Source organism: Marinicella pacifica, from assembly GCF_014636635.1.
Classification (GTDB): domain Bacteria; phylum Pseudomonadota; class Gammaproteobacteria; order Xanthomonadales; family Marinicellaceae; genus Marinicella; species Marinicella pacifica.
This window is the reverse complement of sequence record NZ_BMEO01000005.1, coordinates 90,011-205,353: the sequence shown is the minus strand read 5'-3', so window position 1 is coordinate 205,353 and position 115,343 is coordinate 90,011. Positions and strand designations below refer to the sequence as shown.

Sequence of the window (115,343 nt, the reverse complement as noted above, 5' to 3'; positions counted from 1 at the left end):
ACCAGTGAGATGGATTGGCTGGTGATGGCATCGAGTAATGCGGTCATACCGTAATCATCGCAGTGATTGACATCATCGCAGTGATTTAAAATAAAAGTGAATTTTTTTTCATGCCCCAGTAAGCAAACGGTCATTAAGCCGGTTCGGTTCTGACTGTCCGTACAGTTAATATTGGCGGTGTGGCGATAGACCAGATCAAGACCGGTGATGTCATCTTTGTTATACTGACAGGCGGCGATAAACGGCGGTGTGTAGGAATAATTGGGTAAGTTGTTGTGTTCAAGTATATAGCGTGCCACTTGCCACCGGCCATGTCTTAAAGCCATGTTTAAAGGGGCAAATTCTTCACTGTCAACGGTATCCATGGCGATACCGTCTGCGATAAGTTGCTTCAACCGGTCAAGCTGGCCCCGTCGGCAACAATTCAGAATATCTTTTTTTGTGGTGGCTTTTGATGACACAAATTTAATCCATTAAGCAACGCTGACAACTATTCAGGATTAAAAGTTAGTATGGCCGTTAATCCCGCGGTTTTGTTTTGTCTGATTTCAATCTGCCAATTATACAGCTCACATAAACGTTTGACGATAGCCAGACCAATGCCGGACCCTTTTGAACTGGTTTTGTTGGCTCGGTAGTGACGTTCAAACAATTTTGGCAGTTCAGATTCGTTCACACCCACGCCTTCATCCTGAACCATAACAGATTGTTGATCTATAATAATATGAATGGTGCCTTCGGTGGAATATTTTATGGCATTGCCAATCAGATTGCCAAGCACCACGGACACCACCGATTCAGGGGCCTTGACTTGCAGCCAGTCATTTTCAATGATTTTGGTTTTCACCGGTTTGAGTTTCAGGGTGTCCTGGTGGCTGTCTAAAATCTTACGAATGATGGCGGCCGGCTGTGTTCTTTCAAGTCCCTGGTTTTCCTTGCGTTCTTCTCGCGCCAGCAACAACAGTGTTTCAGTCAGTTCAGTGGACTGTTTGACGGCCCGTTCAATCCGGTTAATGCGTTTAAGTTCTTTGTCTGAAATGTTGGGGTTGGATTTTATAAGCTCCACTGTACTGCTGATCACCGCCAGCGGTGTGCGCAATTCATGACTGACATCGGCATTAAATTCTTTATCTCGGGTTACATAGTCGGTTAATCTTTGCGCATAATTGTCCAGCGCGTGAGCCACTTTTCCCACTTCGTCTTCCGTGAAATAAGGTGCCAGCGGTTCAATGTGGGTGTCGGCGGATAAATGTTCCAGCTTGGCAGCCAGTTTACTCAAGGGTTTCAGGGCTTTTTTCGACACATAAATGGCCAGCAAATAAGCCAGCACCAAAAAAACAGCCAACATGCCGCCAAAGATAATCCACAGCATGCGGTTGTTTTGTTTCATATGGCTGATGTCGTATTTGATATAACCCCAAATGGGCTGTCCTTCGACTTTATTTTTTTTATTGACAGCGACAATATAGGTTTTGCCGCCTTCATTGAGGATATGGGTGCCGTCTTCTAAGTCTTTATAGTGAAGCGGTAAGTCGGTGTGAAAATTGTCAGGGGTGGTGATGACGCCTTGTACATTTGAAGACAGGGGCTGACCCAGTACATTCTTTGGATTGGCAGCCAATTTCCGCATGTAACCATCCAGATCCTGCTGGATGGTTTGTTCTATCAGTTCGGTTTGCAGGTTTTGCCGGATACTGAGTGAAGCCAGCGCAAACAAAATGGTTAATAAAGTACTGAACGCCAGAAAAGCAATAATAATCCGGCTTTTTATACTATTCCGAAAGTTCATCGGGGTCGGATATGTGATAGCCTATGCCATGTCGGGTATGAATTAATTGTTTGTCGAAGGGTTTGTCGATGGTGGTTCTCAGTCCGTGAATATGAACCCGCAACGAATCAGAATCGGGCATTTCTTCACCCCAGACCTTAACTTCAAGTTCTTCTCTCGGCACCACATAGGGACTTGATTCCATCAGTATTTGTAAAAGTTTTAAACCAGTGGGATTCATTTTCAGTTTTTGGCCGTCACGTTTGACGATTAAAGAATCCAAATTAAATTCCAGATCCGCTACCTGCAGGGTGCGGTTAAGATTTTTCTTCTTGCGGGTGCCCAAGACATTGACCCGGGCTTCCAGTTCTTGTAAAGCAAAAGGTTTAACCATGTAATCATCGGCACCGTATTCAAAACCTTCCAGTTTCTGGCTTAAGGTATCGCGGGCAGTGAGCATTATCACCGGTGTGTTCTTTTTGGCGTCTTTACGCAGTTTTTTGCACAAATCCAGTCCATCCATACCGGGTAACATTAAGTCTAAAATAATCACATCAAAGTCGTTGCTCACCGCTAAATGCAGACCGGTCACGCCATCACCGGCATAATCGACAATGTGGTCTTTTTCTTCAAAATAATCAACTATATTGGCAGCGATGTCGGTGTTATCTTCAACCACTAATATTTTCATAAGTTTATCCCTTTAATCAGAACAAAGAACCTGGATTTATGACCGTAGCGGGTCTTTGTTGTTAATGATATTGAGAAAAAAAATCCCAAGAAGTTAAAAACTCCTTGGGAAATATGATGCCCAGATTTAAGTCAAATTGTTTTGGAGAACCTTGACTATGGGTTTATTGTACTAACATTTCTGTTAAAACGTCGTTAATTCCAAATTAAAAGATTGTGAATAATGTCTTTGTTACAACCTTGTTTTGGTCCGTGCATAGGCAGGATATGTGATAGAATCTGTTCGTTTTAAGGGCAACCCACTTTATACCTATGATTCGCTTTGTTGTTTTGTTTCTTGTAATTCTGGTTTCACTGTTTCTGTTAGAAATTTATGAGCCGGTGCGTCAGTCGGTGGTGCTGCCTTTTACCGGTTTTTTGGCCACGGTGAGCTCTTGGATTGTGCAATTATTTGATGCCAATGTGCATGCCTATGGTGACATTATTCAGGACACCAAAACCATGGTTGCCATTCAAATCGCTCCAGGGTGTAATGGGGTGGAGGCGATGATTATCCTGCTGGCGGCGATTGTGGCGTTTCCGTCCTCTCTTTGGTATAAAATTAAAGGCTTATTTTTTGGATTTCTGGCCATTCAATCACTTAATCTGGTGCGCATTATTTCCCTGTTTTATTTATTACAATGGAATCAGACCTGGTTTGAATGGTTTCATTTATATTTGTGGCAGGCGTTAATTATATTAGACGCGTTAATTGTCTGGTTGATTTGGCTTCGTTATTTGCCGAAAAAAACCGAAACTGACAACAACCATCCGTCAGACAAATCCCATGTACAATCACAAGCCACGGCTTTAAAGGAGACGCATTAATGCAGCAAAAATTTATTCTTTTGGCTTTTATTTCACTGTTATCGGCCTGCCAATCCACACCCACCAAGGAGTTAAATATGAATCTATCCAAGCCGCCCGTTGCCAAAAAAGTTCCCCATACTTTAACAATACATGGTGATAAGCGTGTGGATAATTACCATTGGCTGCGGGATGATCAACGCAGCAATCCTGACGTTTTGGCTTACCTTGAAGCAGAGAACAAATACACCGAAGCACAATTAAAAGATGTTGAGCCACTGGCAGAGAGCTTGTACCGGGAAATCACTGCCCGCATTAAACAAAACGATGAATCTGTACCCTATCAATTGGGCGAATACTGGTATTACAGTCGCTATTCAGAAGGTCAGGAGTACCCGATTTATGCGCGCAAAAAAGGGCAATTAGCGGCCCCGGAACAGCTGTTGCTGGATGTAAATGAACTGGCCAAAGACTATGCCTACTATGCCAGTAACTTTCAAAAACCCAGTCCAAATCATAAAATTTATGGTTTTTCCGAGGACACGGTCAGCCGCCGTCAGTACGATCTGCGCTTTAAAGACCTGACGAGCGGTCAAATGCTGCCGGATGTGATAAAGAACACCACCGGTTCAATTGCCTGGGCCAAAGACAGTGAAACCTTTTTTTACACCCGTAAACATCCCGTTACACTTTTGCCATATCGGGTTTACCGTCACCGATTGGGCACACCGGTGAGTGAGGATGTGCTGGTTTACCAAGAACCCGACGATACCTTTTATCTGTCTTGTTACACCTCACGCTCCGGTGATTATATTATGATTCAGATTGAATCCACCACCCAGAGTGAAGCCCTGTATTTGGATGCAGCAAATCCCACAGGCGAATTTGCCTCAGTATTGCCGCGAGAACAAAAACATGAGTATTCAGTGGAAGACTATCAGGGCGACTGGATTATTGTGACCAACTGGAAAGCTTTAAATTCACGGGTGATGCGCGCAACCATCGGTGATTCTCAGGATAAAAACCGATGGCAGGAAATCATTCCTCATGATAATGAAACACTCATTTATGATGTTGAGGCTTTTAAAGACTGGCTGGCGGTGGATCAACGCCACAATGGCCTGAAACATATCAAAGTTAAAAACTGGACAACCGGGGATGAGAAAATCATTCAGGGTGAAGAATCGGTGTCCACCATGTGGGTGGGCCATAACCCCGAACAAAACACCAACAGCATGCGTTACAGCTATGATTCATTTACTGCGCTGGACAGTATTTATGAAGTCGATTTAAACACAGACGAAAAAACTTTGCTCAAACAGGATGAAATCAATGGCCCTTACAATCCCGATGCATACCACGCCGAGCGTCTGCTGATCACAGCACGGGACGGTGCGCAAGTGCCGGTATCACTGGTGTATAAAAAGTCAGATCAAGCCTTAAACGAACGGCCATTGTTGGTTTACGGTTACGGTTCTTATGGTCATTCCATTGACCCGAGCTTTTCAGTCAGCCGATTGTCTTTGTTGGACCGCGGATTTGTTTATGCGGTGGCGCATATTCGGGGATCGCAGGCTAAAGGCCGCGCGTGGTATGAAGACGGTAAAATGTTCAATAAATTAAACACCTTCACCGATTTTATAGACGCCTCAAAAGCCCTTTTGGATAAAGGCTACGGCGATCCCGAAAGGATGTACGCCTGGGGCGGCAGTGCCGGCGGCTTGTTGATGGGCGCGGTGGCCAATATGGCCGGCGATTTGTATGATGGTATGATTGCCAGTGTTCCGTTTGTGGATGTGGTTACCACCATGCTGGATGAAAGCTTACCGTTAACCACCGGTGAATTTGAAGAATGGGGCAATCCTAAAAACAAAGATTCTTATGAATATATGCTGTCTTACTCACCCTATGATCAGGTCAAAGCACAGGATTATCCCAATATCCTGGTGACCACCGGATTACATGATTCACAAGTGCAATACTTTGAACCGGCCAAATGGGTGGCAAAATTGCGGGACATGAAAACCGATGATAACTTATTGTTAATGCGCACTAATATGGACACCGGTCACGGCGGTGCTTCGGGTCGTTTTAGTTACTATAAGGAAACCGCACAGGACTATGCATTTTTACTAAAATTAGCGGGTATAAAACAGTAAAAAACCTGACCCACATCAAAAAATAAGACTGATCTTTTACATATAATGCCTGTCGCCTGGGCGTCGTATAATAGTCGGCGCCTTTCTTAAAAATTTAAGGAAAATAAAGATCCATGTTAGCCAACCCGATTCTCGATAAACTCACCCAAAAACTGTCTGACCAGTATTCTGAAGCCGAATTGATTTTAAAGGCCGAAATGGCACAACAAATCATCGACCTAAAACAGCAAAAAAACGCCTTAATACTGGGCCATAACTACATGGAACCGGCGTTGTTTCACACAGTACCTGATTTTACCGGTGATTCCCTGGAATTATCCCGAAAAGCCGCCGAGACGGATAAAGACATTATTGTTTTTTGCGGCGTCGAATTTATGGCCGAAACGGCCAAAATTCTAAGTCCTGACAAAATGGTGTTGGTGCCGTCAAGCCAAGCCGGTTGTTCATTGGCCGAATCAATCACCGCAGCCGATGTCAGAAAACTGAAAGAACAGTTTCCAGGGGTGCCGGTGGTGACCTATATCAATACCTATGCCGATGTCAAAGCTGAAACAGATATCTGCTGCACCTCGGGTAATGCAAAACAAGTGGTGGAATCACTGAACTCAGATACGGTGATATTTTTGCCCGATGAGTATCTGGCGGGAAATATTGCCCGCGAAACCGGTAAACACATTATATTCCCGAGCAAAACCAAAGGCACCGACAAGGATGTGGACGTACAGCTCATTGGCTGGCACGGCCGTTGTGAGGTCCATGACCAGTTTACAGTGGAAGACATTGAACATGTCCGGGCCACGTATCCTGATGCCAAGGTTCTGGCGCATCCCGAATGTAAGCCTGAAGTGGTGGATGCCGCTGATTTCTCAGGCAGTACCACGGCCATGATTAACTATATTCGGGATAATCATTTACCACGCTATTTATTACTTACTGAATGTGCCATGGGCGATAACATTCATGCCGAAAACCCGAACCGGGAAATGCTGCGGATGTGTCATGTGCGATGTCCGCACATGAATCAGATACAACTCAAAGACACCTATAATGCTTTACTGTTTAATCAATATCAGATCATTATGGATGAGGACATCAGACAACGGGCTTATCAGGCCGTCAATCGTATGTTGCAAATCGGCTAATACCGATGCCGGAACTGTATCAAGACACGGTACTTGTTATCGGCAGTGGGATTGCCGGTTTAAGTGCCGCCCTTGAACTGGCGTATTTGGGTCTGTCAGTGACTGTGTTGACCCGTGCCGATGACGCCGAAGATTGTAATACCCATTGGGCCCAGGGCGGGATTGTGTATCGTGGGGAGAATGACTCGGCCGAATTGTTGGCACAAGACATTATGGCAGCCGGTCACGGTCTGAATAATCCCGATTATGTGGCGTATTTGGCAGCCCGGGGACCTGATTATGTGCGTCGTCTGATGATGCAACAGACCCGGGTTGATTTTGACCGGAATCACAAGCAACAATGGCTGACTTGTCAGGAAGGTGCCCACAGTGTGGCCCGGATATTACATCACAAAGATGCCACCGGGCAGGCCATCCATAAAGTGTTACTCGCGGCATTGCGTCAACACCGAAATGTCTCCTTAATGACGCACCACACCGCCATTGATTTAATTACACCCAATCACCACAGTCTGGATCGGCGCAGTGTTTATCAGCCCACCCGGGTGGTCGGGGCGTATGTTTTGAATCAACAAAATGACCAGGTAATGCGCATGTTGGCCAAACACACGGTACTGGCCAGTGGTGGGTATGGGCAGTTGTTTTTACATTCGAGTAACACCGCCGGTGCGCGTGGTGATGGCATCGCCATGGCCAACCGTGCCGGCGCCCGAATCATTAACACTGAATATGTGCAGTTTCATCCCACCACCTTGCATAAAAAAGGCGCGCCCAATTTTCTCATCTCTGAAGCCTTAAGGGGTGCCGGTGCCCGGTTGATTAATGCCAAAGGTGAGTTTTTTATGCAACACTATTCACCTGAGTGGCAGGATTTGGCGCCACGCGATGTGGTGTCGCGCAGTATTTTCAAGGAAATGCAACGTTTAAATAATGACTGTGTTTATTTGGATCTGGCTTCTTACTTACAGGCCGATGCCATAAAAGCCAAGTTCCCGGGTATATATCAATTTTGTTTACAACATGATATTGATATTACCCGTCAGCCGATTCCGGTGACACCAGCGGCCCATTACGCCTGCGGTGGAGTTTGGGTCAATCAGCACGGTATGACTGATATTCAACAATTGTATGCAGTCGGTGAGGTGGCGTGTACCGGCTTACATGGTGCCAACCGATTGGCCAGTACCTCCTTATTAGAAGGTGTGGTCACCGGTCTGGATGCTGCGCGTGCGATTGCGGACAACACGGACCGGGTCGACTTTTATGACAAGCAACTGATTCCACCATGGCAGATGAACAGTATGGAAACCGCTGATGATGTGTTGATTCAGCACGATGTACATCGCATTCAAACCATTATGTGGAATTATGTCGGTATCAGTCGCTCATCTGAACGTTTACAACGGGCTTTACGTGAGTTGCGGCGTTTAGAAGATGACATTGAGCAGTTTTACCGCAACAACCGGGTTTCTGATGCTTTGATCGGATTGCGTAATGCCGTGCGCACGGCGATTATTGTAACCCTGGCTGCCTGGTCAAATAGCCACAGCATCGGCTGTCATTACCGTGAAGAATAAACTGACAATCTATTTTTTTCAGGCATTAAAAAAGGGCGATCTAAGCGCCCTTTTTTATGCTTGTATTAACTGATTTTAGTGGTTTAAACGGCGGACACCGATAAAACCTAATATCAACAGCATCAAGCCCATGCCATACCATTGTAAGCTGGGAACAGGTAAAGCGGCTGCTGAAGGCGGTGTGCCGGAGGCATCCATGCTGACGTCATCAATAAAAATGTTAACAGTATCATCACCTTGGGTAATCGAGTGGAATTCTAAATTGACCGTTTGGCCTTGATAAGCAGTTAAATCGACGTTAACTTGGTTGTAGCCTAATACACCACAATTAGGATTGGTTTGGTCAAATAAGTATTCCTGGTTGCCGTCAATTAAGACTTCCATAAAGCCGGTGCCATTACAGACCGCAGATTCTAAGAAAAATGAAAGTGTTACGGAGCCGGCCGGTGGAATGGTCACTGATTGAGAGACACTGGCCTCTTCAAAAGCGGAAATGCCGCCAAACCAAGTCCAGAATGAACCACTGTTCGGGCCGGTGCCGGTGCCCGTTCCACAGCCCCCCACATCACAAATAGGTGTGCCGAAATTTGTTGAGCTTTCTGTCCAGACACCACCAAAGGGACCAGCTTCAAAACCCGGATCGGCGATGGGTACCGGTGCCAGTGGATTAAAAGGCGTGGCTTGAGCCACTGTGGCATTGGTTTGTCGCTCAGTTTGCGCAAAAGCGGTTAAGGCAAAAAGCGTGAGCGTTAAGAATAAAGCTTTTTTCATGGTTCCTCCAAAAGTGTTAAACAGGGTTATCGTAAAAATATTGTTAAATCATAGCGAAGTGGATTTATAAAGCAAGTATTTTAATAACAAAATAATTAAATTCATGTCTTTATAAGGTTATTTAGCGTGGTCGAAGTGGTATATCAGAAATCCGAACCATATGGGTATCGGTGATTGGCCAGTCACCACTGAGTGGTGCCGGCCAACTGATAACACTGTGCCAGGTATTTTGATTAAAATCAAAACTCATTTCCCCCACTTTTTCAAATTCAACACCAGGGGTTCCACCACATCCGGGGCATAAGGATTGACTGGTAAAAAAGCCCAGATTAAAGTGTAACGGTCCGGTGCCAAAAGCAATGTCACTGCTGAGCCATCTGGGTTCACCGGCACCATCATACAGGTAGGGTGTGATAACAGATTTCTCACCGATGGTGGCAATCGCTACGCCCCAGCCGGGGGCATCTTCACGGGTCCACATGCCGGTATAATTCTCTTGTTCCGGTTCATAGCTAAATTGTTGCCATTCGATGTCTTCTGAGCCGCTTTGATCGTGCAGTTGCCAGTTTATACTGGCTTCACGTTCATTGTGAAAATTAACTTCAATGTTACCCACCAGTTCAAACTCCACTTCACTGTCTGAAATTTGCGTGGTTTTTAACAGACCCGATTGATAATGAAATTCATCGAGGATATCGGCAGAAAAATACCAAATCGGCAAGCCATCTTGATCATAAGTGAACCACAAAACCTGTAAGCGCTTATTAAATACAAAAATGGTGAAGCCGCGACCGGAGCTGGCAGGATTAAACCAGTTTCCGGCGTTGGGGCTGATAACTCGATCAGGATTCTGATATAAACGGTCCTTTAAAGCAGGCACTGTGATGACTCTATGCGGGCCATCCAGTCCCTGGCCTGACACCAGTTCACCTAAAAATTCACCTTCAGCATTAAATTGTATCAAAGCGTTTTTTTCTGAATCAGCGACGATAATTCGACCATCACGGGTCTGGCTGATGCCACGCAAGTTTTTATACCCCAGTGTTGTGGTTGAAGTGAATAATTCAATAAACGTACCGCTGTGGCCATCGGTTTTGAATATTTGTCCATTTTTGGTATTAAGTATATTACCGGAATCTGTGACCAGCAGGGCATAGCTGTCTTTCAGCCAATAGGGGGAAGTTGGGCCTAAGGGGATCAATTGCGGGCTGTTGAGGTTACCAGAATAAAGTTTTATGTTGGTGCCTAAGGCGAAGAGTGTGTTGTTATGTAGCGCAAAATCAGTCAAGGTTTCTTCATCAGTTGGAATATATCGTGGTTGCATAGAAACAGCCTGACCGGCCAAAGGTACACTAAATTCTGCCATATAATCATGCTGACTTTGTTGGTTATCAGTGGTGCGGGTTTTGGCTACCCGGAGTTGGTGGTTGGGTAAATAAGCCAGGGCTGACGGGAATCCGGAATTAAGTTGTGTTTTATCGTTTGCATAAGGTTCAATGAGTGTGGTTGAAGCGAGGCTTCGGTTTCTAACCGATAAGGATTTAACCCGGCTTTCGGTGGTATAAATCAATCGATGGGCGTGGTGGTCATAAACCATATCGGATTGAAAGGTGAGGTGGCCGTCTTGCGGTAACACTTCAATGCCTTTACTGCGACCGGTTTCGGCGTCAAAGCGCAGGATTCGATTATTATTGACACTGATAACCAGGATGTCTTCCTTATCCGGATTGACATCCGGATATTCATCGTCATCACTGTCTAAATCGCTGTTGTCACCGACACCGTCACCATCGGTGTCGGTTGTTTCTGTCGGGTCATTTGAAAATATATCCCGGTTATTGCCGACTCCGTCGCCGTCATTGTCCTGATGTTCATCAGGGTTTTTGGGGAAAACGTCTGCATGATTGGGGAATCCATCACCGTCTATATCGAAGTCGTTGTTATCACCCACGCCGTCACCATCAAAATCGCTCCATTCTGACCCATCAGACGGAAAGCTGTCGCGGTTATTACCAACGCCATCACCATCCGTGTCTGTGGTTTCTGTGATGTCGAAAGGAAATTCGTCGTTGCGATCTAAGATACCGTCCCCATCGGAATCTTCTTCAGACGGTGATAAAGTCACGGGATAAGGCGCCGATGATTGCGTTGGAAAGTAACTGCTGACCGGTCCTTGTAATTGTGAAATAACATGCGCATTGTTGCGTTGCCCGATGATGCCACAGGCATCGCCGCCACATTGGACATTGGGATTAGAAAAATAATTGAGTTCTAAAAACCGGTTGGGATCGCCGGTGCCAAAAGAGCCCATGATGGTGCCATACTGTCCCAATTTGGCAAAACCGGCCGCATCAGGCAGAAAACGGTATTGTGGGGCTGCATTGTGGTGGCCGGCTCCAAGGTTATGGCCGATTTCATGCACCATTAACTGGTCAGTGCAAATCGACCAGCTACTGCTGCCATCGGCCATGATATTGATCCCATAGGAAGCGTTAAACTGCTGACCATCACCCACAGGAAAATAGGCAATGCCACAATTACCTCGGGTTAAAATATCGTGTGTGCGTAAAAAAACAACCAAATCCGCACCGCTGTTTGCCCGCCAGGCAGGTATGTCTGTCAGGCCTTGATAGCTGGCGGTGCCGGCCAGGGTTTTTTGTAAATGTGTTAACAGGGTTTGGTTGGCGTTGTTGGCGTTGTATCCGGTTTGTTTTAAACCCACCAGACGCAGGCTCAAATCCAATTGGCTGTTGGCGTAACTTTGGTTGGCCACATGGATGTACTGCTGAACCCGGGCTTCCAATAATTCTCCGGGATAACGATTGGCAATGGCTTGGTCATAAACCACCAGCACATCAATCACCGTTCCGGTGGATTTGTGCTGTAGTGAATTATTTAGGGTTTTGGCGTTAAGTGATTGATTATTCGGTGTATGGTTTTCCGTACCGCAGCTGTTATAGTCAGCATTTTGTGGCATTTTGACTGCCCACATACCATGGCTTTCTGTGGTGAGAATATAGCGGGTGTCGTTTAATCGTAACTGACCGAATATTCCACCACCACCTATGGTGGCGTTAATTTCTCCAAATTGGAAGGTTTTTTGAATACGCTGTGTGTTAGCACCTGATTTGGTGGTGTTAACAGGCAGTTGGAGGGTTTGCCCCTCTAAACTAAGGCTCAAATGGCCGGATTTTAAGGTGCTCAGTGATATAGGAATCACATCATCACGGTTAAAATCAGCATACGCCCGGGGCATTTCTTGGGCCCATAAATGCGCACCAAAAAATAATGACACCAAAAAAAATGTTAATAAACGCATAATTACAAAGCCGGTGATTTACTTTATTGTACTGCGCTCACCCAAAAAATCAAAGCAACGCCACAGCCAATACATGCTGTGGCGCGGTGTTTATTTTTTTAAAGGTCGGTATTTGACCCGTTCAGGTTGCAGGGTTTTGCCGTGGCGGCTTTTATAATCTTGTTCATATTCTGAATAATTACCTTCAAAGAACTCAACCTGAGAGTTGTTTTCAAAAGCCAGGATATGGGTGGCCGCCCGGTCCAAAAACCAGCGGTCGTGAGAAATAATCAGCGCAGAACCGGCAAAATTTAAAATCGCCTCTTCCAGCGCCCGCAGAGTTTCTACGTCTAAATCGTTGGTGGGCTCATCCAGCATCAAAACATTGCCGCCGATTTTCAGTACTTTAGCCAGTTGTAAGCGGTTGCGCTCACCACCGGATAAATGCTTCACCAGCTTTTGCTGATCGGCGCCTTTAAAGTTAAAACGCGATAACCAGGCGCGTGCCGGCACTGAATAGTTGCCGACTTTGATCACTTCTTCGCCATCGGCCACTTCCTGCCACAGTTGTTTGTCTGAATTTAAATCTTCGCGACTTTGGGACACATAAGCCAATTCCACGGTCGGGCCAACGGTAATGCTGCCTTCATCCGGCTGTTCGGTGCCGTTAATCATGTTGAACAAAGTGGTTTTACCGGCACCATTGGGGCCGATGATACCGACAATGGCACCTTGCGGTACTTTGAAAGACAAATCATCAATCAGGTATTTATCGCCAAAGGCTTTACTGACATGATCAAACTCAATCACCAGTTCGCCCAAACGCGGACCGGGCGGAATATAAATTTGGTTGGTTTCGTTGCGCTTTTGAAAATCTTTGGACTGCAATTCTTCAAACTGTCGCAGCCGGGCTTTGGATTTGGCGCGGCGTCCTTTGGGGTTGCTGCGCACCCATTCGAGCTCATGTTTAATGGTTTTCATGTGCGATTGTTCTTGCTTGGCTTCCTGTTCTAAGCGTTTTTCTTTCTGTTCCAGCCAGGAGCTGTAATTGCCTTTCCAGGGAATGCCGTGTCCGCGATCGAGCTCTAAAATCCACTCGGCAGCGTTGTCCAGAAAATAACGGTCATGGGTCACAGCCACAATGGTGCCTTTAAAATCATGCAAATAACGTTCCAGCCAGGCCACGGTTTCCGCATCCAGGTGGTTGGTCGGTTCATCCAGCAACAGCATATCCGGTGAGGACAGCAGTAATTTACACAATGCCACCCGGCGTTTTTCACCACCTGATAAGTTCTTCACGGTGGCATCCCAGGGCGGTAAGCGTAAGGCATCGGCTGCCATGTTCATGGTTCGGTCTAAATCCCAGCCATTGCTGGCATCAATTTTTTCTTGTAGTTCTGCCTGTCGTGCCAGTAAGTCATTCATTTCGTCATCGCTCATGGGCTCGGCAAATTTTGTGCTGATTTCATCGAATTCGGTCAACAGAGATTTAACCTCACCCATACCGGCTTCCACATTTTCACGCACGGTCTTGTCTTCTTCCAGTTCGGGTTCTTGGGGTAAATAGCCGATGTTGATTCCCGGCTGGGCCCGGGCTTCGCCATTGTATTCCTGATCAATGCCCGCCATAATTCGCAAAACGGTTGATTTACCCGCCCCGTTAAGGCCCAGGACGCCAATTTTAGCACCCGGAAAAAAGGACAAAGAAATGTCTTTAATGATTTCACGATTGGGCGGTACCGTTTTGCTCACGCCCATCATGGTGTAAATATATTCTGCCATGGTCTGTGTTAATTTAAAAAGGCACTATGTTACTGCAAATGGCGACTAAAGTCCTGTGATAGAATAAAGAATTTTCTGTGAAACATATGCGGTTTAATCAGCCCTCAGCTTGGCTTATTCTCGGCACCATTGCATATCTTTTTTTTATGCATCTGGGCAGTATAAACGGCCAGCTGCTCAGTGATTCTTTTTCACTGATTTATAACTGCTATGGTTGGCAGCAAGCCGATCAAATGAGCGATGGTTTGTTATCAATGTTTTATCGCAGTACCAATGAAGCCGGTGGTTCATTTATGTTTCGACCCTTAGCCATTGCATCATTATGTGGTGATTATGTGCTCTGGGGTGAACAGGCGTTTGCACATAAGCTGATTCAGCTTTTATGGCACATTGGCAATGGTGTTTTGCTGTATGTTTTACTTGCAAAAGTAGTTCGATGTTATCAATTAGACACCCGCTTTGCTGCGGTGACAGCCTGTTTATTTCTGTTGTCACATTTAACCCCTGAAATCAGCGTCTGGGTGGCCGGTCGTTTTGATGCGCTGGTGCAAACCTTTATGTTTTTATGTCTGTATGCTTATTGGTCACAGAAACGTATTTGGGCGTTATGTTTTCTTACTTTGGCATTACTCAGCAAAGAATCGGCCATGGTGATTGTGCCGATGTTGGTCAGTTTAAGTTGTTTTCGGCACTGGGGGAAGCCGAATGGTCTAATGACTATCAGCCGTGAAAGCGGGCTGTTTATCATTTTGTTGGGACTTTATTTGGTTTATCGCTGGTTTATCTTTGGCCAAACCACCCAGGTTTATTCGCAATCAGGTGACCTGTTTGAACGAATAATGTCTCATGCCATAACGTTTCCAACTTTTTTGAGGCATACATTATTGGGTGCTGTTGATCATTTGATGTTATGTGGGGTCTATCTTGTTTTAATGTTGGGCTTGTATGGTTATAGTTTTTATCGAGCGAGACAGCGTCAGATGTTACGGCTGTGGCTGTTTGTGGCATCTGGTATTGTGATTATTTTGACGGCGTTGTTGACACAGGTGGGTCCTGGAGAATCATCAGGTACAGGTGCGCGCTTACTTTATATTGTGATTCCCTGGCAAATGGCTTTGCTGTCTTTGCCGATGCTGTATGAAACCCGGCGAAGTTACCGGTTTGTTATGCTGGGCTTTTTACTTGTGGCAACCTGGATGCACTGTTTGGTATTACAACAGTGGATCGCCGCTTCACAGATATCCAAAAAGTTAGTCAGTCAGGTGCCTGATATGGCACAGTCAGTTGATCAGGATAATTGGTCGTTGTTACTGGTGCCTGACCACATCGGACCGGCTTTGTTGGCCAGGAATGCCCAGGCTGCGATGGTGTTACCACCCTTTCAAAAGCAGGTTTATTTAAATTCTGTGGTACCTTTTATATGGCGAGATTTGGAATTATGGCGAGAGCGGGTCAACACATCATTTGTGCAACAATTTAAAACCAATTCAGATCAACCGAATATACAGCCTTTATATGCGTTTTGTCTGTCCGGTCAGACTGGTTTAGTGAAGCAAGCAATAAGCGAGGATGACTTTTTATCACCACAAGAATGGCAATCGTTCTGGAAAAAATTAATCAATGATCATAGGTGTTACCATTAGCCAATGAAGCCACCTGTTTGTGAAATTTGCCAAAAACGATTAACCCTTGATTCTGACAGTGAGTCCACAGGTGGTTTAGTTTGGTTTAAAAATTATCAACCCTTACCGCCACGAATGGTTGGTCATCCTAAAGGCATAGGCTGGTTCTGTGGAGTCCATTACAAGCAAGCGCAGACTTTGAACAATCTTGACATGACCGATGCGATCCAGCAAATCAAGTCTTCTTTATAATAAAGGTTGGTCGTCGTCTTTGTCTTGGGAAACACCGGCGGTCAGGGCGAAACGCATGGCCTTTTCAAAGGTCCAGTCCATCGGCTTAACCTTGCTTCTGGGCAAAAACACCGTATAACCGCCAACCATATAACTCATGGGTAAATAAACCGTGACCAAATCATCGGCATTATCACACTGGTCCTTTACCACCTGAGGAATACTGTCGGTGGTAATCATGCCCACCACCAGACCTAAACCATTGTCGCTCATATCCACCAGTGCCACCTGCTGGGTTTTGTGCTGTGAGTTGTCAAACATATTCGCCAGGTCTTTGACCGCACCATAGAGCGTCTTGACCAGTGGAAATTTCAGCAAGGCTTTTTCCATGCGTTGATAAAACCAGCTGATGACACTGAATTGAAACATCAAACCGACGATAAGCAATACCGCCAACATAAGAATCAGGCCACTGGCGGGAAAAATAAATTGTTCGAGGTTTAAGGCCGTGAGGGCCGAAATTCCCATACCGTTAAGCCACACAAAGGCCGCCCATAAAATCCAGATGGTAACCAGTAGCGGCAACACCACCAGAGCGCCTTTCATCAAGGGATTTAATATAAATCGTTTCATTTTTGGTCTCATTAAACAACCGATTTATCATATCACGAAATGTAATCGCATTAATCTTCATGCTAAAATGCGCGATTTTTTAAATCACACAATCGCATGGGCACACAAGATCTCACGTCGGGTCAGATTCAGCAATTGGCCACCGAAATCGCAGCTAAAACAGAGCATGTAAAAAAAACCATTGATCTTTTAGATGCGGGCAATACCGTACCGTTTATCGCAAGGTACCGTAAGGAAATAACCGGTGGCCTGGACGATGGACAATTGCGCTTATTGGACGAACATCTTGGCTATATGCGTGAGCTAAACGAACGGCGTCAAACCATACTAAAAGCCATTGATGAACACGGTCAGTTAACCGGGGAGTTAAAACAACAAATATGGGCTGCAGAGACCAAAACCCGCCTGGAAGACCTGTACCTGCCATATAAGAAAAAACGCCGCACCAAAGCACAAATGGCGCGGGAAGCGGGATTAGCGCCTTTATTGCAACAACTTATTGAACAGCCCGGTGAGCCGCCTGAAACATTGGCCAATGCCTATATAAACAAAGATAAGGCGGTTGATTCAGTGGAAACTGCCCTGGACGGCGCTTGCCAGATTGCCATGGAAAAACTCGCCGAAGAAGCTGATTTGGTGCAGTTGTTGCGCGATTGGATGCAGCAAACAGCGGTGATTGTTTCGAAAGTCCAAAAAGACGCTGAACAAAACCCGAAAGCCGCTACTTTTAAAGATTATTTTGATTTCCAGGAAGCTGTCAATAAAATACCTTCGCATCGCATGCTGGCTTTATTAAGGGGCCAAAAAGCCGGTTTTTTACACCTCAATATTGACCATCCCAGTATTTTGGACGAACACACAGAAATACATCCGGCTCTGGGGCAAATTATTGATTACACCGGTTGGCCGGCAAAAGAGTCTGAATGGTTGATGCGCACTGTGGAAATGGCCTGGAAAGTGAAGTTGCATTTGAAACTATCACTTCAGTTAACCACTGAGTTGCGTCAACAGTCAGAAACTGAGGCGATTGATATATTTGCCCGCAACTTAAAAGATTTATTATTGGCAGCTCCGGCTGGAAACCACGTCACCATGGGTCTTGATCCGGCTTATCGCACCGGTGTTAAAGTGGTGGTGATTGATCACAATGGTCAACTGATTGATAAAGCGGTTATTTATCCGCATAAACCACAACAACAATGGGATCAATCGTTGGCAATTTTAAATGACTTGTGTCAAAAACATGACGTATCTTTAGTCGCCATCGGCAACGGCACCGCGTCACGGGAAACCGACCAATTGGCAGCCGAATTGCTCAATAACAACGGCATCAAAGCGCAGAAAATAATGGTTTCTGAAGCCGGTGCCTCGGTGTATTCGGCCTCTGAATTAGCGGCCAGGGAGTTTCCGGATTTGGATGTGTCATATCGGGGCGCGGTGTCCATTGCCAGACGTTTACAAGATCCGCTGGCGGAACTGGTCAAGATTGACCCCAAAGCCATCGGGGTCGGTCAGTATCAGCATGATGTTAACCAAAGCCGTCTATCCAAAGCCCTGCAGGCAACCGTCGAGGATTGTGTGAATGCCGTGGGTGTGGATCTCAACACGGCGTCACCGGATATTTTAAAATATGTGGCCGGTGTAAGTGACAGCGTGGCGCAAAATATTATTGACTATCGTAGCAAGCAAGGCGGCTTTACGAATCGCCAGGAATTGCTGAAAGTACCGCGTTTGGGGGATAAAATGTTTGAGCAATGTGCCGGTTTCTTGCGCATTCGCGGCGGAAATCAACCCCTGGACTATTCCGCCGTACATCCTGAAGCCTATCCTCTGGTGGAACACATATTAAATCATGTTAAACAGCCAATCGAAAACGTCATGGGTCAGGTTGGTGTCCTGGATCACATCAATGGTCAGGATTTTGCCAACGATCAGTTTGGTATTGATACGATAAAGGATGTTCTGGCAGAGCTGAAAAAACCCGGACGTGATCCGCGCGGTGAATTTAAAACCGCCCGTTTTGATGACAATGTCCATACCCTGGATGATTTAAAACCTGGCATGCGGTTAGAAGGTGTTATTACCAATGTTACCGCCTTTGGTGCCTTTGTGGATATCGGGGTGCACCAAGATGGGCTGGTGCATATTTCCGAATTGGCTGACCGCTTCGTCAAAGACCCCAGCGATGTGGTCAAAGCCGGTGATATTATCCAGGTGCGGGTGTTAGAGTTGGATATACCCAGAAAACGTATTGCCTTAAGTGCCAAATCCGAACAGGCGCCAAGTCAAGTCAGTGCGAAGAAAGAGGCTGGTAAACGGGTAAACAAAGCAGCCAATAAAAAATCAGCACAGCGCAATAAACGCCCGCAATCCCAATCAGACAGTGCCTTCAGTGGTGCCATGGCGGATGCTTTTAGAAAAGCCCGAAAATGATGGCTAATGCTTTTTTTCACTCCTGAAAGGCTTAGAATATTTAGTTAACACGTGGGTAAATAACCATTCAAGACACGATTGATTTGACTATGGCATCGATTCGTTGATGGTCAAACTCCTGGGAGATTTCTTGTTTGGCCTGAGTCCTCAGTAATCGGGCGCTATTAATTAAGCTGCGTTGTTCAGGACAGTTGGTGGGTGCCAATTGCAATAAATTGGTGTGCATATACAATAATTTTAGAACAATCAGGACATCGTGGGCACAATAGGTGCGAAACGGCGCCATAATTTGGAACAGTAAATCTTCAAAGTCGAGGGTTTTAATTTGTACACGTGTGGCTGGGGCGCTTTCCTCATCGCCATCGTCTTGAAACCATTCCCGGGGTTGATAGCGCAGGCGAAGCGCCAGTAACTGGGTGAGGTAATCGATACAGGTAAGCGCAGTTCCCGGGTCGTTAATGCCCGGTGACATGGCTTTCACGGCAATTTCAGTAATTACTTTAAAACCTAAATCTTCATTGTCGCTGACCGATACTGAAGATTCGATTAAAAATTGTCTGTGTATATCTTTTGCTAAATCATCTTCCACCGCTTTACGGGTTTTAAATAGCGGTGTGCCAGCCAACATATAATAGCTGCGACCGACCAGAATCTGCATTTGGTTGTCATCTTTGTGCATCAGTTTAAGTAGTGCGCCAGTATCGACTGCACTCAGGTAGCCATTGGTCTGGGCGCGGTATAAAGTCCAGTTATCAACCGGAGAAAAATCAGCCGGTGCTTTTGTGATAACAGACGATTCATTCAGGTTTTTGTTGTTTTCAAGCAAGTGATTAAAGTGATGCGCGGCATCTTCATAAACACGATGCAGAATATGATCAACCTGAATGGATTTTGAGATGGAATGAATAAAATAGATAAAAGCGGTCAAAGAGGTCGCCATCATTAATATCGCCATCAGAATCATACTGCCGGGTGTGGTGACTTCTTTGCCTTCGGATTGGATAAGCATCAAGGCCAGCAGACAGAAAAATAAACTCGCTAAATAAATGCCTAAGATGATTTGATGTTTTTTATTGGAGACCAGACCGGGCAGCAGGCGGGGCGAAAAATTAGCGGCGGCCTGGTTCAGTAAAATCATTACCATAGAAAAGCTGAACACCAATATGGAAATAAAACCACCAATAAAGGTTCCTAAGATAGTTCGTGCGGTTTCAAAGCTTTGCACCATGACAATCGGGACGTGCTTGATGATTAATTGCGATAAGCCAAGTTGCTCTAAATACATCATCACCAAGGCCAGAAATAACCCGGCCAGTGCCAGAACACTGGGATAAAAAGCGATTTGCCGCTCAAGCTTGACAAAAAAATGCAGGGGTTTTTTAACCGGATTAATCATGTACCGGCGGCCTCTGTTACAACCAACGTCCAACCTTGTTTAAATAGCGATAATAAATATCGCCAAATTGATTCAGCAGAATTCGTTCTTCAGGGATAATTTGATAGCGATTCATATAAAACACGAATAAGGGCAGAAATACAAAGCCCACCAGGTTGGCTAACATAAATGCCCAGGCTATCAGCCACATAAGAAATCCCAAATACATCGGATTTCGGCTGACACGATAGATACCACTGGTAACAATGGTGGTGGTTTTTTCAGGTTGTCTGGGGTTGATGGTGGTTTGTACTTTTCTAAAATGAAAAAAACCGGCCAACACCAAAAACAGACCCAGGATAAAAAATAAGCCGGCGATATAAGGTGTCAGAAAAAAAGTATAGTTCAATCCCGGAAAGATATAGCGCACAGAAGCCATGGCGGCCAGCCAGATAATAAACAGCAAAGCCGGCGGAATTTTTAATGCCAGGCGAGTTAAGTTAACAGGTCGTTCTTGTGTCATAGTTCACTACATGAGAGTTTTAATTTATTGTAACGTAAAATTACCGCTATGTGACAATGAAAAATCGACAGTTTAGTGTTGGCATGGATCAGCGTATAATAGACATTGATTTAACACAGGTAACTATCATGGCAGAATTATTCCCGGTTCCCAAATTAATTGACAGCGGTCAGCTCAAGGTCTCTGATATCCACACCATCCACTGGGAAACAGCCGGTAATCCGAAGGGAAAGCCGGTGATTTTTGTGCATGGCGGGCCGGGCGGCGGTACGTCTGAAGACACCCTGCGGTTTTTTGATCCTGAAAAATATTATATTGTGCAGTTTGACCAGCGGGGCTGCGGTCAAAGTACGCCACACGCTTGCGTTGAAGAAAATACCACCTGGGATTTGATTGCGGATATGGAGCGGATTCGTGAACATCTGAATATCGAGCAATGGCAAGTCTTCGGTGGTTCCTGGGGCAGCACACTGTCATTGGCTTATGCCCAAAGCCATCCGCAACGGGTGACTGAATTGGTGTTGCGTGGTATTTTTTTGTTTCGTGAAAAAGAAATGTTGTGGTTTTACCAGGAAGGCTGTAGCCGAATATTTCCGGATGCCTGGCAGCCTTTTTATGAACACATCCCTGAAGATGAACGCCATGATTTAATGACGGCGTACCAGAAACGTTTATTTAGTGACGATAAGGCGGTGCAATTAGCCGCGGCGGAACGCTGGTCTGTGTGGGAGGGTTCTACCTGTCATTTGTATCCGGATTTACAGCATATTGAAGATACCGCTGAGCCTGAATTTGCGTTGGCATTTGCCCGTTTAGAAAATCATTATTTTATGAATAAAGGCTTTTTTGAGCATGAGAACCAGTTGCTTGATAATTGTGATATTATCGCCGATATTCCCACCATTATTGTCCAGGGGCGTTACGATGTGATTTGTCCGGTGGAGTCGGCCTATGAACTCAATCAGCGACTTAATAATTCCGAACTGGTGATTGTCCCCGATGCCGGGCATTCCGCTTTTGAACCATCCATTGCCAAAGCCCTGGTGGATGCCACCAATCGTTTTGCATAGAGGGCTCAACATTAGAGCACTTCTAATTGGGCATATTTTGCGGCCAGAACCTTGGGGCCGGCGTCGTTAAATTGCACCAGGACTTGCAGGTAATCACCTTTACCGTTCATATCGGTGACCACACCTTCACCGAAACGGCTGTGGCGGACGGTCTGACCGATTTGATACGGTAACTGTTCCTGTCCGGGTCGGTTAAAGGTAGTACCCGGGCGGTGGTAGCCGCTCATTTGTGGTTTTGGCGGGTGGATGTTGCCACGAATTTGGTTAATCAATTCCTTGGGTACTTCACGCAGAAACTGTGAGGGCAGGCAGGCGGACATCTTGCCGCGAATACGCCGTGACGTGGCATAACACAGAATCAGTTGTTTTTCAGCACGGGTGATGCCGACATAGGCCAAACGGCGTTCCTCCTGTAATTTCACCGGGTCTTCCATGGATTGAATATGCGGAAATAAGCCTTGCTCCAGTCCGACAATAAACACCACAGGAAACTCCAGGCCTTTGGCTGAATGCAAAGTCATCAGTTGCACATGGGGTTCGTTATTGTTATCGGTGTCGCCGGCATCGAGGCTGACTTGTGACAGAAAAGCGGACAAAGGCGTTAAACCCAGCGAACTTTCTTCGTCAGAAAGGCTGAAGCTTTCTGCAGCGTTAATTAATTCGTCCAGGTTTTCTAAACGGGATTGGGCTTTTTCAGGTGGTTCTTTTAAATAATGGTCTTTTAAGCCGCTGCGTTCAATGATGTCACTGAACAGTTCAGCCAGACTGTACTCCCGGCTGTTGAGTTCGAGTTCATCGATTAAGCCGGAAAATTGTACGTAAGAACCGGCTGCACGGGCGCTGAGTGTGCCATTTTGCATTAGTTGGGCGGCGGCCTGCCACAAACTGATGGTATCCATCTGCGCCTGATTACGAATGCGGTTCACAGTGGTCTGGCCAATGCCACGGGTGGGCGTATTGATCACCCGCTCAAAAGCCAGATCATCATGGCGGTTATTGACCAGACGGGCGTAGGCCAGTACATCCTTTATTTCCATGCGTTCAAAGAAGCGCAGTCCGCCGTATATTTGATAAGGGATGCTGCGTTTGAGTAAATTTTCCTCCAACAAACGGGACTGGGCGTTGGAGCGGTATAAAATGGCGATTTCATTGGCTTTTGTGGTGTTGGAAAGCATCCGGTCAATTTGTTCAGCCACAAAATAGGCTTCGTCATAGTCAGAGTGTGCACCATACACCTGAATTTTTTCACCTTTTGACTGGGCGGACCAGAGATTTTTGCCGAGTCTTTTCTGGTTGTTGGCAATGACACCGTTGGCCGCATCCAAGATGGTTTGGGTGGAGCGGTAGTTTTGTTCCAGTTTGTATTGCTCGGCTTTGGGATAGAGGGTTTGAAAATCCAGAATATGATCCACCCGGGCACCGCGCCAGGCATATATTGATTGGTCATCATCACCCACCACCATCACGCTGTTTTTGTCACCGGCCAGCACCTGAATAAAAGCTGACTGAATGGCGTTGGTGTCCTGGAATTCATCCACCAGCACATGAGAAAAGCGTTGTTGATATTTAGCCCGCAGATCATCGTTATCCAATAACAATTCATGGGCGCGAATCAACATTTCAGAAAAGTCCACCAAGCCAGCGCGTCGGCAATGGTCATCGTAATGGCCATAAACTTTTAAAAAGATTTCGGTGTTGTAATCTCCCATATCATCGATTTCATCGGGTCTTAAACCTTCATTTTTCTGGTCATTGATGTAAGCCTGTACGGTCCGTGGTGGCCATTGCTTTTCATCGAGTTCCAGTTCACTCAAACAGCGACGTATCAATCGGTATTGATCATCGCTGTCGAGAATCTGAAAATTGCGTGGTAAACCGGCGGCCTCGTTATTAATTTGTAATAGTCGCAAGGCAATGCTGTGGAATGTGCCAATCCATAAATCCCGAATCTCACGGTTCAGCATATGACTGACACGGTTACGCATTTCAGCGGCCGCTTTGTTGGTGAAGGTGACCGCGAGAATGCTGTAAGGCGAAACAAATTCGGCGGTAATCAGCCAGGCGATGCGGTGCACCAAAACCCGGGTTTTACCACTGCCTGCACCGGCCAGCACCAGTGCATGCTGGGCATCTGTGGTGACCGCTTGCGCCTGGGTTTCATTGAGGTTTTCGATAATACTGTGGGGGTCTAATGACATCCTGAGGACTCCTGTGAACGCCCGTCCAGGCGATGCTTGTGTTTAATGGCGATTTGGTACAAGTTGTTGAATTCGGTTTCAAGGTGCCGGTCAATGGCGCTTTGGCCGTTTGGGTTCAAGGGATAAAACCAGTGCTGTTGTCCGCTTGTCTCGGTTAATACCGTCCATACATAACCGGCCGTTGGGTGCATATAATCCACCAGTTGCGGTTGCTCGGGACGTTGTTCTGAGCTTTGTTGCCGGTGATAAAAGGGGTGTTTGATTAAGCTACTTTTGAGGTTGTCGTCATTCGGCGCTTGGTTTGATTGTCCAGCATCGAAAAAAAGACTGTTAAGCTGATGACTTTGAAAAACTTCAGACGCCAAACGTTGTGCCATCAACCAGTTAATGTAATCTTGTTCGCTTCTGCCCGGATGAACGCGAACAAAGTCATCAAGCGTATAAAAGGGCATAAAAACGGCTTCACCGCGCAGATAAAAAGCTTGCAGGTTTTGGTGTAAATCCATGTGGGGTTGATCCGCCAGTAAAGCGGTTTCAATCACCTGCCATAAATGGTGCATGCCCACCTGATCATAATGGTTGTGCATCATGGCAATCAAATCCAGATGGGTCATGTAATTGGCATGCACAATTTGTGCTTGAAAAGAGTCAGTCAATAACTGATAAGTGGGCGGTGAGACCATGCCTTTGTCCAGTAAGGTCTCTTCAAAACGATGGCTGACGGCTTCATCTTCAGTGATAAGAACAAATGGCACATGCATTAAAGGTGCCGATTTCTTAGCAGGTTGCAATCCTTCGGGCATGGTGCCCTGATGGGCGCCAATCGCCAGTACCCGGTGTTGTTGTTGCGCTCCTTGCAAAACCGCCGAAGCGTATTTCAACAAATTATTGTGCAGGGTAAATCCTGATGTTAAGACAGCCTCGGTGGGATAAGCGGCAGCCGCAACCACCAAAGCGGTTTGTGGTGTTAAACGCAGCACCCTGCTCAGTTCTTCAGCCATTTGATCGCCCAAATCACTGGCCTGTATTTTGTCCAGAGTTGTTTTTATCGTACTTTGACATTCTAAGCTGATAAGGCCGAACAAGTTTTGATTAGGCATGGGTTGATTTAAACCAGGGTGTTAACGTGTTGGACAGAACATCGGCACCTTCTTTGCGCAGCGCCGAAAAAGTCTGGCAGGTGGTGCTGTCACTGATGGTGGCGATGTTTTTTTGGGTGGTATGTAAGGCTTTGGTCATTTGGGAACGGCTGAGTTTATCGGCTTTGTTGAGCAACACATGGCTGTGTAAACCCGATTGATACGCCCAGTGAATCATCTGCTCATCAAAAGATTTCATCGGATGACGAATGTCCATAATTATCACCACCCCAATAAGACTTTTACGATTCATCAGGTAATAATCAATTTCTTTTTGCCAGTGTTGGCGCATTTTTTCAGGCACTTTGGCATAACCGTAGCCGGGCAAATCCACCAGCCGCTGATTCGGGGCAAATTCAAAACAATTAAATAATTGCGTTCGGCCGGGTGTTTTACTGACTTTGGCCAAACCTTTGTGGTTGGTCAGGGCATTAATGGTGGTGCTTTTGCCGGCATTGGATCGGCCGGCAAAAGCAATTTCCTGACCATTGTCTTCAGGTAACTGGTCATAGCGGTAAGCGCTGACGAGATAACGGCTTTGGCTGAATAACTGACTCATAAAGATAAACTAATGTATGGCAGCAGGCGATAACCTGATGGATTATTTTGACTTAGGGTATTTTAATGGACTGGTCGCAATTTTGATATGTTTGACTGCTCATATTGCGTTATAATAGCGCACTTTGTTAAAACTTAACCAATTAGGGGTTGTTATGAAACAGATTGTTCTCGTGGTTTTGGCCGTATTCACAAGTCAAATTATGGCGCAAGATGGTGATGCTGAAAAGGGCAAAGCTTTATCCGCCACCTGTATGGCTTGTCATGGTAGCGATGGTAACAGTGTCAATCCGATTTGGCCAACCCTCGCAGGTCAACATCCACAATACATTGCCCGTCAACTTAAATTATATAAAAACGGTGGTCGAGAGAATGCTGTGATGATGCCCATGGCAATGGGTTTGTCTGAACAGGACATGGCTGACTTGGGCGCCTATTTTGGTGAGCAGGAAGCGAAATTGCTGGCTGCGGATTCTGCAAAAATTGAATTGGGTGAAGCGATTTATCAAGGTGGTCTGAAAGACCGTAATATTCCGGCGTGTTTAGCTTGCCACGGGCCCACAGGTCAAGGTAACCCGCTCAGTGGCTATCCGGTGGTGGCCAATCAGCATGCGGCCTATATGGTTGATCAACTGAATTTATTTAAACAGGGTCGAGTGGTGCCAGGTAAAGATGAAGTCAACGGAAAAATTATGGCTGATGTTGCCAAGTACATGACACAAGAAGAAATTGAAGCGGTGTCCAGCTACATGCAGGGTTTACAAGCTGCAAAATAAGTGAACTTTGTGCGGTAACTTAAGTCCATAAATACGTTAATTACTGAGGATAATTTATGAAAAAACTGATACTTTTACTGGCGGTCACTTTAATTTGGGGGTGTTCACAAGCCGATGAATCAGAGACCAAAACAGCGGTTAAAGAACAGACAGCCCAAAGCACCGAAGCCGTGAAGCAAGAGGTTAAACAGCAAGTTGAAGAGGCGGTGGCCGAACAAACTGCCGAGGCCCAAGAACAAGCCAAAGAGGTGGCCGATAAAGTGGTCGATAAAATGACGGAAGACCATGCCGGTCACAATCATGATAATCCGGATGCCGCGACAACAGACTATCAGGCCGGTATTCATTACAACGTCATCACCCCAGCCTGGGATACGGGATCAGATGACGTGGTGATTTATGAGTTTTTCAGTTATATGTGTCCGCACTGTAATACTTTTCAGCCTTATGTGAAGAAACTTGAAGAAGATTTGCCCGAGGGCATTCGGGTGCAGCGTGTACCGGTGGTGTTTTATCCCCAGTGGAAGCCCTACGCGCAGGCTTATTACACTTTTGAAGCCATGGATATGTTGGATCAGGCCCATGCGCCATTTTTTGCCGCCATTCATCAGCACAAAAAACGTTTTCGTAATATAGAAGACGTGGCTGACTGGGTCACCGCCTCTTTCAGCGTGGACCGCGATAAATTCTTATCCACCGCCAACTCTTTCATGATTGACGGCCAAATCCGTAAGGGCATGCAAATGATGCAGGCCATGAATGTCACCTCCACACCGACACTGGTTGTCAATGGTAAGTTCATACCCAATGGCAATCAAATGCGCACACGGGAAGACATCATTAAGCTGGCAGAAACACTGGCGCTGCAAGAAGCAAATTAATCCCATTCAACCACACAAAAAAACCGGCTTCAATCGCCGGTTTTTTTGTGTCCGGCTGTCGCCCTCAGGCCACCCTGCGAATATCTTTAACCGCCTGTAAACTCGATAACCGCTTTATAACCTGATCCAGATGATCAAAATCGCGGGTCTGAATAGCCACTTCAATATAAATTGATTCGTCGTCAGCAGTTGACGTGTTAAGTGCCATGATGTCGCTGTCCAGTTGGGCCAATAAATGACTGATGTCTTTAATCACTTTTTTACGGTCTTCTACGGTGATGCGTAATACACTGGTGTTGTGATCAGTGAGGCTGTCACGCCAACGAACATTAATCAGTCGGTTGGGTTCTTCTGAAATCATATGAATATAATTATCACAACCGCTGCGGTGCACACTGATGCCCCGGGTGCGGGTGATAAAACCGCCGATGGCATCACCGGGCATGGGTTTACAGCAACTGGCAAAGGATGTTTTTAAATCAGCCACACCCTCGACAATCAAATCATCGGCACTGGCTTTTTTGGACAAAGATTTGGCGGTGGTCTTAGCCACTTTCTTTTTCGGGTTGATTTGCAGGTCAGCCCGTCTGAGTACCTGAGAAACGGTGATGTCACCGGTGGCAATCATGGCATAGAGTTTATCCAGACTCTGCAAATTAAAAGAGCTGACCAGCTTATTCAGATCAGCGTGCTGCAAAGCATATTTATTGAGCTCGCTTTCCAGCATGTCCTTGCCCAGGCTTAGATTTTTATCAAAATCATTGTCCCGAAACCATTGTCTGACTTTGGCACGCGCGCGGGCACTTTGCAGGTAGCCTGACTGCTCATACAGCCAGTCTTTTGAGGGTTTGGGTTCTTTGGCGGTCAGGATTTCAATTTGTTCACCGGTTTTTAAGGGTCTTGTGAGCGGCACAATGGCGCCATTGACCTTAGCGCCCTGACAGCGGTGGCCCACTTCGGTGTGTACCTGATAAGCAAAATCCACCGCCGTTGAGCCTTGCGGTAAATCAATCACATCACCGCCGGGGGTGAACACATAAATCCGCTCTTCCTGGGTGTCGGACTGAAAAGCATCCAGTAAATCATCACTGTGGGTGTTTTCATTGAGCAGTTCGCGCATCCAGTTGACTTTTTTATCATAGCCGCTGTCTTCCTTGCTGCCGTCCTTATAACGCCAATGGGCAGCCACCCCGAGTTCAGCATGCTCATGCATCTGGTGAGTGCGTATCTGTACCTCAAGCGTTTTGCCTGCTACCATCACCACGGTGTGCAATGACTGGTACATATTACCTTTAGGCTGGGCGATGTAATCATCAAATTCTTTGGGCACATGTGGCCATTTAGCGTGCACCAGACCTAAAGCGGCATAACAATCGGCCACCGTATCCACCAGTACCCGAATGGCGCGAATATCGTAGAGACCTTCAAACTGCAGCTTTTTTTGCTGCATTTTTTTATAAATGCTGTAAATATGTTTAGGTCGTCCGGCAATATCAGCGTTAATGTCATGGTCTTTTAGCGCTTGGTGCAGTTCAGCGGAACAACGCTGGATAAAGTGTTCCCGATCATCTCTTTTTTCCGCCAGCTTATTGGCTATCATGCGGTAGGTTTTGGTGTCCAAATAACGAAACGACAAATCCTCTAATTCCCATTTGATTTGCCACACCCCTAAGCGGTTGGCCAAAGCGGCATGATAAGTCATGGTGGAGGTGGCCAGTTGTTTTTGCAAATCCTTAGAAAAATTCAACGCCGCACGCATCAACACCAGTTGTTCCGCCAGTAAAATCAACACCAGTCGCACATCATTTAACATCGCAAACAACAAGCGCCGTAAGCCTTCTGCGTTGTTGGATTTTGGGTTTAACAGCCAGTCAGCCTGGTGAATTTTTAATAAGTCATTTAAGGTTTGGCGTTGGGTTTTGGATAAGCCTGATTCAACCTGTTCCTGATTGTCGGGGTTGTTTCTGATGGTATGCAGGCATTGGAAAATGGTTTTAATTTCCCCATCAGCTTTTAGGGTGTCGAGAATTTCAAGGGTTTTGGATTTGTGCCCCTGAGAGCAGTGTTTGTCGTCTAACCAGAAATCTTCATCCTTTGATGTGGTGTTGTTCATACGCGCTACTGTTTCTCAAGAAATAATGAGTTGGTCTGTAAGCCGGGTTCTGTACGATTTCTCGCGGCAATCATTCATCTGGAAACGGCATTACTGCCGCCCTCAAGCAACCTACCCGAAAACAAGTGCGGACCACACCATCTGTTTTCCTATTTGGTCTTGCTCCCAGTGGGGTTTACCCTGCCGTCTTTGTTACCAAAGCCGCGGTGCGCTCTTACCGCACCCTTTCACCCTTACCCCTCACCTAACGTAAGGTGAGGGGCGGTCTGCTCTCTGTTGCACTGGCCGTAGGCTCGCGCCTCCCGGACGTTATCCGGCACTGTGTCCTGTGGAGCCCGGACTTTCCTCGAATACTCACAGGTACCCGCGATTGCCCAACCAACTCATGGGTATTATTGGGTTGATAGGGCCTAAATACAACTTGTATTTATGTTTAAAAGTGAAAATTAAATTGTTTAAAGGTTATGAATGAATGATTTCACAAAAATAACAATAAATGATTGAGTCAACGCACTGTAGGGTTAAAATCAGAGGCATTTTATTAAAGCGTTACTTGTGCGACCGCTTAAAACTTAAAAGAGGAGGTTTAGATGCGAACTCGGTATTTTATCAGTGTGTTCTTGGGATTATTATTTTCAACCTTATGGGCCGAGCAATCAGAGCATTGGTTGAGAATTGATAACCCAAGTCTTCAACTGCGACAGCAATTGGCGGGTGCGGCCATTGATTACCCCAATTTTTTATGGCTTGAACAAAGCCAGTTGCCTTCTTACGTGGTGCTTAACAACAGCGCTGTGCAATTTATTTCAAGCCCTTATGAATTTAACATTGACCACCACGGCATTGATTTAAACCAATCCAATTGGCCTGACAATGAATGGTTTCATGACCATTCAGAATCACGTGGTCAAGATCAGCGGCAACTTTATATCGTTCAGTTTGACGGGCCGGTTAAAAATGAATGGCTCGACACATTAAAAAATCAACAGATTAAACCGCTTAAACCGATGGCGCCTTTTTCCTGGATTGTTTGGGCCGAACCGCGACAGCAAAATACACTCAGACAAACAGACGGTATCCGGGCCAGTCACTATATGGTGGGGGCTTTGCGCGTGGCTCAACAGCATCGCAGTCTGAATAATGACCCCGCTCCCAGTATGGCACTGGTGGTCAAAGAAGCACTGTCGCAGAGCCGGCATGAATTAATTCAACTCGGCGCCTTGATACATTCTACCGTTCACATTGATACAAACCTGTCTGCCATTAACTTTTCTCTGCCGGGTGTTCAGTATCTGACAGCGGCTCAAATTCCGGGTATATTGACCATCCAAAAAGTGGCCACCGACGGCGGACCACGGGGTGAAATGAGTCAGCAATCCATTGTCGGTGCTTATAATGGTGCTTTAACGGTGGTGCCGGGATATCAAAGCTGGTTAGCCGCAGCCGGTGTTGATGGCAATGGCGTGACTGTTGGTGTGGTGGATGGCGGTATTCATAACAACCATCCGGATTTAGTGGGTCAATTTGTGGCTTGTTCGGGTCCCGGTCCGAGTTGTGGTAACACCACGGATTCTCACGGCACCCATGTGGCCGGAGCGATTGGCGGAACCGGTGTGAATAACACCTTAGATGCAGGTGGTTTTAACCGGGGTTTGGGTGTGGCGCCGGGTGTTAACATTGTTGAACAATTGTATTCGCCTTTATTGGGGAGCGGACCGGGCGGTATGGTCGCAGGTGGTATGTTGTCGATATACAAGGATTCTCAAATCAGTGGCGCGTTATTAACCAACAATTCCTGGGGGCCCACCGGTTCGCCACAAGGCTATGATATCCCCACCATGGAAATTGATATGATTGCCCGCGATGCCAACCCCGATATTCCGGGGAATCAGCCGGTGATGCCGGTGTGGTCGATTATGAATGGTAATGGAGACTGGAACAGCAGTGCTTGCGCGCCGTCTTCTCTGGGGTCACCCGATGAAGCCAAAAATTTATTTGCCGTGGGTTCAACCAAACTTCAGACAGGCAGCGGCAGTCAACTCAATGCCCTGTTTGATGTGTCCTCTAATTCTGCGCATGGTCCGGCCTGTGACGGTCGGTTGGTACCCCATATTGTGGCACCGGGATGCAGTACCGATGCACCGGACAGCAGTTCAGGTTACGGCATGAAATGCGGTACGTCCATGGCCTCACCGGTGATTTCCGGATCGGTGTCTTTGTATTGGGAGCAATTTAAGAACAGCCAAGGCGTCAATCCAAGCTCAGCATTAATCAAAGCGGTGTTTACCGTTAAAGCCGATGATTTGAACGGTTATGATGATGCCGACGGCCAGGTGATGGGTCATGCACCGGACCGGAAACAAGGCTGGGGTCGGGTGAATTTGGATAGAATTATCAATCCCACAAACAGCCTTTGGTTCTCCGATCAACAAACCGTGTTCAGCAACAGTGGTGAACAATATATGGTGCTTCTGACACCGGATAATTCTGGTGAGCCGGTTAAAGTGATGCTGGTCTGGACCGATGCGCCTGGGGCCGGTCTGGGTGGCATCACGCCTGCCTGGGTGAATGACCTTGATTTATCGGTCAGCAGTGATACCGGTACTTATCTCGGCAACCAATTTGCCGGTGACGGCTATTCAGCCACCGGTGGCAGCCCGGATAACAAAAACAATATGGAAGCGGTGTTTTTAAAAACGACCCAGCACAACGGCAACCCGTTCACTGTTCAGGTGTTGGCGGCGAATATTATGGGCGATGCACTCAACCCGCATAACCCAAGCACCAACCAACAGGATTTTGCATTGGTTTGTGATAATTGCACAGCCATATTGCTCCCGGATTTAATCTTTAAAAACGGCTTTGAATCCGACATTATTTTTAAGGACGGCTTTGAATAACTATTATGTAAATCATTAAGTATGCGTTCCCACTTTCTGCTGGGAACGCATACAACTCAATTTCTTACTCAGAACCCTTATTCTTCACATACTTCTCCAGCCACCGATCCTGCTCCCACAATACATGCAGGATGGATTCTTTGGCGCGGTAGCCATGGCTTTCTTTGGGCAGCATGACTAATCGTGCGGTGGCGCCGAGGCCTTTTAAGGCATTAAAATAGCGTTCTGACTGCATTGGGTAGGTGCCGGAATTATTGTCCGCCGCGCCATGAATCAGTAACAGAGGTTCGTTCATTTTATCGGCATGCATAAACGGCGACATGTTGTAATAAATCTCCGGCGCTTCCCAGTAATTACGTTCTTCCGCCTGAAAACCAAAAGGTGTGAGCGTTCGGTTATAAGCGCCACTTCTGGCAATACCGGCGGCAAAAGTATCGGAATGGCTGAGTAAATTGGCGGTCATAAACGCACCGTAGGAATGGCCGGCCACCGCCACCCGCTCAGGATCAATGTAACCCATATCAGCCACCGCTTTCACGGCAGCATCGCCATTGGCCACCAATTGTTGAATAAATGTGTCATTGGGTTCTTCATCACCTTCACCGACAATCGGAAAAGCCGCATCATCCAACACGGCATATCCGCGGGTCACCCAGTAAATCATTGAGCCGTAAGAGGCATAGGTGAATTCATTGGGATTCTGGCGGTTCTGTGAGGCGTTGGCCTGGTCTTTAAATTCCGTAGGATACGCCCATAAAATCATGGGCAGTTTTGGTTTTTGATTAAAATCATAATCCGCCGGCAAATACAGTGTTGCCGATAAATCAATGCCATCTTGGCGTTTGTATTTGATCACTTCTTTGTGGATTCGGCTGAGTGATTGGAAAGGATTTTCAAAGTGGGTGATTTGGCTTAGTTTATCTTGACTTAAATCACGGATAAAATAATTGGGAAATTCACTCGATGCCTCCATTCGTACCAGGAGTTTGTTGCCATCATCACTGATGACATCGACCAGGGTTTCCAGTTTGTCGGTAAAAGCCGATTGGTAAATGCGCTTTGATTTAAACGTGTTTAAATCAAGCGTGTCATAAAAAGGAAACTGACCATCCTTGCTAAACCCATCGCCCAATAAAAATACTTTGTTATCATGAATACGCAACACCTCTTGACCAAAATCATTTTTGATAAGCATAAAACGGCCCGGATCGGCATAGACATCCTGGTAACTGCGGCTGTTGATCAGTATCGGGTCTTGGGTTAAGTCACTGGGATTAAACAGTGATGTGTTAATTTGCCGGCTATTCCACCAATAATCGAAAAACACGGCATGATCTTCATCTCCCCAGGTCAACTGATAAAATCGCAGTGGTGTCTTGATGAGAGACTCTGCGGATTTTTTAAACGGCGCCGGCTGTTGAAAGACCTCATCGCGAAAATCAACTTGGTTTTCGGGATCGCCGCCATCCAAAGCCTTGACCCAGATGAGTGTCGCCGCTTGATCACTGCGCCATTGCAGGTTGCGTTTGCCTGTGCGCACCGCCATAAAACCCTTGGGTAAGTCTTCCACCAAAGGCACCTGATTAACGGTTTTGACCAGTTTGCCGGATTTTTTCATGATATCTGTTTGGCTCGGAAAGCGGTTATAAGGTACCAAATAAGAAAAAGGTCGTTGCAGCCGAGTGACCATCACATATTCACCATCCGGTGACACCTCCAGATCCCGGTACATGGCGGTGCCAGCCCAGTGTTTTAATTGACCTGCGAGATTAATGCGCTTGATGTCAGAGCGCGCCAGTTGTTCAAAATTAAATTCATCTTGTGGATTGTTTAACAAATCCTGATAGGTGCGGTTCTGAGCTTTGGCGCCGTCACTGGTGCTGACAGTTGGTCCGGAGGGCACTGTCTGACCGGTATCAATCAGTTCTTTACGGTTTTTAGGCAAGGTTTTGATCAGCAGTGATTCACTGTCTTTTAGCCAGGTGTAGGGTTGACCCAAATTGGCATTTAATTTAACCAAGGTCAGGGCTTTGGCTTGTAAGGTGTCGAGGTTGGCCACCCATAAATTAACCCCGCCATCATCGGTATGGGTAAAGGCCACCTGACGTTCATCCGGTGACCAGCTGATATAGGCCAGTTTTGGGTTTGCGGGTAAACCTGTTAAACTCCGGATTTTGCCTGATTGAATATCCTGAATTTTGAGGTTATTGTAATAACGGATGCGACTGGAAATATGGGTGTCGGGATTAATCCGCAAACCCGCCAATCGCAGCTCAGCTGCGGATAAATCTTCGATGGACTGATAAGCATCCCTGTACAAAAGTAAAAGCGTTGTCGCATCAGAATCAATGCGCACCGAAGGTGCCCGTTTAATATCTACCAGCTCAAGAATTTCCTGTGGCGGTTTCTGGTATTTAAGCGCCTCTTGTACATATGCCGGACAACCAAAACCAAGTAATAAAATCAACAATAGATAGCGCACCTAACTCTCCAAAATAAATAGAACATCAGATTCTATCAAACAGCCCGTCAAAAAAGTGGGGTCGAAAGTCACGGTTTGACCGCAGCTGTCAATGCAGGGTTGCTGAACAGACCGAATCAAGCAGCCGCTCAATATCATAATAAGGTTTTGTCGCAGCGCAAAAGTAAGTGCCTGAAGCGAAGCCGAGTCCATGGGTGGAGGCATTAGAATCGGGATTGAATCAGAGATTGAAGCGTGACACCGGGTTATTAAAAACCCTGAATGTAAGCCTAAGTACCATCAAGAAGTGTTTAGTTAGAAGTCATTGCATGGAACTGATGCGCAAACCATGATTTAAACATTTGTTGAACATATTTTGACAAATGTATAAATAAAGCGTACCCTAAAAGAAAAAAAGAGGAATTTCCTATGAAAATCATCCAAATTTTGTTGTTGATAATGGTGACAGTGACCGCTTCTGCGGCTTGTCGCGATGCTGTTGTGTTGGTTCACGGAAATGGTGGTAGCTCATCAGATTGGAACAATACATACGCTGAGTTACTTAATCGAGGTTATTCGGGTTCAGAAATTTATCGACCCAATTGGGGCAGTGCTTGCGTGGCCTGTAACAACCATTCAGGGACTGAGGAAGTGCCTGTCAGAAATGCGATATTGGATGCGTATGCCAGCTCGTGTAGCGGACACGTCGATGTGATTGGCCATTCGATGGGTGTTAGTTTGGCGATAAAGCAAATCATCGCGCTCGGTCTTGAAAATGATGTGAATGATTTTGTCGGGATTGCCGGGGCTGTTCGAGGTTTAAAAAGTTGTGGCTACTACCCTTACAATGTTTGGACCTCAACTTGTGGATACTGGGGATTGTCTGTTGGAAGTCCTTTTTTGAACAGTATTTACAATAAAAGCTTCGCCCATCAGGTGTATTCCATCAAATCCTGGAATGACCAAATAGTCTGTTACGGCGGATGCACCGTGGGTGGAATACATTCTTCATCCATTTGGAGTGAGACGGCCAGTTACAACTACTATCTGGGGCATTTTGGACTGCAAACAGATACCGCTATAAAACAAGTGGATCTTATACAATGAGACCTCTGCATAAGTCGTGAATTAAGTAAAAATATCTGAAATCCTGAATTTCTGCGTCAGAGTAATTCATCTGGAATGAATTTTCACATAAGCCGCGAAGGTGTGAAGCGCATGGAAGCGCTGAATAAAAACTGAGCAATGCCTTACGGACTTGTCTTATATTGTCCTTAGACTGTTGCATACTGGGTGTCCGGGTCAAGCCCGAATAGGTCGAGGGTTAGGGTGATTGTGGGGGTTAAAACAAATGAAGTCTTTGGTGTATTCAATTATAATATGCCGTTCTTTTATGCTCAGGTTCTCTAATGGACAAACAAGTACTGACATTTCAGGATTTAATACTTCGTTTACAGCAGTTTTGGGCTGAAAATGGTTGTGTGGTGGTGCAACCTTTGGATTTAGAAGTGGGCGCGGGTACCTTTCATCCGGCGACCTTTTTACGGGCCATTGGTCCTGAGCCGTGGAACAGTGCCTATGTGCAGCCGAGCCGGCGGCCGACGGACGGGCGTTATGGTGATAACCCAAATCGTCTGCAGCATTATTACCAGTTCCAGGTGGTATTGAAACCATCGCCTGATAATTTTCAGGAATTATATTTAGACTCTTTAAAAGCCATTGGCATCGATACCCTGGTGCATGATATCCGGTTTATTGAAGATAACTGGGAATCACCGACTTTAGGCGCATGGGGTCTGGGCTGGGAAGTGTGGCTCAATGGCATGGAAGTCACGCAGTTTACTTATTTCCAACAGGTCGGCGGTTTATCGTGCAAACCGGTGATGGGAGAAATCACCTATGGTCTGGAACGTCTGGCGATGTACCTGCAGAACAAACAATCGATATACGATCTGATTTGGGCACAAACGCCCAATGGTACAGTGACTTACGGGGATGTTTTTCACCAGAATGAAGTGGAACAATCGTCCTATAATTTTGAGCATGCGGATGTGCCGGCCTTATTTCAGGCCTTTGATCAGGCTGAAAAAATGTGCCTGGCATTAATTGATGAGCAATTACCCTTGCCGGCTTATGAGCAAGCGCTGAAAGCGTCGCATACCTTTAATTTACTGGATGCGCGCAAAGCCATCAGCGTGACTGAGCGGCAGCAGTTTATTTTAAGGGTTCGTAATATGTCAAAGTCGGTGGCAACGATGTACTACCAATCTCGTGAAGCTTTGGATTTTCCAGGCTGTAAAGACATTCATCAACCACACAAGGAGGCATAATCATGGCAGATATTTTATTTGAATTGGGTTGTGAGGAATTGCCGCCAAAAGCTTTGTATGGGTTGTCAAAGGCTCTATTTGAAGGTGTTTGTGACCAGTTAAACGAACAGGGCTTTGCTTTTGCTGAGGATTCCAGGTGGTTTGCATCACCACGGCGATTGGCCTTTTTGCTGCGTGATGTCAGTGAGCAACTGGCTGATAAAACGGTCGAGAAACGTGGTCCCTCAGTGGCGGTGGCTTATGATGATGCCGGCGAACCCAAACCGGCGGCCATCGGATTTGCCAAATCCGTGGGTGCTGAAGTTAAGGATTTAGATACGGTTAAAACCGACAAAGGCGAGTATTTAGTTTATCAGGTGGTGGAAAAAGGCTTGAATATAAACGATGTGTTGCCGGGTATGATTGAACAATCCATTAAGCAATTACCCATTCCCAAACCCATGCGCTGGGGTAATCATGATTATTCTTTTATCCGGCCGGTGCACTGGCTGCTGTTATTGAAAGACAAAGACATTATTCCCATGTCATTATTCGGCCATGAAAGCGGCCGCAAAACCCGTGGTCATCGTTTTCATCATAATGACTGGCTGAGCATTGACAATGCTTTGGATTACAAAGCCCTCTTACAAAAAGCCGATGTGATGGTGGATCATTTAGAGCGTGAACAACTGATTCAGCAACAGGCCGAGGCAGTCGCTCAGAAAGTCAGCGGACAGGCTCTTATCAACGCGGATTTATTGCAGGAAGTGGCGAGCATTGTTGAAAAACCGGTGGCTGTTTTAGGTGATTTTGATGCATCTTTTTTAAAAGTGCCGCGCGAAGCCCTGATATCCTCAATGGAATCCCATCAAAAATATTTCCCGATTGAAAATATAGAAGGTGAATTGATGCCGCATTTTGTGGCCTTTGCCAACATTGATTCGAAGCAGCCTGAACTGGTGAAAAAAGGTTTTGAAAAAGTCATCACTCCGCGACTGGCAGATGCGGAATTTTTCTGGAACAAAGATAAAGCCCGACCGCTTGCGGATAATTTACCTTTATTGGCCAAAATGACTTTTGAAAAATCATTGGGTTCTTATACAGATAAAACACAGCGGATAAAACACATCATGGACTGGCTGGCACCGAAAATGGGCTTCCGCATGACACAAGGTGAGCGCGCTGCTGAACTGATGAAGTGTGATTTGATGTCGGATATGGTCGGTGAATTTCCGGAATTACAGGGCCTGATGGGTGGCTATTATGCCACCGATCAGGGAGAGGATAAAGACGTTGCCATGGCCATTCGCGATCAGTATTTGCCGCGCTTTAGCGGTGATCATTTACCTGAAAATGCGCTGGGACAGGCACTGGCACTGGCCGATAAAATGGATACTCTTGTGGGGATTTTCGCGGTGGGTAAAAAACCCTCCGGCTCAAAAGATCCGTTTGCTTTAAGACGGGCAGCGTTGGGAATTATCAGTATCTTGCGTGATAAAGATCTGGCGGTCAGTTATGATGATTTGATGAATCAGAGTATTATTGCTTATCAAAAATATTCAAAAATTTCATTGGATGAAGCCAAATCAAGCGCACGAATATTTTTTAAAAATCGATTGCGTCACTACTATACTAATAACGGTGTTTCAATCGATGTTTTTAATGCAGCCAGCACACTTGATGCTTCAGTGCTTTCTGATTTAGACGAGCGCATAAAAGCCACCGAAGATTTTAAACAGCAGGATTATGCAAAATCTCTGATTGAAGCCAATAAGCGGGCCACCAATATTGTGGCAAAAGCCCAAACCAAAGAAAATCTGTATGAGCAAACTGTTAATCCTGAGTTGTTTGAGTCTGCGCTGGAGTCTCAGCTTTTTAATCAGATAGATTCCATGAACTCAGAATTTAAACAGTTGGTGGCGGATAAAAAATATGGCGAAGCTTATCGGTTATTGGCCACATTGGCAGAACCTTTAGACGCCTATTTTGAGGGTGTGATGGTCAATGTAGATGATGCAACCATTCGTCTGAATCGCCTGACCCAACTGGCCCAGGTAAGTCGTTTAACGGGCTCAATTGCAGATTTATCGCAGTTGGTGAAAAATTAACTGACATCAACTGATAATTGTTACTGGTTTCTGAATTAATTGCATTTTCAGATTCATTGTAAATGGCGAGTTTTAATGCTGTCTGTAAAGATTGAAAAGTTAGCAGCAATACACATAAAATGAATGTATGAGTTTATTGGCAGAATTAAAACGTCGTAATGTATTTCGAGTCACTGCGGCCTATGTGGTAATTGGCTGGCTGTTGTTACAAGTTGGTGACGTGGTCTTTGAGGCTTTGGAGTTGGAAGCCAGTGCCAATCGATTGTTGCTGGCATTGGTTTTACTTGGTCTGATTCCAACCATCCTTTTTGCATGGGCATTTGAACTCACGCCTGAAGGCATAAAACGTGATAAAGATGTTGAGGTCAACGAAAGACAAGATCGTGAGAAAGCAAAAAAACTAGACTATGTGACCATGGTGGTTTTGGTGATTGTTGGCATCATGAGTTTGTGGCAACACTGGAGTGATGAGCCAACTGCAGATGAATCATCAAGTCTGTCCACAATCAATGACAATGGAAACAAACAGGCAACACCGATTGAAAACCCTGTAACTGATAAATCACTGGCAGTTCTGCCTTTTACCAACATAGCCAATTCCAAGGACAACTTACCGTTTACAGTTGGTATCCACGATGATTTAATTACGCAGCTTTCCAGAATATCCGCGTTAAAAGTGATTTCTCGAACCTCGGTTTTGCCTTACAAAGACTCAGGTCGTTCTGTGAGGGATATTGCAGCAGAATTAAATGTTTCACATGTGCTTGAAGGTGGTGTACAAAGGTCAGGCAACCAGGTGAGGTTAAATGTTAAGTTGATTGAAGCCAATTCAGAAAATCAATTGTGGGCACAAGCCTTTGATCGTGAGTTGACCGCGCAAAATATTTTTCAAATCCAAACAGAAATTGCTGAGCAAATTGCGGAAACAATGCGGGCAAAGTTAACAGACCAGGAAATTAAATCACTTAATAAGAGCCAAACTGAAAACCTAGATGCCTATAACGCCTATTTAGCAGGTAGACAACGCATGTTAACCCGCAGCAGTACGGCTTTGGAAGAGTCCCTGGCTTTATTTGAAAAAGCCAGTGAACTCGATCCTAATTATGCACTGGCTTATGTGGGTCAAGCAGATGTCTTGAGTTTACTTAATGATTACAGCAACTTGAGCAGTCAGGAAATGTTCCTTCGAGGTGAGCCTTTGATTCAAAAAGCATTGTCACTGGATTCCATGCTGGCTGAAGCGCATACCAGTAAGGCCAACTATTTGCATGAAAAAATGCAGCTAAAAGAAGCCAAAGAACAATTTGAATATGCGATTGAGTTAAACCCGAATTATGCAACAGCTTACCATTGGTATGGTAATTTGGCAGACCGCCTTGGTGAAAAAAAGAAGTCATTGGAATTGTATCGTAAAGCAGCGGAACTGGACCCTCTGTCGCCAGTGATTCAATCCAACATTGGTTATAAACTGATTGAAAATAATCAATTGGATGATGCCAGTCAGCAGTTTGACCGCATCATAGAATTGTTTCCCGATTATTCAGGCGGACCCAATGGAAAAGCAACCATATTTGCAGCTCGTGGAGATTTTGTTGAAGCGTTAAAGTGGCAAATGCGTTCAGTTGAGATGGACCCAGGAAATTTTTCCAGACAAACAGAGCTAATCAGCATACTGTTGAACTTAGATATGCCTGATGAAGCACAGAATATTGCAGATCAAATTGCTTTAAAAGCACCAGAATTAGAGGGCTTGTTGTATGCGCAAATTGAAATAGATTTATACCAATCAGCGTATCAAAAAGCTGTAGAACATATTGAAGCTCATTTGAATTCGAAAGTGGATGATTTTAAATTTCGTGATGAATGGGCGTTTTATCAAATGTTAGCTGGTAATTTTGATATGGCGATAGAAGGGTTGCTTGATTTATATCCAGCAGATACGCAAGAAGGCTACGAAATTAATGCTGAAAATTTTGACAGTACCATTCAATTGATTTGGATGTGGCAGCAACAAGGAAATGCTCAATCTGCTGATTCCTTACTACAACAACTGAAAACATATTTTGATGAATACCCTGCACAAATGAATATGTATAAACAAGCCATGATTCATGCGGTGGAAGGTGATGCTGTTGCTGCAGCTGTTTTATTTGAACAACAGTTTAAATCCGGTGACATCAGAGGTTTTTGGCAAGGCCGTCATTTTCCCATGTTAGATGAGGTGATGAAACTACCCAGAACACTGCAGTTTTTAGAAGTTTACAATAAGCGCATAGCACAACAAAAGGCAGAAGCATCCCAGTGGTTAGAATCTAAAAGCTAAATCCACCTGATTGACATTTTTGCTGTTTTAATTATTTTGAGATAAGGAGTCTGGCTGGTCAAATATAAAAAAGTACTTAGACGCTTTCCGATTGAAACCAATGTCAACATCACTTATTATTAACTGATAAGAATAGGGGGAGTTCAATGCGATTGCGAAGCGTAACAAAACACATCAAAAACCAGAACTGGTTTGCGGTTTTTATAGATTTTTTGATTGTTGTTATTGGAGTTTTTATCGGCATTCAGGTATCCAATTGGAACGAACAACTGGCTGGTGAAAAACAAGCCAGTGTTTTGTTGAAACGATTACAAGCTGACTTAAAATATGACCAAGAAGTATTGAACGCTGAATTGGCTTATCAAACTGTAGTCAGGAAATACGCGATGAGGGCAGTTGATGCCTTAAATGATGAAAATGCAGTCAGTGATGAGCAGTTTGTTATTGGGGCTTATCAAGCCAGTCAGGTAAATGGTATTTGGAGTAATCGCGCCACTTACAATGAAATGCAGAGTACCGGGCAGGTCAACTTAATAAAAAGTGATTCGCTTAAGAGCAAGATTTTTGCTTATTATTCAGAGGATTTTGCGACCAATAAATTTATCACACAAGTGGCACCTTATCGTGAATACATCAGGGGCTTGATGCCCATAGCCATTCAGGATGCGATAAAGCAGGCTTGTGGTGATGTTGTTATTGAGGTGGCAAACATTTTTGGTGCAAAACTGCCTGAAACCTGCCAATTGGACTTGGCTCAAGAGTTAATCAGTGAAACAGCCGCCATGCTTCGTTCTGAACCTGATATGTTGAATAAATTGCAATACCAAATAGCAGTGTATGACACCCAAGTGACCAACGTCAAAAACTTTCTGGGTGAAAGTCTCAAGCTGGAGCATGCCATTCTGGTATCCCAGCCATAGGTAATTATTTGTGACAATTGGCCCAAATTAATGAATGTTGTCATCAATTTTAATCAATGTGGTAAAATTTATTAACTGATTTCCTAGAGAGATTGTGGCCGAAGAATCATTAACCAAAATCATCAACAACAAACAGTTGTTAGAAGTACCGCCTGAACTGTATCAAGAGCTACAGACGTTAGCGCGGCATGCCCTGCGATCGGGGCGTAAAAATGCGACCTTGGACACCAATGCCGTGGTTCATGAGGCGGTCCTTAAAATTTATCAAAAACAATCCTTACATTTTCAATCAAGAGGCCATTTTTATGCGTTGATGTCACAAATCATGCGCAACACTGTGATCGATTATGCGCGCAAGAAAAATGCGGAAAAACATGGTGGAGGATTGCAGCAAGTGGGTATAACGCAAGTTGAGGACAGTGACAATTCTGAGCATATGGGGTTGAGTCAATTATTGGCCATGGACAAAGCAATGGAGAAATTAGCGCAAATGGATCCAGAGCTGGAAAAACTGGTGGTGATGCGGTTTTATGGTGGATTGAGCTATATCGAATTAGCCAATAGTTTTGAAGTTTCAGAAAGTACCATCAAAAGGTCTTTGAGAACAGCACGCGCTTTCTTGAAAACGCAAATATCTTGACATGTCTGGTACAGATTTTCATTTAATCAATGAGTGGTTTGAAAAGTTGATGGATCTGAGTGTCGAGGCTCAGCAACATGAACTTGAGAATATCAAGCAGTCATCTGCCTTGACGATTGAGCAATTTGAACTGTTGGCCAATATGTTGCAGGCTGACAACACCAATGATTTACCGGAGAATATACAAAATATGACTGTAGACTGGCACCGACAGGATGCCAGTTTGCAAATGGAATCCATGCCAAAATTGGGTAACTATCGTTTAATCAAGCCTTTGGGTACTGGTGGTATGGGGCATGTTTATTTGGCAGAGCGTGCAGATGGCAGTTATCAAAAACAAGTGGCCATCAAAATTTCTCAGTTCCAAGTCAAAGCATCCATGATCAAGCGCTTTGAAAACGAACGGCAGATTTTGGCGAAGCTTAATCACCCCCATATTGCCCAATTGTTAGATGGTGGTGCAGCCCAAGATGGTCGACCCTATCTGGTGATGGAATATGTACCTGGTAAGGACATCGCAACGTATTGTATTGAGAAAAAACTGGGGCTTCGAGCTCGTCTTGGCTTGGTTTTACAAATTTGTGAAGCGGTTTCATATGCTCACCAGCAGTTGATTTTACATCGTGACTTGAAGCCAAATAACATTCTAGTTAATGAGCAAAACCAGGTCAAATTATTGGATTTTGGGATTGGCAAATTACTGGATGAAGAGCAAAGTCATGCGCAGACCGCCACACAAATCATGACCCGCAGTTACGCCAGTCCGGAGCAAATCAAAGGAGAGCACGTGTCAACAGCAAGTGACTTGTTCAGTCTGGCTGTGGTGACCTATGAACTGTTAACAGGATACCATCCTTACCCCTGTCAAAGTGGTTTGGAAAGAGATCAAAACGTTGTGTCAGGAAAGATTCGCAAATTCACCAACGATTCAGATAATACCAATGCAATCTATCCGAAACTGTCAACCATTGCCAATGAGCGACTACGGGGAGACGTCGAAACCATCTTACACAAAGCATTGGCACCGTCACCCAAGGAACGGTATGTCAGTGTTGAGACTTTTGCGGAAGACATCAAGAATTATTTGCACAACAGAACCATCATGGCGCGCAAACCGACCCCCTGGTACACCTTCAGGAAAATGGTGCAAAGGCACAGGGCGGTTTTCTCTGTGGCGGCGGTGGCATTCGTGATGTTGTTTTTAACCACGGTTTATGCTTTGAATTTAGCGAATGAAGCAGAAACACAACGGCAACTGGCCATCAAAGAATCGGCTGAGTCCAAACAGGTCACTCAGTTATTGACCAATGTATTTCTCAAGGCCAACCCTGAGGGCCGTAAAGTGGAAGTCACAGCCAAAGACTTACTGTTGCAAGGTTTTGATGAAGTTAAAAACGGCTTGAAAGACATGCCAGAACAACGTTTTGAATTAATGAACACTTTGTTACACAGTATGTTTTCATTGGGCTATTTTGATACCATTTTGGCCACATTTGAGCAGGCCTACCCTAACTGCGTGGATGAATTAGGCGCTGAACATGAGTCTTGTCAGTCGATGTTAATCAGAACTTCAACAACAGCCACCCGTTTACAGAATGATGAAGAGGCTGTGGAATTGTTGGCCTTGGCGTTAAAGAATTTGTCAGAACAAGGCAGCGAACTTCATTTGCGCATCGTGCAAAGCCAGTTCAATTCGTTAATGAACCTCAAACGTTCATCGGAAGCCAGAAATGCAGCTGAATCTGCTTTGGCGCTGATGGACCAATTGAATAAACCCATGCATCATAAAGTAGATATTTACAGTGATTTGGCGGTTTATTTTACCCACCAATCTGATTTTGAAACTGCGCAAGTATATTTTGACAAGTGTGCTTCGTATTTGGCTTCTGAAGGAAAGGATAACCACAGCTTTCGCTCAATCTATCACGCTAATTACGGCTTCTTTTTCACCAAGCAGCAGCGTTATGATGAGGCTGTGCGGCAGCGTCAATTGGCTCTAGAAGTATCGCTGTCTGAAAGTGCCATGCCGACTTTAGGATTGGCTTTTGATTTAGAGGCTTTGGGACAAACACAGTACCTTGCGGGTGACTTGGCAGCTGCTATCGATTCAGTCCAGCAAGCCATTGAGACTTATCATCAGTTAGACAGTGAAACTGACCAAGCTTTATACAACCTACATTTATTTCTTGTTGAGTGGTATTTTCTTAACAACCAAACCGGGTTGGCTCAACAGGTCATGAATAACATTAATAGCAAGCATGCCTCAGATAATCGTTGTCGTTTTGAGTTAGGACAGGCATTGACTCGTCTATTTCACCAAAATGGAGATGAAGCAGTTTCAAATTTTTTAAGTTGTATAAAAAACATCAATTACCGACCTTATCCTCAAATTTATCAACACCTGTTACCTATGTTGCAGGACATCGAACAAGAGAAAAATCGTAAGTGGTTGCAACAATTTTGGCAACAAGAACCGAAGACGGCGTTGACTTTGAAACATTATTTTGAAAAAACAAATAATTTTTTGACCCAATAGAATTTTCTCCTCGGTGGTGTAAGCAACAAAACACAATCTCAGGAAAAACATGAAATACATTTTAACATTGGCATTAGCCATAATAGCTTTACAAGCCCAAGCAACAGATAATCAAATTCAATAATCGCCTTTTCTGACAATGGGTGATGGTAATGCTTGTGATTTTAGCAGTATGCAGGCAGCTATTGACAGCACACTAAGTAATACCATTCGCATGGCTTCTGATAAAGCCTATTTAGAAAATATCACCATTGCGGCCAACCATGTTTCGAGTTCTGTGGTGAGGAATAATGCAGGTCATTTCTCAATGAGTGCCTCAATTGTTCAGGATGACGTCGATGTCTCAAGTGAAATTAATTCAACATCACATTCTTTTGAGTGTGTGATTGCACATGAAACGGATTCATTTTCAGCAGGCGGTACAGTGACGGTTAATAACCCACAATTCATCAACCCCACAGTTAATGATTTTCACTTGAAGCCAACATCTCCTGCAATCGATTATTGTTATGATGCAGAACCATTAACAGTTGAGTTGGGTTATGACATTGACTTTGAAAACCGTAATTTTGATGATCCGAACGTAACAGATTTACATGGTCAGTATGACATTGGTGCCGATGAATACCGTTGGGATAATGATTTGATTTTTATGCATGGGTTTGAGCAGGAATAAGGTATGTTCTTGGGGCTTACGCTCAGAGTTCACTTACTTCCTTGTAAGTGTCTTGCCTACGACAAACCGCCATTACTTCATTAGCTGCCTAACCGGCTCGGCAGGTCGAGTTGCTACGCAACTCCAAGGTGACAAAATTGAACACATTGCCAACAGCAGTTGGTGTAAAGACCGGAAGGCCGGAATTTTCCGGCCTTTTTGTTGGGTTTATTAAACTTCTGATTTATTTTCTCATTTGGTGACCCTTTTTGTTTTCATATTTCGGTGGTTGATTTGAATACAACTTAACAAAGGGTTCTAATATGAAAAAAATAATATTTATAATTTTGGTTGTTCTGAGTCAACCGTCTTTGGCTGGAGCGCCATATTTAACAGTGGGTGCCGATAATGCCTGTGATTTTGACACCATTCAGGCCGCAATCAACAGTGTCATAAGCAATCATATCCGCATTGCCAGTAACAAAAGTTATTTTGAAAATCTGGAAATCATCAATGGCAATGAAAAGTTGGTTGGTGGTTATGCCGATTGTACACAGGCTGCACAGAACATCACCGACCTTTCACAAGCGAATGTTACTGGAAATGGTACCGATCCGGTGATTTATATCAATGCCTTGCTTTCTAACAATTATGATGTTGAAGTGAAAAACTTGGTGATAGCCAACGGTGGCCATGGTATCTATATCAGGTCACAAAACAGTGCTGATTTATCGGTGTTGGTCAAGGGGGTTCGCATGTTCAATAACAACAACCAAGGATTGTCAGTTTTAGATAACAATGGAGGCCAGGCGAATGTGGTGATGGATAAAGTTCAAGTGGACTTTAATGACAACAGTGGGGTTTCATGTGATGGTGAGAACACGTCGGTTAAAATTGCTGGCACATCAGTGATCAGTAATAACAGCGCCGAAAATGGTGGTGGTTTAAGTGTCTTTAATGGTTGTGATGTGTCGGTGTATTCGCCCACCGAGATCAAAGACAATGAAGCCGACACTTCTGGTGGTGGTGTTAATGTATTCAAAGGTTCACTGAATGTGATTGGCTTGCATTCAACCTGTGAAAATGGCGTGTGCTTTGGGGTTGATGATGCGCCTGTCATCATCAGTGGTAATGTGGCTAATGCTGATGGAGACAACAGTGGTAATGGTGGAGGTATCATGGTCAGCGGTGTTGATGCCGATGTCTCCATAATCAATGCTCAAATCAATGACAACCAGGCACGTCATGGTGGCGGTTTTTATGCACAATCAGGCGCTTCAATAAATTTAATTGGATATGAAACTCCGGTGCAAGAGTGTTGGCAACCTGGCGCTTGTATGCAATTATTTGATAACCGTGCAATCTTTGGTGGTGGCTTTGCCGCTGAAAGTGATGATACTGAAGTATTGATTTATGCCAGTGAAGTGATGGGTAATCGCGCTGACAAAGGTATTGTCGGCCGTATCATTGGAAATGCCAGCGCCGAGATTGCCTCTACAATCATCCATCACAATGGCATGGACCCAGACAACACTTACAACAATGATGCCCTGTTTCACATATATGGTCAGCAGACCTTCGCACCTTCTTTGGCTTTGCGGGCAGTGAGTATTGCTGATAACAGCATCGCTGGACATGTTTTTGATAATTTTCATGGTGATTTAACGGTGACCAGCAGCATTGTTTTTGATCAACAGGATGTTTATTTGGAGTCAGGTAATACCGCCAGCGCCAGCTATCAGTGTGTGATTGCCCATGAGTCAGACAGTTTCAATGCTGGAGGAAGTGTGTCAGTGGTTGATCGCAGCATGACGCCTGTCTTTGTTAACCCAAATGCGGGTAATTACCACCTGTTGGTTGATTCTCCTGCGATTGATTATTGTTATGAAATTATGGATGATCCAGGTTCGGATTTGGACTATGACAGTCGTGGTGCAGATAATCCTGATGTCATCAACCTACATGGCACTTATGATATCGGTGCTGATGAATTTGATATCAACGACGACATCATTTTCAAAAATGGTTTGGAACAAGACTGATTGAGTCTGAGGTAGGAATGCCGGCAACATGCGGCATTCCTATCAGCAAATAGAATTTAAAGCCTGCAAATGAACTTTCTTGATTTCTTCAGGTAAGAAGCTGGCTTAAATGAGTTTTCGACCAAAGTAAAGATATCGTCGTCACACAACTCTACGGCTTCACTCAATGGCGCAAAATTAACATTGATATAAGCGCCAAAATAGGCAGGACCATCTGAGTTGATGGTCGCCATCAAACCTTATTTCAGCATGGTTATAATAGGTTGATTTTACAGGTCTTAGACTATCCTGATTTATAAGTTTAGAAATGATGAATCAAGCCATGAAAAAAATTTCAGAACGGGAATTTGAATAAAAAGCAGGTATTGATGCGTTTTTTTGAGATCTTGGATATCAAAGAATTGGCGCTAAGTTTGGATAATCTGATAATACTGTGACAATAAACTCAAGTGCTGCACAATTTTTAGTTAAAATTCAAAATGGTTGAATTGTCTGAGTTGATTGAAGCCATTAAAAGGTCTTTTATAGCGTCATAAAAGCCGAAGTTTTGGATTTGCGAAAGTCAGTTGTTTGACTAATTCACTTGCTAATTTATCAAAGTTGGTCAAGCGATATCGACAACACTAAGTGACTGACAATAAGGTTAAAACTCGTGGCGATTATAATGAGAAGTTAAGCTTAAATAATGTTTAATTTCTTCTGTTTGTTTTTATAGTCAAACCACGCCTTCATTTTGGACTTAGGTTCAAAAAGAATAAGAAATATACATTCGTGTTGACACAAGAAATTAATTTAAGCTAAAGACAAATTTATGCGGTTAATTGCAGTTATACTTTGGTGATTTGTCATGTCATTTTATTCGTTTATTCAGTGCAAAAAAAAGGGCATCAAATGATACCCTTAAATATATTGTCTGGACAGTTTTATGCGTATCTTCTGATCGCAAAGAAACCTAAACCTAAGACAGACAACAACAGTGCGAAAAGCGCGAAATTGTTGTTAGCAGGTACCGGTAAAGCTGGTTGAGCTGGAGCACCTAACAGGTTACAACCCGGGCCAGGTGTACCCACCAAATCAGTGCCTGCAATAGTCAACGTACCGCTGGTGAAGTTAGCGTCAATGGAACCATCAACGTCATCCCATGATTCAAAAAATTGAATCTGGAATAAACCATCACCATTGGCTACGATGTCAGGCAGTGAATTGTCAGTAAAGTCGATAACGCCTCCAGAACCGTAAGTGCCGGTACCGGCAAAGTCATCGCCAATACCAACAGTCAAAGATATCCAATTGGGATCAGCACTTCCATCTGAATTAGAAAACAACATAACGGCTTCACTCAGCCAGCTTAACCCAACTGACTCAACAGTGACATTATCAAAACCGACACCAGTGATGACAGAACCACTGATACAATTTTCTATCACATTATCAACATCATCTAATCCATCCCATGATGCAACACCGCCATTTTCCACCAAGTTCAACACCACAGTTGAGTTGGGCGTACTGGCTGGTTGGTTTGGGTTGTAAACACCTTCACTATATAGTACTTGATTCCCATACGGCTGGTCTCCCTTGGCTGCAACAGCAACACTTGATGCAAAAGTCAGTGTCACAAGCACCAAAAATAATCGTTTTTTCATTAAAAAATCTCCAAAGTTAAAAGGGTTTCACAATTTTTTATTATTTTTTATACTGCGAACCTTTGTAATCTTAATGTGAAGCAGCTCAAAAATCAACATGTCAAACACCATTATTTAATGTTATTTTAACAAAATAATGAATGTTTGCTTATATTGGTTTTTCAAGTTTTGTGTTTTCATGCCTAAACATAGGTTTGCAATTATTTTGCCGACGCCGAAATCATTACAATGAAATGGTGTGGAGGCGGTTAGGCGAGGCAAATGAAGTCGCAAGAATCCCCTTGTTTATTGAGAATATATAAGGTATTGGTGAAAGGTTAATTGAAGGTGGAGCCGATAATTTGATTCCGGCCTTGTTTTTTGGCCTGATAAAGACAGTTGTCGGCCCGATTGGTGAGTTGTTTATAGGCCTGACTGGGTGAGGTGTTGTTAACATCGAAAGTCACATAACCAAAGCTTAAAGTCAAAACATCAGCGACAGAACTGTCGGGGTGCTGAATTTGTTCATTATCGAGTTTATTTTGGATTCCACGGATAAAAGCTCGTGTTTTGTCAAAGTCAAAATTAAACAATACGATAATAAATTCTTCGCCACCGAAGCGAGCCAAAAAACCTTCCTTTTCAGGAATTTACTTTGCCAACAATTCAGCCACTTTAATCAAGGTGTCATCGCCTTTAAGGTGACCATAGGCATCGTTATAGTTTTTAAAAAAGTCAATGTCGCATAATAACAAGCTGACATAATCAAGCACACGAACTTTTTGTTTGAATAATCCCTCAAAGCGGCTGTTGAAAAAACGCCGGTTGCCAATGCCGGTTAGACCGTCGGTTTCACTTTGTTTGAGTAAACTCTTATTATGGTTTTTTAAATGTTCATTTTTTCGGTAGGCCTGAAAAGCGGTTTTTTGCATAAAATACACCGCAAAAATACCAAAGGCATTGGTGGATATTTGGAAAAATAAGCTGGTGACCATAAATTCAGCGGCCAATCCAGAAAAGAAATAGGCATAAAAAAAGTAGGCCAGGGTAATACCGCAGCCGCCTAAAATCGCCGGTTTGAGCAATAATTTATTCATGGTATAGCCATAAAATATAACCAACAAAAGGCCCTGGGCATAGATGGGTTTATAAGTATCGGGCACATAGACAGCCATAAGTATAACCCCCAGACCGGCCACAAAGACCAATAAGCCAATAAAAATCTGCCAATGGTGTTTTAGCTTTTCGTGGAAAGTCAGTGAGAGTAAAAATACCAACACCAGTGTAACGGCAAATCTGATTTTAAGCAGTTGCCAGGTGGTTTCATTGGTGAGGTAAAAATCAAGAAAACTAAAAAAGAAATAATAACATGCGGCGAATATGGCCATGCTTCTTGCATAGCCTAATTGTTCTTCAATGAACTGTTGTTTAAAGGCCGCATGTTGCGGTTTTTTAAAAAACCATTCCATGATCTCGGTTCATGTGAGGATTATTATAATTTAGCACATGAACCGCTTGATGGGTATTTTTTTAGTTCGCTGTCGGCAGGCTTGATTGTGGATTAAGGTTTAATTTGTTCGAAAAGCGCTGTTTTCATAATGTGATAAATCAGATGCTGCTCCAGTACACCGCGCACTAAATGACTGCCGGCACCGGTGGCATAAATCACCACATCTTCACCTGAATGGGTTTCAGATTTTAAGGGAATGGTGGCCGCTTGTTTGTAGTTATCAGTGGTGGTGTCCACATGGGTTAAATCCGGGCGTTGATCGCCATTGATGTAACCCGGGCCGTTGGCATAGCTTAAGGTGGTCATGGGTTTGCCCTGGGTATCCAGCTGAAGCTGGTCTGATGGATTACCGTATTCATCAGGCACAATGATTTTGCCCAAAATCGGGTTACCGCGTTGGGCATAACCACTTAAGGTCATGGTGTGGGCGTGATCGGCGGTGACAATAATCAGGGTTTCGTTTAAATCCACCATAGACAGGGCTTTTTCCACCGCATTGGAAAACTCAACGGTTTCGGTGATGGCCAGTTTGGCATAGCCCGCATGATGTCCGTGATCAATGCGTCCGCCTTCAACCATCAGGAAATAAGGTTTGTTTTTTTGGGCCAAAAACCCAATCGCAGTTTCCGTCATTTCAGTTAAAGAAGGTTCACCGGCTTCGTCTTTGGAGCGATTTATTTCGTATTGCATATGTGACGGCTCAAATAAACCCAATAGGTGGTCGGTGTTTTTTAAATCCAAAGCCAGTAATTGTTTGTGGTTCCAGACATAGGCGGATTGGGTGTATTTTTCGAGCCATTCGCGGGTTAAATCACGGCCATCGGTGCGCACACCCGGTTTGAGCATGGCGTATTCGGGATCGTTCATGGTGTTAGGCAAAAAGTTACGGCGACCGCCGGCCATGGCAATTTCAGGGCCATCACCGTGGGGGTAGTCAATCAGTTGTGCTGCGATGTCTTTGCAACCTTTATTGTCTTTGGGCAAGTCGCTGTCCGCTTCCCAGCGTCGGCTTTCGGCATGGGCGTAGGTGGCGGCCGGGGTGGCATGGGTTAGACGGGCGGTGGAAACCACACCGGTGTTCATGCCGGCGATTTCAGCCCGGGATAGTAGTGATAAAACATGATGCTTTTGATCGCCACAAACGCCAATATCGACACCCTCATCGACACTGATGGCACCGGCTTTGGTTTTAACCCCGGTGATCATGGCACTCATGGTGCCGGCAGAATCCGGTGTTTGTAAGTTGGTGTTGTAAGTTTTTGACAACGCGGTATATGGAAATTGCTCAAAACTCAGTAAATTTTCTTCGCCGGGTTGACCCATCTGCTGACCTTGATAAATCCGGGCGGCATTGACCGTGGCCAGAGACATGCCATCACCGACAAAGAAAATCACATTTTTGGCGTGCTGAGGAAATGTAGGAATGGCCAGTAAAGCTTTAATTTTATCTTCCCCGGCCTGATACCACTGGTTGTTGGTTTCTGACACCACGGTTGCAGTCTTTGCAGCCGGTTTAATGTCGCCGCTGGCACAGGCAGTTAAGGTCAACAAGACACCACAAACAGTGGTGAGTCGGGATAAGGGTGTTTTTAGAGCCATGTAGAAATAACTTTTAATAAATTTACAATAATCAATGTGAGTAAAATCAGCCAGGTGAATAAAGTGCCATAAAAGCGGCCAAAACTGGCGCCTTTTTTTGCCACCAGACCCAGTGGGTAGATAATACGTGCAATGACTAAAACAATACCGGTAATATGCTGAATCAAAGGCAAGCCGTTATTGATTTCATAGACCGCCATTAAAATTAAAATCAGTGGTATGTACTCAATGGTGTTCTGCTGCGCACGAATATGGCGAATGCCGTCATCATGGCCGCCATCACCCAAATCAACCTGTTTTTTGCGACGGAAGTTAACTACATTGTAGCTCAGCCATAAAATAATCAGGGCCAGAAGTGATGCGTATAAAGCTGTGATGATTAGCATGGCTGATGTCCTATTATTAAATTATGAAGATAATTATCGTTTATACATGTCTGTTTGTCTATTGAGCTGTTGATTTAACCACCGCAGAACCGGTTTCTGTACGCGGATCACTGGCGGCTTTGACAACGCCGGTTTTTTTATCCCAATGCACCGCATGCATATTACCCCACTGCCGGTCATAGACTTTAACGTTGTGGCCCATGTCGTTAAGTGCGTCAATGGTGGCCTGATCGAAGGTGTCTTTTTCTGCAAACAGCGTATCGGGTAAATATTGATGGTGGTAGCGGGGTTTGCTGACCCAGGATGCCACATCATGACCATCGAAATAATCCAGAATCCCGAGCATGACCATGGTGATAATCCGAGAGCCACCGGGTGTGCCCAATACGGCGACACCGTCTTCACCGACCACAAAAGTCGGGGTCATGCTCGATAAGGGTCGTTTACCCGGCTCGATTTGATTGGCTTCGCCACCGGTTAAGCCATAGGCATTGGGTATGCCGGGTTTGGCAGAAAAGTCATCCATTTCGTTGTTTAATAACACACCGGTACCGTCGGCGATAAACCCTGAACCCAGCCCTGTATTCACCGTTAAGGTGGCCGCCACTAAATTACCTTCGGTATCAATCACAGAAAAATGGGTGGTGTTTTCACCTTTAGGGAAATCACCGACGCCCGGTAAATAATCAGAGGGCAAAGCCTTTTCGGGGTTAATGGCCGCGCGTAAACCGGCGGCGTAATAAGGATGTGTTAAACGCTGAGTTGGGATTTCAACAAAATCAGGGTCACCTAAATAAAGACTGCGATCGCGATAAGCGCGGCGCATGGCTTCGGCGACCAGATGAATTCGCTTAGTTTTATCCATGGTGGTTAAATCCCAGGGCGCTAAAATATTCAGCATAGTGGCTAAAGCAATACCACCGGAGGAAGGTGGCGGTGTGGTAATCAGTTGTTGGCCTTTATAGGTGGTGGTGATAACCTCCCGTTCTTTAACCGTGTAATTTTTTAAATCTTCTAACGTCCAGATACCACCGTTCGCCTGATTTGCTTTAACCAGTTTTGCGGCTGTTTCGCCAGTATAAAACCCCTCAGCGCCTTGCTCTGCCACCCGTTTTAAGGTTTCTGCCAGATCTTTTTGAATTAATGTGTCGCCCACTTGTAAGGGTTTGCCTTCGGGCAGATAAATGGCACGTGAAGCCGGGTAGCGCGCCAGTACTTTTTGTTTGTTGTTAATGTGTCTGACTAATCGCGGATAAACTTCAAAACCGTCTTCTGCGGCACGAATGGCCGGTTGTAAAGTCTGATTTAAGGGCAGCTTGCCATAATGTTCTGCAAGGTGGGCAAAACCGGCGATTTCACCCGGAATACCGGCGGCCAGGGGGCCATTGAGCATCAGATCGCGGTTGACTTTACCGTTGTCATCAAGGTACATATCTTTATGGGCAGCAGCCGGTGCAGTTTCCCGGGCGTCAATCATGATATTTTTGCCATCCTGGGCGCGATGCAATAACCAAAAACCGCCACCGCCAATACCTGAAGACTGTTGTTCAACCACGGCTAAAGTGGCACTGATGGCAACCGCGGCATCAAAGGCATTACCGCCTTGAGCAAGCATCTCATGACCGGCGGCGGTAGCCAAAGGGTGGGCGCTGGCAATGCCGGCTTTTTGCGGCTTTATGGCGAAGCTGAGGGTGCTGCTTAACAGCAACAGTAGTACGATGGTTTTTTTCATAATGATTCGGTCAATTGGTGGTATTTTTGCAGGAGTTGTTCTTCGGTTTCTTCGTGATTGGGGTCTTTGGGAATGCATTCAACCGGGCAGATTTCGGCACATTGCGGTTCATCAAAATGGCCGACACATTCGGTGCATTTATCGGGGTCTATTTCATAAATTTCCGGCCCCATATAAATCGCTTCATTGGGGCAAACCGGTTCGCAGACATCGCAATTAATGCATTCGTCAGTGATTTTAAGTGCCATGATTAAACCTTTTTAAACTTATCTTTAAGGGCTTGTTGAACAATCGGATGGGCAAATTCCGAAACGTCGCCGTCCAACATGGCAATTTCTTTGATTAAAGACGAAGAAATAAAACTAAATTGTTCAGCGGGTGTTAAAAACATGGTTTCAATATTGGGGATTAAATGACGATTCATGCTGGCCAGTTGAAATTCATATTCAAAATCAGACACCGCTCGCAGACCGCGCAAGATGACTTTAGCGTGCATTTTGGTGGCAAAATCGGCCAGCAAAACATCAAAGCCCACCACCCGGACATTATCAAATTCTTTTAAGATTTCTGCCGATAGCTCAATCCGTTCATCGAGCGTGAACAAAGGCCCTTTACGTTTCGAATCGGCAATGCCCACAATCAACTCATCAAACAAAGCCGAGCCGCGTTTAATTAAATCATGGTGGCCGTTGGTGATGGGGTCAAAGGTGCCGGGATAGACGGCGATTTTATCATTCATGGCGTTTCCAAAGCTGGTAGTTAACCTGGCCGCCGGATTTTTGTTTGAGACAACTGAAATATTGTTTGTCCGGCTCAGGCGGCTGTTGATTTTTGGCAAATTCCCGGTAAATCAGGGTGCCCGGATGTGTTGCCGCGGTAATTATACCATTGATGCGTTGGATTGCATCCGAAGCAAAAGGTGGATCGATAAAGATCAAATCAAAAGTTTCATCACAGTTTTGTACGAAATCCTCGGCCCGACTTTGGACAATAGATAATGAATGGAAATTCAGATCAGCGGCGTTGGTTTTTAGTGTTTTGATGGCGTTGCGACTGTTGTCAACAAAGGTCACATGCGCCGCCCCGCGTGACAAGGCTTCAAAACCCAAAATCCCGCTACCGGCAAATAAATCAAGTACCCGCATGCAAACAATATTCGGGCCCACCCAATTAAACAAGGTTTCACGTATTCGGTTGCCGGTGGGGCGCAAGTCAGGCTGGTTTTCTACCACAATCAAACGACTGCGGTGACTGCCGCCGATAATGCGAATTTGTCCGGGTTTATGATGACTCATGGTTTGCGTGTGTCAAAGCCTGATTACTATGTCTTGATTCTGGTAAACTTATCGCCATATTTTAACGGAATTAGCAGCATAATCCTTCATCATGAAATTTTTTAAACGTAAAAACAAAAAAAAGTCCGATAAACCAGATGATAAAAGCCAGGAAAAAGAGCCATCAATGGCTACCCAACACGCCGCCGAAGAAAAAACTGAGCTGCCATTAGATGATGATTTTATGACCGCTACGGTGGTTAAAGAACCACCGCATCCCAATCAAGCGCCGACTGAACAGCCCAATCAACCGATAGTGCAACAGCCTGACGACAATACCCGAGCGGTTTTGGATCAGCGCTTAGAAAAAACCCAGGCCAATTTCGGTCAAAAAATGAAACAGCTGTTTTCCTTTAAAAAGAAAATTGATGAAGAACTGTTTGAAGATTTAGAGGCCACTTTATTGATGGCCGATGTCGGTGCCAATGCCACCATGGAGATTATGGAACAAGTGCGTAAATCTTTAAAACGACGCAATTTATCCGATGCCGATGCGGTACTGGAAGCCTTGCGTGAACAGCTCACTGAACTGGCCAGGCAGGTTGAAGCACCATTGATTATTGACACCACGAAAAAGCCCTATGTGATTCTGGTGGTGGGCGTTAATGGTGTCGGTAAAACCACCACCATCGCAAAACTGGCCAGACGTTACAAAGCCGAAGGTCATAATGTGATGCTGGCCGCCGGTGATACCTTTCGCGCCGCTGCGGTTGAGCAATTAAAAACCTGGGGTGAGCGCGAAGACATTGCCGTGATGGCACAAAAAACCGGAACCGATTCTGCCTCAGTGATATTCGATGCCATGACGTCGGCCAAAGCACGCAGCATGGATGTGCTGATTGCCGATACCGCCGGGCGGTTGCATACTCAGTCGAATTTAATGCAGGAATTGGCGAAAATTACCCGGGTGATTAAGAAAAACGACGAAACCGCGCCCCATGAAACATTAATCGTAATTGATGGTGGCACCGGTCAAAATGCCATTTCACAAGTGCGTGCCTTTAATGAAGCCAATAAACTCACCGGACTGGTCATTACCAAACTCGACGGCACACCCAAAGGCGGTGTTCTGTTTAATCTGGCCAATGAATTTGGCATTCCGGTGCGCTATATCGGTGTCGGTGAACGCTCAAGTGACTTAAAACCTTATCGGGCCGAGGACTTTGTCAGTGCCATTTTAGATTAATGGCAAACGAAACAGATGGCGATTTCAGTGCTCGGATTATTGCCTGGCAATTAGAAAACGGCCGTCACCATTTACCCTGGCAGGGGGATAACCCCTATTATGTCTGGCTGTCGGAAATCATGCTGCAACAAACCCAGGTGGTTAAAGTGATTGATTACTTTAACCGCTTTATTGAGGCTTTTCCGACGTTAACTGATTTGGCGTCGGCCGATGAGCAATCGGTGATGGCCTTATGGTCAGGTCTGGGGTATTACAACCGCGCAAGAAATTTACATAAAGCCGCACGCTGTTGTGTCGAAAAACATCACGGTCAATTACCCGATAATATGACTGATTTAATGGCCTTGCCCGGTATCGGCCGCACCACCGCTGCCGCCATTATGTCGCTGGCTTTTAATCGACCCGAACCGATTCTCGATGGCAATGTTAAACGGGTCTTAGCACGGTATTTTAAAGTCACCGGCGAGCCGAATAGCGGCCCCACCTTAAAAAAACTATGGCAACTTGCAGAACAACAGCAAACATCAGAAAATCCCCGGGCTTACAGCCAGGGCTTAATGGACTTAGGCGCCACCCTATGCACCAAACACCGCCCAAAGTGTACGTTATGTCCGTTGCACAGCGATTGCCTGGCTTATCAGGATGATGTGATTAAACATTATCCGGAAAAAAAGAAAAAACCCAAAGTCAAAGCAGTCGATTTATACCTGTATTTAGGTTTTGCGCAGAATAAGCCTGAATTGGTTAAACGCGATGACACAGGCATCTGGTCAAAAATGTGGTTTTTACCGGAGTTTGAATCCAAAAAAGCACTTCGCCAATCGTACCCGGACAGTCAGCATCTGGCCAGTATTCAACACGTACTTACCCACCGACGTTTAACAATGCACATCTTTATTGATGGCAATGATAAAGCCCGACAAAAGCCCATTCAGCGCGATAATTTGTTAACATTACCCCACCCAAGTGCATTAACACATATTCTGGATTACTATGACAACCATCACCTGCCTTAAATACGGAGCCGATCAGGAACAAATCCCTTACCGTCCTTATCCGGGCGAGCTCGGCGAGAAAATCAAACAAAACGTCAGTTTAAAGTTCTGGCAAGAATGGCTGGCGCTGCAAACCATGATTATTAACGAAAATCACTTATCGCCGATTGACCCCGAGCATCGAAAAATTTTAGAAGAAAAAATGCGCGCCTTTTTATTTGAAGGCGAAGACGTCACGCCCGAAGGCTACAGCGAAGATTAGTCAGACCATTTACCCACAAAGCAGAATTAAAGTTTGACAGTCTTGTGAGGGCTTATTATAATTCGCGTTCTTTGATTGGGCATCACGCCCAACCCGCCTTAAGCCCGGTTAGCTCAGTCGGTAGAGCAGGGGATTGAAAATCCCCGTGTCGGTGGTTCGATTCCGCCACCGGGCACCATTTGCTTAGTCCTTAATTAATTATCCATCACAGATTAATTGCTCAATTTTAATTTTTCGGTTTTGATTTGAGATAAGCGGTTCCATGCTCCAGCTTGAGGTCAATAAAAATTCCAATTTTTTGCCCCGCGAATAAACCAGTTTTTGTTTGCTGCACAAATTGGGTCCTCGAGTCGGAGCCCAAGGACGACCCAATTCGTGGATTGGGTAGATTTTCACAACTGTGTATAATCTATTGATAAAAATAAGTCAAACGGGAGGTTTTTTATGAGCATAATTCAGTTATTTGCTTTAGCGATACGGGTTGTTGGTGTGTATTGGCTGTTTCTTGCGGTGATGCAGATTGGCTTTTACGGGTTGGCGACGATGCATTTGGAAGCTATTTTGGTTGATGGTGGTGCGATGTACGATATCGCACAACTGACATGGTCTTCTGTGTATATTTTGGTGACCATTTTGATGATAATATTTCCGGTAAAGCTGGCTCAATGGCTAATTCCGGGCGAAGTTAATCATTCAAAGTCGGACAGCTTGCCTGCTGAGAGACTGGTTATGTCGGCTTTGGTGGTCGCTGGTGTTATTATCGTTGCGCAAGCGATTCCGAATTTGGTTAACAGTGGTGTTTGGCTCTGGTATACCACTTCGGGTCAGGTCAATAATCGGTTGGTGCCTGGTTCTACGGCAGAATATATGATTGGGATTCTCACTGCTGTGGTTGAATTGGCGATTGGTTTATATCTGATGTTTGGCGCCCAAGGCTTACAAAAGATGATGTCTAAATTTAGGCGACTGGGCGTCGAATAATCAAAGTCATTTTGAGACCACAATTCATCTGAATCATGTCATAAATCACAGTTAAAATAATAATTTTTGAGGGTGTTTTAATGATTTTCTTACCATTATTTATTTTAGCGGCGCTGCTGGTGGCGCTATTTCGGTGGGTTACTTATCGGCAATCAGAGGATCGGTTTTATCGCCTGGCGTGGTTGATCTTTTTGGTGGGTGTGTTTTTGCTGTTCTGGTCGAATGGCGCGGTGGGAATAATCGGAGCATCAAATAATGACATCAATATGTTGTATAACGCTTTGTTGGGTTTGGGGCTTGTGGGTGGTATTGGCTTTCGAAAACAACGATTGGGGCTGACGTTGTTGATGTTGGTTCTGGATTTTTTGATGTTTATGATATTGGCTGTGGCTTTGGTTGGAAATATGGGGCATTCAGGACCTAAATGGCCTCTGGATGCGGTGATTCTGACGGTTTTTTTCTCGGGTTTCTGGAGTGCTGCGGCGGTGTTGTTTTATTTGTCAAATCGAAGAAGAATACGGTTGGGGCTGGGTTGAAAATAGGGTGTATATGTCTGTGATAAAACCGGCTGTCAGTTACTTTTTTTGGGTGTTTTTGTGTGGTTTTGTCTTGGGTGTGGTTCGTGAGGTATGGATGTTGCAATGGCTGAGCCAGCGAAACGCTGAGTTAATGGAAATGCCGGTGATATTGTTTGTTGACTGGTTATCGGCATTGTATTGTGTTGTGAGACCATCTAAAAAAAGACGTGGTAGTCATTTTCTGTTGGTTGGTTTATTGGCGTTAATTCTAATGCTTGGTTTTGAGTTGACAGTGGTTTTGGGGTTACGAGGCTTGACATTTTCAGCTTATGTTGAAAGCCGTGATGTGGTATCCGGTGGTGTGTATGTGTTGTCTTTAATGCTATTTATGCTGATGCCGTGGTTGGTTTTTGCCATGAATCAGCGTAATCAATCCTGATTTTTTAATCTCAAAATCAGTGTGCTCAAATATGGCGCCAATGTCATGCTACAATGCCCAAAGATTACCAAAAGAGGCCAATATGGATTTTATCATGAAATTTTTACTGATACTTTTACTGACAGTTTTCGTGGTGGGTTGCGCCACCTTAAATGAGGATGAGTGTTATACAGCGGATTGGTATGAGATAGGCTACAGTGACGGTGTAAAAGGTCAGCCGCACAGCTATGTGGAAAAACATCGCAAGGCGTGTTCAAAGCATGGTGTTCGTGCCAATTTCGATGAATGGCAGTCGGGTCACCAAGCGGGTTTAAAGCGTTATTGTACGGCTCAAAAGGGCTATGAGGAGGGTTTGAATAATCGAACTTATCACGGGGTTTGTGAGGGCCGACCAGCCGATCAATTTTTACAAGCCTATGAGCAGGGACAAAAATTGTATCAACAACGCACTCTGGTGTCTGATTTGCAGCGGGATATCGATCAAATCAGTGCAGAGATTGTGGCGCTGGAAGACGAATGGCAGGCCATTCGCAGCGAGTTGCTGAATGACAATTTATCCGCTACTGAGCGGGCCGAACTGATTAGTCAGTTAGAACGCAATAAGGAACACAGCGAAACCTTAAGAATTCGGCGTGACCGTTTAGATGAAGATTTATACCGTGCGCAATATGATTTAGATGGACTGGAACGCATGAATAATCGCTATTATTGATTAAATCGGCTTTTGATCAGATTAATGCCACGGATGGGTTTTTTTGGTTCAAACTGTTGAAATAACCAATCTAAATGAGGCCGCTGTATAAATAAGCTGACCAATATCAAAGCGATTGCCATGGCTTCAAAGCTGTCTTTGGAGGGTGTGGTTTCAGGTAATAGCCAGACGGCCAGTACGATCAGACCACTGTGAGATGTACTGATAAACAGGGTGTGTTGCCTGATAATATGGGCTGGCAGATGAAAAAATTGCCAGAGCAGAGGCATGAATCCATACAAGCTGATAATCCGGGATAGAAGGAAAATCAGTACGGCCATTAACATGATGAAACCATGATTCAAAAATAAGCTGAAGTGCAGTTTGTTGATCAGCAAACCCAAAATAATCACGCCGGCAATAAACCGCATGTTTCGGAATAAAGCCCGAATGTATTTTATTTCCCGGGGGGTCAGAAACTGGGCATGGGCTTTGCTCATAATTAAGGTTGTGGTTAATAAAGCCATGATACCTGACACCCCAAAATAATACAGACTGCTGAGGTAAGACAGCCAGATGATAACGCTGAGTAAGGTTAAATTGAGCCGATAATTATTAATATTGGCGGCTATCAGACCACCAATAACACCCCAAATAAATCCAAAGAGCACACCACCCAATACACTCCAAATCCAAAAGAGCCAATACCAGGTAAGGCTTGGAAAAGGAAAATTTGGTTGCGTACTTAACTCTAATAATTGAGCCATGCCAAGGAAAATAACCAATGCCGGTACACCGCTTATTAGCGCATTCACCTGAATCATGGATGTATGGCGTGTTTTGTCAGTGTTAGATTTATCCAGGGTGTTGAGTAAAGTCAATATTTTATCGGGTGGCAGGATATCAACAATATAAATCAAAAAAGAAGCCGATAAAGCGGTTAAAAGAGTGGCTTCGGTTCGGTCTTTTAATACCCACAGAAAAAACAACCAGGTCAATAGCCAGGCTATAAAAAATAATGCCGGTAACAGTAGCATCGGCTTTAGGCGTTGATAGCGTAAATCATGAATACGAAAACGATATATGCCATCAGCCAAAAGAATGGGTAATAAAATGTAGGTGACAATCAACTGTAAATCACCGCTTTGTAAGTCAGGAACCGGCTTTATCAATCCAAGAATGTTTATAACTATAAAGCCAACCAGGACAAATCCAGCGTTCAACGACAGCTGCCAACGGCGTTTCAGCCAGCCCGACACGGCAACGGTGATAAGTAAAATAAGCAATAATAAGCTGATAAAACCAATGGGATGGGCATTATTCATCGGTTTTCCCGATTGGTTTGATTGAAGCGGCGGTAACGGTGAAGTGGCAGAATGTAAAGCCCGTAAAAACCATTCGGTTCAACGTAACCGTTACGAAAACATGCATCACAGGCGTGATGAAATAAGTCATGGTTTTTCCTCCTTTCAGGCAATTATTAGCCTGACCCCGTGAACTGTTTTCAGTTCATATCGGAACACACGTTAATAATTATAGCAAAAAATAAAGGCCGTATGAAAAAAACATGATGGGCTTCATCGAGGCATTAAGCGACCTTGTCAATCAGGTCGCTCAATCGTAATTTATTTAGAAAGCCGGACAAATTGGAGGTGGTGGACCATCGCTTTCAAAGCCGTTGGCAAATATGAAATCTTCAAAGCCGTTTTTGAAAATCAGGTCTGTCAGGGTGGCACCTTTCAGTGATTTATTGATGATGTTAAAGGGTAAGCTGCTACCATCGCCATGGGGAAACGGTGTCACCGGTTGGGCAATCAGATTAAAGTCGCCATAGGTGCCACCTGCAGTAACATCAATCCAGATGCCATTACTCTCATCGGCGAATAAGGCCACCAGTTTATTTTGTTGGGAGAACATGAGGCTGGTGAGGCGACCGGTGTTGTTACCGACATCGGAAAATTCAGTGCAAGCCGCAGTCATGGTGGTTGGGTCCACATCAATTAACACATCCCGGTCTGGATAAGTCTGCGAATCATAGGCATAAAAATGATTATTAACAGGGCTAACCGCAAAATCGTGGATACCTTTATTCATAATACCGCTGGAAGCCAGGCAATTATCCACTGCCTGATCGTGATTGCCGTTGGCAATATAATCGTTCACCACACAGGCTGAGAACGCATTGGTTTGGTTGCGGAACTCATTCACAACAGCAGCACAAACCGGGTCAGAACTGTCATCCACGTCACTCCAGACTGTTGCTATATTACCGCCGGCGGCCGCTGTTAAATCAGCATGGCTGACCTGACCAATCACGATTTGTGGTGCCTGATAATCCACTTCACCGGTGCCGGCCATCACATTGGCTGAAGATTCATAATTGGTGCGATAGGCGAGAACAAAATAATCACCGGCTTCATTAAAGGTGGCCGCCGAATGGACAATCGGCACCACTTGTTCAATGTCTCCGGAAGTGGATGTTTCGGCCGGCGGTTGAATGGTACCAATGTTCTCATAGCCACCATCGTTACCAATGCGATATACATCCACCGGATCGGCTTTCATAATATCACCGGGTTTACCGGGTGCCGGGAATGGAAAGGTCATCTCCAAATGAGTACCTATACCGCGACTGTCTGTGGGCATTAAACCATAGAGCAATTGATCCATCGGGTTTAAGCCCAGACCATTTATCGGATTCATAACAGCACCACAGGCCGATAGATTTCCTAATACCTGTTGATCTGTTAAGTTAGTACATTGACTGGTTAAAGTCATATTACCTAAGTTGTCATTGGAAACGGTGTAGGCCCTGTTTAAATAATCCTGAAATGATGTTGAGGCATTGGGTGAGCAATTCAGCGGGTCACCGGCAATTGCCAATGAACTAAAACCTAATGCAGTGACGATTGACAGGCAAGAATATTTTTTCATAAAAATCTCGGGGTTTTGGTGCGTGAGGTTACTTTACTGTAAAACGTGATGAAGGTCACATAAAAATCAACGGAAGCTGTGAATTGACTGCTAAAAAAGTTGAGAAAAGACATTAAATTGTGAACTTGACATGAAAAGTTAAAAAAATTGGCACTCTTTAGGCTATTTATCCGTGTAAAGGCATACTTTTAAGGCCTGAATTCGGATAATAAGTATTCTAAGCGGTCTTCTAATCGGCTTATATCAAGAGACGGGTGTTGTTGCTTTAATTGCTTGAGGGTTTGTCGGGCTTCAGACCATTGCTGATTTTTGACTTGTTGTTCTAAACTTTGCCACAAAGCCAGTTCGGTTTCAGTGAGCTTGTCCGGTTTTAACTGTTCGATTAAATCCTCCATCGATTCTGATGTCTTTTGTTTTTCTGAGTTAAGTGATAAGTAGGATGCGGGTGTTGAATCCATCAAATTATCTTCAACAGCTTCTTGTTCGGCTGTGGCGTTTCTTTTTTCTGCCGGAGCCGGTGCATTTAAACCAGCTGTTTCTGATTCAGGGTCTTGGTATCTGATGCGGGCGCCGGAGGCGGTTATTTTACTTTGATCTGCTTCGCTGTCTTGCGGGTCATCCGTCTCTGCGGATGGTGTGGGTTTGGCTTCAGTATCCGGTTTTGCGCTGTCCATAGATAGGGGAACACTTGGAACGGGCACGGGCTGTAATGATTCCTGTCTGGCTTGTTGCAGTTCGGGTTGTCCGAGCATCAACCATAAGATTGGCACGGCGAATAATATCGAAGCCGCCGCCAGCCAGGGTCGTAAAGGACCTAAGCGGGTCGGCTGATTCGCTTGCTGCGCACGGGCCATGATGGCATCGTCAATGTCTTTGGGCGGTTGGGCTTTATTACCCTCCTGATAAAGCTGATCAATATTCGAATCTTTGTGGGTCATAACAGCACCTGTAAGGTGTTTTTGAGTTTCTTCACCGCATACCGGTAACGGCTTTTAATGCGTTCTTTGGGTTGGTCAGTGATATCGGCGATTTGTTGTAGGCTTAAATCGCCTTCATGAAATAAAAGAAAGACTTCCCGTTGCTCGGGCGGTAATTCAGTGACGGCTTGTTGCAGCGCCCTGGCATGACGTTTTTGTTGCAAAACCTGTTCGGGTAATGCGTAAGACCCGGTTGGTTCCTCATTATGCTCCGGCATGGCTTCGTCGAAGGCTTGTTCAAAACGCTTACCTTGCTTGCGGTAAAAATCAATCAAAAGCCGCCTGGCAATGGTGTAGGCCCAGGTGGTAAATTTTTGCTTGGGATTAAAACTGTCTTTGTGTTGAATAATGCGAAACCACAGATCCTGAAATAGCTCATCTGTTTGCGCCTCGTTGTTGATTGATTTTAAGACAAAGCGATACAGCGGGCCTTTGTGACGTTCATAGAGAACGGCAAAGGCCCGCTGGGCGTTGTTTTTATTGTTGGCGTAGAGAACCATCAGTTGTTCATTGTTGAGGTTGTCTATCGTTTCACGGTTAACACGCTTAAGCATGTTGTTATTGTAAAACGAAACCAACATCAGGCGAATAAATTATTGCTTCGACAGCGATTGTGCCAGGGACACCAGCTGCACAAATTCACCGCGGTAACCGAAAGCATCGTTACCTTTGTGCTGATTGGCTAAATTACGCACATCATCATAACCGAAGTCTTTAAGGTAGGTACCGCCGCGCAATTGTTGACCAAAGGCGGCCACAGCAGCCGAAAAGCCAAAAGCATTACTGACCTGCGATAAGTCTTTAATTTGCTTTTTCTCAATTGGCCAGGTGAGTAACTGACTGCTGTCACTATCGGGCTTTTTATAACGGATTTTCAAAAAGGCCAATTCTTTGCCATGTTGCTTTGAATCATCCGTTTGTTGATAGCGCGACTCAGGTAACCAGCCTTTATTGCCGGTCAGAACAATTTCATAAATGGCTGTTACGGTATGGCCGGCACCAATGTCACCGGCATCGACTTTATCGTTGTCAAAATCTTCTTCATTTAACTGGCGGTTTTCATAACCGATTAAACGGTATTCAGAAACGGTGTCGGGATTGAATTCAATTTGAATTTTAACGTCTTTGGCGATGGTCAGCAGGGTGCCGTTCATTTGTTCCACCAGCACCTTATTGGCTTCTTTAATGGTGTCGATGTAGGCATAATTACCATTACCGACATCGGCCAATTGCTCCATCAGATGGTCATTGTAATTACCGGTACCAAAACCCAAAGTGGTTAAGGAAACGCCTTGTTGGCGTTTTTTCTCCACCAGTTCTTTCAGGGCTTCGAAATTGGTGGTGCCGACATTAAAGTCACCATCAGTGGCCAGCAAAATGCGATTAATACCTTCTTTAATGAAACTTTGCTCGGCCAGTTGATAAGCCAGATGAATACCGGCAGAGCCATGGGTGGAGCCTCCGGCAGACAATTGATCTAAAGCGGCGGCAATTTTGGCCTGGTTATTGCCCGGTGTGGGCTCAAGGACAGTACCCGCGGCACCGGCATACACGGCAATCGACACGCGGTCATCTGAATTTAACTGACGCGATAAGAGTTTTAAAGCGGATTTTAACAGGCCGATTTTATCGGGGCTGTTCATCGAACCCGAAACATCCAGTAAAAACACCAAGTTGGCCGCCGGGCGGTTTTTTGTGGGCACTTCATAACCTTTTAAGCCAATATGCAATAAATGCGCCTCTTTATTCCACGGCGAAGGTGCCAGCTCAATATGCGAGGCAAAAGGTGTGTCGAGATTATCGGGTGCATCATAGTTATAACTGAAATAATTAATCAGCTCCTCGGTGCGCACCGCGTCTTTACGTGGCAATTGCCCGCTGTTTAAAAAGCGGCGCATATTGGCATAACTGCCGGTATCGACATCAATAGAAAAGGTTGAAACCGGTTGCTTCAACACCGATTGCACACTCATATCATCAAACTGATGATAATTTTCCCGGTCCTGCGGCGGCATAGGCCGCGGTGAGGGCATGGGCATACCGATGGAATCGGTAGCCAAATTCGATGTTCGACTGATGCGAGAGCCGGTCACCGTAATTTTACCTTGTTCGTAGAAACTGTCCTGAGATGCCTGTTCTTTTTCCTCAGCCACAACCGGTTGGTTGATATCCGGTTTCGGTGATTTGACCTTTGGGTCAGGTTCTGTTTGTTTCTGCCCCGCACAGGCGGTTAGTAATGCAAAAAATAAAATGATTAAAAGGTGTTTCATAGCGATTCTCAATTGTTAAGTACCCCTATATACGTGCGAGAATCTAAACGGGGTTAATTATTTCCCAGCACCCAATAAATATCTTTCAATACTTCATTACAAACCCTTGCTAATCATCAATTCAGATATTTAATGTTCATAAAGGGTGCTGGATAAATTTTCTTTCTTCATTTTTTAAACGAGGAAAATATGAATTTAAAGTTCAATTCTCGTTGAACTTGCTGAACACACCCCTTAATCCCCTCTCAAGAGGGGAGACAGTCCTTTCTAACTTTGTGTGTGTTGAAGAAATAGCGAACAAACCCATTCCCCTCTTGAGAGGGGTGCAGGGGTGTGTTCAATCAGTTTAAGTCACTGCACATTTAAGGCATATGGATATGCAAATAAATATCATGATTTATCATCTGAGCAACATGAGTTATATGGCATTCACGCTGTTTGAGTGAAAAGCAAAAAAAGTGATACCACAAAAAAACCCGTCTGAATCAGACGGGCTTTTAGTGGGCAAGTCCAGCACCCTTTATAACCATTAATAAAGAAAATTGATGGTTATAAAGGGTGCTGGATAAATGTCGCTAATTATTATTCACTTGCATCTTTAATCGACAACGCCTGTGCCACGGCATTGATGGTGGCGGCGATTCGGATTGAGGATTGAATGCCTTCTTTGCTTATGCCGTGCTTGGCAATAACGCTGACGTGGGAGTCAATGCACATGCCGCAGCCTTCGATGGCGGAAACGGCGAGGCTAATCAGTTCAAAATCGACTTTTTCAATGCCGGGTCGGGCCATGACGTTCATGCGCAGTTTGGCCGGTAATGACGCGTAGCTGTCATCACTGCATAAATGCGTAAAACGATAGTAAATGTTATTCATGGCCATAATGGTGGTGGCGGCTTTAACCGCTTCCACATCTTCATCACTGAGCACATCAGCGACTTCATCGGCAATGCTTTGAATCACCAGCTTGTCTTTGGTGGCATAGGCCGAGCCCAAAGCAATCATGGCGATTTGTGTGGCGGATAAGCCGGCAGCACCTTCTTCCGTCAGCACACTGCTGAGGTTGAGTCTGATGTCTTTGGCATAATCAGGCAAGGCTGATTTTAAATCTTGAATGGACATAGAATGCTCCTTAATAATAGGTCATGTCATCCCGTGACCGTTTGGCCACGGGATGTGTTTAATTTAGGCTGTGGCCTGTTTTAAATCGATGGTTTCGTCGCCTTTGCTCCAGTTACAAGGGCATAACTCATCGGTTTGTAAAGCATCTAAAACACGCATCACTTCTTTCGGGTTACGACCGACATTTAAGTCCGTGGTCATTGAGAAGCGAATAATGCCGTCCGGATCAACGATAAACACAGCACGTTGGGCCACGCCTTCGTTTTTGTCCAGAATCCCCAAGGATTCAGTCAGTTCTCTTTTGACGTCTGCTAACATGGGAATCGGTAAGTCACGCAATTCTTCCTGGTGCTTACGCCATGCCCAGTGGGTGAACTCAGTATCGGTACTGGCGGTTAATAACTGCGCATCACGGTCCGCAAAGTCTTCATACATATCACCAAAAGCGGCAATTTCAGTTGGACAGACAAAAGTAAAATCTTTCGGGTAAAAGAAAATCACCTGCCATTTACCGGCATAGGTCTGATCTGTAATTTCGGTAAAGACGTTATCGATATTGATATCGGCCAATGGTTTACCGTCAACAGCGGTTAATTTAAATTCGGGAAATTTTTCACCAACACTAATCATCATGAACTCCTTAGTTTTAAAGTTTAGAAAAAGAATTTTGTTTCAATGGGTGTATGATAAGCGCTGGTTATTGATTTGTAAAATTGAATGATTAGAATAGAGTATTCTATTAAATAGATTAATAATCCATCGCAATAGTTACGTTTGGTGGCGATTGGGTTATTAATGAGAACGAATCAGAATATATTCGGTTAATTGAATTAATGTGGGATTTTTCTGGTTTGTTTGTTGCAGGAAATTTTTAGCTGATTGAATGTGGTATTGAGCTTTTTCCTGTGCATGTTCGAGACCCAGTAAACTGGGATATGTTGATTTATGACGGTTTTCGTCAGCACCGGCGGTTTTACCGAGTTGTTCTGTGTTGCCTGTGACATCAAGAATGTCATCGACGATTTGAAAAGCCATACCAAAATGTTCGGCAAATTGATGATAAGCGCTTATTTGGTGGTGATTTAAATGATCGCATAAGGACGTCACCATGGTGACGCAGGCCACCAGTAAGGCACCGGTCTTGGCACTGTGGATGGCTTGTAATTGCTCTAATTTAATGTTTTTGTTTTCGGAACGGAGGTCCAGGCTTTGGCCGCCGGCCATACCGTGAACGCCACAGGCTGTGGCCAGATTAGAAATCAGTTTGACCACTTTCCGTGCTTCAGCCGGAGTCTGACTTAATAGTTGAAAAGCCAGGGCTTGCAAAGCATCTCCCGCTAAAATAGCGGTGGCTTCGTCAAACCGGATATGACAGGTGGCTTGGCCACGGCGTAAATCATCGTTGTCCATGGCGGGTAAATCATCATGAATCAGAGAATAAGCGTGAATCATTTCGATGGCACCGGCCAGATTGTCAACTTGTGCCCTGTCGATGTTCAAACTGTCAGCGGTGGCATAGGCCAAAAGCGGACGAATGCGTTTACCACCGGCCAGAAGGGTGTAACGGATGGCGGCTTCTAACCGTGAACAAATGGCGGACTGTTGCTGCTGATCAAGAAAATCTTTCAAAAAAGCATCAATCCTTGTTTGCCAGGGTTTAAATGGGTTCAATTTGACTCGTCCAGTAACCGGGCAATTTTTTGTTCGGCCTGATCGATGATTTTTTGGCATTCCCGGGTCAGTGCAATACCTTTTTCATACAGTTTAAGTGATTCTTCCAAACCCACATCCGGTTGTTCCATTTTTTCGACAATGGTGTTGAGTTCGGCTAATTTTTTTTCAAACGTTTGACTCTGGCTCATGCGGTGTATTTTACAAAAGAAAGTTGGTGGATTGCCAATCATATTCCGCTTCATGCGCGGTCAACCACTGTTGCCAATGATCGGATTGCAACTGACCCACCGCCATCAACTGATCATTGACGTACACATAAGGCAGTCGCTGGCGTTGCCAGGGCGGTACGCCGGTTTCTCTGAGTAACTCTTTTACGCGTTGGTGGTGTTTATGACCGGGGCGTTTGATTTTTTCACCCCGGACATTGAATTTGACTGTTAATTTAAGCTTGGTGGCTCTGCTTTGTAGTGATAATCGTCCAAATTCATGGTGCCAGTGAAATATTTTTGAATGAACAGTTAAGCGGTGCGTTTGTCGGCTGTCGATGGTTAAAAGATTCGGTCGCAGGGCATAGATAGCCTGCTGCCAGAATACAAGAACATATTGCTTTGCTTTAAGTGAAGGCTGTTTATCCGATTCGGCGGATAAACAGGCTGAGGTAAAACTCAACAGTCGCTTATGATTGACCGGGGTCAGCTTTCGTATGGTGAGCCAATGGTACACCATGGTGGTTAATGTCTGTTTGGAAAAATCGGGATTGACAGTGAAGGGGTTGTGATTGCCAATCAATTGTTCCAGTAAAGCCAAACTGTTTTTTAAATGATCACGGGTGTCACCGATACGCTGCAAGGCATCCGGTCGCAAATGGCTGAAGGCCGGGATAATTTTATGGCGTATATAATTGCGGTCATAAGAGGTGTCGCGGTTACTGCTGTCATCAAGCCATAGAATATTGTGTTCAGCTAAGTATTGATTAATCAGCGATTTAGGGGTATCAATTAAAGGCCGGTATATATTAATACCCATGTAATCTCCATAGGCTGTCATGCCGGTGAGGCCATTCAGTCCGGTACCTCTGAGTAATCGAAAAAGCAGGGTTTCAATGTCATCATTCAGGTGATGGGCCGTGAGCAGGCATGTTTTACCCGGCAGGCTGTCAATGTGTTGTGCGATGGCTTTGTAGCGTTCTTCACGCAGGCTGTTTTCATCTGACTTTTTTGGGTTCACCACTTTGACGACACAGGGAATCCCATATTGCTGACATTGGCGGGTACAGTTTTTTGCCCATTGGTCTGAATCAGGGTGAATTTGGTGATTCACATGAATCGCCGATAATTTATTATTTAACGGTGGATAATGAGCCAAGCGATGTAGTAAAGCCGCAGAGTCACTGCCGCCACTAAAAGCCACCACATAATGTGCAGCCTCAGGTAATGACGGCTTCTTTAATATGATTGGCCTATTCGGAGAACGCTCCATAGGACATCAGGCGGTCGTAGCGATCACTGATTAGCTGTTTTGAATCTTTGGCGTTTAAGGATTTCAGTTGTTTAATCAGTGTTGATTTAATGGATTTTGCCACAAACGCCGGATCCCGGTAAGCACTGCCCAGCGGCTCTTTAATAATGTGATCAATCAAGCCCTGTTCTTTGAGTTTATGGGCGGTGATGCTTAAGGCTTCGGCGGCTTCCTTGTTTTTCTCGGCACTGCGCCACAAAATGGATGCGCAACCTTCCGGTGAAATCACTGAATAAATACTGTATTGCAAAATATTGGTAATGTCGCCGACACCAATAGCCAAAGCGCCGCCGGAGCCGCCTTCCCCAATAATGGTGCTGATAATCGGAACTTGCAGGTGTGACATCACTTCTAAATTTTTGGCGATGGCTTCTGATTGACCGCGTTCTTCAGCCCCAATACCCGGATACGCTCCAGGAGTGTCGATAAAGGTCACAATCGGCATATTAAAGCGCTCGGCCATCTGCATCAGGCGCAGCGCTTTGCGGTAGCCTTCGGGTCGCGGCATACCAAAGTTACGATGGATTTTTTTCTTGGTGCCACGGCCTTTTTCATGACCGATCACCATCACGGGCTGACCTTCTAAAAATGCGGGGCCACCGACAATCGCCGGGTCATCGGCAAACGCCCGATCGCCATGTAATTCCATAAAATCATCAAAAATTAAATTAATGTAGTCCAGGGTATAAGGACGCAGTGGATGGCGGGCTAATTGAGAAATCTGCCAGTCACTCAAGTGGCTGAATATTTGTTCGGTTTTATGGGTGAGTTTACTTTTGAGCTTGTCCAACTCTTCGTCAATGTTAATGGCGTTATCGTCACTGACGTTTTGCAGTTCGTTAATTTTTGCTTCCAGTTCGGCCAGGGGCTGTTCAAAATCTAAGTAATCCGTATTCATACATCTGCAATGATTAAGGCGATTGGTTATTTTACGATTATATCCACAAGGATGCCAACCCCAAGCCGAGATAATGATAAGATGTTGCGCTTTTGGAGCGCCACCATGTCTGATTTTATCCGTCAAATCCCTAAAGTTGAGCTGCATATGCATGTGGAAGGCTCCATCGTGCCGTCGCGATTATTGCAATTGGCAGAAAAAAATAAAGTGAGTTTGCCCTATCAAACCATCGAAGAAGTTGAACAGGCTTATCAATTTGATAACCTGGCGGAATTTGTTGATTTGTTCATTAAGACCACAGAGGTGGTGCAGTCAGCGGAAGATTTTCATGTCATAACGCAAGACTATTTAAAATTATGCCAAGCGGAAAATATAATCCATACTGAAGTTTTTTGTGACATTAGAACTTATGTGGATCGGGGGCATCCGCCGGAAATGGTTTTAGAAGGTATAAATGCGGCCTTTGATGAACAACCTGATGGTGGTATAAGTGGTGGTATTATTCCGTGTTTTATCCGTCATTTGGGTCCGGAAATAGCTGAGCAAGATTGGCAGATACTAAAAAAACATCAAGATAAATATTTGGCCATTGGTTTAGCGGCTGTTGAACAGGGATATCCAGCATCATTATTTAAAAAAGTGTTTAAAGAAATTCACCAAGCCGGTATTAAAACAGTGGCGCATGCCGGAGAAGAAGGTGGACCTGAATACATATGGTCAGCGATTAAAGATGCCCATGTCAGCCGTATTGACCACGGCGTGACATGTCTGGATGATGATGACCTGGTGGAATATTTAATTAAACATAATATTCCGTTGACCGTCTGTCCCCAATCGAATGTCAAACTAAACGTTTGTGGTCACATGAGCAAACACCCATTGCAAGACTTACTCAAGCGTGGTCTGAATGTCACTATACACTCTGACGATCCGGCACACTTTGGGGCCTTTTTGACTGATAATTTATTGCTGATACAAGAGCACTGTGGTGTCACCGACCAGCAGATTTATGATATGACGGTAAATGCTGTTCACGCTTCTTTTGCCACAGAGCACAGAAAAGATGCCATGATGGCTCAATTAAATCAGTATAAATTACAATACATAAATGAATAATCCTGAGACGCGATTTACACAATATTCATTACTTTTTACAACCGCATGAGTTGGTTGACCAGGCCTAAACGGTTCAATGATTCAAGCGCAACGGGGGTTAGGTTTGTTTTTCTATAAATTTACGCTCATTTGTTTGATTATTTCTGATTACATACAGACAAATTTTCATTTTCTCAATAACGATAAACAACCACATTATAAAGCAACCCGTTTGTTCGAAATTCATATACATTTTAATGAGTCTGGTATATAACGTTTTTTTTTATTCTGTGAGTAGCCTATGGGTCTCTTTTCCACTTTATCGCCACAGGCTGCAAGCCAGCTGGATGTCATTGTATCAGGCTTATACTCAACGGGATTTGTGGTCTTAGACCATGTGTTTGATGACAATTATTTAACCTGTTTATTAAAAGAATTAATTGATTTAAATCCGCAAGAATTTAAACCCGCCGGAATTGGTCGTGAAGACGCCTACCAAAAAAACAAGTTTGTTAGAAACGATCGTATTCATTGGCTTGACGGTGATGAGTCGTTTTTAAGCAGTTATCTAACATGGGCGGAGTCCTTACGATTAGCGGTTAATCGCAGATTATTTTTAGGTCTGTATGAATACGAGTGTATGTTTGCTCATTATCCCGAAGGTGCTTTTTATAAACGCCACATAGATGCTTTTAAAACCGGAATTAACCGCCGGTTAAGCACGGTTCTCTATTTAAATCCGCAATGGGGGCCTCAAGATGGAGGTGAGCTGGTCATGTACGCGCCTGATTCAAATCGTATAACTCACCAGATTTTACCAACAATGGGAAGACTGGTTGTCTTTCTCAGTGAAGAATTTCCACACGAAGTATTACCTGCTAAACGGGCACGTTACAGTCTGACCGGTTGGTATCGCATTAACGAGGGGCATCATCCGGCTTTTTAAATCATGTCGTTTGAATTTAAAGAATATGATGTTAAATCGATCTGTTATCCGCAGGCCTGGGATTTGCGCGAGCAGGTGTTAAGAACGCCTTTGGGACTGTCGCTGACCGCTAAAGATCGTGACAGCGATCAAAATTGCTGGCATTTTGGTTTATTTAAGAATAATCAAATCATTGCCACGGTAACAATAGAACCACAGGACGTTGCAAACGATAAACCACAACACGTTAAACTGCGCCAAATGGTGGTGTCGCCGGATTTTCAAAACCAGGGATTGGGACAAAAACTTATCAAAAACACAGAACAAGCCCTGCATGAAAAATCAGTTACATCCATTATCTTAGCCGCACGTTTACCCGCGGTTAAGTTTTATCAAAAACTCGGTTATAAACCCCGAGGCTCCGTTTACCACCATCTGCGCATTGATCATCGAGATATGTGGAAAAATCTGGATTGACTCAATTGAGCTTATCGATATCTGGTCTTGTTGTATAATTAATTAAAAAGAGTGAATTACATGAACCAGTCAAGCAACAGTGAACAGGTCAATCAACTGTTAAAAACAGTTTTACCCATGAACACCGAGTCTGCTTTTCAGTATTTAGCACAGGCTGATGCAGATGCCGAAGTTATTAATCGGGTGGCGGCTTTATTAAAGCCTTCTGCAACGCGAACCAACTTTTTAGAGCAACGGGGTGGAGCGGATTGGCTGTTTGCCTCCGTGGCGGCGGATGAAGATTTATCGGGTCGAACCTTTGCAAATATTAAGTTGAAGAAGAAATTAGGCCAGGGAGGCATGGGTGCGGTTTATGAAGGCCGGGATTTAATTTTACAACGCCGGGTAGCGGTGAAAGCCTTGTTGCTAAAACACCCGGTTAATGAAGCGGCCGCAGAACGCTTTCGAAGGGAAGCGTTATTGCTTTCAAAGTTAGACCATGAAAATATCTGCCGTATTCACAGCCTGATTGAAGCAGAAGAGTCGGACTTTTTAGTGCTTGAATATATTGAAGGTGAACCCTTAAGTCCAAATCAGTTTAAGACTTACTCACAATCAAAACAGTTGGATATCGTGGCCCAAATATTACGTGGGCTACAAGCAGCGCATCGAAAAAATATAATCCACCGGGATATTAAGCCCGACAACATCATGATTAACAATAAAGGCGTGGTTAAACTGTTGGATTTTGGTATTTCCCGTTTAACTGAAGCGAGCCATATTTCAGATGACATTCAAACAACCGAAGATGATAATCACAGTACCCGGGCAGGTGCTTTAATTGGCACCTTAAATTTTATGTCACCCGAACAAGCTGCCGGTGAAGAATTAAGCACCGCCACGGACATGTATTCATTCGGGATGTTGCTGCAAACCTTGTTATCAGACGTACCCCCTTATCCCCAAAATTCGACCTCAGAGCAATTAATAAAATTATCCAATCAAGGCAAGACTTTAACCCCCAATGACATTCCCCGCCATTGGCAAAAGCTGATTCAATCGTTAAAAGCCTACGCCCCGGCTGATCGACCCACGGCTAAAGCGGCTTTGGCACAGGTTAAATCGATTCAAGCAAAGCCGAAAAAGCGTTTACGCATGGTGGCTTTCGGCGTATTAATCCTGGTGGCGGCTTTGGCCACCGGCAAATACATCAGCGACCTTAAATACGAGCGTACCCAGGCACAGTTGGCACAACAAAAAGCCGAACAAGTCGTTGAGTTTTTATCCGGTATGTTTCAGCAAGCCAATCCCTATGGTGCTAAGGGAGAAGAACTCACTGCCATTGATTTATTGGATTCGGGTGCTGAAAAAATTGATTCAGAATTAAACAATCAACTTGATGCTCGAATTTATCTGAAAACAATTATTGCCGACTCATACCGTTTATTAAATAAAATGGAACAGGCAAAAGTACTCATAGAAGAAGCCAAATTATTAGCAGATAATCCGCAGGTCAGTTTAGCCACAAAAAATAAACTGATGGAATCAGATATTGAATACGATATGGAGTCTGATAATTATAAAGACGCTGAATTTAACTTGAAGAAATTAATGAATTCAGAAGGTATCAGTGAACTTAAATGGATTCAACTCAACAATATGCTGGCTTTGTTAAACTCACATTTAAATAAATGTCTGCCTGCCATTCAATTGGTCGACGAAAGTTTAGCGGCCATTCAGCATATAAATGATGATTTGACGGCAGAAACCATTTGGGCCTTAAATGTGAAAGGGATATGCAATTTTAAACAGGGAGATTATCAACAGGCACTTGATACCTTTAATTTAGCTGTAAAAACCATTGATGGTTCAACCGAAGATCATCGCTCAATGAAAATGTCATTTATTAACAACATGGCGGTGACTTATTCAGCCATGGGCGATCATCAAAAAGCCTTAGATACAGCCATTGCACACAATAAACTCATGGAAGATTATTTGCCTGAAAACCATTTAGACTTATCCAACTCATACCGGAATATTGCCACCGCTTCGGCTAATTTGGAAGATCTTGAATCAGCGATAAAATGGAATCAAAAAGCCATTGATTTACTTGAAGTTCATTATCAAAAAGGTACTTTAAGTCAGGATCAAAGTATGTATGTTTATGCCATGACTGTTTTGCAAAAAGCCATCTTTCTGAACAAACAAAAACATTACCAGGAAGCCAACAACTGGTATTTGGATGCTCTGGGTAAGTTTTCAGAGGTTTTCACCGATCAACACGAAATGATTGCCGATACATACACCGAATTTGCTCAAAACTTATGGTTTCAGGGTGTCGATAAAGTACAGGCTAAAGATCGTCTCGAGCAGGCTTTTCTTGCATATGAAGAGTTGAAACAGCCTTTGGTTAGAAAACACCTACAGGCACATGAGTTGAAAATTACCATGTTGAAAGACACAGATAAAACTGCGGCACATGATTATCTTAAAACCATTTTGTCAGAACTCAAAGAAGAAGGAAATCGAGAAAAAGACATTAAGCGCATTGAAGAGAAATTTAAGGATATTCTTTGATTACATTAGCTTTCTTTGCAGAATATTTTTAGCCGTCGTCCAATAACGTCGGACCGTGCGGGGACTGACATTCAGCGCTTCGGCTGTTTGCTCAGTGTCATAACCGGCAAAATACCGACACTCCACGGTATCTGCGAGTTTCGCATCAATATTACGCAGTTCTTGTAATGATTCATTAATCATTATAATTTCTTGTACATTGTCCTCTACCTGCGCTTTATTATCACCCAAGGTGGTGGCGAATAAATGACCGCCTCGTTTTTGACTGCTTTTGGCCTTAATGCGGTCTAAAATAACCTGACGCATGGCGGTGGCGGACAGGGCCAGAAAATGACTGCGGTTATTGGCTGAAAAATTATCTGATTTTTTTAGTTTTAAATAGACTTCATGGACTAAGTCATGACTATTTAAGGTGGCGTTGTGATTAGCCTTATTAAGTTGGATTTGAGCTGACTGGCATAATTGTTGGTACAACGCACCGATGAGTGAATCCAGCGCACTGTTTTCACCGTCCGCATACGCATTCAGTAACACAGTGATTTGTTTAATATCGGTATCAACAGTCATGACGGTGATTCTATCATGATTTATAGGAGTTGTTACTTCTGTGCGTTGAATGAACCGAGCCATGATTGCATTGAACGCTCGAATGGATTGTCTAAAGCTCAGCATGGTATTCTCTGAAACGGCGGTTATAAAAAGGCGGGCCTTATAAAAACAACCCGCCCCCGGAGGACTCTTTTATCATTGACTGTTAATTAATTATCAAAACCATCTTTAAAGATGATGTCGCTGGGACCTTGTTGATCGGTTTCCACTGAACCGATATCACAGGCGAGGCCTTTGGGTCTGGATTCACCACGCTGGTCTTCGCCCGGACAATGGTTATTGTCTCCGGCATCGATGGCAGGGCTGTTAGGGGCAGGCAGCATGGTTTTGCTGTGGCCTCCATTGTCCGCTAAAGGACCCAACAGAGGGTTCTGGTCAATGATGTTGGTGCAATTGGTATGTCCGTAACCCACATTAGGACAGCCATATTCAAGGATACTGTCATCGATGGTGCTTTCTGCCTGACTGTGGTAAACGGTATCACCTTCGGTGGTTGCTGTATTACCCCACATGATAATGTGTCGCATGGTGGGACTTGAGACACCATTTAAGCCACCGGTGCTAAACATGGCCGCGCCATAATTAGCCTGGTTACCACTGAAAGTGACATTTAAAAGGTCGGGACTGCTGTCACCGTCTTCACCGTTATTATGGATGGCGCCACCGTTATCTAAGGCTGAGTTTCCGTAAAATGTGGTATTGCTAATTGTCGGGTGTGCCGTGCCGTTTTCACCATCATTATAAAGTGCACCGCCATCAACTGCGCTGTTTTGATCAAATGTGCTGTTGCTGATTTGTGCGGTACCCAAAGCGGCTGAATCATGAAGAAATAAAGCGCCACCCCGGATGGCCGTATTTGACTTAAAGTTAACATTCTTGATAACGGGCTGACTCTGGCCGCTGTTCCAGCCAGCACTGTAAAAAGCACCACCATCAAAGTTAGCGACATTACTGTTAAATGTGACGTCAGAAAATACAGGGTTACTCATTCCCAGATCTTGACCTGAGTTATAGACAGCACCACCATAGTCGGCCTGATTGGATGAAAACCGAGACAATAAAAAAGTGCCGCTGCTCCTGCCATGGTTACCGTTGTTATAAATGGCACCACCGCCATTGCCGGCTGTGTTGTTGAGGAATGTACCATTAACAACCACCGGACTGCTGTTCCCGCTGTTCAGCCCGTTATTGTACATGGCGCCGCCATTGTATTGAGTCGAGTTGTCTTCAAATATCACATTCATCAATTGCGGCTGACTTTCACCTTCGTTGTTAGCCTGGTTAAACAGCGCGCCTCCACTGCCGCCGGGCGTTTGATTATTGTAAAATCGAACATTCGCTATATATGGACTGCAGGCGTTGCCAGTTCCCGATCCGTCACAAAATAAACCGGCACCGCTGTTATTGGGAAAATCAAAACTACCTAAGCTACCATAACCGTCATGAATTTCTAAATCCATGATAACTGTGTTGGCCAGGATTTTTGTACCTTGGGTGCCATCGAGGTAAAGCACATGATAACTGTTATCAACCGGGTCATTCGCATGGCCGATGTCACCAGATAGAATCACTGGGTTGTTTTCAACATCCCGTTCATTCGGGCTGTCTTCCGTACCGGCAAAGCCGCCCATGACAGTTACACCTGGTTGTACCGTAAAGGAAAGGCTGCGGTTGGTGGTGTTGGTCGGTTTATAGGTGCCGGTTTTAATCCACACTTCACGACAGCTGGGTGTCGTTAGAGCGGTTTGTAAGTCCATCGCCTGAGCCTGCCAATCACTGCCGTTGGCGCTGGCGGAGCCATTTGAGGTTACGCGGCATGATTGGAGCATCTCAACAGCACCAACATCACACTGACCATTTTGGGGCCTGGCAATACCTCGTTGATCTTTATTTAAACATTCCAGGGTGTCGCCTTTGTTTATGGCAGAACTGCCGGTGCCGAGTAACATGGTTCGAGTAAATCCTCCATTCATGGCTAAACTACCTAATTTTGGATCAGTGGTATAAATCATTTGACAAAGGCGATTGGATGCTGAGAGACTTGCGATTGCATTACAACCACCCTGGATAACACTGTAGTATGCTCTAACATCAGCATCGTCAAGCGTTATTTGTGAACCTAAAGGTGCTGTATTTCCCCACAATATTGAGTTATTTATGTGCAGGTTGTAATGGACGTTATGAATCGCGCCACCGGAAACGGAGGCACTATTGTCAGCTAAAGTAACATTATTTAAATCTGTTGTGTGGCGATAATCGCCATCATAAATAGCTCCACCTGTCTCGGCACTATTATTGTAAAAGGTACTGTTATATATAATGAGTTCACTGTAGTTATGGCTTTCGTTGGCGATGGCACCACCAAGTTTTGCAGAGTTACCTGAAAAAGTACTATAAGCAACCGGCATATGAACTTCTCCGTCATTATTTGAGCTGTTATAGATGGCGCCACCCTGTTCTTGGGCCATGTTGTTAAGGAACTCATTTTCGTGAAAGAATGGGTTGACCTGGCTGTTGCCCGTGTAACCGGTATGGATATAAACAGCACCACCGTTGCCATGTCCCTGTGTGTAAGAAAAAGCCCTGTTACTTATAAAGCGAACATTGACAAAGTTAGGTTGAGATCTCATGCCGTCATCTGCATAAAGATATATGGCACCACCATTTTGTGCGAAATTACTGACGAAATCTACATTGTGTATGTTTGGCTCACACCAACCGTCGCTAATGGCAATGCAGGACATCCCAGCACCGTTTGAGCTATAAGAATTGCCATCCCGTATAATAAAACCATCTATTTTTGTGCTGGAACCAATACGTGTTCCAACAGAATTGCTGAAAATATGAATAACACGACGACTGTTATCAATAGAATCAGACGGTGAACCGATATTACCTGATAAAACAGCTTTGTTATTTATCGGGTCCCTTTGAGAGCGTGTTGTTTCTGTGCCGTAAAAGCCGCCATATAATTTAACGTTATGTTTGATGGTAAAGCTGATATCTCGATCAGTGCCGGCTGTGGGATAATAGGTGCCCGATTTAACCCAGATTTCTGTGCATTGAGCCGGGTTGTTTAAGGCCGACTGTAAGTCTTTGGTTTGTTGCCACGAGGCGCCGCTTGCTGAACTTGTGCCATTTACCGAAACTCGGCAGACTTGGGCGTTGGTTTTGCCTATGATGAGCAGGCTCAATAGGCCAATCAATAGACAGGTTTTTTGTGATGCAATTTGTTTCATAAATCCTCTAAAAAATATAAATTGTGCCTCTATGGTTAAACTAACGAAAAATTAGTCACTAAGAGGACAAACAAACTGTTATAAATTGAAAGAACTCTACATTAGTCGTGAATTAACCAAAAATGCCTGAACCCCCGAGTTTCTGTGGCAGAATAATTCCTCTGGAATGAATTATCACGTAAGCCCCGTAGGGGAGAAGCGTAGGTAAGCGCTGAATAAAACTGAGCAATAGTCTTACGGCCTTGTCTTTTTGTATTCATAGGCGGTCGCTTCCGCGTCCTGCTGACGTGACTCACCGCCATACCCGCTGGTTCATTAAAGCTGTCACTTCTGTTGTGCTTGGGTAATAAGTGTCTTCTTTAGCCCATTCTTACGAACAGAAAAAATGATGGCTTAGTGAGGGTAACGATGAAATATCCGACTAACGGACAAGAATGTCTAAAAAAGCTTTATGGCCGTCCAATTAAATCGACAGCAGCTGTAATGCTTGTGACTCACAGGTAATGGTGGCCGGGGTATGGCCGATAAATTCTCCATCGGGCATTAACGGCATCGGTTCGGTGGTGGTCAGGGTGATGGTTTTACCGCGGTGGGTTTCAATTTCCGGGTGTTCGATGTGGCGGCCTGAGTAAATGGTGGGAAATAAATTTAAAATACGCCAGCGGGCAATCGGTTTGAGTAAAATAATATCCAAAAAGCCATCATCAATTTGCGCATCGGGCGCAATTTTAAAGGAGGTGCCGGTGTAGCGGCTGTTAGCAATTTCAACAAACACCAGATTGTCCTCAATCAGTTCGCCATCGATGGAAATTTTAACTCGATTGGGTTTAATACGCATGGTTTCCCATAAGGCGGCCAGCGAATAAGAGACAGGACCGAGTTTTTTAATCTTTTGGGTGGTTTGGCCGATATTGACCACCAGACCAATACCAACAATGTTAATAAAATAATACTGTTGATCGCTGGTTTGAACTTTGCCCACATCCACCGGTTTGGGGTTATTTCGTTGAATGATGTCGATGGCTTTTTTCCAATCCGAAGGTTTAAGGCCCAGTTCACGGGAAAAGGCGTTGCCGGTGCCCACCGGCAAAACACCCAGTGGTAAGCGCTGTTCAGGGCGAACCCGCATCAAAGCATTGACCACTTCAAATAAGGTGCCGTCACCACCGGCACCGATCACAGCGGAGTAATGGTTTAACTCAGATTGTGTGACCAGATTGCGCACATCTTTGGGGCGACCGGTTATTTTTAATACATAATCGAGTCCATTTTTGGTTAAATACGCTTCAATATCAGGCAACTGTTTTTCAGCCTGACCGCTGCCGGCATGGGGGTTATAAATAATCAGCAGTGGTTTCATATTTTTCATTCGCTTGAATCGCCCATGATTGTATAACGTCTGTTCATAATGTTGCTAAAATATACCTTTTTTAATGTTCACTGAGGGCTTTTTTTGGCATGACGTTTATTATTGGACAGCGGTATTTTAATGAAGCAGATGTGTCCTTAGGTCTTGGGCATGTGGTGGCGCAACAAGATCGCATGGTCAAACTACATTTTGGGGCTGTCGATGAACAGCGCATTTATGCCAAAGATACAGCACCCCTGATTCGCTTTAAGCCCCAAGTGGGTGATGCCATCAACTGTCGTGACGGACGGGTTGTGATGTTAACCAAGGTTACAGAACGTGACGGCTTATTGCATTTTGAGGGCACGCTTGATGACAGCCAACCGATTCAGCTGGATGAAACGGCGCTTGCCGACAACATCGCATTGTCACAACCTAAAGACCGATTACTGAATGCCCAGTTGGATTCACCCAAATGGTTTCAGCTGAGGCAGGATGCCGCTGAGGTGCGAAGTCAGCTGTGGCAATCTGACTGGTATGGTTTAATTGGTTGCCGTACCGCCCTGTTATCGCATCAGTTGTATATTGCCCGACAAGTCAGCGGCCGGTTTGCTCCGCGGGTTTTGTTGGCAGATGAAGTGGGGCTGGGAAAAACCATTGAGGCGGGTTTGATTGTGCATGCGCAGTTGTTGAACGGACTGGCGGATCGGGTGTTGTTTCTGGTGCCTGACAGTCTTGTGCATCAGTGGATGGTGGAATTGTTGCGGCGTTTTAATATACATGCCAGTGTGTTTGATGAGGTCCAGTGTCAGGCACTTATCGACAGTGGTTATGCCAATCCGTTTGAATCGGCCCAACAGGTGCTGGCGCCGCTATCGCTCATCACTGAATCTGCTGAGCGATTTGAACAGCTTAAAGCGGCCGGCTGGGATTTAATGGTGGTCGATGAAGCACATCATCTGAAACAGCCGGAATATGACAGCTATCTGGATTCGGCGCTGATGTTCGATGAACGGACGCTGAGTGAGGATGAGCGGGCGTATGCGGTGATAGAGGCATTAAGCGAAGTGATTGGGGGTGTTTTACTGTTGACGGCGACACCCGAGCAGTTGGGCCAGCGCAGTCATTTTGCCCGTTTGCGCCTGTTGGATAAAGACCGGTTTAATGATTATGCGGCGTTTGTGGAAGAACAGGCGCACTTCGAACCGATTGCTGCAGGTGTGGGATTGCTGATAGATGCACAACAACACAACACGGCACTGCCATTGAAGCAGGTGGACAAACTGCTGGCGCCCCATGTGGCGGATTCGGTGTTAAAAGAATTACACAAACTGGCGCAAGCACCAGAAAATACCCCAGCTTTTATATTGCGTTTACTTGATCAATACGGCACCGGGCGCATCCTGTTTCGCAACACCCGACAATCGGTCAGCGGTTTTCCTGAACGGGTTCTGTCATTAACGACATTGCAAGCACCGGTGAGTTACGTCGCTATGGATGCTGAGGTGATGGGTCTGTCGCCGGAAATGTGTTTTCAAGCACAGCAAGACGACAGTCAATGGACTGAAACAGATCCCAGAATTCCCTGGCTGGTTGAAATGCTGGCCGGATTGAAAAATGAAAAAGTGGTGCTGATTGCTCACCATGCCGACAGCATACGTGCCCTGGCAAATCGGTTACGCGAAAAATATGGATTGCATGCGGCTTTATTCCATGAAGGTATGAGCCTGGTGGAGCGTGATCAGGCGGCCGCCTGGTTTGCTGATTTTGAGCAGGGCACGAATCTTTTATTGTGTTCGGAAATTGGCAGTGAAGGGCGTAATTTTCAGTTTGCCCGACATCTGGTACTGTTTGATTTGCCGCCACATCCTGATTTGCTTGAGCAGCGCATTGGCCGCCTGGATCGGATTGGCCAGGGACGGGAAATTTATTTGCATGTGCCGATTTTTAACAACACCCTGCAGCTGACCTGGTTTCGCTGGTACCATGAAGGTTTGGGGCTTTTTGAACGGCCTAATCCGGCGGCGACCATGCTCTATGAAAAATTCAAGCCAAGCCTGCATCAATCATTGCAAGCCGCCACCGTAGAGCAGTTGATTCAGGACACCCGGGAACAATCAAAACAACTGTTACAAACATTGGCTCGCGGACGTGACCGCTTACTTGAATATCAATCTCATCCGCCGATGGCTGAGCAATGGGTGGATCAGGCTGAATCAGCCGAAGCGGTGGATACCTTGATCGATTTTATGCATCGGGTGTACGATTTATACGGTGTGGATTTTGACATCAACAGTAACGGCAGTGAAATACTCAGACCCACTGAGCAGATGCAGGGTCACTTCCCGCGTTTACCCGATGAGGGCATGACGGTCACCTACCACCGGCACCATGCGCTGGCCAACGAAACCTGGCATTATCTCACCTGGGAGCACCCCATGGTCAGTGAGGTGATGGACATGATTTTGACCCAGGAAAAGGGCAACAGTACCTTGGTGGCGATACAACACCGTGACTTAAAGCCCGGTCAGTTATTTTTGGAGGCTCATTATCAATACGCGCTCAGCGGTCGCCAAAATCGTTATTTGGCCGGTATTCTGCCACCGCAAAGAATCAGGCAGTTATTCAGTGAGGGGGGTAAGAATCTGGCAGATCAATTAGACCCGATAACCTTAGATCAGGCGTCTCAGTCGGTTCCCCAGAAGACGGCGGTGGCGGTTTTGAAGGCCAAATTACCGGTGTTAAAACAGTTGTTACAGCTGGCTGATTTGAAAATAAAACAACAACACAATGAACTCATCAGACATTGGCAAAAACGGGTTAAACGCGCATTAGAAGCAGATATTGTGCGTCTGCAGCAGCTGGCAGAACTGAATGAGTTGATCAGAGAAACTGAAATCAAGCAGGCACAAAACCAATTGGCGCTGGCACTTGAGCGGGTCGCGGCCATGCAACCGCAGTTGGATTCACTGCGAATTTTGGTTACCATGTAATGATGAAATACGGTGAAATTATAGACCACATCTACCAACAGCTATTGTTGGAAAAAAACTATGGTCACGTTGCTGCTTACATCCCGGAACTGGCGACCGTTGACAGTGAGAAGTTTGGTGTGTGTTTAATTGATCGTGACAACCAACGTCACGCGGTGGGCGACTGGCAGGAGCAGTTTTCCATCCAAAGTATCATTAAAGTGGTTACCCTTAGTTTGGCATACCAGAAACTGGATGCACAATTGTGGCAACGGGTCGGGGTGGAGCCCTCGGGCACACCCTTTAACAACCTCAGTCGTCTTGAGCATGACTTTGGTATTCCCAGGAATCCTTTTTCCAATGCCGGCGCCATTGTGGTATGTGATGTATTGATGGAGCTGTTCAGTGACCCGCGAGAAGTGGTGATCTCCATGTTACGAACGCTGGCTGCCGATGAGAACATTCATTACACCCAAGCCATCGCCGCTTCGGAGAAATCAGAAGGCTACCGAAATATGGCGTTGGCCTATTTTATGAAATCCATGGGTAACATAAAGCACGACGTGGACGATGTATTGGATTTGTATTTTGACGTCTGTTCAATTGGTGTTAATTGTGAACAGCTGGCCCGCATTTTTATGTTTCTCGCCAAACACGGTCGCAGTGCTGATGACCTGCACAGTTATTTAAGCCGTGGTCAGGCCAAACGCATCAATGCCATTATGCTGACCTGCGGCTTTTACGATGAGGCGGGTGATTTTGCTTTTCGGGTCGGTTTACCGGGTAAAAGCGGTGTCGGCGGTGGTATTGTGGCGGTGATGCCCGGTGAATTCAGCCTTGCGGTGTGGTCACCCCGTCTGAATGAAAAAGGCAATTCCTACCGCGGCCTGCGATTTTTAGAGCATTTTACCGACGCCACACAACAAACCATTTTTTAAAGCGGCTGTCAGATAAATAACATCAACGCTTTATCCGCTGCGGTTTTCGCGTTAAAATCATTATCTTTCATTTTCCCGAAAACCATTATGTTACATCGAATTGTGCTGTTATTGTTGCTCAGTGGTGCCTTATTTGCCGAGCCAACCGAAAGTTCTGTTGATCCATTTATCTGGCTGGAAGACATTGACTCCACCCGTGCTATGGACTGGGTGAAAGATCATAACCGGACTACGGCCGAAGATTATAAATCCAAACCCATTTACGATGAACTGTATCAACAGGCGTTAACCACGCTGAATAATCAATCACGCATTCCCGAAGTGAGTCGGCAGGGTGACTGGCTGTATAATTACTGGAAAGATGATGCCCATCCACGCGGGTTATACCGACGCGCCAGAGTGGATAATTTTATCGACCATGAACAGGCCGATTGGGAAACAGTGATTGATATGGATGACTACAATAAGAATCATGAAGGTACCTGGGTCTTTAAAGGTCTGAATTGTCTCAAACCTGATTACCAACGCTGTCTCATGTATTTATCACCAGGCGGTGGCGATGCAGTGGTGATGAAAGAATTTGATGTGGATGAAAAACAATTCATAGATGACGGTTTTCAACTGCCCAAAGCCAAAATGCGGGTTACATGGCGTGATCGGGATCACTTGTACGTGGCCACTGATTTTGGCGCTGACAGCATGACAAGTTCAGGTTACCCGGCAGTGGTCAAGCTCTGGCAAAGAGGTCAGGATTTAAGCGATGCAAAAACGTTGATGACGGTACCCAAAGAATCAGTTTCAGTTTCTGCATTTCGTTCGGGCGAAGGTGATAATACCATGGACCTGATTGTGGATGGCACCTCGTTCTGGACCAATGATTATTATTTGTTGCTGGGCGGTGAACCGCAAAAACTGGATTTACCCGATAGCGCCGTGGTGAATGACATCTATCAGGATCAACTGGTGGTGTCCTTAAAAGAAGACTGGCAGTTTCAGGGCCAATCACTTAAACAGGGCATGGTTTTATTGATTAAGCCAAAATTATTGCTGATGCAAAAAGCCGAAGTAAAAGAGGGTGATTGGCAGGTGTTTTTAACCCCCGATTCATTCACCACCATTGAAGCGATTGTCACCAGCGATAACAGTATCATCGTAAACTCTCTGGTGGATGTGGTGGCACAGGTGGATGTCTATCAGCCCGATAAAGAGGATCCCAACCGCATTTGGAAAAAAAGCCGGGTCGAATTTCCGCCCAACGGCGCAGTGAGCTTATCGGCGGTGGATGATAAATCCGGTGACTTTTTTGCAGTTTACGAGTCCTTTATCAAACCACCCACATTGTATCATGTGGCCGGTGATGATTTAAAAGCCACCGCAGTGAGACAACAAAAACCCAGCTTTGATGCGACGCCTTATGTGGTTAAACAGTATTTTGCCCGATCGACAGACGGTACGTTTGTTCCTTATTTTATCGTCATGAATAAAAACCTCGAATTTAACGGTCAAAACCCAACCCATATTTTTTCTTACGGTGGTTTCAGAAATTCACTGACGCCGTCTTACTCCGGTAGCTATGAAGCCTTAGAAGGGGCGTACGGAAAACTCTGGCTCGATCGCGGTGGCGTGTTTGTATCGGCTAATATTCGTGGTGGCGGGGAATACGGACCGAAATGGCATCAGGCCGCTATATTGGAAAATAAAACAAAATCCTATGAAGATTTTGAAGCCGTGGCCCGTGATCTGGTGGAGCGAAACATCACCTCACCGGAGCACCTGGGTATTGAAGGCCGCTCTAACGGCGGTCTGTTGGTGGGTGCCACCATGACCCGGCATCCCGAGCTTTACGGCGCTGCAGTGATTGGTGTACCTTTACTGGATTTAAAGCGATACCATAAACTTTTGGCCGGTGCCAGCTGGATGGGTGAATTTGGTAATCCGGACAAGCCTGAAGACTGGGCTTTTATGAAAAAATACAGCCCCTATCAAAACCTGAAAAAAGACACCGATTATCCCGCCACTTTTTTCTTTACCTCGACCCGTGATGACCGGGTCCATCCCGGTCATGCCCGTAAAATGGCGGCCAAAATGGAATCCTACGGCTATCCGGTTTGGTATTATGAAAATATAGAAGGCGGTCACGGTGGTTCCAGCACCAATGAGCAATTGGCCGAACGCCTGGCTTTGGTGTACACCCATCTGTGGACCCATTTGAAGTAAAAGAACCAATTTAAAATTGTTGACACAAAGTGGCGCTTTATGTGCCCCTTTGTGTCAACTTGGCATTTTTTCTTGCAATCATTTCTTAAAAATAGCTTATATCAACTGAAATGCCACATTATGTCGCACACAATGTGAACCTTGTCACAAAAACATTTACATCAGAATGGCTCTTATGTATCCTAATAACAGGATTCCTAAATTAGGGATGTTTTTTTGTTTTTTTAAATAAGAGGATGTTATGAAGCGATTTTCTAAATTGAATGGGGTTTTGTGTGCTGTGCTGTTTGGGTGTTCAATGGCGCTGTATGCCACAGAAAAGGACGGTTATGATTTAACCGGTTTGAGTTTTGACGGGCCCTATGATGAGGCCATCGTAAACGGCGGTATTCATATTGTGGCGCAGCAATGTGATGATGGTGGCTGGGGCTGGCCGCATAATGTGTGCTCATCATCGGCATATAATATCACCGCACCGATTATCGACGGTGTGTTGGCAGCTTATGACGCCAGCAATTTAAGCGTATTTATGAGTTCAGCCGTAGCTGCGGCTGATTTTAATCTAAATTCAACTTACGGTGGCAGTGGTGCAGGTGCCGGTAGTCCGAAGTTGGGCTCACAGACGGCTTTAAACCTATGGTACATGACCCAAAGAACCGGTGACACCACCTATACAGACTGGGTTAAAAATGGTTTTTATGAAGCTTTGTTAGCTGGCACTTACGGTGGTAATGCGGATATGAACGCACAAGATTATATTGATGCCGTACGAACAAGCCCGCCCTGGCAAAATTTAAAACCCTGGGAATTGGCCAACCAGGTTTTGGCGGCTGAACGATACTGTTATCAGGGTATTGCCGGTCAGTTTGAACAGGGTATTTTAGATGCTCTGGCGAATTTAGATAACACCGATCCGGGCACTCAATACACAGACATTTTAGGTGTGGTCGGTGGTGTTCAGGGTTTGGCTAACGTCAACCGTTTAACCTTCCCTGAAATTGTGGCACCTAATCAACTGGGTGTTAATGGTTCAACCACTTTAGAAGAATTGGCCGACTATTTAGTCAGCTTACAAAATCCCAACGGTTCATTTAACTGGCACTCTAATTTGGCAGCACCCACAGCAAGCGATGAAGACCTGCAGACCACAGCGTATGCGGTCATGGCTTTAATCAAAGCCCAGGAACGTTTGCCGGCTAAAAATTATCTTCCGGCCATTGAATCTGCCAAAGTGTGGATAGCGGCGTTACAGGAAAATGATGGTGGTTTTCCCTCTTACCCGGGTGGTTCTTACTACAATGTTGAAGTGGAAGCCGAAGCGGTGCATGCACTGGGCAAAGAAGGCGTATATGACCGTATTTTCAAGGGTCAGATGGAATGTTATGTGAATTAAGGTATAATTATTCTTTCGATCAAAAAGCACCGCCGGTCGGTGCTTTTTTTGTTTTTGTAGCCAAAGGGTCGCCGAATGAATTGGGTTGTTTTTTTACAAGCCGCATATTTTATTGTGCTGTTGCTGGTGATTGTCCAAATCATCTATGACACCCACAACACCACCAAAGCCCTGTCCTATATTTTGGCAGTGGTTTTTATTCCGGTGTTGGGCATTATATTTTATTTTTCCTTTGGGGTTAACTTTCGCAAAAGAAAATTTTACAGCCATAAATTATTGCGTGATGAAAAACTGCGCAAAGACGTCAAAGAGCATGGTTTTGAAGTGGCCGAAAGCATCTGGCAAGATGATTTGTTCCCCTCAAAATACCGACATTTATCCGGATTTATTCTCAACACCAACCTAAGCCCGGTTTCGGCCGGTAATTCCATCGATATTTATCATAATGGTGAACAAAAGTTTCCGGCATTGTTAGAAGCCATACGTCATGCCCGTCACCACATTCATGTGGAATATTACATCTACGAAAGTGACGGTATTGGCAACCAAGTGGCCAATGCCCTGATTGAGCGTGCGCAGCAGGGTGTTGAGGTGCGTTTTATTTATGATGATTTCGGCAGTTTTCATATTGGTCGCCAGTTATTGAAAAAAATGCAAAGAAACGGCATTCAAATGGCCCCTTTTTACCGGTTAAGGTTGCATGCCATTGCCCACCGCATTAATTACCGCAACCACCGAAAAATTGTGGTGATAGATGGTCAAAGGGTTTTTACAGGTGGTATCAATGTGGGTGATAACTACATCAACGCCACCAAAACCACACCGGCGCCGGAAAAACAAATCTACTGGCGGGATACCCACATGCAAATCAGGGGTCCGGCGGTGGTTTTTTTTCAGTATGTGTTTATCAGTGACTGGAATTTTTGCAGTGATACTCAAATCAGCTTAAAGTCAGATTATTTTCCCGTCAAAATCACAACCGATGTGGTTGAGCCTGAGCTGGTTCAGCCGGTGTCCTCGGGGCCGGATTCGGATTTGCCGAATATATTGTTTTCTATTCTCAAGGCGATTGCCTCGGCGCGTTCGCAGATATTGATTACCACACCCTATTTTATTCCCGGCGACAGACTCAAGGACGCGTTGATTATTGCCGCCAAAAGTGGCGTAAAAATAAAATTGTTGGTGCCGGATCAGTCCGATTCAAGAATCGTGAATACAGCAGCCAAATCCTATTACAGTGAGTTGCTTTCGATTGGCATTGAAATATTCCTGTATAAAAAGGGCTTTATTCACAGCAAAACCATGGTTATAGATAATGACCTGGTGATTTTAGGGAGTGCCAATATGGATGTGCGCAGTTTTGATATCAACTTTGAAATCAACACCCTGATTTATGGTGAAGCCAAAGCCCAACAAATGGCTGAAGTGTTTGAGGCTGATTTACAGGACGCTGAAAAAATAGATGCCGAACAGTGGTTACAACGCGGCACCCTGGTGCATTTCTGGGAACGGGTGGTGCGCTTGTTTTCACCGATGATGTAAAACCGATAAAGACCCTGCATTCACCGAAATTGTGGTGATGCTTAAAATAAGCGCCTGTCGGGCGTACCGGATGTAACCAACTCAAATAGTTTTCACGTAGGGGCAAATTTTATTAGGAAAATAGATTGTTTTGTGCCAATATCCGCAATTTGAAAGTTTTATTATCGTTTGATTTTTTGAGGGTACGACTATGCTTACTCAAGCGGTGACAGACACCATACAGGCGCAACCGACAGGCGTCAGTTTAATTCCGCCGGTGGTGGTTCTGGTGTTGGCCATCTGGCTAAAACGCCCAATTCTGGCTTTGACTCTGGGGGCTTTAACCGGTTTACTGTTGTTTTCGCCGGCCGATATCCTGACTCACTTTACCGACACCACTTTGACGGTGATGCAGGATGAGACCATTGCCTGGCTTATTCTGGTGTGTGGTGGTTTTGGGATGTTAATCGGTTTACTGGTACACACCGGTGGTGCCATGGCATTCGGTCACAAAGCCCAACAATACACCAGCGGGCGCAAATCATCCTTGGTAATGACCTTTTTATTGGGTCTGGTGATTTTCGTGGATGATTACCTCAACGCCCTGAGTGTCGGTGAAAGCATGAAGCGGGTCACCGATAAGTACAAAGTCTCCCGCGAAATGTTGGCCTATGTGGTGGATTCCACCGCAGCGCCTGTCTGTGTTTTGGTGCCCTTATCGACCTGGGCCATTTTCTTTGGCGGATTGCTGGAAAATAACCAGGTGGCCGCGGTGGGTGAAGGCTTATCTGTGTATATGCAGGCCATTCCGTATATGTTGTATGCCTGGCTAACATTGGTGGTGCTGATATTGGTGATTGTGGGAGTAATTCCTATTTTTGGGCCGATGAAAAAAGCCGAAATGGCCAGTCGTCTGGGGCTTGCCGATCCCAGTCAGTCTCCGGCTGCCCCGGATAATGTCGCGGTGGATGAGGATTTGATTGAAGCGGTTACACCCACCGAAAAATCATTAGCACCCGGTGAATATCTGGTTAAAGGCATTGAAGAAGAGTTTGAGGAAGCCCAGCCAAAAGGTAAATTGGTGAATTTTCTGGTGCCGATGATTTTATTGGTGGTGCTGACCATTTATTTTGATGTGGACGTTTATAAAGGTCTGGTGGTGACCTTAATCATCACTTTGCCGTATTATGGTTTGCAAAAACTGATGTCGTTAAGCGAAATGATGGAAACCATGATGGACGGTTTTAAAACCATGTTGCCTGCCATCGGCACGGTGGTGGCGGCGTTTATTTTTAAAGATGTCTGCGATAAGCTGATGTTGCCGCAGTATGTCATTGAAAACCTGTCACCGTATATGACTGCCCAGTGGTTACCGGCACTTGTGTTCCTGGCGATGGCCATACTGGCTTTTGCCACCGGCTCCAGCTGGGGTATTTTTGCCGTCACCATCCCCATTGTCATGCCCCTGGCTTATGCGGTGGATGCCAACATCCCGCTGGTAATCGGTGCCTTGTTATCGGCCAGTGCCTTTGGCTCTCAAGCCTGTTTTTACAGCGATTCCACCATCCTCGCCGCCCAGGGTGCCGGCTGCCATATGGTGTCCCACGCCATCACCCAGTTGCCCTATGCCCTGATTGCGGCGACGGTGAGTTTTATCGGTTTTTTATTGTTGGCTTAAGTTGAAACCTGACTGGCCGAAATGGACTCGGGCAGTCAGGCTTGGCGGGATTGATTTAGCTGACAAAGCCGGCTTGTTTGGCTTGTAGGTCGGCGTGGTAGGAGCTGCGGACTAAGGGGCCGGAGGCGACATGGGTGAAGCCGAGGGTGTAGCCGTATTCTTCGATGGCTTTGAATTCGTCGGGTGACCAGTATTTGAGGACCGGGTGGTGGCCTTTGGTGGGTTGCAGGTATTGGCCGACGGTAATCATTTCGACATCATGATCCGCCAGGTCGCGCAAGGTGGCTTTGATTTGTTCAAAGGTTTCGCCGAGGCCGGTCATGATGCCGGATTTGGTGGCCACATCAGGGTGTTGTGCTTTAAAGCGTTTCAGTAAGTCCAGTGACCACTGGTAATCGGCGCCGGGACGTACATTGCGGTATAAATCCGGCACCGTTTCTAAGTTATGATTAAACACATCCGGTGGTGAGTTTTTAAAAATTTCCAGGGCTTTTTCGATTTTGTTTTTGCCGCGGAAATCAGGGGTCAGGATTTCGATTTTAATGTCCGGATTTTTGGCACGGATGGCGTCAATACAATCAGCAAAATGCTGCGCGCCGCCGTCTTTTAAATCATCACGGTCCACCGAGGTAATCACCACATATTTGAGCGCCATGTCGGCGATGGTTTGAGCCAGATTGGCCGCTTCATTGGGGTCCGGTGGTAACGGCCGGCCATGGGCCACATCGCAAAATGAGCAGCGGCGGGTGCAGATTTCGCCAAGTATCATAAACGTGGCGGTACCGTGACCGAAACATTCATGGATGTTCGGGCAGGAGGCTTCTTCGCACACCGTTACCAGTGAATTGCTGCGCAGCTTACTTTTCAGTTTTTGCACCGCATTACCGGTGGGAATACGCACCCGAATCCAGTCGGGTTTGCGTAACTGTGGCGCATCGGTGTCAAATTGTGCGCGGTTGCGTTCAGTTTTTGCGGCACCGAGTTCTTTGTTACCGGCGGTTTGTATGTTTAAGGGTATTTTTTGATTCATAAGTGCAACGATGGGTTCACACCGCAACGGAGGTTGGGTGAGAAGAAAAATTCAAGTTCTTACAAAAGCTGCTAATCAGCTGATTTTGTACCGTATGTATATCACAGTCGGGGATTAAATCACACAGTTGTATCACCTTTAATCCGCTAAAACCACAAGGGTTAATGCGGGCAAAGGGACTTAAGTCCATGTTAATGTTAAAGGCCAGTCCGTGGTAAGAGCAAGCTTTACGGATTTTTAAACCTAAGGCGGCTATTTTATCACCGTTAACATAGACGCCGGGGGCTTTTAATTTACGCTCAGCCTTAATATCATAATGCGACAAAACATCGATGACAGTCTGTTCGATACCATGCACCAGAGATTTAACCCCGATGCCATGACGACGTAAATCGATGAGTGGATAGGCGACGATTTGTCCGGGACCGTGATAGGTCACCTGACCGCCGCGATCCACCTGTACCACCGGAATATCGCCCGGTGCCAGCAGGTGTTCTGCTTTACCGGCCAGGCCCTGGGTAAACACCGGCGGGTGTTCCACCAGCCACAATTCATCGGTGGTATCAGCTTGTCGGGTGTCGGTAAAGTCACGCATAGCACTCCACACCTTTTGGTAATCAAGCCGGCCCAGCTGGCGAACAATGATGGGGGCTGTTACAGGGTCCATACCACGCTGTCTAAAGCCCGCAGATCCTGATAAATAGCAATCAGATGATCCCGTGATTGGGCATAAACCAGTACCGTAACAGATAAATATTTGCCGTTTTTGCTGGTTTTAATCTGAACACCTTCTTTCGACACTTCAGGCGCGTGGGCTTTGATGCACTGATAAATTTCATCATGAAAGTCATCTTTATTGGCACCCATGGCTTTGACCGGGTATTCACAGGGGAATGTCAGGCCTTCGGCTTGTGACTGATGATCGTTTGTTTGTTTGGACATATTAATCGTCATCTCCAAAAGACTTAAACCACAAGCCCATACCATCCACCATGCGGGTCCACCAGCCGCCCTGTTCGATCGTTGACAAAGCCACCATTGGCCGTTCTGCTACGACGCTGTCTTGCAGGCGAATGATGAGCTGGCCAATGACCTGTCCCTCTTGGATGGGGGCTTCTAATTGGCTTGGGATGTCCACGCCGGCTTGTAGTTGCTCGTAACTGCCTTTGGGGATGGTGATAAATAAATCATCGGCCAGGCCCAGGGGGACTTCTTCGGCAGCCCCTTTCCAGACTTCAGCTGTTGCTTGCTTTAGACCGGCCGGATAGAGCTTGTGGGTTTCATAAAAACGAAATCCGTAATTCAGCATTTTCTGGGTTTCATCGGCACGGGCTTTTTCTGATTCAGTGCCCATCACCACATTAATCAGGCGCATGCCGTTTCTTGATGAGGTGGTGGCCAGGCAATAGCCGGCTGATTCCGTGTGACCGGTTTTAAAGCCGTCCACGGTGGGATCACGCCACAACAAGGTGTTGCGGTTGTGTTGTTTGATGCCGTTATAGGTGAATTCTTTTTCGGAATAAATGTGGTATAAATCCGGAAAATCGCGCACCAGAGCCTGACCCAGCAACGCCACATCATACGCCGACACATAATGATCTTCTTCAGGTAAGCCGGTGGCATTTTTAAAGTGGCTGTTGTGCATACCCAAGTCAGCGGCGGCTTTATTCATCATCGAGGCAAAAACTTCTTCGCTGCCGCCAATGTGCTCGGCCAGTGCCACACTGGCGTCATTACCCGATTGCACAATCATGCCGCGAATCAGGTCTTCTATATTGACCTGCTTATCCACCTCAATAAACATTTTAGAGCCACCGGTGCGCCAGGCTTTTTCACTGATGGTGGCGGTATCAGACAAGGACAGCTGGCCTTTTTTGATTTCATTAAAAACCACATAGGCAGTCATTAGTTTGGTGATACTGGCCGGTTCCACCCGCGCGCTGGAATTTTTTTCCATGAGGATGCGGTTGCTGTGGTAGTCCATCAGCACATAGCTGTCGGCAGCTATTTGAGGAGGGGCGGGTACCACAGCGTTTTCGGCGATGGCGGTTAAGCTGGGTATCATGAATAGCAGTAAAAGAACGCATTTGATTGGGCTTGTTTTAATCATCATTTTGGGTCTGTTGGTTAATCTGTAATTATCTGCGCATTGCTGATGCCGGATTGGGTAATCCGGTTGAGTAATTGATTGACTTTAAATTCTGAATCAATGGGGCCGATACGCACCCGGTGTAATATTCCGCCGGGTGTTGTCAGTATGGTGACAAAAGTTTCAATTCCAAGTAATTGGCTGGCTTTTCTGGCCAGATTATAGGCGGTTTGCTGATCACTGAAAGCACCGAGCTGAACATAGGTTAAACCCTGAGTAATGGGTTTTTTTTGCAAATCCCGCGGTGAATTGACCACCCGAATATGCACATCGGTGACACCGTCATGCACAAAATCGAGCATTTTGGCCGCCGCATAGGATAAATCAATAACGCGGTTATCGACAAAAGGACCTCGGTCATTAACCCGAACAACCGCTTTTTTGTTGTTCTTTAAATTGGTGACCTCAACGTAGCTGGGTAACGGTAATGTTTTGTGGGCAGCGGTTAATTTATACATATCAAAAACTTCCTGGTTAGAGGTTCTGCGGCCGTGAAATTTCTTGCCGTACCAGGAGGCTCGGCCGGTTTGTTCGAAGCCCGCCGGGTGGTTATTGACCCGGTAAATTTTGCCGTGAACCCGATAGGGACTGTGGTTGCCGTATTTGCTCAAGGGCTCACTTTTGGGAACCCAGGGTTTAATGTCGTGCGGATCAATGTCACGGTAACGGTCTTTTTTACCGCAACCGGCCACCACCAGCACCGCGATGACAAGTAGCCAACGAGCTGTCATTGCTGTGCCTCATTTTGGGTTGAAGCGTTCGCGGCATTGTATTCAGATTGAATACGCTCTGCCAGTTGATAAACGGCCATCACGTACATGTGAGAATGGTTGTAGCGCGAAATCACATAGAAATTATGAAACCCCTGCCAGTAAGCCATGTTATCTTCATCTGTTTTTAGACCAATCAGGGTATATTCCCGGCCTTTTTTATCCTTAAGGTGAGGTTTTAACTGGTTGAGTTTGGTTTTGCTTTTGGGTTTTGAAGCTTTGGCCACCACCGGTTGATCTTTTTGCCAGCCGTGTCTGGCCAGATAATTAGCGACGCTGGCTATGGCATCATGCGGGTTGTCGAGCAAATCAATGACGCCGTCGGACTCATAATCCACCGCATAGCTGCGGTAACTTGAGGGCATAAACTGGCCATAACCCATGGCACCGGCATAAGAACCTTTGGCGGTTAACGCATCTACATGGCCGTCGGCGGCGAGTTTAAAGAAATGCCCCAATTCTTTGCTGAAAAAAACACTGCGTTTGGGATAATCAAAGGCCAGGGTGTACAAAGCATCCAGTACTTTATGGTTGCCCTTGATGCGGCCGTAAAAAGTTTCCACACCGATGATGGCCACAATGATGGGCACCGGCACCTGTGATTGATTGCTGACCTTGTGTAAGACATCGGCATTGTTTTGCCAGAATTCGACCCCTTCTTGAATGCGTTTGTCGGTGATAAAAATTGGCCGGTACTGATACCATTCGAGTACTTTTTCAGCCGGTTTGTTCATGGCATCAATGATGCTTTGCTGGTGTTCGGCGTGGTTGAGAATGCGCCGGATTTCATCGGCATCCAGTTGATGTTGTTCGGCGGTTTTGGTGATGAACGCCTCGACTTCATGCGGGTTTACCTTGGCAAACAGCGTAAAAGACAGTGTTAATATGTACAGTAAGACCAGATTTCTCATTGTTGGATTAGTTTTTTATGTTTGTGAACAGAAGCTATGATACCAAATGACAGCAACAAAGTAAGTATTGAGGTACCCCCATAACTGACCAGGGGCAAAGGCACCCCGACCACCGGTAATAATCCCGATATCATGCCGGCATTGATGATGACATAGACAAAGAAAATTAAACTTAGTGCCCCGCACAACAGACGATTAAACGTGTTTTTGGCGTGAAAGGCGATATACAAACAACGCATAACGATGCAAAAATACAGCAAAAACAAGACCATCACACCCAGAAAGCCAAATTCCTCTGACAGTACCGACAAAATAAAATCGGTCGAATGCTCAGGTAAAAAGTCCAGTTGGGTTTGGCTGCCCTGCATCCAGCCTTTTCCGCTGAAACCGCCGGAACCAATGGCGATTTTAGATTGTATGATGTTCCAGCCTCGGTTTAAAGGGTCTGATTCGGGGTTTAAAAAAGTAAGTACCCGGTGCTTTTGATAATCATGCAAAAAATACCACAAAACCGGCAGGGACAGAACAGTCAGTGCGCTGATGCCGATGATGAAACGCCAGGACAGACCCGCCAGGTAAATGACGAATAAGCCGCTCAAAGCAATCAGTATGGCCGTGCCCAGATCGGGCTGTTGGTAAATTAAACCCGCCACCAATGCGATGACGGCAAAAGCCACCAGCAGCGTGGACCACCTCGGTGGTATTGCCGCATGGCGGAATAACCAGGCAATCATCATCGGTAAAGTGATTTTACCCAGTTCAGAAGGTTGCAGACTGATGCCGATGTCCAGCCAGCGCTGAGCACCTTTTACCGTCACACCAACAAACAGCACCGCCACCAGCATGATAACTGTCAGGGTAAATAAATAAGGGGTGAATTGTTCAAAGCGTTCAGGCCGGATTTGTGTGACCACTAAAAACCCTGCCAGTCCCAACACGATTCGAATCAGTTGTCGCTCCACCAAAATCCAGCCGCCGGCACTGTATAACACCACCAGCCCGCCGCCCAGCAGAGTCAATAACAGAATACTCAGCAAGGGATCGGGCATGATGAATAAGCGTTTTTTCATGATTCCGGTTGCAGGTAAGCGTCTATAATTTTTTTGGCAATGGGGGCAGCGGCTTTGGAACCGCTGGAACCGTGCTCAGCCACCACCACCACCGCAATTTGTGGTTTATCTGCCGGGGCAAAAGCAATAAACAGGGCATGGTTACGTAATTCTTTGGGTAAATCTTCGGATTTTTTATAAATGTCTTCCTCGGATTTTCCATACACCTGTGAGGTGCCACTTTTGCCGGCGATTAAGTAATCCTCAGAACGGATGGCGCGACCGGTGCCGTTGGGCGCATTAACCACCGCCACCATGCCATCATGAACCAACTGCCAGTCAGCAGGATCAATCGCCAGTGGTATAGGCTCAGGCATAATTTCCTGTTGCACCAGGTGCAGCGGATTGACTTCGCCTTTGGCGGCAAAGATCGCCAGTGCCTGCGCCATCTGAATCGGGGTAATCACAAAATAACCCTGACCAATACCGGCAATCACCGTTTCACCCGGAAACCACACCATATTGCGAAATGCCCGTTTCCATTCCCGGGAAGGTAAGATACCTTGTTTTTCACCACTGATGTCGATGCCGGTGAGCCGGCCGAAACCAAAGAACCGTAAAAAATCATGAATTCGGTCAATGCCCAGACGGTGCGCCAGATCGTAATAAAACACATTCACCGACTCAGCCAGTGAATTCACCACATCCACTTCACCGTGCCCCCCGCGTTTCCAATCATGGTATTTTCGATCCTGTCCGGGCAACTGAAAAAAACCTTTAGAAAAATAGCGGTAATCCCGGTCAATCAGTTTGTAATACAGACCGGCCAGCGCCATATACGGTTTGATGGTTGAACCCGGTTCATAACCGCCTTTAATGCTGCGGTTAAACAAGGGATTATCGGGAGATGTGATCAGATTTTGGTAGTCCTCATGGGAAATGCCGTTGATAAATAAGTTACTGTCAAAGCCCGGTTTTGAAACCATGGCCAATATCTCGCCGTTGTTTGGGTTGACCGCAATCGCTGAACCGTTGTTGTCGCCAAAAGCATCATAGGCCGCCTGTTGCAAAGCCAAATCAAGGGTTAAATTGAGCTGTTGACCGTTGCTGGGCGCTGCCTCGATTTGCTTGGAAAGCACCTTACCCCGGGCATTGATTACGGTCTGTAAAATGCCCGGCTGGCCATGTAACTGTTGTTCATAAAACCTTTCAAGGCCGGTTTTTCCCACATAATCATCCGCGGCATAGCGTTGTTTATCCGCTTGCAGATAGCTTTGCTCGGTGATTTTGCCGACATAACCGATGACATGGGACAGCACCACCGGATAACGGTATTGCCGGATTAGATAAGGTTCAGTGTGAAAACCAGGAAAGCGGTGTTGGCGCACCGCAAAGGCAGCCACCTGCTGATCACTGAGTTTGTCCTTAATGATCAGTGGTTTGAAAATGGGGTTATACTGCAGAGCCTCTTGAATGTCAGCCCGCTCTTGTTGAGTCATCGGAATGATGGCATTCAGTGCGTTCAGTTGCTGTTCAATGTCTTCGGCTTTTTCGGGTGTCACCAAAAGCCGGTAAGCGGTGACGTTATCGGCCAGAAGTACGCCATTGCGGTCATAGATTAAACCGCGTGAGGCTTTTATCCGGTTGCGTTTAATACGGTTTTTTTCTGCCAGTTCGGTGTAATAACCGTGTTGAATCACCTGTAAATAAAAATAACGTCCCAGCAGTAATGCAAAACACAGCACCACAATCAACACCGAAATCCATAAGCGTTGCTGAAAAATCCGGCGTTCTACATGGGGTTGTTTAAGCGGGGTGGCCATGGTGTTAGTGGTGCCGCAGGTAATTGTCGATGCGATTTAACAGATAGTGCAACCACGGCCAGATGAAAACAACCGAAATCAGCGGCAGAAAATCCTGCCATTTGGGTAAATAACCGTAACTCGCCCAGTCGATAAATAAGCGGATAATTAAATCGTTAAACAGCAGCACCAGCACCATCAGCAGCAGCTGCCAGAATGAGGTCATGCGCAGTTGTTTGGCGGATTTAAGCACCAGAAAAGACAAGGCCACCAAAGCCATACCGTGTTTGCCCAACAGGCTGCCCATCAGAACATCCAGCAGCAAGCCGTAAAAAAAAGCCAGCAGCATCACCGAACGGTTTTGATTGTGGAGTGACCAGTAGGCAATCACCATGGCGGTCCATTGCGGCATCCACAACTGCAAAGCCGTCGGCCACGGTATCAGGGTCAGCAGTAAAGCAACCAACAAACTTAAATGAACCAGGGCTTGCTGACTACGATGGGCTTTCATGGTGTGGGTTCATCCGGCCAGATTAAAAACACTTCGGTGAGTTGATTGATTACCGCGGTCGGATTGGCCGTGGCCACCTGAAAATCACGTTCAGCACTCACCGAGACATCGGTGAGGTTGGCGATGGTCAGTCCCCGTGGAAAACGGTTGCCAAATCCCGATGTAATCAGAACATCATCAACCCGTATGTCGGCACTGATCGGCACTTCTTTGAGCAGTAAATCATCGCCATCACCATAGGCCAGCGTGCGCAGGCCGGTGCGTAAAATTTCCGCCGGAATCACGTGCGCCGGATCGGTAATCACAATCACATGGGCATAATGTTCTGCCAGGACATCCACCTGTCCGACCACCCCGCTTAAACTGAGCACCGGTTGACCCAAAAACAAGCCATCCGCCTGTCCCTGATTAATCACAATATGCTGTCTTTTCTGGGTTTGGGCAATGTCGGTCACAAAAGCCACCGAGGTATTCATCGGCAGTTCCTGGGCGGTGTTCAGCATCGCACGTAAGCGCTGATTTTCTGTGCTCAGTGTGGTGTTTCTCTGAGCTTTCAGCTGCAGCGTCAGCAATTGTTGTTTCAGGGCATTGTTTTCATCAATCAGTTTGGCTTGTCGTGCAATGGCAATTTCAACGGTTTGGTAGAGTTGCTGAGGCCAGTCAACAACTTTTATGAGCGGTACCGCCAGCCATGAAAGCCCTTGTCTCAGGGGTTGTGTGATGTGGCTGTTTTTATCCGCAATCATCAAAACCAGACAGACAAATTGCAACAAAATAAAACGAAACAGCGGTGACTGCGTGAGTTTCTGTTGCTGGCTCAGGGCATCCATCGGCTCAGGCACCTTCCGGAATACTTACCGAAACGGGGCGAAGAAATCTGAACCTTTCTCATCAATAATGTCCAGAGCCTTACCACCCCCACGGGCCACGCAGGTGAGCGGATCTTCGGCCACAAAAACCGGCAAACCGGTTTCTTCCATTAACAACTTATCCAGATTTTTCAGTAAGGCACCGCCGCCGGTAAGCACAATACCTTGTTCGGCCACATCCGCACACAATTCAGGCGGGGTTTGTTCCAAAGCGGTTTTCACCGCTGCCACAATACCCGCCAGCGGTTCATGCAAGGCTTCCAAGGCTTCGTTATTGGTCATGGTGAATTTGCGCGGCACACCTTCGGCCAGGTTGCGGCCGGAAATTTCCATGGAAATCTCCTCATTGTCCGGATAGGCGCAGCCGATTTCCTGCTTGATACGCTCTGCGGTGGACTCGCCGATTAAGGTGCCGTAACTGCGCCGCACATAGGCAATGATGGATTCATCCAGTTTATCGCCGCCGATTTTGACTGAAGCCGAATAAACAATACCGTTTAATGACAGCACCGCCACTTCCGAGGTACCGCCGCCGATATCCAGAACCATCGAACCGCGGGCTTCATGAATTGGAATGCCGGCACCGATGGCCGCTGCCATGGGTTCTTCAATCAGGAACACTTCAGAAGCACCGGCACCGGAAGCCGATTCTTCGATTGCGCGACGTTCGACCTGGGTGGAACCGCAGGGCACGCAAATCAGCACCCGGGATGACGGTTTCAGCCAACGATTGGCATGCACCTTACGGATAAAATGCTGCAGCATGGCCGCCGTCATATCAAAGTCCGCAATTACACCGTCTTTTAAAGGGCGGATGGTTTCAATATTGCCCGGTGTCCGGCCCAGCATCATTTTGGCATCCAGCCCCACTGACGCGATATTCACCGGGCCGCCTCGCCCTTGGTCCATTCTGACCGCCACCACCGAAGGTTCATTCAGTACGATACCGTGGTCACGCATATAAACCAGGGTGTTGGCGGTGCCCAAGTCAATCGCCAGATCATTAGAAAACAGGCTGCGGATTTTTTTAAACATATTATTTTCGTTTTACATGTGGTTTGCGGAAGTGGCATAATAGCCGGCTGAACGCGACTTCGTCGCGCAAGCACCGAATTATATATGAAACCGGCCTTTTAAATGTCAATAAATCGTAAAGAATTAACAGAAATAGCCAACCTGGCTAAACTGGATTTAAATGCTGAACAAACTCAGCAAGTTTGCCAATCGTTGAACCAAATAACGGATATGGTAGAACGTATCAAAAAAGCCGACACCGCGCAAGTGGATCCGATGTTCCATCCTTGTGATTTTTGGATGCCGTTGCGCAAAGATGTGGTCACCGAAGCGACCCATAAAGAGCAACTGTTGGCACTGGCCAAACAGGCGGATGCAGATTTTTATCTGGTACCCAAGGTGATTGAATGATTAATTTATCATTGCGGGAATTAAACCAATTACTGACCAGCAAACAAATCAGTCCCGCGGAACTGGGCAGTGTTTATTTAGATCGCTGCCGACAATTTAACCCGACACTCAATGCCCTGATTCATGTGCAGAACGATCTGGCGGCTGCAGATTTACTGACCGCGGACCGCAGCCAAAGCATACTGGCCGGCATTCCGCTTATTCACAAAGATTTGTTTTCCACAAAAGGGGTCACCACCAGCGCTGCTTCACGCATGCTGGCAGACTATGTGCCACCTTTTGATGCGACCGTGGTTGGCCGCTTGCGTGATGCCGGGATGGTGTCACTGGGTAAAGCCAATATGGATGAGTTTGCGATGGGATCGTCCAATGAGTATTCCTATTTCGGTGCGGTGAATAATCCCTGGGACTTAAGCCGTGTGCCCGGCGGCTCTTCCGGTGGTTCAGCCGCTGCGGTGGCGGCGCGCTTGACGCCGGTGGCCACTGCCTCTGATACCGGTGGTTCGATTAGGCAACCGGCGGCGATGTGCGGTATCACCGGTATTAAACCCAGTTATGGCCGCGCGTCGCGTTATGGCATGATTGCCTTTGCCTCCAGCCTCGATCAGGCCGGGGTGATGGCGGTATCGGCCGATGATTGCGGTCTGGTACTGGAAGCCATGATGGGCCACGATGACAAGGATTCCACCAGTATTCTGGCCGAACCCTGGCGCTGGCAGGCACCACAAGAGGCCTCAATGCAGGGGCTTAAGGTGGGCGTGATTCCGGATTGGATTGAACAGCTTAAAGACAATGACATTAAACGCAGCACCCAACAGGCGCTCGACACTCTGGTTTCAAAGGGTGCTGAACTGATTGAAGTGGATTTGCCCCATGCGGATTTGGCGGTGGCGGCTTATTATATTCTTGCACCGGCCGAAGCCTCGGCCAATTTGGCCCGTTTTGATGGCATTCGATATGGGCATCAAAGTGCTGAACCGTGTGATGATATTAATGACATGTACCGAAAATCACGCAACGAAGGCTTTGGTCAGGAAGTACAACGCCGCATCATGCTCGGAACCTGGGCCTTGTCATCGGGTTATTATGATGATTATTACTGTCAGGCGCAGCGCATTCGCCGTTTAATCAGTGAGGATTTTAAACAGGCTTTTTCAAAAGTGGATATTATGGCGGTACCGGTGTCGCCGGAAGTGGCTTTTAAACAAGGTGAAAAAAGTGACGGTGTCAGTATGTATCAGGCGGATCAATTCACCATCCCGGCCTCGCTGGCAGGTTTACCCTGTATGAGTATGCCGATTCAACCGGTGCGTGGTTTACCGGTCGGTTTGCAATTAATCGGGCCTTATTTTAATGAACAGGTGATTCTGTCAACCGCAGCCAGATTCCAATTAGTCACTGATTACCACCTGCAAATGCCGGAGGCATTTCTATGAGTCAGCAATGGGATGTGGTGATTGGATTGGAAATTCATGTGCGTTTGGCGCTGGACAGTAAGCTGTTTTCCGGTGCTTCAGCACAATATGGTGCATCACCCAATAGCCAGGTGAGTTTTTTGGATGCCGCTTTACCGGGCACTTTGCCGGTGGTGAATGAACAAGCCATCGATTATGCGCTGCGATTTGGTTTATCCATAGATGCAAAGATTCCCGAAGTCACCCGTTTTGCCCGCAAAAACTACTTTTACCCGGATTTGCCCAAAGGCTATCAAATCAGTCAAATGGATGACCCGATTGTGGGTCGTGGACAGATTGACATTGAAACCGAAAAAGGTCCCAAAATAGTCAACATCACCCGCGCCCATTTAGAAGAAGATGCCGGTAAATCCATACACGACGAATACGATGACTGGACCGCGATTGATTTAAATCGCGCCGGCACGGCGTTAATTGAAGTGGTGTCAGAGCCTGAACTATACAGCGCCAAAGAAGCGGTGGCCTATATGCGTGCCATTTATAATCGCGTGACCTTCTTAGGTATTTGTGATGGTAATTTGCAGGAAGGTTCGTTTCGTTGTGACGCCAACGTATCACTGAAGCCCAAAGGTAGCGAAGCCTTAGGTACCCGCGCTGAAATCAAAAACTTAAACTCCTTTCGTTTTATTGAAAAAGCCATTAACTATGAAATTAAACGCCAAAAGCAGTTATTAGAAAGCGGCCGGACGGTGGTTCAGGAAACCCGTCTCTATGATGCCGATAAGGACCAGACCCGATCCATGCGCGGTAAAGAAGATGCCAACGATTACCGTTATTTTCCTGATCCGGATTTGCCGGCACTTAATATCACCGCAGAGCGCCTGGCCAAACAGCGTCAAGCCATGCCGGAATTACCCGAAGCGAAGTTCGCGCGTTACTGCGAACAATGGCAGTTGGCCGAAGACGACGCCCGACAGATAGCCTATGATGTGGCCATGGCTTCATTTTTTGAGCAAAGTCAGGCAATAACCCGGGCCAAAGCCGCTGAAAATGCCAAATTTTTAATCACGGATTTTAACGCCCTGTTAAATGAGCACGGCAGCGATTTGCAAGACACGAAAATATCAGCCGGTCATTATGCCGGTTTACTGGATGCCATGGCATCGGGTCAGGTTTCACGCAAAATCGCCAAACAAGTACTGAATGAGATGTGGACTTCAGGAGAAGCGGCCGAAACCATTATCGAGCAGCAAGGTCTGGCCCAAATTTCCGACAGCGATGCGTTACGCCAAATTGTCACCCAAATCATTGCCGACAATCCCAATCAAGTGCAGCAATTTAAAGATGGTAACGACAAAATGTTTAATTTTTTTATCGGCCAGGTGATGAAGCAGACCAAAGGACAAGCCAATCCGGTGCAAACCAAACAAATTTTAGAGGAACTTTTAAATAATGACTAGAGCGTTAATCTGTGGCTCCATGGCCTTTGACAACATCATGGTTTTTGAAGACGAATTTGCCAACCATATATTGCCCGATCAAATTCATAAACTGAATATCTCCTTTATGGTGCCGACCTTAAGCCGGGTATTTGGCGGCGTGGCCGGCAACATCGCCTATAACTTAAAAATGATTGGCGGCGAACCGGTGCCCATGGGGACCGTGGGCAGTGATTTTGAAAGCTATGAAGAACGATTAAAAGAGCTGGGTATCAGTTTAGAAGCGATTAAAGTCAAACAAGACCAGTTCACCCCGCAGGCCTACATCACCACCGATTTAAAAAACAACCAAATTACTGCCTTTCACCCCGGCGCCATGAATTTTTCCCATGAAAACCATGTTGAAGACTATAAAGACATCAGCATCGGCCTGGTGGGCCCCGACGGCCGTGATGGCATGATTCAACACGCGCAGGAATTCTACGACGCCGGGATTCCCTTTATCTTCGACCCGGGCCAGGCCATGCCGTTATTCGACGGGGATGATTTACGTCAGTTCATCGAGCAAGCCACCTGGATGGCCGCCAATGACTACGAATACGAAATGGTCCACAACCGCACCGGCATGGATGCCAAGGAAATCGCCACCCACCTGGACGCTTTATTCGTCACCCGTGGCGAGAACGGCTCTGAAGTCTTCACCGACGGCACCAGCTACCACATCCCCGTTGTAGAAGCCGAAAAAGTCGTCGACCCAACAGGCTGTGGCGACGCCTACCGCGCCGGTTTGTTGTACGGTCTTATGAACAATTTAGACTACCAAACCATCGGCCGCATCGCCTCGCTCCTGGGCAGCATAAAAATCGCCACCGCCGGTACGCAGAATCATTATGTTTCGAGGGAAGATTTTCATAAACGGTTTGTCGAAGAATTCGGTTATAGTTATGACTAAGAAGATAAGGTGTAATACGTAGTATTGCACAGCAATACCGGCGCAGGCCGGTAACCAGTGTCTTTTAGAACAATCTTTGCGTTGCAGGTGAATTTTGAGACGCTCACACTTTCAGAGGACAGAAGACGGAGGATAGAATACAAATTATGAATCATCGATGTCTTGTTTCAGAATTATTGTCGCCTTAAATTTTCTGTTCTCTGACTTCTGTCCTCTGACCCGGAGACCCATGATTAATAATTGATTATTTTAAAAGTCTGTCCGTTAACTAAAGAACAGAATGCCGACAAAATCTCAACTTGCATATGTCAGACATATGCTCTAAAATAATAATTATTTACCATCAGGACGAACCATGCGAACAGTATCGATATTTAAAAACGGTCAAAACCAGGCCATCAGATTGCCCAAGGATTTAGAATTTGAAGGTGTTAATGAGCTGATTATTGAAAAGCACGGTAACTCACTTATTCTAAGACCGAAAAGGGCATCCTGGCTGTCATTGCTTGAATCGCCCAAAGCCGACGATGATTTCTTAACTGAACGAGAAGATATTTTTGAAGACGGGCGGGTTCAGCTTTAATGAATATACTTTATATGCTCGATACAAATATCTGCTCATATATCATGCGTAAACACCCCATTGAAGTTTTGCAGAAAATGACCGAGCTTGTTAATTCGCATAACAGCATCGTTATTTCCGCAGTCACCTACGCAGAATTAAAGTTTGGTGCAATCGGCAAAAAAGCCAATCCCAATCATGGCGTGATTGTTGATAATTTTATGCGTTGTGTCGATATGGTGTTCCCCTGGGACAGATCAGCGGTGGATGCAACCGTTCAAATCCGAAAAGAATTGTCAGACAAAGGCATTATCATCGGTTCAAATGACATGGCAATTGCCGGTACGGCAATCAGCACCAGTTCTGTCTTGATCACAAACAACACAAAAGAATTTGAGAGAGTACCCGGTCTTGAGTATGAGAATTGGGTTTCGGGGGACTGAGGACGGATCACGGAGGACAAATTAAGATATACTTGTTTCTCCGGTCTTTGTTTTCCGCCTGTTTTTTCAACTCGGTTTATAGGAACGCATGCTCAATACGATGAAATTGATGCACAAAGCATTTAGAGATTAAATTATGAACATTAAACCCATTAAAAACGAATCAGATTATCGTGATGCCCTTAGTGAGATTGAAAGCCTCATGGAGGCCAATGTAGATTCAGCTGAAGGTAATAAATTAGATATTTTGGTCACTTTGGTGGAGTCTTATGAATCAAAAAACTATCCAATGAATTTACCTGACCCCATTGAAGCCATTATTTTTGAAATGGAACGCCGCAACTTAAGTGCTAAAGATTTAGCGCCAATGATCGGAAGGCCAAACAGAGTTTATGAGATATTAAATAAAAAAAGAACTTTGACTTTACCGATGATTCGCAATCTTCATGATCAATTGGGTATCCCTGTGGAATCGTTAATAAGCGAATCAAAATAATAAAACTGCTGCATCTTTAAATTCCCTCAGTCCCAAACCCAAACCAAACAAAGCGACGTCTTCGGGCCCCGATCCGGAGACCCATGTTAAAAAGTAGCATCATAATCGAGATAGTTAAAATACCACCACAGAGATACAGAGAACACAGAGGGTGAGCCAGTTGAGGACATATATGAACGCCCCAACTAATAGTGGCTCAGTTTTAAGTTGGTGTTGACACAATCCACGCGCCCGTGTGGTATTTTACCAAGGACTATTTTACCAAGGACAGTCACCTCATAGTAGTCATTTTCGTACACGCCATCAGAATATTGCTACAGATTTTTAAGTTTCGACGGTTCAAAATGGTGTTTTTTGATGGAGAAATTCATGACTGTAGCAAGAAGTCAGCAAATTTGTGTTGAAGATACGCCTTATTACCACATCGTTTCTAGATGCGTCAGACGAGCATTTAGCATAGCAATAAGCAAAGTGCGGTTTTCACGCAGTGAAAGAAGCGCTGCCGCGTTTGTGGCCATGCGTGCGGTGAGGATGAGCTAACCGGTAAGTCTTTCGAACACCGCCGACAGTGGCTAATTGATCGCATTAAAAAGGTCACTTCTGTGTTTGCCATTAATGTGTGCTCTTATGCAATAGCACAGGTAATGAGGCAGGTATGGTTTCTGCGAAGCAGAAGAAGTGCCTGCTGAATGCCGTCGTGCGTGAACAATCATTTTCACCTGGTTTTAAAGATTGGTTCCAATGAAAACTGGACGGATAAACAAGTCTTAATGACCTGGCTGACTTTATACTCATTACCGGTGCTTTGCCAACGTTATTTAGAAGTCGATGATTTGGATGGTGCTTCATTTAGGCGTGTACAAAAATATGCCGCAGAATACCGCGAACGTTTATGTTCTATTTATTCGTATCATCCCTGATACTCACCCTCTTCCATGAGGGCTTACGTGAAAAATCGTTCCAGACGATTTTTTCATGGTTCATGATGTCATTTTTGAGAATATTCCTCAATCTATAAAGTTTGATTCGTACCATTATGAGTGTTGATTTTAATCCGATTAGGGCAGGAGCACAGTTAAAAAGTGAATGGCGGTTTTCACGAAGTGAAAGAAGCCTTTTGCTTTTTTACGGCCATGCGTGCTTGATGAACGGGCATTGCTCACTTGTATGGCATACGTTGATTTGAACCCTATCCGAGCAGGCATGGCTAAATCTTTGGTTGATTCTGAATACACTTCTATTAAAGAACGAATTGAAGCTAAATCGACTGACCTATTGCCTTTATGCGTCTCATCCGTGAGACTTACCCTCATCCATGAGGGCTTGCGTGAAAATTCGTTCCAGACGAATTTTTGGAAAAGGCGAAAATGATATACCTTATTACCTTTCAAGCTACTTCGAATTAGTGTCTGAATCTGGGCGGTGTGTGCGTGATGATAAACGTGGCTTTATCCCAGATGATTCCAGCAAAATTTTGGATCAGCTTGGACTTGATTCTGACACATGGCTGGATGAACTTAAAGGTTTTAAATCGGTAGGATATTCCGCTGTTGGAACCGTAAACCAACTTAAGGAATATTCGCGCAAAACGCAGCGCAAATGGATAGTTGGAATAAGGCTACAACCTACCTTGGAATAGTCCTAACCAACCAATATTTTATCTATACTTCACAATCGTGAAGAAACCTCGCTCGGCCAAAAACAAGGAAATAACAATTAAATCGGCTTTTCTAAAAAACGATATTTCCAACTAACCTTTATCACCTCAAAAACCATGATTTAAGCTGCTTTATTGCAACAGAATTGTTATAAAAAGCTCGATTATGATCTCTATATGGTGCCTGTCCCTGTTTATTTACTCAAATTTAGAAGATCGCTATTTTATAATTGCTAACAAATAATGGATAATGATAGCGATGTAACTTTTTGAATTATTATGAACAAAATCACCAAGCACAGTTTTATTTTTAGCCTCATTATAACCACTGTTCTGATGGTTCCAGTACTCTTTATCTCTGTTAATTACAGCAGCGTTTACAACATTTTTTATTCATCGTTGGGTTCTCTTGGCATATCCATATTTTTTATCTCTATTTATTATCTAATCAGCCCCCTCAGCATAATTTTAGCCAGAATCATTGTCATACTACTTTTTTTTATTTTTTTACTTACCCGAATTATTTTAAGTTTCGTCTATGATTTTTCCGGACGTGGATTTACCAGCGAATTTTTTGCTCATTTTAGCTGGGACTCTTTTGTCATTGGCCTGGACGACTATGGGTGGCAACTGTTCCTCTCTGTTATTGCGGCATTTCTTTTTGGCTGGCTACTTACACGATTGTTAAAATCAAACCACAAGAACACCTTTGTCACCTTAACCTCAACTATATGTTTTTCAGCAGTGTTGATATTTTTATCCTCCCAACACATACCTGAATTCAGGCTGTTCAAGGCTTATCAAAAATACAATCATGTTGAAATAGAAACCAAAGATAACCAAACAATCAGAAAAGAGACTGTCAAGACCCTTAAGCCCATTCGCCTGACTGATGAAATACCCCCGCTAAAAAATCAAGTAATGACCACATTACCACCAAAGCCCAAGAACCTGGTTCTGATTTATTTGGAATCATTCAGTGATGTTTTGACCGAAAACCCCAAATATCCTGGCCTTACACCTAATCTTGATCGGCTCAAAAATGATTATTTTTCTTTTCAAAACTACTATTCTGGTGGCTATGTAACCATTGAAGGTATTGCAAACTCACAATGTGGCACATTAATGAACATGGACAGCGGAAACAACTCTCTCACCAGTTCTTCTGGTAGGCTGCCTAATTTACCATGTATGGGTGATGTTCTAAAAACTGCAGGATACAAACAGGTATTTATGGGTGGTGCGGATCTTGAATTCGCAGGGAAAGGCGCTTTTTTTAGTGAACATGGTTACGAAGAACTGTGGGGTAAATACAAGTGGGAGGAATCAGGATTCCCTTCTGCCAACACCTGGGGGCTCTCAGATGCGGATTTGTTCAATCAAGCTTTTAAAAAAATACAAAACCTGAGTGAATCAGCACAGCCCTTCAACCTGACTCTTTTAACTTTAGGCACCCACATACCAGGTTTTTTATATGAGGGCTGCAAGCCTTATGACCAAACTGATATAAACAATGCTTTTATTAACGGCATACATTGTACTGATCACCTTATAGGAGAGTTCATCAATAAACTGAGTCAATCCGGATTATTAGAAAATACAGTCGTACAAATTCAGGGAGACCATGGAATTTTTCCCACCAGTGAAATGAAAGATTTATTTGGAACCAATGCTAACACCCATCGGATTTACAACGCAACCATACACCCTAAAGGTAAAAATATTGGTCTGAATAATGACCAACCCAGCTCAACTCTAAACCTATCTGCCAATATTTTAGACTTACTTGAAATTGACCATAATGTGAACTTCATTTTGGCTCAATCTGACTTTAAGACCAGTCTTACCCCCCCCTATTTGGTTTCTCGTTACACCGATTTTTATTCTCAACAGAAAATAATGAATGCCTGGGGCGAAATCGATGATTGCAAAACTGATTACAGCTCTCACTTAACATTACCATTAAATTTTTGTCAAAAAAGCCTGGCTCTAAATGCCATATATCGCTTGGGTACAACTTACTCCACTCAACAGCAAAATCAGAAAGTGTGTTCACTGGGTGCCAAAATTAAAATTGATGAAGCCACTAAAAAGGTACTGGTTCAATGGGGCTCGTTGTCTATAACCGACCAATTTATTGCCAGTGGCAGAACCTTCACCGAAGCCAAACCTGGATTCTACCTCATAGAACTTAATCACCAAGACCAAGTAATTAACCAAATATATTTGGACCACATGAAGCCTAATGAAATGACCTATCTGGCTAATATTCTGGAAAAGGAGGAGAATCGGTATGTTTTAATCTCAAATTTACCCACAAAAACCATTGAAAAACTTGGCATCCACCAGTTACCTCAAGACTTTTCACAAAATAAAATTTTATATTCACAAAATAAAAAACACAAAATCAATAATTTATTTGATAAACCCTACATGACGGGAATGATTACTTTTATACCGGAGTCATGCGATGGCAACATCCAAATAGTTGATTACCAACCCAACCCGGAGCTGGGAGAAGTCAAATATTGTAGCATCAATGCTTGGGGACCCAAACAAACTGTGCTCGGCAACACTTTCAACGAACAACCAAACGGCGACTCGGCATTTTGGTTCAAGACTGATTGTGCGCCTGCAGGCACAAAAGTACTTTTTAACAAAGTACCCCTTAAAACTGTTGAGCGTTTACCTACCATCACCGCAAGAATTGATACAGATATTTTGGTTCAACACCCCGGTAATTATCAAATTGAGTTCTTTCACCCAGAAACTGAAACAGTTTTTTATATTGATGATTTTCTGGTTTTGCCCAACGAAACCTATAATTCACCACCCCAAAGGCCAGCAACAAAAGCTCATTCCTTACAGCCACCTCTGTTGATCGCACATGCCGGGGGGGGGGTTAATAACCGGGCATATATGAATTCTTTGGAGGCGCTCGACCTTAATTATCAGCTGGGTCACCGTTTTTTCGAAATTGATTTTAACTGGACATCCGACGGAAAACTCGTCGCAATCCATGACTGGGAAAATACCTATAAAAGGCTTTTTGACTCAACCGGTGTCCCAACGTTTGAACAGTTTATGAAGAAAAACATGAACCATGAACAGTCTCAACTAAGCCTGTCTAAATTAGATCAATGGTTGAAACAGCACAAAGATGCTTATATCATCACCGACATAAAAGGTAACAATATTTATGGTCTCAAGTCCATGATTACAGAGATGGACGCTGCACCAGAACAAATCATCCCCCAAATGTATCACCCTTCTAACTACCAATTAATTAAATCAATGGGTTATAACCATGTTATTTTTACTTTATATGCAACAAATCTTCCCTATTTTGAAATTATAGATTTTGTCAAAAACAACCCTTTGTTTGCTGTCACAGTCCATCCTGCAAAGAAAAATTTCAGAGCCATTTTAGAAGGAATGAACGGCATAGGTACTTTTGTATATGTTCATACTTACAATACCATTTCAGAATTGATCCATTATAAAGACATGAAAGTTGACGGCATATACACCGATTTTTTATATCAAGATGAAAAGGGTCAAGTTCAAACTCAATGAACATTTCTCGTCAAGTTTTTTATGTTCATTCTTTCTTTCAACAAAGCTGTGATAAAATCTGCTGATAAAATAATATCTGAATTCCATTTGTAAGTGCAACGATATTTTAGTTGCATAAAAAAAGTAAGGTGCGTACCGTTGCACTTGCTTAATAATACAAAGGAGAATTCAGGTTATGAATCGCTC

The 115,343-nt window shown here is 45.2% G+C and carries 93 protein-coding genes, 1 tRNA gene, 1 other RNA gene and 1 pseudogene (1 of these 96 cut by a window edge); 48 read left to right on the top strand and 48 right to left on the bottom strand.

Annotated features, from left to right (window positions below; genetic code table 11):
• The 3 genes in view from IEV16_RS07900 to IEV16_RS07890 are tightly spaced (at most 29 nt apart) and all read right to left on the bottom strand, a layout consistent with a single transcriptional unit that may run on beyond the window.
• A protein-coding gene (locus IEV16_RS07900) for an ankyrin repeat domain-containing protein (RefSeq protein ID WP_188365143.1) crosses the window boundary here: on the bottom strand, window positions 1-461 show its start. The gene continues 1,045 nt to the left of window position 1, outside the view; only the first 461 of its 1,506 coding nucleotides appear in the window; its start codon is at window positions 459-461; its stop codon lies beyond the left edge, outside the window.
• A 29-nt stretch (window positions 462-490) separates the two neighbouring features.
• Window positions 491-1,789: a sensor histidine kinase gene (locus IEV16_RS07895; RefSeq protein WP_188365142.1), complete on the bottom strand. Its 1,299-nt coding sequence runs from the start codon at window positions 1,787-1,789 to the stop codon at window positions 491-493.
• On the bottom strand, window positions 1,773-2,459 hold the full coding sequence (locus IEV16_RS07890; RefSeq protein ID WP_188365141.1) for a response regulator transcription factor: 687 nt from the start codon (window positions 2,457-2,459) through the stop codon (window positions 1,773-1,775). The genes IEV16_RS07895 and IEV16_RS07890 overlap by 17 nt, the downstream gene beginning before the upstream one ends.
• A gap of 311 nt (window positions 2,460-2,770) precedes the next feature.
• On the opposite strand from IEV16_RS07890, the gene xrtH reads away from it, so the two are divergent.
• The 4 genes from xrtH to nadB all read left to right on the top strand — a co-directional run bounded on the left by xrtH (window position 2,771) and on the right by nadB (window position 8,182).
• Entirely contained in the window at window positions 2,771-3,325 is a 555-nt protein-coding gene (gene xrtH / locus IEV16_RS07885) for an exosortase H (RefSeq protein WP_188365140.1), read from the top strand.
• Window positions 3,325-5,463, top strand: coding sequence for a S9 family peptidase (locus IEV16_RS07880; RefSeq protein WP_229728295.1), 2,139 nt, complete (start codon window positions 3,325-3,327; stop codon window positions 5,461-5,463). The genes xrtH and IEV16_RS07880 overlap by 1 nt, the downstream gene beginning before the upstream one ends.
• A gap of 113 nt (window positions 5,464-5,576) precedes the next feature.
• Window positions 5,577-6,605: a quinolinate synthase NadA gene (gene nadA / locus IEV16_RS07875; RefSeq protein ID WP_188365139.1), complete on the top strand. Its 1,029-nt coding sequence runs from the start codon at window positions 5,577-5,579 to the stop codon at window positions 6,603-6,605.
• A 5-nt stretch (window positions 6,606-6,610) separates the two neighbouring features.
• Window positions 6,611-8,182, top strand: a complete 1,572-nt coding sequence (gene nadB, locus IEV16_RS07870) for an L-aspartate oxidase (RefSeq protein WP_188365138.1) — start codon at window positions 6,611-6,613, stop codon at window positions 8,180-8,182.
• Window positions 8,183-8,257: 75 nt separating this feature from the next.
• Here the strand turns inward: nadB and IEV16_RS07865 are convergent, their stop codons facing one another.
• The 3 genes from IEV16_RS07865 to ettA form a co-directional block, all read right to left on the bottom strand.
• Complete coding sequence (locus IEV16_RS07865; protein ID WP_188365137.1) at window positions 8,258-8,953, bottom strand: M6 family metallopeptidase; 696 nt, start codon at window positions 8,951-8,953, stop codon at window positions 8,258-8,260.
• A 121-nt stretch (window positions 8,954-9,074) separates the two neighbouring features.
• Window positions 9,075-12,272: a M12 family metallo-peptidase gene (locus IEV16_RS07860; protein ID WP_188365136.1), complete on the bottom strand. Its 3,198-nt coding sequence runs from the start codon at window positions 12,270-12,272 to the stop codon at window positions 9,075-9,077.
• A gap of 90 nt (window positions 12,273-12,362) precedes the next feature.
• Entirely contained in the window at window positions 12,363-14,033 is a 1,671-nt protein-coding gene (ettA, locus tag IEV16_RS07855) for an energy-dependent translational throttle protein EttA (protein WP_188365135.1), read from the bottom strand.
• Between the two features lie 86 nt (window positions 14,034-14,119).
• Between ettA and IEV16_RS07850 the strand changes: the two genes are divergently transcribed.
• Window positions 14,120-15,676 carry a glycosyltransferase family protein gene (locus tag IEV16_RS07850; RefSeq protein WP_188365134.1) on the top strand — a complete coding sequence of 519 codons (1,557 nt, stop codon included), beginning with the start codon at window positions 14,120-14,122 and terminating at the stop codon, window positions 15,674-15,676.
• A 225-nt stretch (window positions 15,677-15,901) separates the two neighbouring features.
• Here IEV16_RS07850 and IEV16_RS07845 read toward each other — a convergent pair whose 3' ends face one another.
• Window positions 15,902-16,519, bottom strand: a complete 618-nt coding sequence (locus IEV16_RS07845; protein WP_188365133.1) for a DUF502 domain-containing protein — start codon at window positions 16,517-16,519, stop codon at window positions 15,902-15,904.
• A 96-nt stretch (window positions 16,520-16,615) separates the two neighbouring features.
• Between IEV16_RS07845 and IEV16_RS07840 the strand changes: the two genes are divergently transcribed.
• On the top strand, window positions 16,616-18,952 hold the full coding sequence (locus IEV16_RS07840; protein WP_188365132.1) for a Tex family protein: 2,337 nt from the start codon (window positions 16,616-16,618) through the stop codon (window positions 18,950-18,952).
• Between the two features lie 67 nt (window positions 18,953-19,019).
• On the opposite strand, the gene IEV16_RS07835 is transcribed toward IEV16_RS07840, so the two are convergent.
• Both IEV16_RS07835 and IEV16_RS07830 read right to left on the bottom strand, forming a co-directional pair.
• Complete coding sequence (locus tag IEV16_RS07835) at window positions 19,020-20,348, bottom strand: DUF2254 domain-containing protein (RefSeq protein ID WP_188365131.1); 1,329 nt, start codon at window positions 20,346-20,348, stop codon at window positions 19,020-19,022.
• A gap of 16 nt (window positions 20,349-20,364) precedes the next feature.
• The gene (locus IEV16_RS07830) at window positions 20,365-20,850 is read right to left on the bottom strand and encodes a methyltransferase family protein (protein WP_188365130.1); all 486 of its coding nucleotides are present in this window, start codon (window positions 20,848-20,850) and stop codon (window positions 20,365-20,367) included.
• A 128-nt stretch (window positions 20,851-20,978) separates the two neighbouring features.
• Between IEV16_RS07830 and pip the strand changes: the two genes are divergently transcribed.
• Window positions 20,979-21,920: a prolyl aminopeptidase gene (pip, locus tag IEV16_RS07825; protein WP_188365201.1), complete on the top strand. Its 942-nt coding sequence runs from the start codon at window positions 20,979-20,981 to the stop codon at window positions 21,918-21,920.
• 11 nt (window positions 21,921-21,931) lie between these two features.
• On the opposite strand, the gene uvrD is transcribed toward pip, so the two are convergent.
• The 3 genes from uvrD to yihA are packed head-to-tail and all read right to left on the bottom strand — an operon-like array spanning window position 21,932 to window position 25,816.
• Complete coding sequence (uvrD, locus tag IEV16_RS07820) at window positions 21,932-24,118, bottom strand: DNA helicase II (protein WP_188365129.1); 2,187 nt, start codon at window positions 24,116-24,118, stop codon at window positions 21,932-21,934.
• Window positions 24,109-25,218, bottom strand: coding sequence for a hypothetical protein (locus IEV16_RS07815; RefSeq protein WP_188365128.1), 1,110 nt, complete (start codon window positions 25,216-25,218; stop codon window positions 24,109-24,111). Before IEV16_RS07815 ends, uvrD begins: the two co-directional genes overlap by 10 nt.
• Window positions 25,211-25,816, bottom strand: a complete 606-nt coding sequence (gene yihA, locus IEV16_RS07810; protein ID WP_188365127.1) for a ribosome biogenesis GTP-binding protein YihA/YsxC — start codon at window positions 25,814-25,816, stop codon at window positions 25,211-25,213. Before yihA ends, IEV16_RS07815 begins: the two co-directional genes overlap by 8 nt.
• Before the next feature lie 154 nt (window positions 25,817-25,970).
• Between yihA and IEV16_RS07805 the strand changes: the two genes are divergently transcribed.
• Both IEV16_RS07805 and IEV16_RS07800 read left to right on the top strand, forming a co-directional pair.
• Complete coding sequence (locus tag IEV16_RS07805; RefSeq protein WP_188365126.1) at window positions 25,971-26,591, top strand: c-type cytochrome; 621 nt, start codon at window positions 25,971-25,973, stop codon at window positions 26,589-26,591.
• A gap of 56 nt (window positions 26,592-26,647) precedes the next feature.
• Entirely contained in the window at window positions 26,648-27,472 is an 825-nt protein-coding gene (locus IEV16_RS07800; protein WP_188365125.1) for a thiol:disulfide interchange protein DsbA/DsbL, read from the top strand.
• Window positions 27,473-27,536: 64 nt separating this feature from the next.
• Here IEV16_RS07800 and IEV16_RS07795 read toward each other — a convergent pair whose 3' ends face one another.
• Window positions 27,537-29,585 carry a bifunctional (p)ppGpp synthetase/guanosine-3',5'-bis(diphosphate) 3'-pyrophosphohydrolase gene (locus IEV16_RS07795; protein WP_188365124.1) on the bottom strand — a complete coding sequence of 683 codons (2,049 nt, stop codon included), beginning with the start codon at window positions 29,583-29,585 and terminating at the stop codon, window positions 27,537-27,539.
• A gap of 22 nt (window positions 29,586-29,607) precedes the next feature.
• Window positions 29,608-29,971, bottom strand: an RNA gene (rnpB, locus tag IEV16_RS07790) — RNase P RNA component class A.
• A 204-nt stretch (window positions 29,972-30,175) separates the two neighbouring features.
• Here rnpB and IEV16_RS07785 point away from each other — a divergent pair.
• Complete coding sequence (locus tag IEV16_RS07785; protein WP_188365123.1) at window positions 30,176-32,485, top strand: S8 family serine peptidase; 2,310 nt, start codon at window positions 30,176-30,178, stop codon at window positions 32,483-32,485.
• A gap of 64 nt (window positions 32,486-32,549) precedes the next feature.
• Here the strand turns inward: IEV16_RS07785 and IEV16_RS07780 are convergent, their stop codons facing one another.
• Complete coding sequence (locus IEV16_RS07780; RefSeq protein ID WP_188365122.1) at window positions 32,550-34,967, bottom strand: S9 family peptidase; 2,418 nt, start codon at window positions 34,965-34,967, stop codon at window positions 32,550-32,552.
• 408 nt (window positions 34,968-35,375) lie between these two features.
• On the opposite strand from IEV16_RS07780, the gene IEV16_RS07775 reads away from it, so the two are divergent.
• The 9 genes from IEV16_RS07775 to IEV16_RS07735 all read left to right on the top strand — a co-directional run bounded on the left by IEV16_RS07775 (window position 35,376) and on the right by IEV16_RS07735 (window position 48,479).
• Window positions 35,376-36,053 carry an alpha/beta fold hydrolase gene (locus IEV16_RS07775; protein WP_188365121.1) on the top strand — a complete coding sequence of 226 codons (678 nt, stop codon included), beginning with the start codon at window positions 35,376-35,378 and terminating at the stop codon, window positions 36,051-36,053.
• Window positions 36,054-36,355: 302 nt separating this feature from the next.
• Entirely contained in the window at window positions 36,356-37,276 is a 921-nt protein-coding gene (gene glyQ / locus IEV16_RS07770) for a glycine--tRNA ligase subunit alpha (RefSeq protein WP_188365120.1), read from the top strand.
• A gap of 2 nt (window positions 37,277-37,278) precedes the next feature.
• On the top strand, window positions 37,279-39,363 hold the full coding sequence (gene glyS, locus IEV16_RS07765; RefSeq protein WP_188365119.1) for a glycine--tRNA ligase subunit beta: 2,085 nt from the start codon (window positions 37,279-37,281) through the stop codon (window positions 39,361-39,363).
• 262 nt (window positions 39,364-39,625) lie between these two features.
• Window positions 39,626-41,686 (top strand): tetratricopeptide repeat protein, encoded by a 2,061-nt coding sequence (locus IEV16_RS07760; protein WP_188365118.1) that lies wholly within the window; start codon window positions 39,626-39,628, stop codon window positions 41,684-41,686.
• Between the two features lie 212 nt (window positions 41,687-41,898).
• Complete coding sequence (locus IEV16_RS07755; protein WP_188365117.1) at window positions 41,899-42,606, top strand: DUF6090 family protein; 708 nt, start codon at window positions 41,899-41,901, stop codon at window positions 42,604-42,606.
• Window positions 42,607-42,700: 94 nt separating this feature from the next.
• A complete protein-coding gene (locus IEV16_RS07750; RefSeq protein ID WP_188365116.1) occupies window positions 42,701-43,246 on the top strand; it encodes an ECF-type sigma factor in 546 nt (181 codons plus the stop codon).
• Between the two features lies 1 nt (window position 43,247).
• Window positions 43,248-45,782: a serine/threonine protein kinase gene (locus IEV16_RS07745; RefSeq protein ID WP_188365115.1), complete on the top strand. Its 2,535-nt coding sequence runs from the start codon at window positions 43,248-43,250 to the stop codon at window positions 45,780-45,782.
• A 139-nt stretch (window positions 45,783-45,921) separates the two neighbouring features.
• Complete coding sequence (locus IEV16_RS07740) at window positions 45,922-46,458, top strand: hypothetical protein (protein WP_188365114.1); 537 nt, start codon at window positions 45,922-45,924, stop codon at window positions 46,456-46,458.
• A gap of 350 nt (window positions 46,459-46,808) precedes the next feature.
• Window positions 46,809-48,479: a hypothetical protein gene (locus tag IEV16_RS07735; RefSeq protein ID WP_188365113.1), complete on the top strand. Its 1,671-nt coding sequence runs from the start codon at window positions 46,809-46,811 to the stop codon at window positions 48,477-48,479.
• A 923-nt stretch (window positions 48,480-49,402) separates the two neighbouring features.
• Here IEV16_RS07735 and IEV16_RS07730 read toward each other — a convergent pair.
• The 8 genes and pseudogenes from IEV16_RS07730 to rsmD all read right to left on the bottom strand — a co-directional run bounded on the left by IEV16_RS07730 (window position 49,403) and on the right by rsmD (window position 56,626).
• Window positions 49,403-50,125: a hypothetical protein gene (locus IEV16_RS07730; protein WP_188365112.1), complete on the bottom strand. Its 723-nt coding sequence runs from the start codon at window positions 50,123-50,125 to the stop codon at window positions 49,403-49,405.
• Between the two features lie 317 nt (window positions 50,126-50,442).
• Window positions 50,443-51,279, bottom strand: a pseudogene (locus tag IEV16_RS13415) (GGDEF domain-containing protein).
• 386 nt (window positions 51,280-51,665) lie between these two features.
• On the bottom strand, window positions 51,666-53,213 hold the full coding sequence (locus IEV16_RS07715; protein WP_188365109.1) for an alkaline phosphatase family protein: 1,548 nt from the start codon (window positions 53,211-53,213) through the stop codon (window positions 51,666-51,668).
• A complete protein-coding gene (locus tag IEV16_RS07710) occupies window positions 53,204-53,599 on the bottom strand; it encodes an MAPEG family protein (RefSeq protein WP_188365108.1) in 396 nt (131 codons plus the stop codon). Before IEV16_RS07710 ends, IEV16_RS07715 begins: the two co-directional genes overlap by 10 nt.
• Window positions 53,600-53,657: 58 nt before the next feature.
• Window positions 53,658-55,331, bottom strand: coding sequence for a gamma-glutamyltransferase (gene ggt / locus IEV16_RS07705; protein ID WP_188365107.1), 1,674 nt, complete (start codon window positions 55,329-55,331; stop codon window positions 53,658-53,660).
• Window positions 55,328-55,579, bottom strand: coding sequence for a YfhL family 4Fe-4S dicluster ferredoxin (locus tag IEV16_RS07700; protein WP_188365106.1), 252 nt, complete (start codon window positions 55,577-55,579; stop codon window positions 55,328-55,330). Before IEV16_RS07700 ends, ggt begins: the two co-directional genes overlap by 4 nt.
• Window positions 55,580-55,581: 2 nt before the next feature.
• Window positions 55,582-56,070 (bottom strand): pantetheine-phosphate adenylyltransferase, encoded by a 489-nt coding sequence (coaD, locus tag IEV16_RS07695; RefSeq protein ID WP_188365105.1) that lies wholly within the window; start codon window positions 56,068-56,070, stop codon window positions 55,582-55,584.
• Entirely contained in the window at window positions 56,063-56,626 is a 564-nt protein-coding gene (rsmD, locus tag IEV16_RS07690) for a 16S rRNA (guanine(966)-N(2))-methyltransferase RsmD (RefSeq protein ID WP_188365104.1), read from the bottom strand. The genes coaD and rsmD overlap by 8 nt, the downstream gene beginning before the upstream one ends.
• Before the next feature lie 166 nt (window positions 56,627-56,792).
• Here rsmD and ftsY point away from each other — a divergent pair, with 166 nt between their 5' ends.
• The 8 genes from ftsY to IEV16_RS07650 all read left to right on the top strand — a co-directional run bounded on the left by ftsY (window position 56,793) and on the right by IEV16_RS07650 (window position 61,758).
• On the top strand, window positions 56,793-57,851 hold the full coding sequence (ftsY, locus tag IEV16_RS07685; protein ID WP_229728293.1) for a signal recognition particle-docking protein FtsY: 1,059 nt from the start codon (window positions 56,793-56,795) through the stop codon (window positions 57,849-57,851).
• Window positions 57,851-58,867: an A/G-specific adenine glycosylase gene (gene mutY, locus IEV16_RS07680; RefSeq protein ID WP_188365102.1), complete on the top strand. Its 1,017-nt coding sequence runs from the start codon at window positions 57,851-57,853 to the stop codon at window positions 58,865-58,867. Before ftsY ends, mutY begins: the two co-directional genes overlap by 1 nt.
• Complete coding sequence (locus IEV16_RS07675; protein WP_188365101.1) at window positions 58,845-59,108, top strand: oxidative damage protection protein; 264 nt, start codon at window positions 58,845-58,847, stop codon at window positions 59,106-59,108. The genes mutY and IEV16_RS07675 overlap by 23 nt, the downstream gene beginning before the upstream one ends.
• 102 nt (window positions 59,109-59,210) lie before the next feature.
• Window positions 59,211-59,286 (top strand) — tRNA-Phe (locus IEV16_RS07670).
• Window positions 59,287-59,552: 266 nt separating this feature from the next.
• Window positions 59,553-60,089 (top strand): hypothetical protein, encoded by a 537-nt coding sequence (locus IEV16_RS07665; protein ID WP_188365100.1) that lies wholly within the window; start codon window positions 59,553-59,555, stop codon window positions 60,087-60,089.
• Between the two features lie 80 nt (window positions 60,090-60,169).
• Window positions 60,170-60,625 carry a hypothetical protein gene (locus IEV16_RS07660; RefSeq protein ID WP_188365099.1) on the top strand — a complete coding sequence of 152 codons (456 nt, stop codon included), beginning with the start codon at window positions 60,170-60,172 and terminating at the stop codon, window positions 60,623-60,625.
• 13 nt (window positions 60,626-60,638) lie between these two features.
• Window positions 60,639-61,046, top strand: a complete 408-nt coding sequence (locus IEV16_RS07655; protein WP_188365098.1) for a hypothetical protein — start codon at window positions 60,639-60,641, stop codon at window positions 61,044-61,046.
• Window positions 61,047-61,140: 94 nt separating this feature from the next.
• Entirely contained in the window at window positions 61,141-61,758 is a 618-nt protein-coding gene (locus IEV16_RS07650) for a DUF2799 domain-containing protein (RefSeq protein ID WP_188365097.1), read from the top strand.
• Here IEV16_RS07650 and IEV16_RS07645 read toward each other — a convergent pair.
• The 11 genes from IEV16_RS07645 to IEV16_RS07595 form a co-directional block, all read right to left on the bottom strand.
• Window positions 61,752-63,062, bottom strand: a complete 1,311-nt coding sequence (locus IEV16_RS07645; protein ID WP_188365096.1) for a cation:proton antiporter domain-containing protein — start codon at window positions 63,060-63,062, stop codon at window positions 61,752-61,754. The two genes, IEV16_RS07650 and IEV16_RS07645, sit on opposite strands and share 7 nt — an antisense overlap.
• Before the next feature lie 304 nt (window positions 63,063-63,366).
• Window positions 63,367-64,671, bottom strand: coding sequence for a hypothetical protein (locus tag IEV16_RS07640; RefSeq protein ID WP_188365095.1), 1,305 nt, complete (start codon window positions 64,669-64,671; stop codon window positions 63,367-63,369).
• A gap of 188 nt (window positions 64,672-64,859) precedes the next feature.
• The gene (locus tag IEV16_RS07635; protein ID WP_188365094.1) at window positions 64,860-65,609 is read right to left on the bottom strand and encodes a hypothetical protein; all 750 of its coding nucleotides are present in this window, start codon (window positions 65,607-65,609) and stop codon (window positions 64,860-64,862) included.
• Window positions 65,606-66,202 (bottom strand): sigma-70 family RNA polymerase sigma factor, encoded by a 597-nt coding sequence (locus IEV16_RS07630; RefSeq protein WP_188365093.1) that lies wholly within the window; start codon window positions 66,200-66,202, stop codon window positions 65,606-65,608. The genes IEV16_RS07635 and IEV16_RS07630 overlap by 4 nt, the downstream gene beginning before the upstream one ends.
• A 39-nt stretch (window positions 66,203-66,241) precedes the next feature.
• Window positions 66,242-67,918 (bottom strand): vWA domain-containing protein, encoded by a 1,677-nt coding sequence (locus tag IEV16_RS07625; RefSeq protein WP_188365092.1) that lies wholly within the window; start codon window positions 67,916-67,918, stop codon window positions 66,242-66,244.
• A 582-nt stretch (window positions 67,919-68,500) separates the two neighbouring features.
• Complete coding sequence (locus IEV16_RS07620) at window positions 68,501-69,040, bottom strand: carboxymuconolactone decarboxylase family protein (protein ID WP_188365091.1); 540 nt, start codon at window positions 69,038-69,040, stop codon at window positions 68,501-68,503.
• Between the two features lie 63 nt (window positions 69,041-69,103).
• Entirely contained in the window at window positions 69,104-69,673 is a 570-nt protein-coding gene (locus tag IEV16_RS07615; protein WP_229728292.1) for a peroxiredoxin, read from the bottom strand.
• Between the two features lie 159 nt (window positions 69,674-69,832).
• On the bottom strand, window positions 69,833-70,711 hold the full coding sequence (locus IEV16_RS07610) for a polyprenyl synthetase family protein (protein ID WP_229728291.1): 879 nt from the start codon (window positions 70,709-70,711) through the stop codon (window positions 69,833-69,835).
• Window positions 70,708-70,902, bottom strand: a complete 195-nt coding sequence (locus IEV16_RS07605) for an exodeoxyribonuclease VII small subunit (protein ID WP_188365089.1) — start codon at window positions 70,900-70,902, stop codon at window positions 70,708-70,710. The genes IEV16_RS07610 and IEV16_RS07605 overlap by 4 nt, the downstream gene beginning before the upstream one ends.
• 10 nt (window positions 70,903-70,912) lie before the next feature.
• Window positions 70,913-72,193: a tRNA lysidine(34) synthetase TilS gene (gene tilS / locus IEV16_RS07600; protein WP_188365088.1), complete on the bottom strand. Its 1,281-nt coding sequence runs from the start codon at window positions 72,191-72,193 to the stop codon at window positions 70,913-70,915.
• Window positions 72,174-73,130 (bottom strand): acetyl-CoA carboxylase carboxyltransferase subunit alpha, encoded by a 957-nt coding sequence (locus IEV16_RS07595; RefSeq protein ID WP_188365087.1) that lies wholly within the window; start codon window positions 73,128-73,130, stop codon window positions 72,174-72,176. The genes tilS and IEV16_RS07595 overlap by 20 nt, the downstream gene beginning before the upstream one ends.
• Window positions 73,131-73,235: 105 nt before the next feature.
• On the opposite strand from IEV16_RS07595, the gene add reads away from it, so the two are divergent.
• From add to IEV16_RS07575, 4 genes are all read left to right on the top strand, one after another.
• On the top strand, window positions 73,236-74,246 hold the full coding sequence (gene add, locus IEV16_RS07590) for an adenosine deaminase (RefSeq protein WP_188365086.1): 1,011 nt from the start codon (window positions 73,236-73,238) through the stop codon (window positions 74,244-74,246).
• A gap of 280 nt (window positions 74,247-74,526) precedes the next feature.
• Window positions 74,527-75,171 (top strand): 2OG-Fe(II) oxygenase, encoded by a 645-nt coding sequence (locus tag IEV16_RS07585; RefSeq protein WP_188365085.1) that lies wholly within the window; start codon window positions 74,527-74,529, stop codon window positions 75,169-75,171.
• Between the two features lie 3 nt (window positions 75,172-75,174).
• A complete protein-coding gene (locus tag IEV16_RS07580) occupies window positions 75,175-75,627 on the top strand; it encodes a GNAT family N-acetyltransferase (RefSeq protein ID WP_188365084.1) in 453 nt (150 codons plus the stop codon).
• Window positions 75,628-75,687: 60 nt separating this feature from the next.
• Complete coding sequence (locus tag IEV16_RS07575; RefSeq protein ID WP_188365083.1) at window positions 75,688-78,186, top strand: serine/threonine-protein kinase; 2,499 nt, start codon at window positions 75,688-75,690, stop codon at window positions 78,184-78,186.
• Here the strand turns inward: IEV16_RS07575 and IEV16_RS07570 are convergent, their stop codons facing one another.
• From IEV16_RS07570 to IEV16_RS07560, 3 genes are all read right to left on the bottom strand, one after another.
• Window positions 78,187-78,753, bottom strand: a complete 567-nt coding sequence (locus IEV16_RS07570) for an ECF-type sigma factor (RefSeq protein WP_188365082.1) — start codon at window positions 78,751-78,753, stop codon at window positions 78,187-78,189. It abuts the gene before it with no gap.
• Between the two features lie 191 nt (window positions 78,754-78,944).
• Window positions 78,945-82,034 carry a choice-of-anchor Q domain-containing protein gene (locus tag IEV16_RS07565; RefSeq protein ID WP_188365081.1) on the bottom strand — a complete coding sequence of 1,030 codons (3,090 nt, stop codon included), beginning with the start codon at window positions 82,032-82,034 and terminating at the stop codon, window positions 78,945-78,947.
• Window positions 82,035-82,497: 463 nt separating this feature from the next.
• Entirely contained in the window at window positions 82,498-83,403 is a 906-nt protein-coding gene (locus IEV16_RS07560) for a diacylglycerol/lipid kinase family protein (protein ID WP_188365080.1), read from the bottom strand.
• A gap of 89 nt (window positions 83,404-83,492) precedes the next feature.
• Between IEV16_RS07560 and rapA the strand changes: the two genes are divergently transcribed.
• The 6 genes from rapA to IEV16_RS07530 all read left to right on the top strand — a co-directional run bounded on the left by rapA (window position 83,493) and on the right by IEV16_RS07530 (window position 94,101).
• The gene (rapA, locus tag IEV16_RS07555; protein ID WP_188365079.1) at window positions 83,493-86,375 is read left to right on the top strand and encodes an RNA polymerase-associated protein RapA; all 2,883 of its coding nucleotides are present in this window, start codon (window positions 83,493-83,495) and stop codon (window positions 86,373-86,375) included.
• On the top strand, window positions 86,375-87,292 hold the full coding sequence (locus IEV16_RS07550) for a glutaminase (RefSeq protein WP_229728290.1): 918 nt from the start codon (window positions 86,375-86,377) through the stop codon (window positions 87,290-87,292). Before rapA ends, IEV16_RS07550 begins: the two co-directional genes overlap by 1 nt.
• Window positions 87,293-87,379: 87 nt before the next feature.
• Window positions 87,380-89,509: a prolyl oligopeptidase family serine peptidase gene (locus IEV16_RS07545; protein ID WP_188365078.1), complete on the top strand. Its 2,130-nt coding sequence runs from the start codon at window positions 87,380-87,382 to the stop codon at window positions 89,507-89,509.
• A 241-nt stretch (window positions 89,510-89,750) separates the two neighbouring features.
• The gene (locus tag IEV16_RS07540) at window positions 89,751-90,902 is read left to right on the top strand and encodes a prenyltransferase/squalene oxidase repeat-containing protein (protein ID WP_188365077.1); all 1,152 of its coding nucleotides are present in this window, start codon (window positions 89,751-89,753) and stop codon (window positions 90,900-90,902) included.
• A 75-nt stretch (window positions 90,903-90,977) separates the two neighbouring features.
• Window positions 90,978-92,444 carry a cardiolipin synthase gene (cls, locus tag IEV16_RS07535; protein ID WP_188365076.1) on the top strand — a complete coding sequence of 489 codons (1,467 nt, stop codon included), beginning with the start codon at window positions 90,978-90,980 and terminating at the stop codon, window positions 92,442-92,444.
• Window positions 92,445-92,634: 190 nt separating this feature from the next.
• Window positions 92,635-94,101, top strand: a complete 1,467-nt coding sequence (locus tag IEV16_RS07530; protein WP_188365075.1) for a Na+/H+ antiporter NhaC family protein — start codon at window positions 92,635-92,637, stop codon at window positions 94,099-94,101.
• A 55-nt stretch (window positions 94,102-94,156) separates the two neighbouring features.
• Here IEV16_RS07530 and lipA read toward each other — a convergent pair whose 3' ends face one another.
• The 11 genes from lipA to IEV16_RS07475 all read right to left on the bottom strand — a co-directional run bounded on the left by lipA (window position 94,157) and on the right by IEV16_RS07475 (window position 104,227).
• Window positions 94,157-95,131 carry a lipoyl synthase gene (gene lipA, locus IEV16_RS07525; RefSeq protein WP_188365074.1) on the bottom strand — a complete coding sequence of 325 codons (975 nt, stop codon included), beginning with the start codon at window positions 95,129-95,131 and terminating at the stop codon, window positions 94,157-94,159.
• Window positions 95,132-95,147: 16 nt separating this feature from the next.
• Window positions 95,148-95,798: a lipoyl(octanoyl) transferase LipB gene (gene lipB, locus IEV16_RS07520; RefSeq protein WP_188365073.1), complete on the bottom strand. Its 651-nt coding sequence runs from the start codon at window positions 95,796-95,798 to the stop codon at window positions 95,148-95,150.
• Complete coding sequence (locus tag IEV16_RS07515) at window positions 95,786-96,073, bottom strand: YbeD family protein (protein ID WP_188365072.1); 288 nt, start codon at window positions 96,071-96,073, stop codon at window positions 95,786-95,788. The genes lipB and IEV16_RS07515 overlap by 13 nt, the downstream gene beginning before the upstream one ends.
• Window position 96,074: 1 nt before the next feature.
• The gene (locus IEV16_RS07510) at window positions 96,075-97,196 is read right to left on the bottom strand and encodes a D-alanyl-D-alanine carboxypeptidase family protein (RefSeq protein WP_425562580.1); all 1,122 of its coding nucleotides are present in this window, start codon (window positions 97,194-97,196) and stop codon (window positions 96,075-96,077) included.
• A 62-nt stretch (window positions 97,197-97,258) separates the two neighbouring features.
• Window positions 97,259-98,011 carry a septal ring lytic transglycosylase RlpA family protein gene (locus IEV16_RS07505; protein WP_188365070.1) on the bottom strand — a complete coding sequence of 251 codons (753 nt, stop codon included), beginning with the start codon at window positions 98,009-98,011 and terminating at the stop codon, window positions 97,259-97,261.
• Window positions 98,008-98,961, bottom strand: coding sequence for a lytic murein transglycosylase B (gene mltB, locus IEV16_RS07500; RefSeq protein ID WP_188365069.1), 954 nt, complete (start codon window positions 98,959-98,961; stop codon window positions 98,008-98,010). Before mltB ends, IEV16_RS07505 begins: the two co-directional genes overlap by 4 nt.
• Window positions 98,958-100,031 (bottom strand): rod shape-determining protein RodA, encoded by a 1,074-nt coding sequence (gene rodA, locus IEV16_RS07495; protein WP_188365068.1) that lies wholly within the window; start codon window positions 100,029-100,031, stop codon window positions 98,958-98,960. Before rodA ends, mltB begins: the two co-directional genes overlap by 4 nt.
• Window positions 100,028-101,833 carry a penicillin-binding protein 2 gene (gene mrdA / locus IEV16_RS07490; RefSeq protein ID WP_188365067.1) on the bottom strand — a complete coding sequence of 602 codons (1,806 nt, stop codon included), beginning with the start codon at window positions 101,831-101,833 and terminating at the stop codon, window positions 100,028-100,030. The genes rodA and mrdA overlap by 4 nt, the downstream gene beginning before the upstream one ends.
• A gap of 4 nt (window positions 101,834-101,837) precedes the next feature.
• Window positions 101,838-102,323, bottom strand: coding sequence for a rod shape-determining protein MreD (gene mreD, locus IEV16_RS07485; protein ID WP_188365066.1), 486 nt, complete (start codon window positions 102,321-102,323; stop codon window positions 101,838-101,840).
• Window positions 102,320-103,153, bottom strand: a complete 834-nt coding sequence (mreC, locus tag IEV16_RS07480; protein WP_188365065.1) for a rod shape-determining protein MreC — start codon at window positions 103,151-103,153, stop codon at window positions 102,320-102,322. Before mreC ends, mreD begins: the two co-directional genes overlap by 4 nt.
• A 24-nt stretch (window positions 103,154-103,177) precedes the next feature.
• Window positions 103,178-104,227: a rod shape-determining protein gene (locus IEV16_RS07475; RefSeq protein ID WP_188365064.1), complete on the bottom strand. Its 1,050-nt coding sequence runs from the start codon at window positions 104,225-104,227 to the stop codon at window positions 103,178-103,180.
• 102 nt (window positions 104,228-104,329) lie between these two features.
• Here IEV16_RS07475 and gatC point away from each other — a divergent pair, with 102 nt between their 5' ends.
• From gatC to IEV16_RS07420, 11 genes are all read left to right on the top strand, one after another.
• Window positions 104,330-104,617: an Asp-tRNA(Asn)/Glu-tRNA(Gln) amidotransferase subunit GatC gene (gene gatC / locus IEV16_RS07470; RefSeq protein ID WP_188365063.1), complete on the top strand. Its 288-nt coding sequence runs from the start codon at window positions 104,330-104,332 to the stop codon at window positions 104,615-104,617.
• Complete coding sequence (gene gatA / locus IEV16_RS07465; RefSeq protein ID WP_188365062.1) at window positions 104,614-106,053, top strand: Asp-tRNA(Asn)/Glu-tRNA(Gln) amidotransferase subunit GatA; 1,440 nt, start codon at window positions 104,614-104,616, stop codon at window positions 106,051-106,053. Before gatC ends, gatA begins: the two co-directional genes overlap by 4 nt.
• Window positions 106,050-107,492 carry an Asp-tRNA(Asn)/Glu-tRNA(Gln) amidotransferase subunit GatB gene (gene gatB, locus IEV16_RS07460; protein WP_188365061.1) on the top strand — a complete coding sequence of 481 codons (1,443 nt, stop codon included), beginning with the start codon at window positions 106,050-106,052 and terminating at the stop codon, window positions 107,490-107,492. The genes gatA and gatB overlap by 4 nt, the downstream gene beginning before the upstream one ends.
• Window positions 107,485-108,423 (top strand): carbohydrate kinase family protein, encoded by a 939-nt coding sequence (locus tag IEV16_RS07455; RefSeq protein WP_188365060.1) that lies wholly within the window; start codon window positions 107,485-107,487, stop codon window positions 108,421-108,423. Before gatB ends, IEV16_RS07455 begins: the two co-directional genes overlap by 8 nt.
• 355 nt (window positions 108,424-108,778) lie before the next feature.
• Entirely contained in the window at window positions 108,779-109,006 is a 228-nt protein-coding gene (vapB, locus tag IEV16_RS07450; protein WP_188365059.1) for a type II toxin-antitoxin system VapB family antitoxin, read from the top strand.
• Complete coding sequence (locus IEV16_RS07445) at window positions 109,006-109,428, top strand: type II toxin-antitoxin system VapC family toxin (protein ID WP_188365058.1); 423 nt, start codon at window positions 109,006-109,008, stop codon at window positions 109,426-109,428. Before vapB ends, IEV16_RS07445 begins: the two co-directional genes overlap by 1 nt.
• Before the next feature lie 136 nt (window positions 109,429-109,564).
• A complete protein-coding gene (locus IEV16_RS07440) occupies window positions 109,565-109,924 on the top strand; it encodes a helix-turn-helix domain-containing protein (protein WP_188365057.1) in 360 nt (119 codons plus the stop codon).
• Between the two features lie 369 nt (window positions 109,925-110,293).
• On the top strand, window positions 110,294-110,464 hold the full coding sequence (locus IEV16_RS07435; protein ID WP_188365056.1) for a hypothetical protein: 171 nt from the start codon (window positions 110,294-110,296) through the stop codon (window positions 110,462-110,464).
• Between the two features lie 161 nt (window positions 110,465-110,625).
• Window positions 110,626-110,844, top strand: a complete 219-nt coding sequence (locus tag IEV16_RS07430; RefSeq protein ID WP_188365055.1) for a hypothetical protein — start codon at window positions 110,626-110,628, stop codon at window positions 110,842-110,844.
• A 407-nt stretch (window positions 110,845-111,251) separates the two neighbouring features.
• Window positions 111,252-111,563: a hypothetical protein gene (locus tag IEV16_RS07425; RefSeq protein WP_188365054.1), complete on the top strand. Its 312-nt coding sequence runs from the start codon at window positions 111,252-111,254 to the stop codon at window positions 111,561-111,563.
• A gap of 297 nt (window positions 111,564-111,860) precedes the next feature.
• Window positions 111,861-115,157 carry a sulfatase-like hydrolase/transferase gene (locus tag IEV16_RS07420; protein ID WP_188365053.1) on the top strand — a complete coding sequence of 1,099 codons (3,297 nt, stop codon included), beginning with the start codon at window positions 111,861-111,863 and terminating at the stop codon, window positions 115,155-115,157.
• The last annotated feature ends 186 nt before the right edge of the window (window positions 115,158-115,343 follow it).

Excerpts from the sequence above, each read along its gene's own strand:
- IEV16_RS07635 (WP_188365094.1), bottom strand. The coding sequence starts at position 65,609 with ATGACCCACAAAGATTCGAATATTGATCAGCTTTATCAGGAGGGTAAT.
- IEV16_RS07530 (WP_188365075.1), top strand. The coding sequence starts at position 92,635 with ATGCTTACTCAAGCGGTGACAGACACCATACAGGCGCAACCGACAGGC.
- IEV16_RS07805 (WP_188365126.1), top strand. The coding sequence starts at position 25,971 with ATGAAACAGATTGTTCTCGTGGTTTTGGCCGTATTCACAAGTCAAATT.
- rapA (WP_188365079.1), top strand. The coding sequence starts at position 83,493 with ATGACGTTTATTATTGGACAGCGGTATTTTAATGAAGCAGATGTGTCC.
- cls (WP_188365076.1), top strand. The coding sequence starts at position 90,978 with ATGAATTGGGTTGTTTTTTTACAAGCCGCATATTTTATTGTGCTGTTG.
- lipA (WP_188365074.1), bottom strand. The coding sequence starts at position 95,131 with ATGAATCAAAAAATACCCTTAAACATACAAACCGCCGGTAACAAAGAA.
- IEV16_RS07445 (WP_188365058.1), top strand. The coding sequence starts at position 109,006 with ATGAATATACTTTATATGCTCGATACAAATATCTGCTCATATATCATG.
- IEV16_RS07815 (WP_188365128.1), bottom strand. The coding sequence starts at position 25,218 with ATGCCTAATCAAAACTTGTTCGGCCTTATCAGCTTAGAATGTCAAAGT.
- mutY (WP_188365102.1), top strand. The coding sequence starts at position 57,851 with ATGGCAAACGAAACAGATGGCGATTTCAGTGCTCGGATTATTGCCTGG.
- glyQ (WP_188365120.1), top strand. The coding sequence starts at position 36,356 with ATGGACAAACAAGTACTGACATTTCAGGATTTAATACTTCGTTTACAG.
- IEV16_RS07745 (WP_188365115.1), top strand. The coding sequence starts at position 43,248 with ATGTCTGGTACAGATTTTCATTTAATCAATGAGTGGTTTGAAAAGTTG.
- IEV16_RS07420 (WP_188365053.1), top strand. The coding sequence starts at position 111,861 with ATGAACAAAATCACCAAGCACAGTTTTATTTTTAGCCTCATTATAACC.
- IEV16_RS07625 (WP_188365092.1), bottom strand. The coding sequence starts at position 67,918 with ATGAAACACCTTTTAATCATTTTATTTTTTGCATTACTAACCGCCTGT.
- IEV16_RS07655 (WP_188365098.1), top strand. The coding sequence starts at position 60,639 with ATGTCTGTGATAAAACCGGCTGTCAGTTACTTTTTTTGGGTGTTTTTG.
- IEV16_RS07510 (WP_425562580.1), bottom strand. The coding sequence starts at position 97,196 with ATGATACCCAGCTTAACCGCCATCGCCGAAAACGCTGTGGTACCCGCC.
- IEV16_RS07665 (WP_188365100.1), top strand. The coding sequence starts at position 59,553 with ATGAGCATAATTCAGTTATTTGCTTTAGCGATACGGGTTGTTGGTGTG.
- IEV16_RS07650 (WP_188365097.1), top strand. The coding sequence starts at position 61,141 with ATGAAATTTTTACTGATACTTTTACTGACAGTTTTCGTGGTGGGTTGC.
- IEV16_RS07740 (WP_188365114.1), top strand. The coding sequence starts at position 45,922 with ATGGGTGATGGTAATGCTTGTGATTTTAGCAGTATGCAGGCAGCTATT.
- rsmD (WP_188365104.1), bottom strand. The coding sequence starts at position 56,626 with ATGAGTCATCATAAACCCGGACAAATTCGCATTATCGGCGGCAGTCAC.
- IEV16_RS07560 (WP_188365080.1), bottom strand. The coding sequence starts at position 83,403 with ATGAAAAATATGAAACCACTGCTGATTATTTATAACCCCCATGCCGGC.
- IEV16_RS07840 (WP_188365132.1), top strand. The coding sequence starts at position 16,616 with ATGGGCACACAAGATCTCACGTCGGGTCAGATTCAGCAATTGGCCACC.
- mreC (WP_188365065.1), bottom strand. The coding sequence starts at position 103,153 with ATGGATGCCCTGAGCCAGCAACAGAAACTCACGCAGTCACCGCTGTTT.
- IEV16_RS07550 (WP_229728290.1), top strand. The coding sequence starts at position 86,375 with ATGATGAAATACGGTGAAATTATAGACCACATCTACCAACAGCTATTG.
- IEV16_RS07710 (WP_188365108.1), bottom strand. The coding sequence starts at position 53,599 with ATGCTAATCATCACAGCTTTATACGCATCACTTCTGGCCCTGATTATT.
- ettA (WP_188365135.1), bottom strand. The coding sequence starts at position 14,033 with ATGGCAGAATATATTTACACCATGATGGGCGTGAGCAAAACGGTACCG.
- IEV16_RS07620 (WP_188365091.1), bottom strand. The coding sequence starts at position 69,040 with ATGTCCATTCAAGATTTAAAATCAGCCTTGCCTGATTATGCCAAAGAC.
- IEV16_RS07475 (WP_188365064.1), bottom strand. The coding sequence starts at position 104,227 with ATGTTTAAAAAAATCCGCAGCCTGTTTTCTAATGATCTGGCGATTGAC.
- glyS (WP_188365119.1), top strand. The coding sequence starts at position 37,279 with ATGGCAGATATTTTATTTGAATTGGGTTGTGAGGAATTGCCGCCAAAA.
- IEV16_RS07880 (WP_229728295.1), top strand. The coding sequence starts at position 3,325 with ATGCAGCAAAAATTTATTCTTTTGGCTTTTATTTCACTGTTATCGGCC.
- IEV16_RS07595 (WP_188365087.1), bottom strand. The coding sequence starts at position 73,130 with ATGAATACGGATTACTTAGATTTTGAACAGCCCCTGGCCGAACTGGAA.
- ftsY (WP_229728293.1), top strand. The coding sequence starts at position 56,793 with ATGGCTACCCAACACGCCGCCGAAGAAAAAACTGAGCTGCCATTAGAT.
- IEV16_RS07515 (WP_188365072.1), bottom strand. The coding sequence starts at position 96,073 with ATGTCCAAACAAACAAACGATCATCAGTCACAAGCCGAAGGCCTGACA.
- IEV16_RS07795 (WP_188365124.1), bottom strand. The coding sequence starts at position 29,585 with ATGAACAACACCACATCAAAGGATGAAGATTTCTGGTTAGACGACAAA.
- coaD (WP_188365105.1), bottom strand. The coding sequence starts at position 56,070 with ATGAATGATAAAATCGCCGTCTATCCCGGCACCTTTGACCCCATCACC.
- IEV16_RS07860 (WP_188365136.1), bottom strand. The coding sequence starts at position 12,272 with ATGCGTTTATTAACATTTTTTTTGGTGTCATTATTTTTTGGTGCGCAT.
- IEV16_RS07830 (WP_188365130.1), bottom strand. The coding sequence starts at position 20,850 with ATGACACAAGAACGACCTGTTAACTTAACTCGCCTGGCATTAAAAATT.
- IEV16_RS07700 (WP_188365106.1), bottom strand. The coding sequence starts at position 55,579 with ATGGCACTTAAAATCACTGACGAATGCATTAATTGCGATGTCTGCGAA.
- IEV16_RS07895 (WP_188365142.1), bottom strand. The coding sequence starts at position 1,789 with ATGAACTTTCGGAATAGTATAAAAAGCCGGATTATTATTGCTTTTCTG.
- IEV16_RS07865 (WP_188365137.1), bottom strand. The coding sequence starts at position 8,953 with ATGAAAAAAGCTTTATTCTTAACGCTCACGCTTTTTGCCTTAACCGCT.
- IEV16_RS07615 (WP_229728292.1), bottom strand. The coding sequence starts at position 69,673 with ATGATGATTAGTGTTGGTGAAAAATTTCCCGAATTTAAATTAACCGCT.
- IEV16_RS07605 (WP_188365089.1), bottom strand. The coding sequence starts at position 70,902 with ATGAGCCAGAGTCAAACGTTTGAAAAAAAATTAGCCGAACTCAACACC.
- IEV16_RS07845 (WP_188365133.1), bottom strand. The coding sequence starts at position 16,519 with ATGAAACGATTTATATTAAATCCCTTGATGAAAGGCGCTCTGGTGGTG.
- IEV16_RS07630 (WP_188365093.1), bottom strand. The coding sequence starts at position 66,202 with ATGCTTAAGCGTGTTAACCGTGAAACGATAGACAACCTCAACAATGAA.
- vapB (WP_188365059.1), top strand. The coding sequence starts at position 108,779 with ATGCGAACAGTATCGATATTTAAAAACGGTCAAAACCAGGCCATCAGA.
- IEV16_RS07660 (WP_188365099.1), top strand. The coding sequence starts at position 60,170 with ATGATTTTCTTACCATTATTTATTTTAGCGGCGCTGCTGGTGGCGCTA.
- nadB (WP_188365138.1), top strand. The coding sequence starts at position 6,611 with ATGCCGGAACTGTATCAAGACACGGTACTTGTTATCGGCAGTGGGATT.
- mltB (WP_188365069.1), bottom strand. The coding sequence starts at position 98,961 with ATGAGAAATCTGGTCTTACTGTACATATTAACACTGTCTTTTACGCTG.
- pip (WP_188365201.1), top strand. The coding sequence starts at position 20,979 with ATGGCAGAATTATTCCCGGTTCCCAAATTAATTGACAGCGGTCAGCTC.
- add (WP_188365086.1), top strand. The coding sequence starts at position 73,236 with ATGTCTGATTTTATCCGTCAAATCCCTAAAGTTGAGCTGCATATGCAT.
- IEV16_RS07455 (WP_188365060.1), top strand. The coding sequence starts at position 107,485 with ATGACTAGAGCGTTAATCTGTGGCTCCATGGCCTTTGACAACATCATG.
- IEV16_RS07505 (WP_188365070.1), bottom strand. The coding sequence starts at position 98,011 with ATGACAGCTCGTTGGCTACTTGTCATCGCGGTGCTGGTGGTGGCCGGT.
- IEV16_RS07800 (WP_188365125.1), top strand. The coding sequence starts at position 26,648 with ATGAAAAAACTGATACTTTTACTGGCGGTCACTTTAATTTGGGGGTGT.
- IEV16_RS07435 (WP_188365056.1), top strand. The coding sequence starts at position 110,294 with ATGACTGTAGCAAGAAGTCAGCAAATTTGTGTTGAAGATACGCCTTAT.
- IEV16_RS07540 (WP_188365077.1), top strand. The coding sequence starts at position 89,751 with ATGAAGCGATTTTCTAAATTGAATGGGGTTTTGTGTGCTGTGCTGTTT.
- IEV16_RS07565 (WP_188365081.1), bottom strand. The coding sequence starts at position 82,034 with ATGAAACAAATTGCATCACAAAAAACCTGTCTATTGATTGGCCTATTG.
- IEV16_RS07715 (WP_188365109.1), bottom strand. The coding sequence starts at position 53,213 with ATGGCTCTAAAAACACCCTTATCCCGACTCACCACTGTTTGTGGTGTC.
- rodA (WP_188365068.1), bottom strand. The coding sequence starts at position 100,031 with ATGAAAAAACGCTTATTCATCATGCCCGATCCCTTGCTGAGTATTCTG.
- IEV16_RS07585 (WP_188365085.1), top strand. The coding sequence starts at position 74,527 with ATGGGTCTCTTTTCCACTTTATCGCCACAGGCTGCAAGCCAGCTGGAT.
- uvrD (WP_188365129.1), bottom strand. The coding sequence starts at position 24,118 with ATGTCATTAGACCCCCACAGTATTATCGAAAACCTCAATGAAACCCAG.
- gatA (WP_188365062.1), top strand. The coding sequence starts at position 104,614 with ATGATTAATTTATCATTGCGGGAATTAAACCAATTACTGACCAGCAAA.
- yihA (WP_188365127.1), bottom strand. The coding sequence starts at position 25,816 with ATGAGTCAGTTATTCAGCCAAAGCCGTTATCTCGTCAGCGCTTACCGC.
- ggt (WP_188365107.1), bottom strand. The coding sequence starts at position 55,331 with ATGAAAAAAACCATCGTACTACTGTTGCTGTTAAGCAGCACCCTCAGC.
- IEV16_RS07775 (WP_188365121.1), top strand. The coding sequence starts at position 35,376 with ATGAAAATCATCCAAATTTTGTTGTTGATAATGGTGACAGTGACCGCT.
- IEV16_RS07570 (WP_188365082.1), bottom strand. The coding sequence starts at position 78,753 with ATGACTGTTGATACCGATATTAAACAAATCACTGTGTTACTGAATGCG.
- gatB (WP_188365061.1), top strand. The coding sequence starts at position 106,050 with ATGAGTCAGCAATGGGATGTGGTGATTGGATTGGAAATTCATGTGCGT.
- gatC (WP_188365063.1), top strand. The coding sequence starts at position 104,330 with ATGTCAATAAATCGTAAAGAATTAACAGAAATAGCCAACCTGGCTAAA.
- xrtH (WP_188365140.1), top strand. The coding sequence starts at position 2,771 with ATGATTCGCTTTGTTGTTTTGTTTCTTGTAATTCTGGTTTCACTGTTT.
- IEV16_RS07645 (WP_188365096.1), bottom strand. The coding sequence starts at position 63,062 with ATGAATAATGCCCATCCCATTGGTTTTATCAGCTTATTATTGCTTATT.
- IEV16_RS07890 (WP_188365141.1), bottom strand. The coding sequence starts at position 2,459 with ATGAAAATATTAGTGGTTGAAGATAACACCGACATCGCTGCCAATATA.
- IEV16_RS07640 (WP_188365095.1), bottom strand. The coding sequence starts at position 64,671 with ATGAAAAAATATTCTTGCCTGTCAATCGTCACTGCATTAGGTTTTAGT.
- lipB (WP_188365073.1), bottom strand. The coding sequence starts at position 95,798 with ATGGACCCTGTAACAGCCCCCATCATTGTTCGCCAGCTGGGCCGGCTT.
- IEV16_RS07835 (WP_188365131.1), bottom strand. The coding sequence starts at position 20,348 with ATGATTAATCCGGTTAAAAAACCCCTGCATTTTTTTGTCAAGCTTGAG.
- IEV16_RS07580 (WP_188365084.1), top strand. The coding sequence starts at position 75,175 with ATGTCGTTTGAATTTAAAGAATATGATGTTAAATCGATCTGTTATCCG.
- tilS (WP_188365088.1), bottom strand. The coding sequence starts at position 72,193 with ATGGAGCGTTCTCCGAATAGGCCAATCATATTAAAGAAGCCGTCATTA.
- IEV16_RS07545 (WP_188365078.1), top strand. The coding sequence starts at position 87,380 with ATGTTACATCGAATTGTGCTGTTATTGTTGCTCAGTGGTGCCTTATTT.
- mreD (WP_188365066.1), bottom strand. The coding sequence starts at position 102,323 with ATGAAAGCCCATCGTAGTCAGCAAGCCCTGGTTCATTTAAGTTTGTTG.
- IEV16_RS07730 (WP_188365112.1), bottom strand. The coding sequence starts at position 50,125 with ATGAAAAAACGATTATTTTTGGTGCTTGTGACACTGACTTTTGCATCA.
- IEV16_RS07785 (WP_188365123.1), top strand. The coding sequence starts at position 30,176 with ATGCGAACTCGGTATTTTATCAGTGTGTTCTTGGGATTATTATTTTCA.
- mrdA (WP_188365067.1), bottom strand. The coding sequence starts at position 101,833 with ATGGCCACCCCGCTTAAACAACCCCATGTAGAACGCCGGATTTTTCAG.
- nadA (WP_188365139.1), top strand. The coding sequence starts at position 5,577 with ATGTTAGCCAACCCGATTCTCGATAAACTCACCCAAAAACTGTCTGAC.
- IEV16_RS07850 (WP_188365134.1), top strand. The coding sequence starts at position 14,120 with ATGCGGTTTAATCAGCCCTCAGCTTGGCTTATTCTCGGCACCATTGCA.
- IEV16_RS07440 (WP_188365057.1), top strand. The coding sequence starts at position 109,565 with ATGAACATTAAACCCATTAAAAACGAATCAGATTATCGTGATGCCCTT.
- IEV16_RS07675 (WP_188365101.1), top strand. The coding sequence starts at position 58,845 with ATGACAACCATCACCTGCCTTAAATACGGAGCCGATCAGGAACAAATC.
- IEV16_RS07575 (WP_188365083.1), top strand. The coding sequence starts at position 75,688 with ATGAACCAGTCAAGCAACAGTGAACAGGTCAATCAACTGTTAAAAACA.